This window comes from Ensifer sp. 2TAB8, assembly GCF_052115125.1.
GTDB lineage: Bacteria > Pseudomonadota > Alphaproteobacteria > Rhizobiales > Rhizobiaceae > Ensifer.
The window spans coordinates 1-102,837 of record NZ_JBFRGB010000020.1 but is presented as its reverse complement, the minus strand read 5'-3'; the positions used below and the strand labels follow the sequence as shown (position 1 = coordinate 102,837).

Below are 102,837 nucleotides of genomic sequence, written 5' to 3'. Positions count from 1 at the left end.
CTTCCTGAAGCGCGTCAAGATTCCGGAGCAGGCGAACAAGTATCCGGGCCAGCTCTCGGGCGGTCAGCAGCAGCGCGTGGCGATCGCCCGCTCGCTGTGCATGAAGCCGAAGATCCTGCTGTTCGATGAGCCGACCTCGGCACTCGACCCGGAGATGGTCAAGGAAGTGCTCGACACCATGGTGAGCCTTGCCGAAGAAGGCATGACCATGCTGTGCGTGACCCACGAAATGGGCTTTGCCCGCCAGGTTGCCAACCGTGTGATCTTCATGGACCAGGGCCAGATCGTCGAGCAGAACTCGCCGGCCGAGTTCTTCGACAATCCGCAGCACGAGCGCACCAAACTCTTCCTCAGCCAGATCCTGCACTAGGTTCGACTAGCAGCTTTCACGAAAAAGCCCGCCTCATTGAGGCGGGCTTTTTCTTTTCCGATTGCCTGGCTCGTTCTGCTCCACGCGATAGCGCAGCGTCCCGACGGACCATCTTACACCTCGCCGGTCGAGATCATCGGCCCAGGCCTTCTGAAGCCGCGCCACGATCTCGCTCAGGGTCTCGCGCGCATTGAGCTCAATCTTCAGCCCGCGGCTTTTCGGCGCCACATCGCTCAAGTCAACGGCATCGCTGACCACGAGCGCCACGAAGATGCTGTCCCCCTCGCCCGAGGCCTCGAAATCGAAGCCATAATATTCGTCCGGCAACGTCAGGGGCACGCCCGGCGCAAGCGGCGTGATCTTCTGCGCGAACTCGTTCGGGAAGATCTGCGTCGCCTTGCCCTGACTGCTCACGTCGAAAAGCAGCAGATCACCGCTCGTTCGGCTGGTGACCGTCAGCTTGAAAACGTCGCCGGCCTTCATGGTGGTGGGTCGGTCCAAGGTGAGCTCAACGTCGCCGGTTTCGCTCTTGCCGATGATGTCACCGACTGCGTTGACCGCATCGGCATCCTGATAGGTCGCCGGCATGGCACCGGGATCGTTGGTTTGCAGGTACGTCCCCTGCCCGTTGCCACCTGCACCGAGCGTTTGAGGTGAAACTGCGCTTTCGCCAAGGGCTTGCGTTTTGCTCTCCAGTTGCGGGTCGAGATTGCCGCATTTGTCCTGCGAGGCACAGTAGGCGGCCGACTGTACCTTTATGAATTCAAGCAGTTCGGCGTTGCTCGTCAAGCCGTTGCCATTGACGTCGGCCGCATTGCCCGTCTGGCCGCCGACGAAGGCTGCCGTGAACACGCCGTGCCGATCCTCGACGGGAAGCCGCACGTCGTCCCAGGCAATCTGGTAGGGGGCTGCGGCACTCCAAGCGGTCACGCCCGCTTCCACCAGATTCGGCTTGTCGACAACGCCAAGATCGATCCGGAGGCCGCGCGTTATTGCCTGCTCGACTGGCTGGGCGTGAGGTCGCGGCAAGAAACGGGCGCCCTCGATGCCCGACGAGACGTCATCGGAGAGCGAACGCGAGATCGTGCCGGAATGGCAGGCGTCAATCACCATCGTCACCGCTCGCCCCTGCAGCCGCTCCAGGACCTGGTCGATCTCGTCATCGAGGATCACGCCCTGCCAGTCCGTTTCGCCGGAGGCGATATCGACGGGCGCCAGCGCTTCGTCCAGTCCATCCTTCTCGTCGCCATCTTCGTCTTTCACCTGCAACCCGTGGCCGGAAAAATAGATATAGACGCGATCGCCGGGTTCGGTCGCTTCAACAAGCCACGTGTTCATGGACGAGAGTATCTCTGCCCGCGTCGCCTGTTCGTCCTTCAACACGCGGATCGAGGACGGATCGAAGCGGAGTTTTTCCGTCAGCAGGCCCTGCATCGCCACCAAATCGTTCTTCGGCCCTTGCAGCGCGAACTTTGGCGGCAGGTTCGGATAATTGCCGACGCCGATGAGCAGAGCCCGGTCGCCGGCCGCCGCCGGAGCCGCAAGCAGGACGAACCCTGCCATCGCAGTAAACCTCATACGCCATGACGTGCCCCGCGCGCTCATTGGCCCCGGTCCCTCGTGTAAAGCGGCTGGATGGCGACGGTGCTTTGACTGCCCTCCAAACGTGTCTCAAGCAGGCGCACAAGCGCTGCTGCATCGAGCTTTGAATTGGAGAAGGCCGCCACTATGGCGTCGATGGGCGCATTGGTCGAGATGACGACCAGATGATCGGCGCCGAAGGGTTTGACCACCTCCAGACCCTGAAGCTGGAACGCGTGGCTGCCGCTGCCGGCAATCTGCGCATCGAGAAGCTGTGCCTCCCCTGTATTCGCCAGATTGAAAACCAGCATGTTGGCGTAATCGCCCTGCGCGGCCTTGAAGTTCAGCCGGTCGCCTGCCGTGTAGATATCCTTCGACGGCGTGAGCGAGACGCTGCCGGGGCTCTGTGTCGCCAGAGCCTTCAGGAAATCGACCAGGATGAACTTGTCGACGGCGCCCTGGAGCATCTCCGGCGCGATATGTTCGCCGGCGACATCACCGTTCGGTGTGTAGAACACGCCGGTTGCCGCATCCCAGCGGTAGGGCACACCACTGCCGCCGAGGTTGTTGAGCGGCGGTGCCGTGCCGGTGACGCTGAGCGCCAGTTTCCCGGTCCAGCCCATGCCCCGAGGCGACTTCAATTTCGATCCGGCATCGCCCGTCGTACCCGCGCCAATGGTCGCGCTGCGCGACAGGGACAGCACAATCTCCTTGTCGGAGCGCGGCACCTGCGGCGTAAAGTTCGGCACCTGCAGCGCTTCCGACTGCAGCTTGACGTTGGAGAACACATAGTCCTCGAGCTCGATGCGCGAAATGCGACCATCGCCGTCACGATCGGCAGCTCCCTCGATGGCGCGGGCAACGCTCCAGCTCAGGGCCCCGCGCGGCTCGCCGCCGATCACCACTTCCGGCGTCGGCTGGCTTTCGAGCGAGGCGGCGAGAATCGTCACCCGCGACAGTTCCACGTCCTTCATCTTGGCACCCCGAAGCGCTTCTTCTGACGGTGGGGGCACCTTCGCTCGCACGATCGGTGCAAGCCGCGTCTTGCCCGAAATGGAGCGGTTCATGCCGCCGGAGAAGCAACTGTCCGACACGAACAGCACCTGGATGCCTTTGGCCTCCGCTTCCGCGAACCAGGCGCTCAGCTCGTTGTCGACAATGATCTCCTTGCCCGTTTCTTCCGCCCGGCCCCTGTCGAAACCAGGCAGTTCCAGGAACTCGTCCAGACCGTCCTCTTCGCTGCCCGCGATCAATTCAGGCATTTGTGCGCCATGCCCTGCATAGGTGAAGACGATGGTATCGCCGCGCGCAGCACCCGCGACCAGATCGGTCCAGGCTGAGCGTATGGCGTCCTTCGTCGCCTGCTCATTGATGAATTGGCGGATCGTATCGACATTGGCCGCCTTCAGCGCCTGCGCGACATCGCGTGCGTCCTTGACCGCGCCGTCGAGGCTCACCTCATGCGGATAGACATCCACTCCGACGACAAGCGCCGATGTGGCCGCGAAGACCGGTGAAAAGGGCAGGACGAACAGCGCCGTCGAAAGCAGGATTCTCTCCAGCACCGCTAGTTCCCCACGTCCACTTCCACCCGCCGATCGAGCTGGTGCAGCATCGCCTCGTCATAGGCGCTCGGGTCATCCGGCTTGAAAGGTTCCTCTTCTCCCTTGCCGACGACGGTCCACCTACCCGGATATCCGGCATCCACGAGGTAGTGCGCCAAGGCCTCGGCGCGGGCGATCGACAATGCCTTGTTCGCCTCGGTCGTGCCCACCGGGTCCGTGTGGCCAATCAGCGTGATGGACGCCGGCTTCGCCGACTTCAGGCATTCAAAAAGGTCCTTTGCCGACTGCAAACCTTCGGGCGTGAATTCGGCGGTGCCGAAGACGTAGCGCACCGGCGTAGCCTTCTTCTTGATCGACACACCACGATAGGAGAACTTGCAGGCACCACGCGCGGCAAGCGTGACGGGCTTGGTCGCGGCCAGGCGCATCTCTGAAGCCATCCTGTCCAGACGCAGGATATAGTCCTTGTCCGGTGCCATCCAATCGGGCGTCAGTTCCTCGTTTGCCGCATCTTCCAACGCCTGCTGGTAGGAGGTCGCCGCCGCGTCGTAATCCTTGCGTTCGCGCTTGATGTCTCCGAGCGCATCAAGGATCTGCCAGGGGCCGCCGGCGTCGCGGCTGGCGGCCGTCAGTTCCGCTTCGAAGGTCTCCAGCTTCGCGCCCTGTCCCACGGCTGCTGCAATCCGATTGAAGGTTGCAAGCGCCGCGACGCGCCGGGTCAACGCTATCTCGGTCGCCGAGCAACCCTCCATGTTCACGGAATCGGCCGCCACCTTGGTGCCGGCTTCGTCGGCGCGGTTCAGCGCCTCGGAGGCCAGGCGAAGACCTCCGCAGGCCATGCTCGGCGCAGTGAAGACCGCCAAAGCCGCCGAAGCGAGGAGAAATGCCCGTAGCTGCACCATGGTTCGCCCGTCAATCCTTGATCTCGAAGGTCACCATCTGAACACTGCTGGCGCCGGCATCGCCTTGCGCCCGCTTGGCGAGGTTGATTGCCAGCCCCCGCGTCGGCGGCAAGCGCGACTTCGAGACGTATTCGCGTGCCTTCTCCACCGTGAGCTTCTGGTCACCGAGGCCGCCGGCACGGCAGAACGCCAACATCGACTCGGCCGGCGCCGGCGTATCGAAGGTGAGCGTGCCGGTACCTGGCTGCGGGATCAGGCGTCGTTCGCCGGGTTGCAGCGTGGTGTTGCCGATCATCACGTCCGGGATGACCTCGACATTGCCATTCTCCTCGACATAGAGGATCTGCAGCTCGCAGGCCTGGTTGGCGCTGAGCTCGAAGGAAAGCTGGTCGCCGACTTTCGCCGTCGTCGACTTCACGTTGAGCGCCAATTCGAGCTTGTTGCCTGTCGCCAGATCCTGCTTGCGATAATCAGGCACGGCAGACGCAATCGACTGCGGCTTGGCGTCCGGCGGCGCTTGCTCGGCACCGGCAACGACGATCGCTGCAGTATCCAAGGGGCGACGCTGGAGCAGCGGCTGCAACAGCAAGGCATATTGCTGCTCGACCTCGTTGCGCGGAATGGTTCCGCCCGCTTCCAGCGTCGTCACCCAGTCGAGACCCAGGCGCAGCACATCTGTGTTCGTCACCCGCTTGATCGCATCGGAGAACTGCTTCGGCGTCATGTCGAACTCTGCCGCCAGGGCGTCGAAATCGAGCTCGTCCTCGTACTTGTCGGCAAAGTAAGTGATGATCTCGGCGTCGCCCGGCGCGTGCATGCTCTGGAGACCGCCGTCGGGCGTGGGCTCGGTGACGCCCAGCGCCTTCAGCGCATTGACGAAGCGTTCGCGATCCTTGCGATAGGTCTCGTCTAGATCCTCCTGCTTCACATACATGGCGAGCAGCACGTCCTGCTGATCCTTGCTGAACAAGGTCGATGTCTCGATCTGCTCGCGCAACTGATCGCGCTTCGACAGGATCCCGTCCGCATGACAATCGACGCAGGAACGCGCGTTGATGATCTCCACGCCCTTGCCGATCGGGCGTTTGCGGAACGAGACGATCGTCGTCGGGCCGACATCGAGCTGTTTGCCCGAGGAGGTCGAGAGGTAATAGCCCTGCAATCCGTTCGGGAGCGAGAAGATCATCTCGCCGCCGTCATGTTCGAAAGGCACGAGGCCGGCGTCGAGCGGCGCAAGTTCCTTCGGCCCATGGGGAAAGCGCTTCAGCACCTGCTTGCCGAGATCGCCACCGAAATCATAGGACTTCCAGTAGTAGCCGCCGAAGGGCATGTCGTGCCGCTCCAGCATCCGATTGTGGTCGGACACCCCGGATGATCCGTCGGCGAAACCGGCGCGCAGCACGTTGCGCCGGCGAATATTGTCGGCCACGTCAATCTTGAAGCGCGTTTCCAATTCGCCAATGTGGGTCGGCAGCTTCATCAATCGGTTGTAGATTTCCGGCCGGGCACCATTGCTCATGAACCAGTCGATCCGCATGATCGGCAGCGGCGTCGCCGTTTCCTTGGCGAGTGCAGCCAGCGAAGCATCGCTCTCCGGAGCCATTCCGTAGAAATAGCGGCTGGCGAGGAAATCATAGTCTGCAGCACCCCATTGCAGCTCGCGAAGATCGACGCGCACGAGCAGCCCGTTGGTGCCATCGACTTCAGTCGGCAGAACCAGCTTCGGGCCGTAGGAGAGCGAATTCAGCAGCTTCTTGAAGCCGCCGGCGAGCACGTCCATACGCTTCATGAAGGTCAGGTCGTCCTCGCAGCCCATCATGCCATTGTACTGGTCGCGATAGGAGAAGTAGCGCATGAACGGCCGATCGAGTGTGCCGACCGTCTCGATGTCCTTCAGCGCTGCCTCGACGAATTGTCCGTAGGCTAAAATCGGTCGCGAGCGCTCTGGCTTGGCCGCCGCGGTCTGCGGCAGGCTCTTTTCGTTCAGGGAATTGACCCAGTCCTCCAGCACCTTGATCTCTTCTGTCGACGGCCGCTTGCCGAGCGGCATGCGGCCGCTAACGACGATCGAAAAGAGGCGTGACTTCGATGCGTCACCCGGCGTCACGAAATTGGCGTCGGCTGCAATCGATGCGAGGTCACCGGCGGGGTAGCTCCCTTGCGAGCTTTCACCCGGCCCGTGACAATTGCGGCAGTATTTGCCGATGAAGGCATCCGCCTGCTGTGCCAGTGCCGCGTTTTCGCCGCCAAGCACATCCGCCGCCGTATTCTCCTTGCAGACGGCCGTCACCGACTGCGCCACCGGCGCCGGTGCCTTCACCTCGCGCTCGGCGAGAAAGGCATAGATCGCCCTGCGGTCGTCCTCCGTCAGCACGGCCATGCCCTTGGCGATGCGCCGCATGACGGGATCGGCGACCGGTGCGCCCGAGAGTTTCTTACCGTCGTCGATCAACCCCTTGGTGAAGACTTGCGGCGAGGCAAGCCCGGCCATCTTCGCCTTGCTGATGTCGGGCGCGACCGCGCCGGTCAGGTCCTTTTCGCCCTGATAGGCGCGTTCCTGGTCCAGGCCATAGGTGGTCGTGCGTGGCGTGTGGCAGTCGCCGCAGGCGCCGACATTCTCGACAAGGTAGCGACCGCGCTCGGCTTGCGTCTCTTCGCGCGGTTGATAACCCGGCACCGTGAAGTGGCTGCGCTTCCAGAGCGTAATCGTCGTCTGGCGGCTGAAGGGGAAGGCAATCTCGTGTTCTTTCGAGGCGGCGTCAGACTGCGGCAGCGTCTCGATATAGGCCTTGATGTCGAGCGCGTCCTCCGGCTTCATCCCGCCATAGGATGTATAGGGCATGACCGGATAGAGATTGTCGCCGTCCCGGTCGAGACCGACCAGCACGGCGTTCAGAAACTGTGCATTGCTCCAGCCGCCGATGCCGTTTACGTGCGATGAGATGTTCGGCGCAAAGAAAGTGCCGATTGCCGTGTTCATCTCCATGCCGCCGGAGAGCAGCTCGGTATTGTCGCCGGAGCCATGACAGGCGCCGCAGCCTGCGGCATTGAACATGTATTTGCCGTTGTCGACATTCGCCTTGTAGGTCGAAAACGCGTCATCGGCGAAGGCGTCGCGCGCTTCTGCGAGGTTCGGACAGACCGTGATGGCGAGCAGCACCGACGCTGCCAATGATCCCGTGCCAAGGCCGGCTTTTCGCGAGACGCTCTCCCGCCCTCTCCGCAGACCACGCATGAAACCCTCTCCTCGATAAAAAAGTCGCTATTGAAATCTGCTGCTATCGAAACTGAAACTGCTCGAACTCGACCCGTCGCGGCCCTTTGCCGAGCTCCTTCAACCCCTTGACGATTGCCTCTCTCAGCGGCGGCGGACCGCAGAACCAAAGGTCCGCCTCAGCCGGATCGATCGCGCTTCCGGTTGCCAGCTTGGCCGCGTCCAGGCGTCCATCCATGGAAGAATCATGCAGGACGAAGCTGAAGTTCCCGAGTTTCTCGGCTTGCGCCTCGAAGGTTTCCAGGCCGATCGCTTCGCGCCTGTCGCGCACGCAGTAGACCATATGGATCTCCTGCCCTTCATCGCCCTTCAGGTGCCGCGCCATAGCCAGAAACGGCGTGACGCCGATGCCACCGGCGAGCCAGATCTGCTTCTTGCTGCCGCGGCGATGATTGAAGCGGCCATAGCCGCCTTCGAGCTTCAGCCGGTCACCGACAGCGACGTCATCACGCAGTGCCTGCGTATAGTCACCGAGCGGTTTGATCGCGAAGCGCAGGACGCCGTCGGCATCGATGCCGGCAATCGTAAACGGATGCGGTTCGCGCAGACCCGGCTTCATCACGCGCAGGAAACCGAACTGCCCCGGCTTCGCGCGGAGGCGCCGCCCCATGGGCCGTGCCACAATTACCGTCGCGCCCTCGTGCTTCGCCACTTCGAAAACTTCGTAGCCGCGCGTCCTGAGCCACGGCAACAACTGGGTATAGGCGTAACTCAATATGCCAACTGCCGCGAAGATGTTCAGGTAGACCGCCAACAGCGCCGTCCCGTCATAGGGGCGCTTGATGAACATCTGATGGAAGGCGACCAGGACGAAGAGCAGACCGATCAGGCGGTGCGTGTAGCGCCAGAGATGATAGGGGATCTCGATCTTCGTCCTTGGGATGACTTTGACGATGCTCAGGACGAGCAGGACCACCAACCCATAGAAGGCGTACTTTCCGGCGGAGGCCGCCAGCTGGTTCAGGCCGCTCGTCAGGGCCAGCCCCTTGAAATCCGGTTTCAGGAAGTAGTGGACCAAGATGAGGAGCAGCACGGAGATGCCGATCTTGCGGTGGAAGTGATAGGCGCGGTCGAGGCCGCCGAACAAGGCTTCGACGAACGGTGGGCGCGCGGCCATGAACTGGGCGATCGCCATGCCGACGAAGGCGGCGGAAGAGGCCATTAAAGAGAATGTCGTCAAGCCATTCGTGTGGCTGACTGCCGGCACGGCCAGCAGCCCCGCAATCACCATCAACGACCAGACCAGAAACGCGCCCACTTGCATCTTGCGCCCCTCAACGCCGACGTCAGACGGTTGTTGCCAAGGAAAGACTGACAAGCCCCTTACCATTCGTCAACATCAATCCCCTTGGAAACGGCTGGCGCGCTTCCTTTATTCATGCCTTTGAAATTTTGTATTTTTGAGCACTCGCTTATTTATCATCCTCAAGGCTCACGTCAGCCTCACAGGCGATATCGGGACGCGATGTTCGCCTTGCTTGCCTCCTTGTGAAAAATTGTGCAAGCTCCTGATATATCAGAAGCAAAGGAACGGCATGTCCCTGCAATCCCATGCGCACCTCGCCTACCTCGCGCTCGAACGCCTCATCGTCACGCTGAAGCTCGAGCCTGGCGCCCTGGTTACCGAGAGACAGTTGATCGAACTGGCGGGGCTTGGAAGGACACCGGTTCGAGAGGCGATCCAGAAGCTCGCCTGGCAGGGCCTCATGGAGGTCAGGCCGCGCGTCGGCCTGCAGATCACCACGATCCGCCCGGACGACCAGGTGCATGTCATGCAGACGCGGCAGCAGCTGGAGCCGCTTGCCGCAGCCCTGGTCGCAACGCACGCAAGCGCTGATGACCGAGGGGCGATGAAAGCCTGCGGCGCGGAGATGACCGCATGCCTCGGCGCGGGCGACATGGAAGGTTTCCTCGTGGCCGACAAGGTCTTCGACGAACTGATGGAAGAGGCCTGTCCCAACCGCTTCCTCACTGCCGCACTCGCACCCTTGCAGACGCATGCGCGCCGCATCTGGTTTGCATCATCCTCACCGGAGAAGATGGCCGGATCGGTTCGCCGCCATGTTGTCGTCATCGATGCGATCGAAAAAGCCGACGCTCCCGCTGCGTCGGCGGCCATGGCGGAGTTGATGAGCTATCTGTCAGACGCCTGAAGACGCATTCGAGATGACCCAAAGAAATCGCTGCAAGCATTTGCTTTTACAGCGATTTCATTCCCACTCCACCCTTCAGGTCACACATCACTTTGCCGGCAGCATGCTTCCGGTTTTCAGCCGGCGCACATGCCAATCGAAAGCCTCTTCGAGAATATGAGGCGTCTGGCCGCCGCGCGTTTCGACGGCCCGTCTGAAGTAATCCGAGAGCAATTCGCGATAGGCCGGGTGGCAACAGTTGTTGATGACGACAGGCGCCCGCTCCCGCGGCGCCAGGCCGCGAAGGTCGGCAAGGCCATGCTCCGTCACCAGGATATCGACGTCGTGCTCCGTGTGGTCAACATGGGAGACCATCGGGACCACGGATGAAATGGCCCCGCCCTTGGCAACCGACTTGGCGACGAAGATCGACAGGAAGGCATTGCGGGCGAAATCCCCGGAACCACCGATGCCGTTCATCATGTCGGTGCCACCCACATGGGTCGAGTTGACGTTGCCGTAGATATCGAATTCCAACGCCGTGTTGATGCCGATCACGCCCAGGCGACGGATGATCTCCGGGTGGTTGCTCACCTCCTGCGGACGGAGCACCAATTTGTCCTTGTAGGCGCCGATGTTGCGGAACACCCGATCGGCCCAGACGCTGGAAAGCGTCATCGACGATGCCGAAGCAAAGCTCAGCTTGCCCGCCCCAAAAAGCTCGAACGTGCTGTCCTGCAGGACCTCGCTATACATGCGCAGATCATGGAACGGGCTATCGACAAGGCCGCTCAAGACCGAATTGGCGATGACGCCGATGCCGGCCTGCAGCGGGTTGAGCGTCATGTCGAGCCGTCCCTTACGCACCTCCTCTTGCAGGAAGCCGATCAGATGGCCGGCAATCGCCGTCGTCTCCGCATCCGGCGGTGAGATCCGTGCGGCACTGTCTTCTTTCTCGGTGACGACGATGGCGATAATCTTCTCGGGATCGACAGGGATAGAGGGCGAGCCCGCACGGCTGTCGCAGGCGACGACTGGGATCGGCGTTCGGCTCGGGCGCTTCGCCGGGATGTAGATGTCGTGCAAGCCCTCGAGCTCGGGGCTATGGCTGAGATTGAGTTCGACGATCACCTTCTTCGCCAGGATCGCGAAGCTCGCGGAGTTGCCGACCGACGTCGACGGCACGATGCCGCCATCCTCGGTGATCGCCACCGCCTCGACCACCGCATAGTCGATCGGGCTGATCTGCCCGGAGCGCAACTGTTCGACGGTCTCCGAGAGATGCTGGTCGATGAACATCACCTCGCCGCGGTTGATCGCGGCCCTCAACACCGGATCCGACTGAAACGGCAGGCGGCGGGCAAGGACGCCTGCTTCCGTCAGCGTCTTGTCGATATCGTGACCGAGCGACGCGCCGGTCAAAAGCGTGATGCGAAATTTCTCCTTTGCGGCGCGCTCGGCCATCGCAAGCGGCACTGCCTTGGCATCACCCGCCTTGGTGAAGCCGCTCATGCCGATCGTCATGCCATCCTTGATGAGCGCGGCCGCCGCTTCCGGCGTCGCGATACGATCACGCAGCGGCTTGCAGCGAATCCTGGTCTCGATATTTGTTCGGGTATTTCGGCTCATCGGGCCCTCCCTGCAGAGCCCGCGGGGCTCTCATCAGGACGGCGCGGGCTTGGTTTTTGGTGCGCTGAATCTGCATGGCTGCACGCACACGTTATGAAGTTTTGCGGCAGCACGATAGCCCTTGGCGACGCCGCGCGATACGCAGAATGAACAGGGCCGAGCTACCGCAAACGCATAGCTCCACGCCGCATCGCCACAAACGACAAAGGGCGCACCCCAAGTGCGCCCCTCGAACTGCAAGACTGCACAAAAAAGGATCAGCCGACGAAGGCCCGCTCGATCACGAATTCGGCCGGTTTGTTGTTGGCGCCCTCGGTCAGGCCGGCGGCCTCGAGAATCTCCTTGGTGTCCTTCAGCATCGCGGTCGAGCCGCAGATCATGCCGCGATCGACAGCCGGATCGAGCGGTGGCAGGCCGAGATCGGAGAAGAACTTGCCGTTGACCATCAGGTCGGTTACGCGCCCCTTGAACGGGAAGTCCTCGCGGGTCACCGTCGCATAGTGGCGCAGCTTGTCGCCGACGATCTCGTTCAGGAATTCGTGGTTGCGGATTTCCTCAACGAGATCGAAGCCGTATTTCAGTTCGGCAACGTCGCGGCAGGTGTGCGTGAGAATTACTTCCTCGAACTTCTCATAGGTCTCGGGATCGCGGATCAGGCTCGCGAAGGGCGCAATGCCGGTGCCGGTCGAGAACATGTAGAGACGGCGGCCGGGAACCAGCGCATCGAGCACCAGCGTGCCGGTCGGCTTCTTGCGCATCAGCACCTTGTCGCCCGGCTTGATCCCCTGCAGGTGTGAGGTCAGCGGGCCATCCGGCACCTTGATCGAGAAGAATTCGAGCTCTTCGTCCCAGGCGGGGCTGGCGATCGAATAGGCGCGGTAGACTGGCTTGTCGCCGATCATCAGGCCGATCATCGCGAATTCGCCCGAGCGGAAGCGGAATTCGGCAGGGCGGGTCATGCGGAAGCGGAAGAGCCGATCCGTATAGTGCTCAACGCTCGTCACCGTCTCGACATATACGCCTGCCGGTGCCTGGATCGCGAAATCTTCCGTTTTTGCCGGAGCATTCATCTGGCTAAAGTCCTGTAATGATGACCCTGTTTATCAACAAAGAGCGGATATTCCAAGCCGCACGCAAAGGGAAGGAAATCCCTTCCAAATATAGTCGCTTTCGGGGATTTCAGCGTGCTTCACACTGTCGCGGCCCCAATGATGTCAGGAGACCCGCCGCCAGCTGTAGGATTTGGCGTCGGTCGAGGCCTTTGCCGTCGGCTGGTAGTGCACGGCGATGCCCGGTAGGCGCCCTTCCGAAAGGCGCTTTAGAGCCGTTGCATTGCTGACCGCAAAGCTTTCGACACCACAGCGCAGCATCAGCGGAATCTGGTCGATCAACACATCGCCAACCGCCCTCACCTCGCCGCCAAAGCCGAGGCGCGCGCGCAGCAGCGAGGCATGGCTGAAGGCGCGGCCGTCGTTGAAGGCCGGGAACGCGACTGCAACCAGCGCAAGGCGATCGAGATGGGGCGCGAGCTTCGTCACGTCATCCGCCGGCGCAATCACCACGCCAAGGCCGATTTCGTCGCTGTCTCCGACCTTGGCCAGGAACGCGTCGAGGCCAACGATCGCCTTCTCGTTCGAACCTGCCTTCGTCTCTTCCGTTTCGATGACCCAGGGATCATCGCCCACGAAGCCGGTTTCCTTCCAGATTTTCGTCATGTCTGTTCCTCAGCGCCTCAGGCAGCTTCCTGCGCACTGCCGTAGAGCGCGTCCTTGAAGGGTTGCGGGCCGACGCGGCGATAGGCTTCGAGGAAGGTCTCTTTGCCGTCGCGGCGCAGTCCCAGATAGGTGTCGACGATCGTCTCCACGGCGTCGGTCACCTTCTCCGGCTCGAAGCCGCGGCCGATGATCTCGCCGATCGAGGTATTCTCGTCGCCGGAACCGCCGAGCGTGATCTGATAGAGTTCAGCACCCTTCTTCTCAACGCCGAGCAGGCCGATATGGCCGACATGGTGATGACCGCAGGCATTGATGCAGCCGGAGATCTTGATCTTCAACTCGCCGATCTCGGCCTGGCGCTCCGGCGAACCGAAGCGGTTCGAAATCTCCTGCGCCACCGGAATGGAGCGCGCATTGGCAAGCGCGCAGTAGTCCAACCCGGGACAGGCGATGATATCCGTGATCAGGCCGGCATTGGCGGTGGCAAGGCCCGAAGCGACCAGAGCGCGGTAGACCGGTTCGAGATCGGCCAGCGCCACATGTGGCAGGATCAGGTTCTGTTCGTGGCTGACGCGGATTTCGTCGAAGGCATATTCCTCGGCGATATCGGCAACGGCATCCATCTGCGCGTCGCTGGCGTCGCCCGGAATGCCGCCGATCGGCTTCAGCGAGATCGTCACCATGCCGTAGTCAGGGTGCTGGTGCGGCTGCACGTTCTGCTGCACCCAGCGCGCAAACTCGGGATCAGTCTTCTTCCAGCGTGCGAGGCTCTCCCAGCCTTCGGCGCGATTTTCGAGAGCCGGCGGCGCGAAATAGGTGGAGATCGCCTGGATGTCCGTCTCGGGCAGCTTCAGCTCGGTGTCCTTGAGGGCCGCGAATTCGACCTCGACCTGACGCGACAATTCTTCGGCGCCGGTCTCGTGCACGAGGATCTTGATGCGGGCCTTGTACTTGTTGTCGCGGCGGCCGTGCAGGTTGTACACACGCATGATCGCCGTCGTGTAGGACAGCAGGTCCTCCTCCGGCAGGAAGTCGCGGATCTTCTTGGCGATCATCGGCGTGCGGCCCTGGCCACCGCCGACATAGACGGCAAAGCCTATGCGGCCGTTCTGGTCCTTCTTCAGGTGCAGGCCGATGTCATGGACCTGGATCGCGGCGCGGTCGCGCTCGGCGCCCGTGACGGCGATCTTGAACTTGCGTGGCAGGAACGAGAATTCCGGATGGACGCTCGACCACTGTCTCAAGATCTCGGCGTAAGGCCTTGGATCTGCTACCTCATCGGCAGCAGCCCCGGCGAAGTGGTCAGCCGTGACGTTGCGAATGCAATTGCCCGAGGTCTGGAGCGCATGCATCTCGACGCTTGCCAGTTCCTGCAGGATATCCGGCGTGTCGGAGAGGCGCGGCCAGTTGTACTGGATGTTCTGGCGCGTGGTGAAGTGACCGTAGCCGCGGTCATACTTGCGCGCGATATGGGCGAGCATGCGCATTTGACGGCTCGACAAGGTGCCATAGGGAATGGCCACGCGCAGCATATAGGCGTGAAGCTGCAGATAGACGCCGTTCATAAGCCGCAGCGGCTTGAAGGCATCTTCGGCAAGCTCGCCGCTCAGACGGCGCTCGACCTGATCGCGGAACTGTTCGACGCGGAAGGAAACGAAGGCGTGATCGAATTCATCGTAACGGTACATCGGGTATCGGTTCCTCAGGCAGCGTGTTTCGGGCCGGACAAGCCGTTATAGCCGGCGGCATAGGGGATCGACGGGCCCTCAGCGCGGATGCGCTCACGCATGCGCAGCGGACGGAGCGTGCCATTGATCTCTTCGACATCGACGACATTGGCGTCGACGACCTTGTTGTCGTCAAACGCCTGCTTGCCGGTGGCTTCGAGCGCCGCCACGGCCTCGGCATGGCGGGCAATGAAGGCATCCTGCAGCGATTCGACCCAGTTGCCGGCGGCATCCAGCCAGACGGAGATGCCGTCCGAAAGCCGATTTGCCGTCAAAACCTTGCTCACCATCGTCTCTTCCTCAGTTCAAAATCTGTTCGTCGCGCCCGAAGGCAACTTCAACGTTTTTCTTCTCACCACGCGACTTGCCGGCTACGAGCGGCTCGGAGCGCTCGAAATTGGCGCCGGCGACCGCATCACCAATGATAACCATGACCGGGCCCGAAAGCTCGCTGCGGTTTTCCAGATCCGGAAGGTCCTTCAGCGTGCCATGCAGCAGGCGGCGATCCGCGCGGCTGGCATTCTCGATGACGGCAACCGTCGTTTCCGGCGGAAGGCCCGCCTGCATGAGACGACCGGCGACGGACGCGGCAACAGTCCGGCCCATATAGACCGCGATCGTTGCACCCGAGACCGCAAGCCGCGCCCAATCGGGCAGGACCTCTCCGGTCAGATCATGGCCTGTCGTGAAGACCAGCGAGGACGCGACACCGCGAAGCGTCAGCGGCAGTTCGAAATCGGCCGCTGCAGCGAAGGCCGAGGTGATGCCCGGGACGATCTCATAGCTGATACCAGCTTCGCGAAGTGCCGCCATCTCCTCGCCGGCCCGGCCGTATACCAGCGGATCGCCGGACTTCAGACGGACGATGCGCTTACCTTCGGCAGCCAGCGTCACCAGCAACTGGTTAATCTCGTCTTGGGACTTCGTATGGCAGCCCTTGCGCTTGCCGACCGAAAGGCGCTCGGCGTCGCGGCGGCCCATATCGACGATCGCCTGCGGCACCAGCGCGTCATAAACGATGGCATCGGCTTCCATCATCACGCGCTGGGCGCGGAGCGTCAGCAGGTCCTCAGCGCCCGGACCGGCGCCGACCAGCCAGACATGACCCAGCGCCTTCTCGGGCGCATCGAGCAGACGCGAAGCCTCGCGGCGGGCGGCAGCCAGATCGCCGCCGGCGACCTTGTCGGCGACCGAGCCCTGGAAAAAGCGACGCCAGAACAGGCGGCGAGCCACGCCGCGCGGCACCAGACGATCAACCGTCTCGCGATAGCTCGCAGCAAGCGACGCGACGACACCGAGCGAGGGTGAAAGGAGCTGATCGATCTGCGCTCGGATCATCTGGGCAAGCACTGGCCCAGCCCCTTCGGTGCCGATGGCGACCGCTACGGGCGCGCGATTGACAAGCGCCGGCGTAAAGAAATCGCAGAAGTCGGGCTGATCGACGGCATTTGCCGGGATCTTGCGTTCGCGCGCCGCGACGACGATGTGCTGATCCTCGGCGGCATTGCCGGTTGCCGCAAAAACGAGAATGGCGCCCTCGAGCTGCTCGGGCGCGAATGCGGCGGCGACATGTTCGATACCGTGCCCACGAAGATAGTCAGCGAATCCGGTTTCCGGCGCGTCACCAAAGACGACGATCGACGCTTCGGTGTTCAGCAGCAGCCGCACCTTGGCAAAAGCCTCGTCGCCATTGCCGAAAACCGCCACGCGCTTTTGCGCGACGCGAAAGAATGCGGGGAAAACGGCGAGCTGCTGCGACATGTCTGCCAAACGGTTCCTTCTACAGGCTGCGCCGAATATCCCGCATGAAGCACGACAATTGAAGGAACAGAAATTTCAATGCCTTTCCGGGCACGTATTGTTTTGCTCGGTGGTGCATCATTTTGAGCAAATATCTCCGGGCTCGCTGAAGCACCGGTCATTCCCCGGCCATTGCGCCGCGGGGGCAACCTCCGTTAAATGCGCTCACTGACCTGCCGGAGATGCATGACATGACCCAAGCGGAACTCGCCGAACGGCTTTTGACGGTAATCGAGCAGGACATCCTGCCACTCACCGAAAAGGGTGTTGCCGCCGGCAACAAGGTGTTCGGCGCCGCCATCCTGCGCAAGTCCGACCTATCGCTGGTGCTGGCCGAAACCAACAACGAGACGGAAAATCCGCTGTGGCACGGCGAGGTCCATACGCTGAAACGCTTCTACGAGATGGCGGAAAAGCTCGACACCCGCGACCTCATCTTCCTGTCGACCCACGAGCCCTGCTCCATGTGCCTCTCGGCGATCACCTGGGCCGGTTTCGACAATTTCTATTATTTCTTCAGCCATGAAGATTCGCGCGACAGCTTCGCGATCCCGCATGATCTGAAGATCCTGAAGGAAGTCTTCCGGCTGGAGCCGGGTGGCTATGCCAAGGACAATGCCTTCTGGCATTCGGCTTCCATCGCCGCGCTTTCGAGAGATGGCGACCCTGCAACCCAAGCCCGTCTCGGCGCACAGGATGCCCGCATCCGTGCCCGCTACCAGAGCCTTTCCGACAGCTATCAGTCGGGCAAGGACGACAACGCCATTCCGCTGAACTGAGATCCATGGAACCTTCACGCGACATAAAGCGCCTGCTCGACATCATGGCGGCGCTCCGCCAGCCCGAGACCGGCTGCCCCTGGGACATCGTCCAGACCTTCGAGACGATCAAGCCCTATACGATCGAAGAGGCCTATGAGGTGGCCGATGCCATCGAGCGCGGCGACATGCACGACCTCTGCGACGAGCTCGGCGACCTGCTGCTGCAGGTGGTCTTTCACGCACGCATGGCGGAGGAAGCGGGCGACTTCGCCTTCGGCGACGTCGTCGAGGCGGTGACGCGCAAGATGATCCGTAGGCATCCGCATGTGTTTGCCCGTTCCGATGCCGACACGCCCGAGGCGGTCAAACTGCAGTGGGACCAGATCAAGCAGGCAGAAAAGGCGGAGCGACAGGCGCGACGGACAAAGCGCGGCCTCGCCCCGGACGCCGCTGCAAGCCATCTCGGTTCCGTCCAACGCTCGTTTCCAGCACTCGTCGAAGCACTGAAGCTGCAGGAACGCGCTGCAAAGGTCGGATTCGACTGGTCGGAACCCGAACCGATTCTCGACAAGATCGAGGAGGAAATCGGGGAACTGCGCCAGGCGCTGCGCGAAAAGGATCGCGCCAAAGTCAGCGACGAACTGGGCGATCTGATTTTCGCGGTGGTCAACATCGGCCGCCATGTCGGCACCGATCCGGAGACGGCGCTTCGCGGCACCAACACCAAGTTCCGCCGCCGCTTCGCCCATATCGAGCGCGAACTCGAGGCCGACGGCGAGACGCTGGATGGAGCCACTCTGGAGCGGATGGAAGAGCTTTGGCAGGCGGCCAAGGCGATCGAGCGGCAGCTCGGCTAAGGCCTACAGGACGCATGTTCGCAACATGCGTCCACAAATACAAATCTAACGAAAACAATAGGGAACGGATCCGGGCAAGCGCCTCGGGCTTACCAGTCTTCCACGACAGGCTTCGGCCCATTTCCGAGACGACGCTCCAGATCGGAGGCCTCGTTTTCGGTCAACCGGAGATCGAGGCTGACACGTCCGTCTTCCAGATCCTCGCGGCCATCGACGATGGCGTGCTGATAGATCCAGGGCAGAAGCTGCAGTTGATCGATGCCGAGCACGACGGTGCATTCGGTCAGGACGCCCGACAGGCGTCGACCGATTTCAGCGAGCAGCTCGTCGACGCCTTCGCCCGATATCGCGGAGACGGCGACCGTATTGCCTGACGTCGCTGCCTTGCTCTTTAGCGCCTCACGGGAATCAGCGTCGAGCCGGTCGATCTTGTTCCAGACCTCGATCAGCCGTTCGGAGGCTTCCTTTTCGTCGATGCCAAGATCGGTGAGAATACGAAGCACATCGCTCGCCTGCGCCTGGTTGTCCGGATCGGAAAGATCGCGGACATGCAGGATCAGGTCAGCCTCAAGCACCTCTTCGAGCGTCGCACGGAACGCTGCAACCAGATGCGTCGGCAAGTCGGAAATAAAGCCGACAGTGTCGGAAAGGATGACCATGCGGCCGTGCGGCAGCTTCAGGCGCCGCAGTGTCGGATCCAGCGTCGCAAACAGCATGTCCTCGGCAAGCACGCCTGCCCCGGTCATGCGGTTGAAAAGCGTGGACTTGCCGGCGTTGGTGTAGCCGACGAGCGCGACGATTGGATGCGGCACCTTCTTGCGCTTGGAACGGTGCAGCTGCCGGGTGCGGCGGACCTGCTCCAGCTCGCGCTCGAGCTTGACGATGCGGTCCTGCAGCAAACGGCGGTCCGCTTCGATCTGTGTTTCACCCGGACCGCCCATGAAGCCACCACCACCACGCTGACGCTCAAGGTGGGTCCAGCTTCGGACCAGGCGGCCCTTCTGGTAGTTGAGATGCGCAAGATCGACCTGCAGCGTGCCTTCCTTGGTGGAAGCGCGGCGGCCGAAAATCTCAAGGATCAGGCCCGTGCGGTCGATGACCTTGGCGTTCCATTCCTTCTCGAGGTTGCGCTGCTGAACCGGCGTCAACGGATGGTCGACGATGACAAGGCCGGCATCCTGTTCGACGAGGATGTGGCCGATCTCTTCAATCTTGCCGGTGCCGAGCAAGGTGCCAGGCTTCGGCTGCGCCACCGGAACGATGGCGCCGTGCACGACTTCGAGATCGATCGCCAACGCCAGCCCGGTCGCCTCGTCGAGGCGACTTTCATCCGAGCGTGTCGTCGTGTTCGAAAGAACGTCTGCGGACTGTCGTCCGGTCTTCTTCAAGACCGGAACGATGACGACCGCGCGCATGTCGTCGCGGAGCTTCTCGAGCTCCGGAATGATCGACGACGATTTTGAATCCCGCTTGGTAATGTGCCTAACGTCCCGTCAGGATGCGGCTTCTTCGTTCTCGAACATCTGCAGCGGCTGGCCGGGCATGATGGTCGAGATCGCGTGCTTGTAGACCAGTTGCGAATGGCCGTCACGACGCAACAGGACGCAGAAATTGTCAAAAGACGTCACGACACCGGTGAGCTTGACACCGTTGATAAGGAAAATTGTCAATGAAATCTTCTGCTTGCGGACCGTGTTGAGAAAAAGATCCTGCAAGTTTTGAGAACGTTCCGCCATCGCGCCGCTTCTTTCTTATTTGCCGGCGTTTCGCGCCGGTGCATTTTTGTCGATATCTGCAATCAGAGGCGCCACAAGTACCTTCCCCGACACCTCTTTAAGTTTGGTATCAAATCAATGTCTTTTCCGCAACGCCGAAAAAGGCTTCACGAATATTCTGTGCTATGCTTCCGGGATGGCCATTGCCGATCGGCCTGCCATCCACCGAAACGACCGGAAAGCAGATGCTGGTAGCAGCGGTTATGAAGACCTCGCGCGCCGCGAGCATCTCCTCGACCGAGAACGCTTTCTCCTCAATCCTGAGCCCAAGCGGACCTGCCACATCCATCAGGGTGGTGCGGGTGATTCCCTTCAAGATTCCGTGCTCCGCCGGTCGTGTGCGCAGGGTACCGTCGCGGTCGACGATCCAGACATTGGTCGCGGCGCCCTCTTTGACCGTGCCATCGGGATCCACGAAAATCGCCTCCTGCGCGCCCTCCTCCTTCGCCTTCTGGCGAGCAAGCACGTTGGGAAGAAGCCCGACGGACTTGATGTCGACCCGGTCCCATCGGTTTTCCGGAACGGTAATCGCCGAAATCCCACGCGTCGCTTTCTTGGCAATGGCTTCGGCATCGGTGCGCTTCGCCGTTATCACGATCGTCGGCATGGTCTCCTTGGACGGAAACACGTGGTCGCGGCGCGCCACGCCGCGGGTCACCTGCATGTAGAACAGGCCATTGCGGACCCGGTTGCGCCGGATCACTTCCCTGATCACATGAACCAGCGCCGCCCGGCTCATCGGCCAGTCGATGCGCAATTCACGGAGCGAGCGGTCGAGGCGATCGAGATGGCGGGTGAGATCGACGATATAGCCGTGGCGCACCTCGCAGACTTCGTAGACACCGTCCGCAAATTGATAACCCCGGTCCTCGATATGGACGCCGGCGTCGGCATGCGGCACGTAGGCGCCGTTGACATAGGYAATTCTCGGCATGGACCTCAACCCTAGAAGTACTGAATGCTGACGCGGAAAAGCTGCTCGACATGCCGCACGGCAGCGGCGGTGGCGAAGAGCACGACACGGTCCTTCGCCTTGATCTTGGTATTGCCGTCCGGGCGAATGAACGTCTTGTCGCGATAGAGCGCACCGATGCGGATGCCTTCGGGCAGTTCGAGGTCGCGCAGCGCCCTGCCGACCAGCGGCGAGGTCTCCAGCGCTTCGGCCTCGATCACCTCGGCCATGCCCTTCTGCACCGCATAGACCGAGCGGATTCGTCCTTTGCGGACATGCTGCAGCACGCGCGAGATGGTCACTGCGCGTGGGTTCACATAGGCGTCGACGCCGGCCGTGGCGGCAAAATCCTGATAGGACGGTTCATTGATGAGAACGAGCGTGGATTTGGCGCCCAGATGCTTCGCCATCATGCTGCCGAGGATGTTGATCTGGTCGTTGTTGGTGAGCGCCACGACGAGATCGGCGTCCTGAACGTCCGCCTGCGCCAATATCCGCTGATCCATGGCCGAACCGTTGAGCACTACGGTATTGTTGAGCTTGTCGGCCATCATCACCGCGCGATCGCGATCGCTCTCGATCAGCTTCACCCGCGTTCGGGGCTGGTGATCCTCGATGGCCTTGGCAACGAAATAGCCGACATTGCCGCCACCGAAGATGATGATGCGCCGCGCTTCCTGCTCCTCGTGGCCGAAGAGCGCCAGGGTACGGCGAGCGTGGTCGCGGTCACAGACGAGATAGGCGATATCGCCGGCCTGCAGCTGATCGTCCGAATGCGGCACCATGACCTTGCCGTTGCGGAAAATGCCGGTCACGGTCGCAAGCAGGTCAGGGAACAGCTCGCTCAGCTGCTGTAGCGGCGTGCCGACGACCGGGCAATCTTCCAGGCACTCGAAGGCAACCATGGCGATGCGATCTTCAGCGAAGCGCACGACGTCGATGGCGCCCGGAAAGGATATGCGACGCAGCACCAGCCGACCGACTTCAACTTCCGGAGAGATGGTGACGTCGATCGGCACGTTTTCACGGGAGAAGAGGTTCGAATATTCGGGCGCGAGATAGCTTTGCGCCCGGATGCGGGCAACCTTCGTCGGCACGTTGAAAATCGCATGCGCCACTTCACAGGCGACGATGTTGACCTCGTCAGAGAGCGTGACGGCAATCAGCATGTCGGCCTGATCGGCACCGGCCTTGGCCAGCACATCCGGATGCGCACCGTGGCCGACATAGCCGCGCACGTCGAGGCTTTCGGTGATGTTGGCGATCAATGCTGCCGACGTATCGATCACCGATACGTCGTTATCTTCCTGCGCCAGCCGCTCGGCGATGCCGTACCCGACCTGGCCCGCACCACAAATGACTACCTTCATGTCGTTCTTTCACCTGCCGCGTGTTTCCTTGGACCGTATCCGATTCAGGCAAAAAAACATGCAGCAATTCACAGTGCGGCAGCGATGTTCGCGCGCCTGATCAGGCGCGCTGATGTAAAGGCCAGACGCCAATCGGCTCAGACGCCCAGCGACTTCAGCTTGCGATGCAGCGCCGACCGCTCCATTCCGACAAATTCCGCCGTACGGGAGATGTTGCCGCCGAACCGGTTGATCTGCGCGATCAGATAGTCACGCTCGAACATTTCGCGGGCCTCGCGCAACGGCAACGTCATGATGTGCTGATCGCCCTGCGCCGAGATCTTGGGCAGTGTGTCGCCCACCTCCGTCGGCAGCATGTCGGCGGAAATCGGCGTGTCCGGGCCGTCGCTGCGCGCAAGGATCATCAGGCGCTCGATGTTGTTGCGAAGCTGGCGGATGTTGCCGGGCCAGTCATGGGCCTGGAGCACGGCCAGTGCATCGTCGCCGATCTTTCGCGGGCGGATACCCGCCTGCTCGCTGACCTGGCGCATGAACATGTCGACCAGGAACGGAATATCCTCGCGGCGTTCGGCGAGCGCCGGCACCCGCACCGGGATGACGGCAAGCCGGTGGAACAGGTCTTCGCGGAACAGACCTTCGGAGATCATGTTTTCGAGGTTGTAGGCGGTCGAGGAAATGATGCGGACATCGACCTTGACGCGCTTGGTACCCCCGACACGTTCGAACTGCTGGTCAACCAGCACCCGCAGGATCTTGTTCTGCGTCTCGCGCGGCATTTCGCCGATTTCGTCGAGATAAAGAATACCGCCATGGGCCTCTTCGAGCGCACCGGTGCGACGTGGCTGGCCGGGCGTGCCTTCGGTGCCGAAAAGCGCGATCTCCATGCGGTCGGGCGTGATCGCCGCAGCGTTCAGGGCCACAAAGGGGCCGGCAGAACGCGTCGACTTGCGGTGGATCATCCGCGCGACCAGTTCCTTGCCCGACCCGGATGGACCCTGGATCATGATGCGGCTGTTGGTCGGCGAGACCTTCTCGATCGTCTGACGAAGCTGCGACACGGCAACCGACGTTCCGATCAGTTCCACCGGGTCGCCGGACTTCTTCTTCAGCTCGGAAACCTCGCGCTTGAGCTTGGAGTTTTCGAGCGCGCGCTCGGCGATCAGAATCAGCCGGTCCGCCTTGAAGGGCTTCTCGATGAAATCATATGCGCCACGCTTGATGGCGTTGACCGCGGTCTCGATGTTGCCATGACCGGAAATCATCACGACTGGGAGATCCGGATAGCGTCCCTTGATCTCGTCGAGCAGCGCCAGACCATCGAGGCGGCTTCCCTGCATCCAGATATCGAGGAAGACCAGACGCGGCACACGATCGCTGATCGCTGCCAGCGCGCTGTCGCTGTCGAACGCGGTGCGGGTTTCGTGCCCTTCGTCGGAGAGGATACCCGACACGATCTCGCGGATATCTTCTTCATCGTCAACAACCAGAATATCAGCGGCCATCGCTCGCACCCTTATCCTTCAAACTGTCTTCGCCCGCGGCTTCTCCGGCAGGCGGCAGGATCACGCGGATCATCGCCCCGACACCGCCGTCAAAATCGGCTGGCGCGTCGTGCAATTCCAATTGTCCGCCATGGTCCTCAATGATCTTCTTGACGATGGCGAGGCCGAGGCCCGTGCCCTTCTCACGCATCGTCATGTACGGCTCCAGAATCCTGTGCCGGTTCTCCGTCGGCAGGCCCTTACCGTTGTCGATGATGTCGACGACGAAGCGGCCCGTGGCTGTGTCGGTTCGCGCGCGCGCCACGATCATCGGATGGCCGCGCACGGCATCCGCCGGCACCGCCTCGATCGATTCGACGGCGTTCTTGACGATGTTGCCGAAGGCCTGGCCGAGCATGCGCCCATCGAACAGCCCCTCAAGCGGCTCTTCGCCGAGGTCCCGTACGAAATCGATGTGATTGTTGCCCATCTCGCGCAGGAACATCGCATCCTTCAGTATCCCGCGGAGATCGGCCTTTTCCTTCGTCGGCTTAGGCATGCGTGCGAAGGAGGAGAACTCGTCGACCATGCGGCCGATATCTTCCACCTGGCGCACGATCGTATCGGTACACTGGTCGAAAACGACCTTATCTTCCTGATTGATCTGCTTTCCGTAGCGCCGCTTCAGGCGCTCGGCAGAAAGCTGGATCGGGGTCAGCGGGTTCTTGATCTCGTGCGCGATGCGGCGCGCGACATCTGCCCATGCAGTCGAACGCTGGGCGATGACGAGATCGGTAATGTCGTCGATGGTGATGACGTAGGACTCATTCGACTCGCCGCCCTCTTCGCGTGTCACCTGAACGTTCAGCGTCCGTTCGGTTCCGCCGCGCATGATGTTGATCTGCTTGCGGTAGTCGTTGCGATGGCGGCTTTCGGCCTCCACCAGGACCTCTTCGATCTCCGGTGCCACGGTACGCAGGTCAGCACCGAGGAGCTCCGGCGCCGTCTTCTTCAGGAACTCTTCGGAAGACGAGTTGGCGATGGTGATCTGCCGATCTCGACCGACACCGATCACGGCTGCGGTCACGCCCGAGAGCACTGCCTCGATGAAGCGGCTGCGATGATCGACCTCGTCCTTGGCTTCCAGGATCTGTTCCTGCTGGCTGCGGATCTCCGAGACCATCTTGTTGAAGGTGCGCGACAGGTTGCCGACGTCGCCGTCCACCGCGCGGACCGGCACGACGACATCAAGGTTTCCCGAGGCGACGCTGTCGGCGGCGCCGATCAACTGACGAATGGGCCTGACGATCCGGTCGGCGACAGCGATCGCGGTCCAGATTGCGGCGAGGAGAACGATGAGCGCAAAGCCGATGTAGAGAACGCCAAAGGCGATCTGCGTGAAGGTCCGTYCGGCCTCGAGCATTTTGTATTCGGCCGTATTCTCTTCCATCAGCCGCAGCGATCGCATCACTTCCGGATCGACGTTGCGAACCGTGTAGAGATAGGTGCCCGGGATGTCATCGAGCGGAATCACGGCACCAACGAGGTTGGTGACCCCTGGCGGGATCAGGGTCGGCTGGCCGGATACCGAGCTTTTCAGCGCGTCCGGCGGAATGGAGGGCAGCGGACGGTCCGTCGAGATGTTGGCCTGAATGATGGGACTGCCGTCTGCACGAACCAGGAATGCGCCAAGCATACCGCGGCCACGTGCCTGGCGGGTCATCAGTTCCGTGAAGCCGGTGCGATCGAGGCTATAGAGCTGCCGGTTGCGTTCGAGGTCGTTGGCCATCGACACGGTCTGGCCCTGCAGATAGCTGGCATTCTCGAGCACATAGGCCTGGGCGACGTTGATCGACGAGCGGACGATCGCCTGGGTGCGAAGCGAAAACCAGCGATCAAGGCCGACATCGAGTGTGATGCTGGCAAAGATCGCGACGAGCACCGCCGGCGTGATCGCCACGATCGAAAACAGCGCAACGATACGCACATGCAGGCGCGCAGCAGCGCGGCCCTTGCTGCGGGCCCGCAGCAACCGCAGGATTTCGCGGGCGATCAGGTAGATCAGACCGACGACGAACAGGCTGTTGATGGCGGCGCAGGCGATGACGACATTTCGTTCCAGCCGTATCGGCGTCAATCCGAGAAGGATGATCAACGAGACGGTGGCACAGACCAGGGCCCCGGTCGCCAGCATCAGCCCCGGCAGGGCAAAGGACGCGCGCCGGTCCTGCGCCGCGAGTCCCTCATCTGTGCCCAGCGGCAAGGCCATTGCATCCACCATGAAAAGCGTTCCCCCAACCGGCGCCTTCTGGCGACGGCATCTCTTGCTAGCATTCTCTGGTCAAAGGTTGACCTCACCGCCCAAACGGGCTGCGGCGTTGCGCCCCCACTCAATCAATTGGGTCAAATCGATTGAACGAGACGGCAACGACACGCGATTCGGCGATCGTCACACGTTCAAGCAACGCATTGTGGCGAAAATGCAACGGTGGCTGTGACCAAGTCAAGCGCTGCGTGAGCTGCGATAGACCGAAACGCCAAGTTCGCGGATTTTCTTGCGCAGCGTGTTACGGTTGAGGCCGAGCAAATCGGCCGCCTTGATCTGGTTACCACGGGTTGCGGTGAGCGCCGCAAGGATCAACGGATACTCCATTTCGGCAAGCACCCGATCATAGAGGCCGACCGGCGGTAAAGCATCGCCGAAGCTTGCAAAATATTGGCGCATGTTCTCTTCGACGGCCTGGGAGATAGTGAGTGAGCCAGGCCGCGCTGCGGTCTTTTCGATCGGGCTGTCCGGTATCTCCGAACGCAGCTCGTTTTCGATGATTTCGCGGGTGATCACGTCCTGTGGATAAAGCGCCGTCAGGCGGCGCACCAGGTTTTCCAGTTCGCGCACGTTTCCCGGCCAGGCGTGCGCCTTCATCAATTCCAACGCTTCGTGGTCGAAACGTTTGACGTCGAGCCCTTCCTTTTCCGCCTGCTGGACGAAGTGGCGCACGAGGTCCGGAATATCCTCGGCGCGGTCACGCAGCGGCGGCAGACGCAACGGCACGACGTTGAGGCGATAGTAAAGATCTTCGCGGAACAGGCCCTGATTGATCGATTGCTTCAGGTCCTTGTTGGTCGCCGCCACGATGCGCACGTCCGAGCGAATCGGCGTGCGGCCGCCAACGGTCGTGTATTCGCCCTGTTGCAGCACCCGCAAAAGACGGGTCTGTGCGTCCATCGGCATGTCGCCGATCTCGTCGAGAAAGAGCGTGCCGCCCTCGGCCTGCTCGAAACGGCCGGTCGAGCGCACCTGAGCACCGGTGAAGGCGCCTTTCTCGTGACCGAAAAGCTCCGATTCGATCAGATCGCGCGGGATCGCCGCCATGTTGATCGCCACGAATGGGCCGTTGCGCCGCTTGCCATAATCGTGCAGCGCGCGGGCGACGAGCTCCTTGCCGGTGCCGGACTCGCCGGTGATCATCAGCGTCAGATCCGTCTGCATCAGGCGCGCCAGCACCCGGTAGATTTCCTGCATCGCCGCCGAACGGCCGACCAGCGGCATACCGTCCTGGGTGTCGTCGTCGAGCTTCGCCGGGCGACGCTTGGGCTCAGACAGCGCCCGGCCGATAATGCCGATCAGTTCGGTCAGGTCGAAGGGCTTCGGCAGATAGTCGTAGGCACCCTTCTCCGAAGCCTTGATCGCCGTCATGAAGGTGTTCTGCGCGCTCATGACCAGCACCGGCAGATCGGGCCGCGCCTTTTTGATGCGCGGCAGCAGATCGAAGGCATTCTCGTCGGGCATCACCACGTCGGTCACGACGAGATCGCCGTCGCCTGCCGCGATCCAGCGCCACAGGGTTGCCGCATTGGAGGTGATGCGGACATCGTAGCCGGCGCGGCTCAGCGCCTGGTTCAGCACGGTGCGAATGGCTGCGTCGTCATCCGCGACGAGGATCGTGGCACCCGTCATGCAAGGTTTCCTTTTGTCATCGGCATGTCGTCTTCATCCGCTGCCTGGCCCTTGGAGGCAGGCATCAGGACACGGAAGGTGGTACGGTTCTGCTGGCTGTCGCATTCGACGATGCCGCCATGGGCGCCGATGATCTTGGCAACCAGTGCGAGCCCCAGGCCGGAACCGTTGGTCTTGGTGGTGATGAAAGGATCGAAGAGCAGCGGCAGCAGATCCGACGGCACGCCCGGTCCATTGTCGTGCACGCAGAATTCCAGCGGCAGCGAGATTTTCTCGCGCGTTCCGGCGACCGACAGGCGGATGCCCGGCCTGTAGGCCGTCGTCAGCACGATCTCGCCATCGCTGCGATCGCCGATCGCTTCGGCCGCGTTCTTGATCAGGTTCAGGAACACCTGAACCAGTTGATCGCGGTTGGCATAGACGGGTGGCAAGGACGGATCGTAATTTTCTGAAAACTTGATGTGGCGGGCAAAGCCGGCCTTGGCGATCGCCTTCACATGGTCGAGCACCGAATGGATGTTCAGCGGCACGCGGTCCACCGGGCGCTCGTCGGAAAACACCTCCATGCGATCAACCAGCGAGACGATCCGGTCAGTCTCGTCGCAGATGAGGCGCGTCAGCGCCCTGTCTTCGTCATTGGCAGAGGTTTCGAGCAGCTGCGCAGCACCGCGGATGCCCGAAAGCGGGTTCTTGATTTCGTGCGCGAGCATCGAGGCAAGGCCAGTCACCGAACGCGCGGCACCGCGATGCGTGAGCTGCCTGTCAATCTTGTCGGCCATCGAGCGTTCCTGGAAGACGACGACGACGGAGCCTTGCTCGGAAAGAACCGGGGCAACATAGAGATCGACAAGCTTGTCGGCACCGAGACGCGGCGAGCTCAGGTCGACACGGTATTCATTCACTGGCGCCTTGCGTTCGCGCACCTGTTCGATCAGCGTCAGCAACGGACTGCCGAAGGGAATGAAGGCGCTGATGTTGTGACGCGCCAGGTGATTGGCGCTGGCGCCAAAAAACGATTCGGCCTCCCAGTTCGCAAAGGCGACCAGGCCGCTGGCATCGACCAGGATTACCGGATTCTGGATGGCATTCAGAACCGCCATCGACAGACCGTTCGCGGCCGCTTCGGAAACGCCCGGTTTCTGGCTCATGCGGCAATTCCTTCTGCGAGCGCCTCGCCTTCCGACCCGGTCGGAGCGGCATCCAGCATCGCGGCGCGTGCCCGGTCGCGGACAAAGCGCACATCGGTCGACGTCAGGATTGCGGCCTTTTTCGTGCCTGGCATGACAGGGGCAGCGCGATCGAGATACCAGGCGACATGCTTGCGCGCGTGCCGCAGGCCAACCTCGACGCCATAGAATTCGAGCATCATTTCGTAGTGCTCCGCAAAGATATCGGCAACCTCCGCCTGCGACGGGTGCCCGACAGCACCGGCAAGAAAGCCGATGTGCCAAGGGCGGCCCTGCGACGAGCGGCCGGCCATGACGGCATCTGCGCCCGAGCGCCGAAGGATTTCTTCGGCGTCGGCGATTGTCTCCACGTCGCCATTGGCAACCAGCGGAACAGTAATGACCTCGCGGACCGGGCGGATGGCATCCCAGTCTGCCTTGCCGTTGTAGAATTGCATGCGCGTGCGGCCGTGCACGGTGATCGCCTTGACGCCCGCCTCTTCGGCGCGCTTGGCAATCAGCGGCGCGTTGATGGAGTTCTCGTCCCAGCCGAGCCGCATCTTCAGCGTTACCGGCACATCGACTGCGTTCACGGTCGCCTCGACCAGCGACAAAGCGTGATCGGGATCACGCATGAGCGCCGAGCCGGAGTAGCCCCCCGTTACCTTCTTGGCCGGGCAGCCCATGTTGATGTCGATGATATCGGCACCATTGTCGGCGGCGATCTTGGCGGCTTCCGCCATCCAATGCGCCTCGCGACCGGCAAGCTGGACGATGTGCGGCTTGATGCCGGAATTCTTCAGCCGCGCCCAGGACTCCTGGGCATTACCGACCAGTTCGCGGCTCGCAACCATCTCGGTCACGACAAAGCCGGCGCCATAACGCCAGGCAAGCCGCCGGAACGGCAGATCGGTGACACCGGACATGGGGGCGAGCGCCACCCGGTTGCGGATTTCGATGGTCCCGATCCGAAGAGGTGACGAGAGAGCCGGAATTGGCAAATGCATATCTTTCAGGCACATGTTGGTACTGCACTATTTTTAGACATTGTTCTCGGGCTTGCCAAGCGATTTCGGCGCCTTGCGCAAAATTCCAGGCTTGCAGCGCCGCGAGCCACTCAAGACGCGCCAAGGTCACCGCAAGTTCGACCTAAGGAATTATGCAGTGCTGGCAAAGCACGCCCCTTCGCGTTACATCACGGCGAAGATAGGCGAATGCGGGACCTCATACAGAAGATGCAGCCTCAAGAACAGCTTAAGTGCGGCGTGGTGATCGTTGCAGCAGGACGCGGCGAACGTGCCGGACAATCCGCCGAAGGCCCGAAGCAGTATCGAACCATCGGCGGCCGGCCCGTTATCGCCCATACGCTTGACACTTTCGCGACATGGCCGGCCGTCGGCCCAATCGTCGTCGTCATTCACCCGGATGACGAGGCGCTGTTCGATGCCGCACGCAAACGGTCGGCGGCAAGTGCTGTCACTGTCGTCCATGGTGGCGCGACCCGGCAGATGTCCGTGCTCGCCGGCCTCGAAGCCCTCACAGAAATCGGCGCTCGTCATGTGATGATTCACGATGCGGTACGCCCCTTCGCCGATCATGCGCTGCTTTCGCGTTGTGCGGCGGCACTTCGCGACGACGTCAAGGCCGTGCTGCCGGCGGTCGCGGTCGCAGACACGCTGAAGCGCGCGGGCAAGGGTAGTGTCGTGCTTGAGACCGTGCCGCGCGACGGTCTCTACGGCGCACAGACACCACAAACATTCGATCTCCAGGCCATTCTTGCTGCGCACCGGGATGCAGCCAAGAGCGGCCGCACCGATTTTACCGACGATGCCTCGATCGCCGAATGGGCGGGCTTCAAAGTCGTCCTCGTCGAGGGCACGGTCGACAACGTCAAGCTTACGCTGAGAAGGGATATCGCCATGGCCGACGAGAAACTCAATCGGACCGCCCTGCCCGATGTGCGCACGGGCAACGGTTACGACGTGCACCAGTTGATCGAAGGCGACGGCGTCACCCTCTGCGGCGTCTTCATTCCGCACACGAAGAAACTTTCCGGCCATTCCGATGCCGATGTGGCGCTGCACGCGCTGACCGACGCTCTGCTCGCCACCTGTGGTGCCGGCGACATCGGCGACCATTTTCCGCCGTCCGACCCGCAATGGAAGGGCGCGCCATCGCGCATCTTCCTGGAGCATGCTGCCAAGATCGTGCGGGAACGTGGTGGCATCATCACCAATGCTGATATCTCGCTGATAGCCGAAGCGCCGAAGGTCGGCCCGCATCGGCTGACGATGCGCGAAAAGCTCTCGGAGATGCTGGGGATTTCGCTCGACCGCTGCTCGGTCAAGGCAACGACCAATGAGCGCCTGGGTTTTGTCGGCCGCGATGAGGGCATCGCCGCCATCGCCACGGCCACCGTGGTTTACGGGAGCCTTTCGTGATGTGGCCCGCCGATATCGAAGTCAAAGCCGGTGAAATCATCGCCAAGTTTACGGCGCGGAACCTCAAGGTCGCGACCGCCGAATCCTGCACCGGCGGCCTGATCGCAGGTGCCCTGACCGAGATTTCCGGTTCATCCGCCGTCGTCGATCGTGGCTTCGTCACCTACTCCAACGAAGCGAAGGTCGCGATGCTCGGCGTCGAGACCGAGACACTTGCCGCCCACGGCGCGGTATCGCGAGAGACCGCGATCGAGATGGCACGCGGCGCCGTTTCGCATTCGGCGGCGGATTTCGCGGTTTCCGTCACAGGCGTTGCCGGCCCCAGCGGCGGATCGGCCGAAAAGCCCATTGGCCTCGTGCACCTTGCAGCATCCGGGCGAAACGGCGAGATCCTGCATCGGGAGATGCGCTATGGCGACATCGGCCGCAGCCGCATCCGGCTTGCCACCGTCCGCACCGCGTTCGACATGCTCACGGAAATCGCTCAGGCGGAATAGATTTTGTCGGCGCGCTTTTCGAAGGCGTCGGAGAACATGCGGAAGGCACGGTCGAACATCGAACCCATCAGAGCGCCGAGAATGCGGCTCTTGAACTCGTAATCGATGTAGAAATGCACGATCGACTGCCCCTCGCCCGACGGCTCGAAGCGCCAGCGGTTGTCGAGATACTTGAACGGCCCGTCGATGTATTTGACGTCGATGACGCGCTCGGCCTTGTTCAACAGCACCTGCGTCGTGAAAGTTTCGCGGATCGCCTTGTAGCCGACGGTCATGTCAGCCAACAGCAACACCTTGCCGTCGCGCTCCTTGCGCGAGCGCACGGTCAGCGCTTCGCAGAGCGGCAGGAACTCGGGATAGTGTTCGACATCGGCGACGAGATCGAACATCTGGTCGGCACTATGGTTGACGACGTGGTTGGTTTCGAAATGCGGCATGATCGAGAGCTAGTCGCCCCGCTTTATCTTAGCAAGTAGGAACGCCGTTTCCGCGTGCGATTTCAACACGAGAACCGGCAGGTTTGAATGACCGGCCAGTTGCGTCTCTATCTCAACCGCATCCCTGCGCTCGAAGTTCCAGATGTAGCGCAGAAAATCGAGATCGACCTTCTCCGGACAATCGTCAGCCATGTCCGGCCGGGTCTTCTTCCAATAGGTGAACCAGCGCCAGAACACCCCGCGCAGTGACACCCAGCGCGGCAGCCGCATCCATATCACCACATGGGTGCGTGGCAGGCGGAGCGGCAGGGTCTTCGGGCTGGTGCCATCCATGATCCAGCACTCGCCGGCGGCGGCCTTCGAGATCAGCGCGAGCATTTCCTGCCTCGGCCGAAGTTTCCATCCCGGCAACCAGAAGAACTCCCGGTCCATCGCCAGGTGCGGCAGGCCGAGCCGTTCGGACAGTTGAGCGGATAGCGTGCTCTTGCCGTTGCCGGAGCAGCCGACCACCAGAATGCGTTGCGCGCTTGCAAGATGCGCCGCCGCCTCGTCCGAGTTGTTCAGATATCGCGGCATCGGCGCGCCTCCTCCAGAGACAGCCGTTAGGCGATCGGACCCAATGATGCAAGCTTTGCGCGAACGGCCGGTTGTCGCCCCATACACTTCGCCAAAACAAAAACTCCGGCGCAAGCGCCGGAGTCCATGGTTCTCAAGGACCTTGCTCCGCTTTACTCAGCGGCCTGCAGCTTCTTCTCGCGCGCGGCCCTCAGGCGGGCGAAGTCGTCGCCGGCATGGTGCGACGAGCGCGTCAGCGGGCTCGAGGAAACCATGAGGAAGCCCTTGGTGTAGGCGACGGTCTCGTAGGACTTGAACTCCTCGGGGGTCACGAACGCTTCGACCTTGTGGTGCTTGCGCGTCGGCTGCAGGTATTGGCCGATCGTCAGAAAGTCGACATCCGCGGTTCTGAGGTCGTCCATCAGCTGCAGCACTTCGTTACGCTCTTCGCCGAGGCCGACCATGATGCCGGACTTGGTGAACATGGTCGGGTCCAGTTCCTTCACGCGCTGCAACAGGCGGACGGAGTGGAAATAGCGCGCACCCGGACGAACCGTCAGGTAATTGCCCGGTACGGTTTCCATGTTGTGGTTGAAGACGTCGGGCTTGGCGGCAACGACACGTTCCAGCGCACCCGGCTTCTTCAGGAAGTCCGGCGTCAGGATTTCGATCGTCGTCGCCGGCGACGCTTCGCGGATCGCCCAGATCACCTTCTCGAAGTGCTCGGCGCCACCATCTTCCAGATCGTCGCGGTCGACAGAGGTGATGACCACGTGGCTTAGGCCCATCTGCTTGACGGCCTTGGCGATGTTGGCCGGCTCTTCCATGTCGAGCGCATTCGGCTTGCCGGTGGCGACATTGCAGAAGGCGCAGGCGCGGGTACAGATCTCGCCCATGATCATGAACGTGGCGTGCTTCTTGTCCCAGCACTCGCCGATGTTCGGGCAGCCCGCTTCTTCACAGACCGTGACGAGCTTGTGCGAACGCACCAGCTCTCGCGTCTCCTGGTAGCCCTTGGACATCGGCGCCTTGACGCGGATCCACTCCGGCTTGCGCATCACTTCCGTATCGGGCTTGTGCGCCTTTTCCGGATGGCGGACGCGTTGCGCCCGGTCAGAGACGGCATCGAACACCGTTACCATACTGTCTTCCTCGTCGCGGTGGGCCGGCATCAGGCCGGTTGACCCATTTTCGCTCTATATAGACGGCCCGACCAGAAATGTCAGGCCGTCTTAAGCACATGCCCGACGGAAGCGCAGATGGCCCGGCAGACTATCGTTTTACGACCCGACCAGCGGCGATCAACAGGCATGCGCCGATGAAGCCGATGATCAGGTAGGCGACCCAGCCGGCATAGGCCATGCCGAAGGCCGCCAGGACAAAATTCAGCACCACCGCACCGATGATGCCGAGCACTATGTTCATGATCAGCCCCATGCTGCTGCCCATGAACTTCTCCGCGAGCCACCCGGCCAAACCGCCGACGATGATCGCAGCCAAAATACCGACGCCGTTCACGCTCATTTTGGTCTCCGTGCATTGAAAATGTGCCCATTAGCAATGCCAAAAATACACCAAAAACGCGGCCGCCGAAACTATCAGGCGTTGAGCGCGCGGCCGTATGCGTCGAGCACACTTTCTTTCATCGTCTCCGAGATCGTCGGATGCGGGAAGATCGTGTGCATCAGGTCTTCTTCGGTCGTCTCGAGGTTCATCGCGACGACAAAGCCCTGGATGAGCTCGGTGACTTCGGCGCCGACCATGTGGGCACCGAGCAGTTCGCCGGTCCTCTTGTCGAAGATCGTCTTGACCAGGCCCTGGTCCTCGCCGAGCGCGATCGCCTTGCCGTTTGCGACGAAGGGGAAGCGGCCGACGCGGATGTCACGGCCGAGTTCCTTTGCCTTGGCTTCTGTGAGACCGACGGAAGCGACCTGCGGGTGGCAATAGGTGCAGCCCGGGATCTTCAGCTTGTCCATCGGGTGGACGTTCGGAAGGCCTGCGATCTTTTCGACGCAGATGACGGCCTCATGTTCGGCCTTGTGGGCGAGCATCGGCGGGCCGGCAACGTCTCCGATCGCATAAACGCCGGGAACATTGGTCTTGCCGTAGCCGTCGATGACGATGCATCCGCGGTCGGTCTTCACGCCGAGCGTTTCGAGGCCGAGGTTCTCGATATTGCCCTGGACGCCGACAGCCGAGATCATGCGATCGGCAGTGATCTTCTCGACCTTGCCATCCTTCATCTCGACATGGGCGGTCACCGAGTTGGCAGCCTTCTCGACCTTCGTTACCTTGGCCTGAAGGTGGATCTTCATGCCCTGCTTTTCGAACTGCTTCTTGGCAATGCCCGAGATCTCGGCGTCTTCGACCGGCATGACGGTCGGCATGACTTCGACAACGGTCACTTCGACGCCCATGGTGCGATAGAAGGAGGCGAATTCGATGCCGATCGCGCCGGAGCCCATGACCAGCAGCGACTTCGGCATTTCCTCGGGCTTCATCGCCTCGAAATAGGTCCAGATGAGCTTGCCATCGGGCTCGATGCCCGGCAGCGCACGAGGACGGGCGCCGGTCGCGATGATGATGTGCTTGGCGGTGTAGGTGCCTTCGCCCTTGGTGTTCTTCGGCAGCGGCGTCTGCGGCTGGACCACCGGCTTCGTCGACTTGCCGACGACGATCTCACCCGGCTTCGTCAGCTTGGCTTCGCCCCAGATCACGTCGACCTTGTTCTTCTTCATCAGGAAGCCGACGCCGCCGTTCATGCGCTCGGCGATGCCGCGCGAACGGGCGACGATCGCCTTCAGGTCCGGCGTCACCGTGCCTTCGATCTTGATGCCATAGGCGCCCGGATGCTGGGCGTAGTGGAGAACTTCGGCGGAGCGCAACAGCGCCTTGGTCGGGATACAGCCCCAGTTGGAGCAGATTCCGGCCAGATGCTCGCGCTCGACGACCGCGGTCTTCAAACCAAGCTGTGCCGCACGGATGGCGGCGATATAGCCCCCCGGACCCGAACCGATGACGATGACGTCGTAATTCTCAGCCATGTGTTTCCTGCCTTTGTCTCAAGCGACTTTGCGGGTGAACAGCACCCAGTCGTGTTTCTTGCTTTCCTCAAAGAGCGGAACCGCCTCGACGCGCGCTGCCTCGCCGAAACCGTTTGCCCTGTATAGTGCCTGAGCCCTGTCATTGTGGCTCTCGGTGATCAAGCTCACCGGCGCCGATCCGGCGCGTTCGAATTCCTTTGCCAGAAGCGCTTTGCCGACCCCGCGGCCGCGCTGATGGCGATAGACGCCGAGGCTCTCGATGAACCAGTGGCCGACAACCTGCCTCTGCAGCGCCAGCAAGGGTTCCAGAACCGGATGCTTGGCGACGATCTCCAGCACTTCCGGGCCAATCGCATAGCCGACCGTCAGACCGGCAACCTCATCATCGATTTCGCCGACCAGAGCGTCGCGCCAGTTCCCCGGTCCTGGCTCTTCCCGAAGCTTGTTGCGGCCACGCTCGAAAGCCGTGTCCGCCACTCCATGGAGGACGGCGCCGTACCAGAGCCAGGAGGCAAAGCCATGCGCGGCAATATCGACGAGGATGGCGAGCTCCGCCGCCTCACGCCTTTCCGCCGGACGGATGGTGACGCCCCCCGACATTCTCAGACCCCGAGCATCATCCGCACGACCGGTTCGAGGCCGCGGCCGATGGCACGTGTATTTTCGGCATCGAGATGCACGCCATCGAGCGGCGTCGTCACCGCCACTGAGCCGGCGTCGAAGAAGCCGCAGTCGAGTTCGTCGGCGAGATCGCGATAGAGCGGTGCCAGCATCGCCGACTGTTCGACCCCGCCGGCAAACATTGCAGCAAACCCGGCATCGGCAGTTTCGCAAAGCGTCGGCGGCGCGACGATCAGAATCTCCGGGCCATCTTCGCTCTCGACAGGCCAGTCGTGCCGGCGAATGAGTTTGACCAGTCGCTGGACGCCCTTCACGGCGCCGAAGGCGGTTCCGTGGATCACCGGCTTCATGTCGTTGGTGCCGAGCAGCAGGATGATGAGATCGAGCGGGGCGTGACTGTGAAGGACCGTCGGCAGCACCTTCGCGCCATTGCGGTCGCAATCGGCGAGATGGTCGTCATAGGCCGTGGTGCGGCCGTTCAGCCCCTCGGCAATAACCTGTACATCCGATCCCAGGGCCTTCTGCAAAACGCTCGGCCAGCGATCGGTAAGCGCGTGGCGACCACCATCCGCGGCATCGTAGCCCCAGGTCAGACTGTCGCCATAGCAGAGAACTGTTTTCATCGTCCGGGCCCGCCTTCGACTGCGCGAAAAGGAACGGACCGGCCCGAAGGCCGGTCCCTATCCAACTCAGACCAGCATGCCCATCGGGTTTTCGATGTAGCGCTTGAAGGCTCCGAGCAGTTCGGCGCCGAGCGCACCATCGACGCAGCGATGGTCGGTCGAAAGCGTGACGGTCATGACATTGGCGATGACCATCTGCTTGTTCTTGACGACGACGCGCTCTTCGCCGGCACCGACCGCGAGGATCGTTGCATGCGGCGGGTTGACGACAGCGGCGAAGTTCTTGACGCCCATCATGCCCATGTTGGAGACCGCCGTGGTGCCGCCCTGGTATTCCTCGGGCTTCAGCTTGCGGTCCTTGGCGCGCTGGCCAAGGTCCTTCATCTCGTTGGAGATGGCCGACAGGCTCTTCAGCTCCGCCTGGCGAATGATCGGGGTGATCAGGCCGCCCGGGATCGACACGGCAACACCGACGTCGGCGTGCTTGTGCTTGACCATGTTGCTCTCGGTCCAGGAGACGTTCGCGTTCGGGACGTCCCGCAGTGCCAGCGCCAGAGCCTTGATGACCATGTCATTGACGGAGAGCTTGTAGACCGGCTTACCACCTTGCTCGGGCGCAGCGGCATTGAGCTGGGCACGCAGCGCCAGCAGCGCGTCGAGTTCGCAATCGACCGACACGTAGAAGTGCGGGATCGTCTGCTTGGATTCGACGAGACGCTTGGCGATCGTCTTGCGCATGCCATCATGCGGCACGAGTTCGTAGGAACCCGGCTCGAACAGCTTGAGAACCGCGTCGTCCGACGGGACCTTGGCAAGCGGTGCGGCTGCAGGAGCAGCAGCGCCGGCGGCCGGTGCGGCGGCGGGCTTGGCAGCACCACCGGAAACGGCGGCTTCGACGTCCTTCTTGACGACGCGGCCGTGCGGACCGGTGCCGGCCACTGCCGACAGGTCGATACCCGCGTCCTTGGCCAGACGGCGTGCGAGCGGCGAGGAAAAGACGCGTGCGCCGCCCTCGGCCTTGGCCGGCTGGGCTGCAGCCGGCGCAGCGGCGGGAGGCGCTGCCGGGGCGCTCGGCGTTGCCGGCGCAGGCGCTTCCGCCTTGGCGGCAGGTGCCGGTGCTGCCGCGCCATTGCCACCCTTGGCGGCCGTGGCGACATCCTCGCCATCGGCGGCGAGCACAGCGATCAGCGCATTGACCTTGACGCCATCGGTGCCGGCGGGGACGACGATCTTGGCAACGGTGCCTTCGTCGACGGCTTCGACTTCCATCGTCGCCTTGTCGGTCTCGATCTCGGCAATCACGTCGCCGGACTTGACCTTATCGCCTTCCTTGACCAGCCACTTGGCCAGATTGCCTTCTTCCATTGTCGGGGAGAGGGCAGGCATTGTGATGTTGATAGGCATCGAAGGGCCCTCCCCTTATTTGTAGCAAACGGCTTTCACCGCATCGACAACCTCTGCGACGTTCGGAAGCGCGAGCTTCTCGAGGTTCGCGGCGTAAGGCATCGGCACATCCTTGCCGGCGATCGTCAGGATCGGGGCGTCAAGGTAGTCGAAGGCCTGCTGCATGACGCGGGTCGCGATTTCGGTGCCGACAGACGACTGCGGGTAGCCTTCTTCGACGGTGACGAGGCGGCCCGTCTTCTTGACGGATTCGATGACCGTCGGCAGGTCCATCGGGCGGATCGTACGCAGGTCGATCAACTCGACGTCGATGCCCTGGGCTTCGAGTTCGGCAACTGCCTTGACGGCGTAGGTCATGCCGATACCGAAGGAGACGATCGTTGCGTCCTTGCCGACCTTGTGGATACGAGCCTTGCCGATCGGCAGCACGAAATCGTCAAGCTTCGGCACTTCGAAGGAGTGACCGTAGAGGATTTCGTTTTCGAGGAAGATGACCGGGTTCGGATCGCGGATCGCGGCCTTGAGCAGACCCTTGGCGTCAGCGGCCGTGTAGGGCATGACGACCTTGAGGCCGGGGATATGGCTGTACCAGGCGGCGTAGCACTGCGAGTGCTGTGCGGCCACGCGGGCCGCGGCACCGCTCGGGCCGCGGAAGACGATCGGAGCGCCCATCTGGCCGCCGGACATGTAGAGCGTCTTGGCAGCGGAGTTGATGATCTGGTCGATCGCCTGCATGGCGAAGTTGAAGGTCATGAACTCGACGATCGGGCGAAGGCCGGTCATGGCAGCGCCGACGCCGACGCCGGCAAAGCCGTGCTCGGTGATCGGGGTGTCGATGACACGGCGGGCGCCGAATTCCTGCAGCAGGCCTTGCGTGATCTTGTAGGCGCCCTGGTATTCGGCGACTTCTTCACCCATGACGAAGACATCGTCGCTGGCGCGCATTTCTTCGGCCATGGCGTCGCGAAGCGCTTCGCGGACGGTCATCGTCACCATTTCGGTGCCGGCCGGGATGGCCGGATCGGCAGCGACTTCGACCTTCGGCTGGGCAGCGACCGGAGCCGATGCGGCAGCAGCCGGGGCTTCGGCGGCGGCGGCCTTTGGAGCTTCGGCCTTCGGAGCGGCGATGTCGCCAGCGCCTTCGCCATCCTGCAGCAGCACGGCGATCGGCGTGTTGACCTTGACGCCTTCGGTGCCGGCGGCGATCAGCAGCTTGCCGATCGTGCCTTCATCGACGGCTTCGACTTCCATCGTTGCCTTGTCGGTCTCGATCTCGGCGATGACATCGCCGGAGGACACCTTGTCCCCCTCGTTCTTCAACCATTTCGAGAGCGTGCCTTCCTCCATGGTCGGGGAAAGGGCGGGCATAAGAATTTCTACTGGCATGTTTGTCCCTCCCCGGATCAAAGCAGGATGTCGGTGTAGAGCTCGGATGCATCCGGCTCCGGATCGGCCTGGGCAAAATCGGCGCTGTCGGCAACAATGTCGCGGACGTCCTTGTCGATCTGCTTCAGCTCGTCCTCGTTCGCCCAACCCTTTTCGGTCAGACGTGCCTTCACCTGCTCGATCGGGTCATGCTCCGAGCGCATCTTCTGCACTTCGTCCTTCGAGCGGTACTTCGCCGGGTCGGACATCGAGTGGCCGCGATAGCGGTAGGTCTGCATCTCAAGGATGATCGGACCCTTGCCCGAGCGGCAATGCTCAACGGCCTCGTCGCCGGCGGCCTTGACCGCACGCACGTCCATGCCGTCGACCTGGAAGCCCGGAATGTTGAAGGAGACGCCGCGCTGCGAGAAGTCGGTCTGGGCCGAAGCCCGCGAAACGGAAGTACCCATGGCGTAACGGTTGTTCTCGATGACGTAGATCACCGGCAGCTTCCAGAGCTGCGCCATGTTGAAGCTTTCGTAGACCTGGCCCTGGTTGGCCGCGCCATCACCGAAATAGGCGACGGACACATTGTCGTTGCCACGGTAGCGGTTGGCGAAAGCAAGACCGGTGCCGAGCGACACCTGCGCGCCGACGATGCCGTGACCGCCGTAGAAGTGCTTTTCCTTGGAGAACATGTGCATCGAGCCGCCCTTCCCCTTGGAAAGACCACTGCGACGACCGGTGAGTTCGGCCATGACGCCGCGGGCGCTCATACCGCAGGCCAGCATGTGGCCATGATCACGGTAGGCGGTGATGACCTGGTCGCCCTCTTTCAGCGCCATCTGCATGCCGACGACGACGGCTTCCTGGCCGATATAGAGGTGACAGAAGCCGCCGATGAAGCCCATGCCGTAGAGCTGGCCGGCCTTCTCCTCGAAACGCCGGATCAGCAGCATCTCGCGGTAGGCTTTGAGATCTTCTTCCTTGGAGAAGTCGGCGAAGGTGCCGCCGTTGAAATCTTTCTTGGCCGGCTTTGCGGCACTCTTGCGGCTGGAAACGGACGCGGATTTTCGCGGAGCCATTCGTTCCTCCCAATGGTTAGCCTTTTGCGGTTACCATAGGGAAAGAACGCGGCCACAGCAATGCCATATTTGCATGGCTCGCATTCCACGCAAGTAATTGAATTTACTTTACAAATTTCAATTAACTGAATTCAGGTTAATTCGCGGGCCGGTGGAAAATAACAATCTCATCACTTCGCGACATGTTGAGCGCGAGGCGAGCTTTTTCATCCAGCATGTCCCGTTCCAGCGACCCATCACTCATCAACTGAACCTCTTTTTCGAGGATCATTCGCTGCTTCGTGAGCTTATCCAGCCGCGCCTGCCGCTCGACGATCTGGCGATCGAATTGCTCGGTCGCCTTCAGGCCATAGCCGCCGTGGATGGAATGATAGCCGAAGTAGGAGAGAAAGGCGACCGCGATCAGCGGCATCACCAGCCGACCCAGTTTCCGTTTCTTATGATGCCGTGTCCACATCCATTCACGCCCTGATACGCAATACGGAAGTCAGATTAGCGTCGATTGATTAACCGACCGTTGACCATGAATGGCAGGAAAACAGAAACCCGCCCACGCGGGAACGTGGGCGGGTTTCGTTTATCAGCGGCAGTGAGCCATGCGCGCCTGACAAGACGCACGGCGCTTTAGCAAGTGAGAGCGGGATGCGAGCGGAAAACCGCACACATTTTCCCTATCCCGCCCTGGGATCAGCCGCGCAGGATCGAACGGCCGGCGTACTTCGCCTGCAGGCCGAGCTGCTCTTCGATGCGGATCAGCTGGTTGTACTTTGCGAGCCGGTCCGAACGGGCAAGCGAGCCGGTCTTGATCTGGCCGCAGTTGGTGGCAACCGCGAGATCGGCGATCGTGGCATCTTCGGTCTCGCCCGAGCGGTGCGACATGACGGCGGTGTAGCGCGCCTTGTGCGCAGTCTCGACGGCGTCGAGCGTCTCGGAGAGCGAACCGATCTGGTTGACCTTGACGAGGATCGAGTTGGCAACGCCCATCTTGATGCCGTCGCGCAGACGCGCCGAGTTGGTGACGAACAGGTCGTCGCCGACGAGCTGGCACTTGTTGCCGATGAGGTCGGTCACGGCCTTCCAGCCATCCCAGTCGTCTTCCGCCATGCCGTCTTCGATCGAGAAGATCGGGTACTTGGCAGCGAGTTCGGCCAGGTATTCGGCCATGGCGCCCGGCTCGAGCGTGCGGCCTTCGCCTTCGAGCACGTACTTGCCGTCCTTGAAGAATTCGGTTGCGGCGCAGTCGAGCGCGATGAACATGTCTTCGCCCGGCTTGTAGCCGGCCTTCTCGATCGACTTCATGATGAAGTCGAGCGCTGCCGGAGCGGACGCGAGGCCCGGTGCGAAGCCGCCTTCATCGCCGACATTGGTGTTATGGCCGTCGGCCGCAAGCTGCTTCTTCAGCGTGTGGAACACTTCCGAACCCATGCGGACCGCATCGCGCATCGTGTCGGCGCCAACAGGAACGATCATGAACTCCTGGAAGTCGATCGGGTTGTCGGCATGGGCGCCGCCGTTGATGATGTTCATCATCGGAACCGGCAGAACGTGGGCGTTCGGGCCGCCGACGTAACGATAGAGCGGCAGGCCGGCAGCCTCAGCCGCAGCCTTGGCGACGGCAAGCGACACGCCAAGGATGGCGTTGGCGCCGAGGCGCGACTTGTTCGACGTGCCGTCGAGCTCGATCATGGTCTTGTCGATCTGGATCTGATTCTCGGCATCGAGGCCGCCGATCGCTTCGAAGATCTCGCCGTTGACGGCTTCGACAGCGCGCTCGACGCCCTTGCCGAGGTAACGCGTACCACCATCGCGCAACTCGACAGCCTCATGCGCACCGGTCGAGGCGCCCGACGGGACCGCCGCACGGCCGAAGCTTCCGTCTTCCAGGTACACGTCGACCTCGACGGTCGGGTTGCCGCGGCTGTCCAGAATTTCTCGGCCGATGATGTCGATGATTGCAGTCATGATCTCTTCCCTGCTTGAGGACGGTGGGTGGTCGGGCCTGTCATACGCCAAGGCCTCGAAATTACAATGGCGCGCAATATGCAAAACCGTTCGCGCCATTGCGGTTCATGAAAATTTCACGAAGCGTCGCGCGGGCTCAGCCCTTGGCGATCGCGTCGAAGGCCAGCAGCTTTTCGAGCAGCCGCGGCATGTCCTTGAGATGCACCATGTTCGGACCGTCCGACGGGGCATTGTCCRGGTCCTCGTGTGTCTCGACGAACACGCCGGCAACGCCGACGGCAACGGCCGCACGCGCCAGGGTCTCGACGAATTCACGCTGGCCGCCCGAGGAGCCACCCTGCCCGCCCGGTTGCTGCACGGAATGGGTCGCATCGAAAACGACGGGCGCGCCGAGCGATGCCATGATCGGCAACGAGCGCATGTCGGAGACCAACGTGTTGTAGCCGAAGGAAGCGCCGCGTTCGCAAAGCATAACGTTCGGATTGCCGCTTTCGGTGAACTTCGCGAGGACGTTCTTCATGTCCCAGGGGGCGAGGAACTGACCCTTCTTGACGTTGATCGCGCGGCCGGTTTTGGCAGCGGCGACCAGAAGATCGGTCTGGCGCGACAGAAACGCGGGGATCTGCAGGATGTCGATCGTCGGAGCGACCAGAGCGCATTGCTCTTCGGTGTGGACGTCGGTCAGAACCGGAAAGCCGAACTCCTTCTTGAGGTCGGCAAAGATCTCCATGGCCTTGTCGAGGCCGATGCCGCGCTTGCCCGAAAGCGAGGTACGGTTCGCCTTGTCGAAGGAGGACTTGTAGACGAGGCCGAGGCCCAGCTTCTTGCAGAGTTCGGAAAGCGCACCCGCCATCATGAAGGCGTGTTCGCGGCTCTCCATCTGGCAGGGACCGGCGATCAGCGACAGCTTATCGGTTTGCGCGAAGGCGACCTGGTGGGCGCCGTTGCCGACTACTACTCTGGCATTGGTTTTCATCATCAAGCTCCAAAAGCGAAGATCACCCCTTGCCCCGGCATTTCGGGAACAATGAGGCGTCCGCCCATTTCTGCAAATTCGATATCGTTGTCAGCAAAGAGCGCGCGTGTCGCCTCGAGATCGGCGACGCGGAAGACGACGGCGCGTCCACGCAGGCCGCGTTCGGCTTCGCGCACCGAGCGACCGAAGAAAGCTTCCATGCCAACTGCATTCAGCACCGAAATCTTGGCGTTCGTGGCCGAGATATCCATGCCGAAGGAGTGCGCAGCGACTTCGCGTTCGTCGACGGCCTCCTGCAGGAGATACTGAAAATCGGTCGGGTTGGCTTCCGACAGAACCACTTCGGCGATGCCGGTCACGCCGTTTTGATGCCGCTCCAGCGCTGCCCGGTCTGTGGGTAGTGCCCGGACGCGCTGACAGTTGAAGAGGAAGAAATCCGGCGCACGCAGATCGGCCGCAAATGCAAGGCGGAAGGAACCCAATCCTTCTCGGCCATCCGGCAGTTTCATCGGCCGAGAGAACTCCAGCATGTCGCCGCCCGAGACGCCATGCGCACGGAAGCGAATGTGATCGCTTGCCGCATCCTCCGTGCCGAAGACCAGGGCCGAAAGACCTTCTGGCCCCTGACGAAAGCGGAAGGCCTGATCGCGGGCGACAAAGGCATTGCCGTCGAGGGCGGCGGCTTCGCATTCCTCGCGGGAGGCGACGGCCAACGGTTCGAGATAGGTGCCATCGGAAAAGAAGACGCAGGCATTCTCAGTGCCAAAAGGATGGCGCGCATCCTCAGCGACAGTAAAGCCGAGATCGGAAAAACGGCGCCGCGCCTGCGTAAGCGTATCCACCGGCAGCACGAGGTGATCGAGCGGGCGGGTGGTGCGCTTGGAGAGGCTCATGGCGTTTTCCCTGATGGTTCGCCGCTGTTTGCAACTTTTGGCCGGCGATTGCAAGCCGAGTCGCGGCCAGGGAGCCGATTGGCCGTGTGAGCCCGAAACTGGCCGCAGGCAAGAACACTCCGCGCCGGGCCGAGCCCGTCGCGGAATTACGCTTGCCCGCAGGTGTCGGGCCGCCAGAGCGTCAGTAGTAGCCCGGAGCCGCCGTGGAGTTGGCCGTATTTCCCGCGCCGAGACCGGGGGCGAACGTTTGGGGCTGCGCGTAGGTCGTATTGCTCGAGGAGGTGGTGGAGGCACAGCCCGAAAGCCCCAGCACGATCGCCAACGGCATAACCAACAAAGCGATGAAGCGCATGCGTATTGACCCTTTCCAGTTTCGCTGACGAACATAAAAGAATGAAACCAGCGGTTTGGCGAGTACGTAACAGTAACGCGACGTAACAAGTCACAATGATCGGCATGCAGCCTGCCCGAAAAACGCAACCGCGGGTTATCGCGGACGCCGCGATTGCTCTGTTCCTCCTGTGCACGCCACAAGACGCGCACCGTTCGCGCCCCTATGTCAGAGGCCGAGATCGCTCTTGATGGCGCAGGTGGCGATGAAGGTCGGCACGAACCTGTCTATCAGAAAACGGGGCGATGGCTGCCAGTCTTCGTGAAAGCCGGCGAGCACGAAGCCTGCTTGCAATTGCCCGTCGATCTGCGCGGCAAGGCTGTGCCCGAACACCAGCGCTTCACCGCGACCGATCTTGGCTTGCACCGCATCGGCAGCCAGATGTTCGGCTTCCGCAAAGGGTAGCGCATAGACGGGGCGAATGAGGCCCTTCTCCGCATAGCTCGGGTCCCGGTCGCCAACGAAAACAATCGGGTTGTAGAAGCTCGCGAGCAGGCGTCCACCGGTCTTGAGCACGCGATTGCATTCCCGCCAAACCGGCTGGAGAGCCGGAACGTAGAGATTCGATATCGGGTGAAAGACAATGTCGAAGGCTTCATCCGCAAAGACCGAGAGGTCGCGCATGTCCCCCTGTACCGCTGCCAGCGACAGGCCCTCGCGTTCGGCCACAAGCAGGTCCTGGGCGAGCTGCCCCTCGGAGATGTCGAAGACGGTGACCTCGGCACCTGCCGCCGCCAGAATTGGCCCCTGCTGGCCGCCCGCCGAGGCCAGGCACAGGATCTTCTTGCCGCGGATGTCGGGTAGCCAACCCTTCGGCAGATCGCCAGGCGTCAGCCGCGCCTGCCATTGCCCGGCACGGGCCGCAGCGATCATCTCCGGCGTCACCGGCCGCGACCACTCGCAGTGTTCACTCGCTTGCCTGTCCCAGGCCTGGCGGTTGTGATCGATGATATCGAGATTGGATTTACCTTGCATGTTCGGTCCCTGGAAACGTGTCCAAATGTGACCGCTCACGAACGGGGGCGCAGGCACGGAATGCCTCGGCGTCTGACCGCCAATGCGGGTCTAGCAATGCCATCGTCCATCCCCTTCGCGAGCGAAGTTGAGGCGAATTCGGTTTTCACCGGGCATTACTGGCGCATCGGACGAGGCTCCTCATGTTGCAAGCGCAGGCTAGCGGCAGGGTTGCAGTTGGTCAACGTTGGCTCTGAGACCGGCTGTGGCGAGGCGTCGCATCGTCTTGCGTTCGATCCCTTCACAACGACGGCGAATATCCGGAGCGCCTGGTCCGTTATCACCTTGCTTGTGATTTCAACCGCTTGAGAAGCGGACGCAATCGCGTAATGTTGGTCGATGCAGCCTGGGGTTATGCCGGGCGCAGGCTGAGGGGGCAGCGCTTGATCTTATTGTTGCAAGGCATGAAACCCATCCGGACATGGCCCATACGCTCCGCAGGGTGCGTCGGAGTACCGGCCCGTTTCCAATCCGAGCACGAATTCGCATGATCCGCGAGATAATGGCCAAGCTGGCCTCCATCGCCATCATGATGTTTGCGCGCGCAATGACCGCGGCGCGCGCCATCTGGCATGAGACCGGCCTGCCGCCGAAACAGAGCATCTACTTCGCCAATCATTCCAGCCACGGCGATTTCGTCCTGATCTGGGCGGTTTTGCCGCCCTGGCTGCGGGAGCGCACGCGGCCGGTGGCCGGGGCAGAATATTGGCTGAAATCGAAGCTCTCTGCCTTCATCGGCCGTGACGTGTTCGACGCGGTCCTGATCGAGCGCGACGCAGCGGCCCGCACCCAGGATCCGGTCGAGCAAATGACGGCCGTCCTCAACGACGGCTCGTCGCTGATTCTCTTTCCCGAGGGAACGCGCAACCAGACTGAGGCGCGCCTGTTGCCTTTCAAGAGCGGGCTCTATCACCTCGCCTGCAAGCGGCCGGATGTGGCGCTCGTCCCCGTCTGGATCAACAATCTCAACCGCGTGATGCCGAAGGGGGAGTTCGTGCCGATCCCGCTCATCTGTACCGTAACCTTCGGCGAACCGATGCACCTCAAGGCGCAGGAGACCAAGGACGAATTCATCGCCCGCGCCGAGGTCGCCCTGCTCTCGCTCGCTCCCTCTTCAACGGAAGACAATGCATGAGCACGGCAAGCCTGGACATGCTCAAACTGCTTCTCGGTGTCGGCGGCATTCTCGTGCTCGCGTCGAGCATCGGCTACGTGCTCAAGCAGAAGCTTTCGCCGGACGGATCTAACGGCGCAATCGAGAACCTCAACGCTCGCATCAAGGCGTGGTGGGCGATGGTGGTACTCATCGCTATCGCCTTTGTCGCCGGTCGGGTCGGCGTGCTCCTGCTCTTTGCCTTCTGCTCTTTCGCGGCACTGCGCGAATTCATCACGCTCATCAATACGCGACGTGGCGATCACTGGGCGATCGCTGCCGCTTTCTTCGTCGTGCTGCCGATCAACTACTTTCTGCTGTGGGCCGAGCAATACGGCATCTATTCGATCTTCGTGCCGGTCTATGCTTTCCTGCTGATGCCGATCGTCGCGGTTCTGCGCGGTGATACGCGTGATTTCCTTCTGCGGATCTCCGAGGTGCAATGGGCGCTGATGATCTGCGTCTTCTGCGCCTCGCACGTGCCGGCGTTGCTGACGTTGCAGATCCCAGGCTATGATGGCCGCAACGTTCTCTTGATCGCCTTCCTGGTCATCGTCGTTCAGTCCAGCGACGTGCTGCAATATGTCTGGGGCAAGCTCTTCGGACGCACCAAGATCGCACCGACCCTTTCGCCCTCGAAGACCGTCGAAGGGTTTGTCGGCGGGGTCGCAAGCGCCACCCTGATCGGTGCGTCGCTCTGGTGGATTACGCCGTTTACGCCGATGCAAGCGGCTGTGATGTCGCTCATCATCACCTTGATGGGCTTCTTCGGCGGGCTCGTGATGTCGGCGATCAAGCGCGACCGCGGCGTCAAGGACTGGGGTCACCTGATCGAGGGCCATGGCGGACTGATCGACCGGCTGGATTCCGTCGTCTTTTCGGCGCCGATCTTCTTCCATCTGACGCGTTACTGGTGGTCACTGACATGACCTCAAAGCTGAGGGGATTGGCATCAAGGGGCGTGGTGCATGTGGCATTTGCGTTTTTTGCCATGGGTGGCTGGGCGCTCTTCGCCAATCGCCATCATCCGATGCCGAAGCCGGTTGTTGCCAGCGTCGTCCAGGGTACGCTTTCGGCCCTGCTGACCCTCTATCTCAAGACGGCGATCGACGTGCTTTCCAGTCGGTTCAGCGGCGCGACGCGGTTGGTCCTGCCGCCACTCCTCGCCTGCCTTGGTTCGTCAGCAGTCCTCATCGCGATCCACGCAGCAGGCGGCACGCCCGAGATCCTGAAAACGATCGCGCTGCCGCTCACGGTTTCGACCACCTACGCCGCCATCTACAACTATTCCATCAGCCGAGGCGAACATGACCGGGACCGGTGACCGCAGGCCACTCGCAAGCCGCAACACCCGCTGGGCGCAGGCGATCGCGCGGCGCCTGGCCTCGATGAGCGTCACGCCCAACCAGATCTCGCAGGCCAGCATGCTAGCCGCGGCCTTGGCCGGGCTCGCCTTCTGGCTGACGGGGGAAACGCAGGATGGGGCAAGAGTCGCGCTGTTCATCGCCGCAGCCCTCTTCTGCCAGGGGCGCCTGCTCTGCAATCTCTTCGACGGCATGGTCGCCGTCGAGGGTGGCAAGGGCGAAGCCGATGGTCCTTTCTGGAACGAATTTCCGGACCGTGTCGCCGATGTCTTCATCTTCGTCGGCGCCGGATTCGGGATCGGCGTGCCTGCCCTTGGTTTCGCTGCAGCTACTTTCGCCGTACTGACGGCCTATGTGCGCGAACTTGGCCGAGCCAATGGCGCTCCGAGTGATTTCTCCGGCCCGATGGCCAAGCAGCACCGCATGGCGACAATGACGCTGGCTGCGGTTCTTTCGTCTCTTGAAGGCCTCTGGCTTGGCGACGGCGAAGTCCTCTGGGCCGCGTTGCTCTTGATCTCGATCGGCGCTGCACTGACCGCACTTCTGCGTGCCCGCCGGCAAATCGCCTGGCTCCGGCAGAATACCAGCCACAAAGGCTGACCGTCCCCATCCACCGTAACTGAAAGGCTCCCGCGCGCTAAACCCCCGGGCGCGACTTGACGTCTCATCGCTCCAATTACTAGATTGACTAGTCGATTTAATAAATAGAGCACTCGCCCAGCTGAGCGGGGCTCCCCTGTCCCTACTGGCGATTGAGACGTTCATTTTCACAAAACGGCGCTGTTTCAACTGGTTATGGCGCACCCTTCCAGCGCCTGCCGCTACGGAGAACTCGAATGACCACCCCGGATCGCATCGACGATGTCGACGCATTGCGCGGCTTTGCACTGCTCGGAATCCTTCTCGTCAACAGCATGGCCTTCGCCTCCGCGTTCTATGGACTGGAACTCGCCGATCCGGCCTTCGGCGGCACCGCCGACCGCGCCGTCCATCTGGTGATCGCGCTGTTCTTCGAGATGAAGTTCTACCTCTTGTTCTCGTTCCTGTTCGGCTACAGCTTCACGCTGCAGATGCGCTCGGCGGAAAAATCCGGCGAAGCTTTCGTGCCCCGGCTCTTGCGTCGGCAGACCGGCCTTTGGCTGATCGGTATTGCCCATGCGGTTCTGCTCTTCCATGGCGACATTCTCACCACCTATGCCGTGCTCGGCGTCGTGCTGCTGACACTACGGAACCGAAGCGATGCCGCCCTCTTCCGCTTGGCGAAATGGCTGATCATTCTCATTGCTGTAGCATGGGGTGCGCTCGGTGTGCTCGCTACGCTGGGGCCGATGCCGCTCGACCGGTCCGCGATCCTTGCTGCGGCCGAGGCGACAGAACTTGCCTTTCAAGGCGACTGGCAAGCTATCATCGGCCAGCACCTGACGGAGCTCTCGTCAGTCTGGGTGATCCTTGGCCTGCTGCAGGCGCCGTGTGCGCTTGCGATGTTCGCGCTCGGCCTGATCGCGGGGCGCCGCAAGACGCTGGCGCGACCGGAGGAAAACCGCCCACTCTTCCAACGGCTGCTTCGCCCCGGCCTGTGGATCGGACTGCCCGGCGCCATCGTCTATGCCTATGCCAGCGTCGAGCTGATCGATTCGCCCGTCGCCATCATCGGTCTTTCGATTGGACTGATCACCGGCCCGTTCCTGACCGGCGCCTATGTCGGCGGCATGATGCTGTTCTTCGGAACGACGGCCGGGCAGCGCCTGCGCACCCTGCTGGCGCCAGCCGGCCGTATGGCGCTTTCCAACTACCTCATGCAGTCACTGGTCGCGGCTCTGATCTTCCATGGGTACGGGCTTGGCCTCATCGGCCAGGTCTCGCCCTTGGCAACGGTGTTGATTGCGCTTGCAATCTTCACGGCCCAGCTTTTCACCAGCCGCTGGTGGATGGCGCGCTACGCTTACGGCCCGCTCGAATGGGTACTGCGCTTCATCACCATCTGGCGGGCGCCGCAATGGCGCAAGCCGGTCGAGGCGCGCTGAGCAATCTCTGACTGGTCGCACCAGGAACTCCGCGCACCAGCACATATGAAAAAGGCCGGTCTAGCGACCGGCCTTTCTTGTTTGATGCAATCTCGACTTAGACGAGACGGGATTGTTCCAGCGCCGCTTCGATGAAGCTCGCAAACAGCGGATGCGGGTCGAGCGGGCGCGACTTCAGTTCCGGATGGTACTGGACGCCGATGAACCACGGATGATCCGGGTACTCGACCGTTTCCGGCAGCACGCCGTCCGGTGACATGCCGGAGAAGACGAGGCCGCAGGATTCCAGGCGATCCTTGTAGTCGACATTGACTTCATAGCGGTGACGGTGACGCTCGAAAATATCGGTCGAACCGTAGATCTCGGCAATCTTCGTGTTGCTCTTGAGCGACGCACGGTAGGCGCCGAGGCGCATGGTACCACCGAGATTGCCGGAAGCCGAACGCTTCTCGAGTTCGTTGCCCTTCACCCACTCGGTCATGAGGCCGACAACCGGCTCCTTGGTCGGGCCGAATTCGGTGGACGACGCCTTCTCGATACCGGCGAGATTGCGGGCAGCTTCCACGACCGCCATCTGCATTCCGAAGCAGATGCCGAAGTAAGGCACCTTGCGCTCGCGGGCAAAGCGCGCCGCGTTGATCTTGCCCTCGGAGCCACGCTCGCCGAAACCGCCGGGAACCAGGATGCCATGGACCTTCTCGAGATAGGGTGCCGGGTCTTCCTTCTCGAAGACTTCCGATTCGATCCACTCAAGCTTGACCTTCACCCGGTTGGCGATGCCACCGTGGTAGAGCGCTTCGATCAGCGACTTGTACGCATCCTTGAGGCCCGTGTACTTGCCGACGATTGCGATCGTGACTTCGCCTTCCGGCGTACGGATCCGATCGGCAACGCGTTCCCAGGCTTCCATGCGCGGCTTCGGCGCCGGCTCGATGCCGAAGGCTGCTAGCACCTCATTGTCGAGGCCTTCCTTGTGGTAGGCGATCGGAACGTCATAGATCGAGGCGACGTCGAGCGCCTGGATAACCGCCGACTGGCGAACGTTGCAGAACAGCGAGAGCTTGCGGCGTTCGGCTTCCGGAATTTCGCGATCCGCGCGAACGAGCAGGATATCGGGATGAATGCCGAGCGCCTGCAGTTCCTTGACCGAATGCTGCGTCGGCTTGGTCTTGAGTTCGCCTGCCGCAGGAATATACGGCATCAGCGTCAGGTGGACGTAGACGGCGGTGCCGCGCGGCAGGTCGTTGCCGAGCTGGCGGATCGCCTCCATGAACGGCATCGCCTCGATATCGCCGACCGTGCCGCCGATTTCGCAGAGTACGAAATCGTAGTCGTCGTTGCCTTCGGTGACGAAGTTCTTGATTTCGTTGGTGACGTGCGGGATCACCTGAACGGTTGCGCCGAGATAGTCGCCGCGGCGTTCCTTGTCGATGATGTTCTTGTAGATCCGGCCCGTGGTGATGTTGTCGGTCTTCGTCGCCGAACGCCCCGTGAAGCGTTCATAGTGGCCGAGATCGAGATCGGTCTCCGCGCCATCGTCGGTTACGAAAACCTCACCGTGCTGGGTCGGGCTCATGGTGCCCGGGTCAACGTTGAGGTAGGGGTCGAGCTTGCGCAGTCTCACCCGGTAGCCACGCGCCTGCAGCAGTGCTCCGAGAGCCGCTGCAGCGATGCCTTTTCCGAGGGAGGAAACCACGCCGCCAGTGATGAATACATATCGCGCCATGGGAGTCACCGGATACCTTTTCACAAATGATTCCGCCACCGAAAAATTCATGTTCCAGAACTTTTCGTCTTTGGATGGAGGCAGATTTCACACAAAACAAAACCGGCGGATGAAACATCCGCCGGCGGGTTCTTCTGAATTGCGACCTTATTGGCCGCTGGGAACTTGCGATCCCGAGTTGTTGTTGGCGGGCGTCTCAGTCGTTGCGCCGCCTGCCGGAGCTTCGCCGGATGTTGCCGGTGCGGCCGAGGGAACGCCGTTGCCTGTCGCAGCGCCATTGCCGGCTGCCGGGGCAGTTGCGGGTTGCTGCTGCGTGGCGCCGCCGGCCGGAGCCTGGGTGTTGCCGCCGCCGAGCGAATCGAGAACACCGCCGCCGTTCGAGCTGGTGCCCGGGATCCGATCGAGGATATCGGTTGCCTGCGGCTGGTAGCGCGCCAGAATGCCCATGGCAATTGCGAGGACGAAGAACAGCGCGGCAAGGATTGCCGTCGTGCGGGTCAGAGCATTGGCCGTGCCACGCGCGGACATGAAGCCCGAGCCGCCGCCGATGCCGAGGCCGCCGCCTTCGGAACGCTGAATGAGAACGACGCCGATCAGGGCGACGACGACCATGAGATAGATGACGAGTAGTACGGTCTGCATCAGCTTCCAGTCCTGCCCTTTGGGCACACGAATCAAACCATGCGCCAACTCGGCATGGCCGGGCGCAATTTTCGCGCCTCTTTATACCATGCCGTGCGCCATTCCAAGCCCCCGCCCGGTGCTCCGGGCAATCAGGCCGTCAATTCTTCATAAGCCCGGTAGATGGCGAGGAAGTCTTCCGCTTTCAAGCTCGCACCACCAATCAGCGCGCCATCGACATTGGCCACACCCATCAGTTCCTTCGCATTGGAAGGCTTGACCGAGCCGCCATAGAGGATACGCATCTTGGCGCCAGCGTCGGCAAAGCGCGAAACGAGCTCCTTGCGCATGAAGGCATGCGCTTCCTCGACGTCGGCCACGGTCGGGGTCAGGCCCGTGCCGATCGCCCAGACGGGTTCGTAGGCAATGACCGTATTTTCGGCAGTCGCGGCATCCGGCAGGCTCTCGGCGAGCTGGCGCTTCAGAACGTCCAGCGTCTTGCCTGCCTTGCGCTCGTCACCCGTTTCGCCGATGCAGACAATCGCCACGAGCTCGGCGGCATGGGCCGCTTCGGTCTTCGCGCGAACCAGAGCATCGCTTTCAGCGTGGTCGGTACGACGCTCGGAATGGCCAACAATGACGTGAGTGCCGAAGCAATCGGCGATCATTTCAGCTGAAACGTCGCCGGTGTGTGCGCCCGACTGCTTCTGATGGCAATCCTGCGCGCCAATCATCAGCGGGCTGTCGTCGCAAAGCGCCGTCGCCACGTACAGCAGGGTTGCCGGCGGGCAGATCAGCGTCTCGACCTTGGCGGAAAGTTCGCCCTTGACGCCTTCGGCCATCGCCTTGATCTGGTCCAGCGAGGCGCGGGTTCCGTTCATCTTCCAGTTGCCGGCGACGAGCGGGCGGATATCGGGCGTCATGCAATTTCCTCCGGAGTGCTTTTCTCCGGAAGCGGCCTAGCAAATGCGGCCGGCAATTAAAAGCGCTGGCGGTGATTATTCCCTGGCAGCGGGACAAGTTGCCCTGCCCCGCCGCGAGCAATTGTCAGGCGTTGCGCACCATGTCGATCACCGCAAACGGCAATCCTTCGTCGTCGGTCTCCTTGCGCGCGGTTTCGACGAAACCGCGGCGACGGTAGAAGTCGACGGCAGCTTGATTGTCCGCATAGACGCTGACTTCGAGCTGCCCTAGACGGGCCGCCGCATCCTCGACAAGGGCGCGACCGATGCCCGAACCGCGGATATCCGGATCGACGAACAGCCCGCCGATGAAGCTCTCGATCAGCCCAATGAAGCCCACGACCTTGCCGTCGATCTCGGCGACCCAGTTGTCGGCCATCGGCAGATAGGTGTCCCGCACCACCTGCTGTTGCTCGACAAGGCGGGCTTCTCCGAGAAACGGATGACCGATGCGCGAAGCGGCGAGCCAGATTGCGAGTAGCCGGTCGCCCTCCTCCGGGCGCCAGGGCCGAATGGTCATGGGCGCGGCGCTCGCCACTGCCCTGCCTCCTGCTTCCGACCCCGGCTTCGACGCCGCAATCGCATACATCAAGGGCAGGCTTGGCATGGTCGCAGGCGGCGCCATGCGTCGGCCACCGAGATCACGCATGCCTTCGAAGCCGACCCAGCCGTTGGAATAGGGATACTCCGTCAGGCGCTCGACCCTGAGACCGGCATCGATGAGCGCCTGGATCACATCCGCAATCCCCCAGTTGAACTCGAAGGACGGATGGGGATTGGTGAAGCCCACCACACCCTGCTGATAGCCGGCAGCGGCAAGGCCGGCGCCGGAATCCGCGACATAGTCGCCGACGCCAGTCTCTGCGACCGGTTCCCTCGGCGCATAGTCATAATGCGGCTGCCAACTCGGGCCGAAGACCATCGCGAAGGGATGGAACTCGATGAAGGCGAAACGACCGCCCGGCCTCAGCACGTCGGCTATACCGCGCGCCCAGATGCCGAGATCCGACAGCCAGCAGATCGTGCCGTAGGACGCAAAGACCCGGTCAAACCGACGCCCGCTCGCCCGCGCGCCATCGAACCACTGGAACAGGTCGGCGCGCTCGAAGCGGGCCGCAATCCCGCTTTCCTCGGAGAGCCGGGTCGCAAAGGCGATCGCTTCGTCCGAGATATCGACGCCGGTGACCCTGGCGCCGAGACGCGCAAGGCTCAGGCTGTCCTGGCCGGAGTTGCATTGAAGATGCAGGAGGTCCAGCCCGGTCATATCGCCGAGCAGCTCGATTTCTTCCGGATAGAGCGTCGAGCCGCCGGCGCGAAAGAAGGCCGCCTGATCGCCCTTGTGGCTGTTGTGTGCGACCGTCGCAGCATTCCAGGAGAGGCGGTTGGCCTCGTGTAGATCGTTACTCATCGTCATACTCATGAAAATCGTGTCGGCAGACATGAAGCCGGCGCCCATGTCTGCACTGTCTTAAAATTTCAGCACGGCCTCAAGCTCGTCGTCATAGTGCTCGCCCGTCGGCACGAAGCCGAGGCCACGATAGAATCCTTCGGGACTGCCGGGGCCCTGTCCGTAACTCGTGTAGAGTTCGTGAAGACCGCGCGCTTTCAGATCGCGCACCACAAGGGCGATCACCTGCTTGCCAAACCCCTTGCCCTGGAACGGGCGGGCAATCATGAACCGCCAGAGATAGACCCCCGGGCAATCGATACCGTCGTCCCAGTCGGATCCTTCATGCAGCATGATGAAGCCGACAAGCGTTTCCTCCGCGTAGATCGCGCGGAACCAGGCGTTCTCGGAAAAATGCGCCTCGGCGATCGAGGTGCCGTTGTCCGCCACCATGTCGCGTTGCTCGTCGCTCAGCGTTTCGCTGAGCTCGCAAACGTCGCAGACGGTCAGGGCTGAAATGCGCCGAAGGGTAATTTCGGCATCAGACGGCAATACGGTTTCACTCATTGGAAACTCCTAAGAAAATCAAAATGTAAAAAAGAGCCGGAACCAGAACGGTCGACTTCGAATCACCCGCTAAAGGGGCAATCGGCACCTAAAATGAAATCATGGCGAGAAAACGCCTGACCGTTCGCGATCGCGAACGCCGTCATATTCCGGTTTGCAGTGGTCCTAGCCCTGGCCTAGGAAGCCAACGTCACTTCGGCCGACCGGCGGAAGGCCGCGTTCCGCCGTTTTCCAGGCCGGCGATCGCCGCGTGAACGTCGGCCTCCAGATCCTCGTCGAATTGTTCGAAGATGGCATCGCCGATCAAGCCGTGAACCTCGCGGAGATAAGGGGCGGCCGCCTCGCCTTCGCCAAGCGCGAGATACGAGCGTGCGATCGACAGCGACGAAAGCGGCTGGCGCCGCTCCAGCGTCCACTCTCGGGACATGAGCGAGACGGCAATGCTCTCCCGATACTGCCCGGCATCGCAAAGTGCCGCGCCGTAACCGCTCTTGATCCAGTAATACATGTCCGTAAATGCGAGGTGGGCATCGGCCGTGTCGGATGCCAGACGCCAGGCATCGATCGCCTCACCATATTTGCCTTCGGTTCCAAGGCGGATACCCGTGCGAGCCTGCTCATAAGCCTCCCGCTCGTGCGGACTCATTGGTGTCGTTTTTTTCTTCGTCATGTACGCCAGCCCAACTGCTCCCGGGAACAACCCCTCCGTGTCCCCTTCCACCGCAAGTGGACCACAGCTTGCCGACATCAACAAGATCGCAGTGCAATTTTACGGTATTATCGGCGAATAAAAGCATGGGCTCATGGGTCTCACCGCCGTAACCGAGTTGTAGCCACCGGGCTGGCGACCACGGAGACGATCATGTTGCGCAACGACAAAGCCGGGTTTGGCTGGCTCACCATCGCCCTTCATTGGACGATTGCGGCGATCATCCTTACCTTGCTTGCCCTCGGCATCATCATGCGCCGGCTACCGATCGATCCGGCGCTCCAGTTTTCGCTGTACCAGTGGCACAAATCGCTGGGCTTCACCGCGCTTGGCCTCGCGGCCGTCCGCGGGCTCTGGCACATGGTTGAGCTTCGTCCGAAGCCGCCAGAAGGTCTAAGCGCACTCGAACAGCGCGCCGGAAGCGTCACCCATATCGTGCTCATGGGGCTCGCACTCGCTGTCCCGCTTGCCGGCTGGGCGGTCGCATCAACCTCGACGCTCAACATCCCAAGCTTCTATTTCGACTGGTTCGTCATACCGCATCTGCCGATGGCGAAATCGGCACCGGCCGAGGATTTCTGGACGCTCGTCCATATGACGCTCGCCTATCTGCTCTTCGCCTTCGTCACGCTTCACGTATTGGCCGCGCTCTACCACCACTTTGCGCGGCGGGACGACGTCCTCGTCCGCATGCTGCCAGCCGGTTCGCGCCGCCATAAACGCTCCCAAGCGGCGAGCGCCGATCCGGTTATCGTTGGAAGGAAGAAACCATGACACCGCGCCTGCAACCATCACCCAGAGCACTTGCACTCGCCCTGCTGGCGGCCATGTCCGTCAGCCCATCGCTCGCTGTCGGCTCCGCGCCAGACCTTGCGGATGCCGCCGGCAACTATGGCATCACGTCCGCGTCCCGCATCCACTTTACGGTGGCACAAGCAGGCGGTGGAGGGATCGTCGGCGACTTCGGCAAATTTTCCGGCAACTTCCGCATTGACCGCAACGATATCGACCACTCGACGGTCGAGTTCACGCTCTATCCGGAAAGCGTAAAAACGGGAGAGAAACGGATCGAGGATTTCCTGAAGTCGAGCGCCGTCTTCGACACCGCGAACTTCAGCACCGTCACCTTCCGGTCGACGAATGTGAAGCAGACCGGCCCGGATACGGCGGCGGTCGAGGGAACGCTGACGGCACGCGGCACCTCGCGAAAGGAGCGGTTTTCCGTGACGCTGCTTGACTGGAACCGCGGCTCGATTGCCTTCAACATCCGCGGCAATATCCACCGCTCACCCTACGGCATGGATGTCGGCACGCCGATCTATTCCAATGTCGTCGAATTCGACATGAACATCAAAGGGCAGAGGCACTAAGCGCCCCTGCCCCTTGCAAGACGACAGGATCGTTGCTCAGCCGATCTGGCTTCCGACGAAATCCTTGACGATCCGCACGATACCGCGGCCGAGCAGGTCGTCCAGGGCAGCGATGAACTGGTCGACATGGGCGCGCTCGCAGATCAGCGGCGGCTCAAGCCGGATGACGTTGCGATTGTATTCGGTGAAGGCGACCAGCACGTCGTAGTCGCGCAAAAGCAACGCGCCGATGAAGCCGGACAGCGAGCCCTTGAGCTTGTCGTCGAGCATCGAGACAACAGGACGCAGGACCATCGGCAGCGTCTGGCTGAAGTCCTGGAACTCCAGACCGACCATCAAGCCCTTGCCGCGCACGTCCTTGATGATCTTCGGGTACTTGTCCTTCAGCGCCTGCAGACGCTCGAGCAGGTAGTCGCCACTGTCAGCGGCGCGGTCGATCAGGTGCTCGTCGTAGAGCACGTTGATGCCTTCGATCGCCGTCACGCAAGCCTCGCCCATGCCGCCAAATGTCGCCATCGCGTGGATCATCGCGGTCTTCGGCGTGCCATAGGCCTTCATGTAGACTTCGCGGCGCGCAATCATCGCGCCGACGGCGGCCTTGCCAGCGCCGAGCGACTTGGCGAGCGCGGTGACGTCCGGCACGACGCCATAGTGCTCGAAGGCATAGAAGCGGCCGGAACGGCCGTAGCCGCACTGCACTTCATCGGCGACCCAAAGCACTCCGTACTTGTCGCAGAGCGCGCGGAGTTTCTGCCAGTATTCAGCCGGTGCCTGGATGATGCCGCCGCCGCCCTGGATGGTTTCCAAGACGATGACGCCGATTTCCGAGTCGGATTTGAAGGCGTTCTCCACCGCATCGATATCGGCGAAGGGCACGCGCACTGTGTTTTCGGCCACCTTGAAGTCTGCGCGGTAAAGCTGGCCGTCGGTGATGGCGAGCACGCCCTTGGTCTTGCCGTGGAAGGAATTCTCGGCATAGACAACCTTCGGCCGCTTCGGGCCGGCGGCACGCTCGGCAAGCTTGACGGCAGCCTCCATCGCTTCCGAACCGGACGAACCGAGGAAGACCATGTCGAGGTCGCCCGGCGAGCAGGCCGCGATGTTCTTGGCCAGCGCCGCCGCATATTGCGACATGAAGGCGATGGCGATCTCGTGGCGCTTTTCGTCCTGGAACTTCTGGCGGGCGTCGAGAATGCGCGGATGGTTGTGTCCGAAGGCGAGCGAGCCGAAGCCGCCGAAGAAATCGAGGATCTTGCGGCCGTTCTGGTCGGTGTAGAACATGCCCTCGGCGCTCTCGATTTTCACCTTGTGGAAGCCGAGAAGCTTCATGAAGTGGAGTTGTCCGGGGTTCAGGTGCTCCTTGAAAGCCGTGGTGATGTCGCCGATCGACATGGCTTTCGCCTGTTCGACGGTGATGAGATTGGGCTTGGCGACGCCGCCGTCGAGCGACGGAGCGGCAACAGCGATACGGTTCGGTCTGTCCAACATGTTCTGTCCCCTCATTCGGCCGGCACGACGACGGAAGCGGCCGAAACGGCGCCCGTCTTCTTGGCCCGATATTCGTCATAGGCGGCAATCAGCATGTCGCCATCGTTGTATTCCGCGCGCCAGCCAAGCTCGCGCTTGAGCTTGCCGGTCTCGCGCACGCACATCTCGTCGGCGATCAGGTACTGTTCCGGGTCCATGATCGGCTTGTTGATCATGTCGAAGAAGGCCAGCGTCTGCTTGACGGCGAAGGCGGGCGTGGGCAGCAGGAAGGATTTCGAGCCGGCATGCTTGACGAGGTTGCCGAGCAGATCACGCACGGAAGGCGGATTGTCGGAACCGAGATTGTAGGCTTCGTTCGGCACGCCGCCCTTCCAGGCAAGTCGCGCGGCTTCGGCGCAATCGAAGACCGAGATGAACTGGTAGGGCACCTTGCCCGAGCCGATCATCGGCACCGGCAGGTTCATGTCGATCAGTTTGAACAGTTTCTCGAGAATGCCGAGACGACCGGGGCCAATGATCAGGCGTGGGCGGAAGATCGAGATGTTCATGCCCTGCTTGCGCCACTGCACGGCCAGCTGTTCGGTCGCCCATTTCGACTTGCCGTATTCGCCGAGCGGCCTTGCCGGGTGGTCTTCGGTCTGCGGCGACTGCACCGTGTGGCCGTAGATCATGTCGGTCGTGAACTGCACCAGACGCGATGCGCCGGCCGCGTCCATGGCCTTCATGATGTTCTCTGCGCCGTAATAGTTGACGGGCCAGAAGAATTTCCAACGCTTCGAACGGATCTGCAGCGGCGACAGCATCTTCGCCGCCATGTTGTAGACCATGTCATCCGGACCGATGCCGACCTTCTGAACAGCTTCCAGATCGGTGACGTCGCAATGGACGAAGCGGGCGCGGCCGTAATGCGAGAGGTCGGACTTGACGATATCGGCGATCACCACGTCTTCGCCGTCCTTGACGAGACGTTCCGCCAGGTGACGGCCCACGAAGCCGTCGCCACCAAAGATGATGTGTTTCATGACTCGCTCCCGAATTCTGCGGTGCTCACCCCGGCAGCAGCCTCAGACGGCTTGTCATCGGCATGGGATGAGATGCCCGACTGGGCGATAAGAACGGTTCCTGCGCAGATCAGCGCGATGCCGGCGATGCGCCAGGCATTCAGGTCTTCGCGAAAAACGAAGTAGGCGAAGACCGCGACGGCGACGTAAGCGAGGCTCAGGAACGGATAGGCAAAGGAAAGCTCGACCTTCGACAGCACATAGAGATGCGACGCCATCGAAATGACGAAGGTCACGAGGCCGGCAAAGACCCATGGGTTGAAGACGATCTGGAACAGCCGCACGATTGCCGTTTCAGCGGTCATCGAAATCGGCCCGAGCGTCATCATACCCTGCTTCAGCATGAGCTGAGCGGCAGCATTGGTAAAAACCGTAAAAAGAATGAATGGAATATATTTCATTGTTTTACTCCCAGTCCCGCAAATGTACTTACGGGCAAGAGACGGATTTTCCGTGAAGTTTGAAAGTTTATTTGAATAAAATTGTCTGCATTCTCATTCTGGCAAAGCCAGAGCCGCGCGCTTCCAGAAGTTCGAAACGAGTGCAGGATCGCGCAACGGCTCAAGCTCTCTCCAGGAAGGGAAAGATTTTTCAAAGACTTGCGGGCTCATACGGGCATCCTTGTACGGATTGATCGCACCGCCTGCCTCCACCACGATGCGATCGAGGGCATCCAGGAGCTTTACTGTCCGTTCACCTTGATTGGCGAAGTCCAAAGTCAAAGTAAAACCGGGTCGCGGGAAGGACAGGACGCCGCGCGAACCGATGTCGCCGAACCGCTTCAGAACCGTCAGGAACGACGCGTGACCGGCCTTGCGGGCCGTCTCCATGAGTTGCGCGGTGATCTCCGGCGCGCGCTCGGCGGGATAGACGCTCTGATGTTGGTAAAGCCCGCGTGGACCGTAAAGCCGGTTCCAGGCGCCGATCGCGTCCAGTGGATAGAAATAGGAAGTCCAGGGAACCGTGGTCACGGTTTCACCGGGCTTCTCCTTGCGGAAATAATATTCGTTGAAAACCTTGAGCGTCGTCCGGTTCAGAAGATTGAAGGGCGGCGCGAAGGGCACCGAAAGCTTCAATCCCTTGGGGATATCGGGCAGCTCGCAGGAGCCATCGGCGTGATCGCCGGCCAACAGCACGCCCCGGCCCGTGCGGGCTCCGGTTGCGAGCTGGTCGATCCAGGCAACGGAATATTCGTGTTCCTCATCAACGCGATCAACGAGGGCGAAGTATTGGTCGAGGTTAGCGAAGCGGATCGCATGCTGTTGCACATGTGGCGACGGCACCTTCATCAGCCTCATATCCACGGTCAGGATAAGCCCGGTCAGGCCCATGCCACCGATGGTGGCGGCATAGAGTTCGGCGTTTTCTCCGGGCGAACAGATCAACCGCTCACCGTTCGAGCGCAGGAGCGTGAAACCTGTCACGTGATTGCCGAAGGTGCCGCGTGCATGGTGGTTCTTGCCGTGCACGTCGTTGGCAAGTGCGCCCCCGACTGTCACGAAGGCTGTGCCCGGGGTGACCGGCAGGAAGAATCGATGTTCGATCGCGCGTTCGAGTACCTCGCGCAAGGTCACGCCAGCCTCGCAGGTCATCATGCCGGTGCCGGGATCGAACGCCAGTATGCGGCCGTGCCTGCGACTTTCGATCAGCGTGCCCCGATCGTTGTGGCAACTGTCGCCGTAGCTGCGGCCGTTGCCGAAGGGCAAGTAGCCCCCGGCCTCCAGGCAGCCGAGGCGATCTTCATAGTCGTCAGGCGAAATGGCCGGCCGCGCGCGATTGTCGAGCCGACCCCAGCTTTCATGATCTTGCAAACTCATTGCGGCCCGATGGCTCCAAACAGGATCAGCAGTGCGCCGACCAACATGGTCAATTGGCTGCGCCAGTCACGCATGATGAAGACGACAGGGTCTTCGTGCAGCATGCCGCGACGCGCGAGGATCCAGATGCGCAACAACATATAGAGCACCAGCGGGCAAAGCGGCCAGAGAGCCCAGGGCGTCGTGTACATTTCCTGGAGTTCCTTGCTATGCACATAGAGCGCAAGGACCAGGGCGGAGGTGAAGGCGGAAGCAACGCCAGCCTGCCCCACCATCTCGAAATCGACGGCAAGATAGCCGCGGCCGGGGACATTGCCGCCATCCTTGTCCTCGAACTCATTCAATTCGACATAGCGCTTCACCAGCGCGAGGCTGAGGAAGAAGAAGATGGCGAAGGACACGAGCCAGAAGGACAGTTCCGTGCCCGTTGCCGCGGCACCGGCAACGATACGGGTGGTGTAGAGGCCAGCAAGCGTGAAGACGTCAACCAGGAGCTTGCGCTTCAGCACGAAGGTATAGGCGGTCGTCGCGAAGGCATAGAACGCCAGCACGCCGGCGAATTTCCACGGCAGCAAAAAGGTCAGCGACAGCGATGCGAGAACCAGGCAGCCGGCAAGTATGAGCGCCGTCGGTACCGACATTTGGCCGCTCGCGAGCGGCCGGTGACGCTTCTTAGCGTGGCGGCGGTCGTTCGAAAGGTCCGAAAGGTCGTTGATGACGTAGACCGCGGAAGCAAGGAAGCTGAACGCGAAGAAGGCAATGATGACGCTGACGATCGCGTCGAAATGCAGGACCTCGTGATTGAGGATCATCGGCACGCCGATCAGCACGTTCTTTGCCCACTGATGCACCCGGATGGATCTCAGCGGTGCCAGCACGCTCACCTTGCCGGTATCAAGGCACTCGGCATCATGGTTGCGGCGCCATTTTTCGGCAGCGGCATCAGGCGCAACCACGATCGCGCGGCGCGCCGCCTCGAAGACGGCGATGTCGTCGCGGCTGTTGCCCATGTAGTCGAACGCGCCGTCGCCGAAACGATCGACCAGCGCCTGGCGCTTACGGCTGCTCGTCAGATTGAGCGCATCGGTCGAATGCATGACCGAGGAAAAGAGGCCGACGTGATCGGCAATATCCCTGGCAACCGACGGCGCCGCACCGGTGACGAGTACCAGTTCGCGGCCCGTCTTTCTCTCCTCGGCGAGCCGGTCGATGACGGCCTGCCGGTAGGGCCAGTCCTGCGCCCTGCGCCCGGAACGCAAGGCCACCTCGTGCTTCAACCGCGCCTTGCCCTTTGCCAGCCAGAACAGCATGGGAAAAAGCATCAGGGGGTTGCGCAACAGGATGATCGCCGCGCCTTCCCACAGTGTATCGGCGGCCAACAGAGTACCGTCCAGATCCACACACAGCGGAATGTGCCGTGTCTCGGTGCGCGCGTCCATGATTTCCATCCCAGCCATAATTGCCGGCATGATGACGTCTTCAACTTTCCAGAGTGGAAATACGGGCCACAATCTCGCCCGGAAACTGTCGGCCTGGTTAACAAATGTCGGCAGCGCGGACCAAGGTCAGTGGCGGCCGATCCAGTTCAACGCATCACGCCAGTCAGTCATGCGCACCGGGGTGCCGTGTGAGCCGCTTTCGAACAGGACGAAGCGCGTCGGATAGCCTTGAGCCTTCAGCGTGCGATAAAGTGCCTTCTGGCTCTCGGCCGGATAAACGCTGTCGCGGCTGCCATGGCTGAAGTACATGGGCAACTTCGCCTTGAAGGCGGCGCTCTTCGTAAAATCGGGGTCGCTCACGCCACCCATCACCATCATGCCGCTGAGAGCTGCGACAGCGGAGGGATCGCGCGAAACGCCCCAGCAGATGAAGCTGCCCATCGAGGCGCAGGCCAGCACCACGGGCCGGCCGCCCGAGCGCTCTGAGACCTGCCTGACCAGGCCGGCAATATCCGCGGCACCTGACGTGTCGAAGGAACGGACGCTCGGTGCGTAATAGACGCCACCATTGGCGACAGCGAGGTTTTTCAGCCGATTGAAGTTGCCGCCGAAGGAAAAGTCGTTGGTGCCGAGCCGTCGGTCGCCACCGCGACCGTGGATGAAGATCACCGTGAAGGCAGCGCCGCGGTCCGGACCGACGCGGGTCACGTCAAGCGGACGGCCGCCGATGTCGAGCGTCTCGTTGACCTGCTCGCTTTTCACGCCCAGAGAAACATAGGCGCGCTTCACCCGGCGTTCCGGGATTTCGTCCCGTTCGTTGATATCGCGCAATTCCTGATAGTCGACGGTCAGGTCATCACCGTCATCATTTTGCTGCAGCACCTTGCCATAGGAGAAGAGCTCGTCCTTGAAGGGCTTCAGTGCCTGCGCCTGGACGACAGAAGCTGCGGAAAAGAAGGCAACGGCCAGCAGAAGCCGACGAAACGGAAAAACAATTGTGGACACGGCCAATGACGGGCTCCCTCGTTCGCCGAAAGCCTTGCCATCGCCCGGACGTCAAAGCAACACTTGCGCCATGACACGGCCGTGAAGGCGGATTTTCGCCAAGGCCGACGCCGGCATTCTCCTTTTGTTCGCATATCCTGTAAGAGTCTGGCAGAATTCAGATGATTCGACCGCCGGGGGATGGCGGCAAAGCCGAGGTCTTGCTATGGCCTCAGGCATCCCCATACGACAGGAACGATCCGAACGGCCCCATGGACGACAACAGCGACCTCTTTTCAATGCCCGAGCAACCGAAGCCCGTACAGCCGAGCGCCAAACCGGCTGTGCCAGCGGCACCCGTCGTGCGCGAAGAGCCGCGCCCTGCCCCGAAAGGCAGTGATGGCAGTGATTATGATGCGTCGGCAATCGAGGTGCTCGAAGGCCTGGAGCCGGTGCGCCGTCGTCCGGGCATGTATATCGGCGGCACCGACGAGAAGGCGCTGCACCATCTCTTCGCCGAAGTCATCGACAACTCGATGGACGAAGCGGTGGCCGGCCATGCCAACTTCATTGAAGTGCACCTCGACGCAGACGGCTTCCTGACCGTCACCGACAACGGTCGTGGCATCCCGGTCGAGAACCATCCAAAATTCCCGGGCAAGTCGACGCTCGAAGTCGTCATGACGGTTCTGCATGCCGGCGGCAAGTTCGACGGCAAGGCCTATGAGACCTCCGGCGGTTTGCATGGTGTGGGCGTTTCCGTCGTCAACGCGCTGTCCGATGCGCTCGAAGTGGAGGTTGCACGCAATCGCAAGCTCTATCGCCAGCGCTTCTCCCGCGGCATTCCGCAGGGCGGGCTCGAAGAACTCGGCGATGTGCACAACCGCCGCGGCACCCGCGTTCGCTTCCATCCGGACCCGGATATTTTCGGGCCGCATGCGCATTTCGAGCCCGGCCGGCTGTTCCGCATGGCGCGCTCGAAGGCCTATCTCTTTGGCGGCGTCGAGATCCGCTGGTCTTGCGATCCCTCGCTGCTGCAGGAAGGCTCGGAGATCCCGGACAAGGCTGTCTTCCACTTCCCGGGCGGCCTGAAGGACTATCTCGCCGCAACACTCGGTAAGGAATTCACCGTCACCCGTGAGATCTTCGCCGGCAAGTCGGAGAAGGCAAACGGGCACGGCTCGCTCGAATGGGCGGTCACCTGGTACGGCGGCGACCAGCAGGTCCATTCCTACTGTAATACCATCCCGACGCCCGAGGGCGGCACGCACGAGGCGGGCTTCCGCATCGCGCTGACCAAGGGCCTGAAGAACTATGCCGAGCTGACGCAGAACAAGCGGGCGGCGATCATCACCACCGACGACGTGATGATTTCGGCAGCAGGCATGCTTTCGGTCTTCATTCGCGAACCGGAATTCGTCGGCCAGACCAAGGACAAGCTTGCGACGGTCGAGGCCCAGCGCATCGTCGAAAACGCACTGCGCGACCCATTCGACCACTACCTTGCCGACAATCCGGGCGAAGCCGCCAAGCTGCTCGACTGGGTCGTCGAGCGTGCAGAAGAACGCGTGCGCCGACGCAAGGAAAAGGAAGTCAACCGCAAGACGGCAGTGCGCAAGCTGCGCCTGCCGGGCAAGCTCGCCGACTGCTCGCAGAACACCGCAGAAGGCGCCGAACTCTTCATCGTCGAAGGGGACTCTGCAGGCGGATCGGCAAAGCAGGCACGCAACCGCGCCAACCAGGCGATCCTGCCGTTGCGCGGCAAGATCCTCAACGTTGCAAGCGCCGGCCGCGAGAAGCTTAGCGCCAACCAGCAGATCACGGATCTCGTCCAGGCGCTTGGCTGCGGCACCCGCAGCAAATACCGCGAAGAGGACCTGCGCTACGAGCGCATCGTCGTCATGACCGACGCCGACGTCGACGGCGCGCACATCGCCTCGCTGCTGATCACCTTCTTCTATCAGGAAATGCCTGAACTGATCCGCGGCGGTCATCTCTATCTCGCCGTGCCGCCGCTCTATCGCATCAGCCAGGGCTCGAAGACGCTCTATGCGCGCGACGACGCGCACCGCGAGGAACTGATGCGCACCGAGTTTTCCGGTCGTGGCAAGGTCGAGATCGGTCGCTTCAAGGGTTTGGGCGAGATGCTGCCGGCGCAGCTCAAGGAAACGACGATGGACCCGAAGTTCCGCACGTTGCTCAAGGTCGAGATCGACGAGATCGATTTCGAAGGCACGCGCGAGGCAGTGGACAATCTCATGGGTACCAAGGCCGATGCCCGATTCCGCTTCATCCAGGAGCGCGCCGTGTTCGCCGATAACCTGGACATCTGATCCGGAAGTGTTGCGAAGATGCGCACGCTTCTCGTGCGCCCTGAGCCATCAAGATCGAAAGCGGCGGCCCGAGGCCGCCGTTTCGGTTTCCGGACCCTTGCACCAATCGGGCGAACGGGGATCATGCCGCCTGGCGAACAGACTTTTCCATGAACAGGCTCAGCGGATCCGGCTGGTAGTCTCCGAAAGGTGAACGCTCGACATAGCCGGCCGCCTTGTAAAGCCCGATCGCCTCGGGCTGATAGATGCCGGTTTCGAGGCGAATTGCCGTGTAGCCAAGATCACCCGCACGCGCCTCCAGGGCCTGCAACAACAGCTTGCCGACTTTCAGGCCCCTCGCCTCAGGATCGACGAACATGCGTTTGATCTCGGCCGTGCCGTCACCGGCTTCCACGAGCGCGCAGCAGCCGACGATGTCATCCTCGCGGCGGGCCACCAGGAACGAGACCCCGGCCTGCTCCAGGCTCGATAGGTCGACCATATGATTGCTTTCGGCAGGATAGAGCGAAGCGGCATAAGCGTCGGAGAGTTCCAGCAGACGCACAACCGCGGCTTGGCGTGGCGACTCCAGGGCTATCGTTACGGCAGGCAATGATTTCGTCCTTCTTGGCTTCAGCGATTTGTGCCGGAGGTTAGTGCCACCCTTACCGCCAGCCAATACGTCAAATGACGCAGGGTCCCGGTACTCGCCCTATCAATCCGGCTAACAGGCTGAAACAATTTGTTCCGCGTCGCCGACAACGCTGCCCTATTTCGGGGAGAATCGTGCAGGCATAGGTTGATCCGACCACAACCTCCAGGGACCGACAGGAACACCATGCAAGCGGCGCTGATTGTCATGACCATTCTCGGCTGCGACCACGACGTCAGCCAATGCCAGTACATTTCGACGGTCAATGGTACATGGCCATCGATCGCCCAATGCGACACGGATTCGCAGGCGCAATTGCCGAAGTTCTCGAATGCCAACTATCCGGTCGTCGTCGCGATGTGCGAGAGTTCCGGTCCGGCCCTCGCCGACCTCAGCCCGCCACCGGCCGGTTCCCAGCAGAGCCAGACACCACCTTCACAAGTGGCCGAACCGGTGTCGGAGCCAAACCTGCCGAAGCGGACACTGGCCTTCCTCTCAGGCGCCATCCCGGATCGAGAGAAGCTCAAGACGATCGTTACAAAGCCGGTGCACTATATCGAAGACGGCTATTCCTGGGTCGCCCGCCGCGTCACCAACTAGCGGTCTCGCTCAAACCAGACCGGCAGCAATCAGGCTTTCGGCGCTGGCTGCTACGGCCGTTTCTGCGGTTCGCGGCTGCCACCCCAGAACGCGACGTGCCTTTTCGTTGGAAATACGGGAGTCGCGTCCCAATTCCCGCACGATCAGCCGCAAGCCGGCATCAAAGGGCGCAGCCAAGCCTGCCAGCCAATTCGGCAGAATGAACTTTGGCAGCTTGGCGGCATGCTCCGGAAACCGCCGGCGCAGGACGGACGCCATGTCGGCAAGTGACAACGTCTCTGCGGCGATCAGAAACCGCTCGCCCGCGGCACCCGCGACGGTCATTGCCCGGACATGGGCGTCGGCGACGTCACGGACGTCGACGACCGGTACGCTGAACCTCGGCAGAGCGGGATAACCGCCCCTCAGTAGGTTGCGCACCACGGCAACAGAGGTGCCTATCTCGCGCCCGAGCAGCGGCCCGAGGACCATGCCGGGATTGACCACCGCCAACTCAAGCCCGTTTTCGGCCGCATAGTCCCAGGCCGCATGCTCCGCAAACGTCTTTGATCGGTAATAGGGCGTCGCCAGCGGTGATTGCGGGTCGGTCCAGTCGGTCTCCGTGAAAGGAGCGCGTCCAGCCCCGTAGATGACGGCGGCAACAGAAGAGGTGAGAACGACACGGCGAACGCCGGCCAAATGAGCGGCCTGAAGGACACGCAGCGTGCCGTCCCGCGCCGGCCCGATCAGATCGGCTTCATCCGCAGGCAGCCGCGCCGGGAACGGCGATGCAGTGTGCAAGACATGGGAAACGCCAACGAAGGCCTCAGCCCAGCCTCTTTCCCCCAGGAGGTCCGCTTCGACGAAGGCCAGCCTTCTTCCTTCCGTACCGCCGGCAGCGCGGATCGATCCTTCGATCTCCTCCTTGCGCGCCAGATCGCGAACGGTACCGCGTACGTCGTAGCCCTGCCGCAACAAGAGAAGCGCGACATGACGCCCGACAAAGCCGCCTATGCCGGTTACGGCGACGGTTGCGTCGGCCATCGCGTTCATGCGTCAGTTCCTCATTGGCCGCGAGCCCGCATCGGGCTGCCGGCAGAATTGGGTGGAGAGGTCGCGGGATGCAAACGGCCGCGACGGAAGTCAGGCTGCCTGGCGCGCTGCAAGTTCCGCATAGCTGCGGGCCGACTGGCGCTCCTCGGCAAATGCCAGGCGCTCGAGCAGGTCGATCATCGCGGTATTGACCGGCGACGACGAGCGCTCGTTCCTTAGCCGCGCGAGCAGCGCCTTGGAAACGGACGCCGTGCCGTCGTGTCCAGCTGCCGTATCCTGGCGCCAGAGAAGCACGGCCGCCGCAAAGGTTTCGCTGACATCGTGGCCGAGGCCGGCACTCTCGAACAGAGCGCGGATCGAGTGAACGCGACCACCGGACAGGATGGAGCGCACGCGCCTCTCGCAGACGCCAGAGAGATCGACGATCGCCGCCGAGAAGAATTCCGCGCGGCCRGTGACGAGCGCGTGGAGCAGGAAGGCCGGGGTCAGGCGGCCGGTCTCGCGCAGATGCGACACGAGGCCAGGCAATTCCTCCACCGCCAGTGTGCCTGCCATGCCGACGGCGGCAATGTCGCAGGCTTCCCGGGTGATCCGCTGAACCCGGGCTTCGCCGATCGCCATCTGCACCAAACCGAAGGCGGCCAGCGCCGCCCCCACCTCTTCCACCAGCGCATGGCGGGCATCGCTTGGCAGGTCCGGCCGTGCAAGCAACAGGTCGCGTACGGCCGCCGAGCAGCCGAGACGCTCGGCGATGCGTTTCAGCGAGCGGCGCGAAAGGTTGGCGCCGGTATTTTCCAGAAGGATCAGCACCTCTTCCTCACCGCCGATTTCAGCGAGGGCGGCGCACACGGCGCGGGAGACGAAGCTGCGCGCCGCGATCAGCGCGCGCGTCTCGAGCGTACCTCTGGCAGCGAGATCGACCAGATCCTCGTCGGTCAAGACAGGCGAGCGGGAGATGACGACATAGGCAATTTCGGGCTGGTCTTCGGCAAGGCCGAGAATGATGGCGCGTGGAACGGACGAGCATCCACAAAGCACATCGGCGAGTGCGCGCCGAACCTTTGGCGACGGATCGTCGAGCAGGAACGTCATCGCCATCTCCGCCGCGCGGCGGTCGAGGCCATTCATCTCAGCGTCGATATAGGCGCGACCGAGCGCGCTGGCAGCGCGGGTTCGTTCGCCCGTTCTCGCCGTTTCCACCCAGCGAAGAAATGCTTGTATGATCACCTACGCCCCACTAGACCACGCCAATGCCACCGATGTTCAAACCCTAGCCGGCAAAGGTTTAAGATTGGTTCACCATGTCTGTTAACCGCTCCCAAACCATGAAACCGCTGCTGATAACCGATAGCACGGCTCCGACCGTGGACGTCCTTGCGCTCAATGCGCTCTCTGGCGTGATCACGGGTATCGGTTGCGACGCAGAAATACTGCGTGGCTGGGCGCGGTTGCCAGACCGAAGCTTCGATCTTCTTGCGCGCGCCGAACCACTGGAACGGCTGGACGAAGAGGCATTGACCCGGATCATCGTGAGCGGTGTGGACGGTATCGTTCTTTCCGGATGCCGCGGGCGCGCCGACATACAACAGCTCGACGTGATGCTGCGGGTGGCGGAAGCCACCAATGGCATCGCGCCCAACCGGATCCGGATCTATGCAGAATACGGCAGCTCGCCGGAGGGCCTGTTGTCGCCCTATCCGCTGACAGATGCGTCGCCCCGCCTAGAAGCGTTGGTCTTCAACGGTGCGGCGCTCGCAAAATCGCTAGGCTGCCTGGAGCCAACCAGCGCGCCCCACCAGCGTGTGGCAGCACCTATCCTCGCAGGACGGTCCTATGTGGTCCTGAAGGCGGCAGAAGCCGGCGTGCCTGCCTATGAGGTGTTGCCCGCCTGCGCCGATGAAGCCGCGACACGGTGGGCGCAATCGCTGAGCCGCGACAACGGCTTTGCCTCGGTCGTTTGCAGTTCGATCGAGCAGGCAGTCGTCGTCAGCGTCGCGTGACCTATCCGGAGCACAATATCGCTGATCTCAACGGGTCGGGCGCGTCATCTGGAAGACATCGCCGCCGTCGCAATAATCCATATAGCCAAGACGGGCGAGCGGCCTGACCGTCGCCATGTCGAATCGGCCATCGCGGATTGCTTCCTCGCGGATATGAATGCCGACGACCTGACCGATGACGACATAGTTGTCGGACACTTCGCCATCCAGGCCCTTCGGTTGAAACATTTCCGTCGTCCGGCACTCGAGCGCAGCAAAGGCCTCGGCAACGAACGGCGCCTTCACCAGGGTGCCGTCAACCGGCGTGAGTCCGGCGATCTCGAATTCGCTCTCGCCGTGCGGCGCCGGTATCGACGTCTTGTTCACGGCTTCGGCGAGACTACGGCTGGCGAAGCTCGCCGTGAACTCGCCGGTTGCTTCGATGTTGCGGACCGAATCCTTGTATCCGCTCGACGAAAACATCACGAGTTTCGGCCGGTCGGCGATGACATTGAAGAAGGAATAGGGCGCGAGGTTCAGCGAGCCGTCAGCCGACCGCGTGCCGATCCAACCGATCGGCCGCGGCGATACGATGGCCTTGAAGGGGTCATGCGGCATGCCGTGACGATTCGAGGCCGTATCGTAGAACATCAGGCGCCCTCGCCGACCCAGGTGACGATCTCTGCGAGTTCCGGCCGCGGCCGTTCCGTCGGCGGTACCATCGCGGTACCGATGTGAATGAAGCCGGCTAGCTTCTCACCCTGCTTGACGCCCAGCAAGGGATAAGCGCGCTCGTCGAAGGCGAACCATTCGGTCAGCCAGTTGGAGGCATAGCCGAGTGCGTTTGCGGCCATCAGCAGGTTGAGGCATACGGCGCCGGCAGACATCAACTGCTCCCATTCCGGGATCTTGAAGTGCGGCGCAGCCGTGCTGACCACGGCGACCACGACCGGCGCGCGCGTCAGCCGCGTTTCCTCGACCTTGATCATTTCTTCCGAGAGATCGGGCTTCGCTACAAGCGCCATCGCCTTCAGCTCCGCGCTGATGCGCGCCCTCTCCTCGCCGCGATAGACGATGAAACGCCAGGGGGCGAGCTTGCCGTGGTCCGGCAYGCGCGAGGCGAGCTTCAGCATCTCCTCGACCTCGGCCTTGCTGGGACCGGGTTCGCCCATCTGGAATGCAGGGATCGAGCGACGGGACGCGAGATAATCAACAAGCTTAATTTCGGTTTTCATGTCGGATGAATTCCACTAATTTGCCGCAGCATCGGCAGCCACGAAAATGCCATATCGGCGTCCCAAGTGGAGTCACTCAGTCAGGAAGTCAACTGCTCTCATGCGTGCATGCTCTCGTATTTTCCTCAGAACCGGCCTCGCGATCCTTATCGCCGGCGCCGCTGCAGGAAGCGTGCTTGCTGAAGATGCGACCCAGGCCTTCGAGAGTTTTCCCTCGATCGCCGGCCCCCGCAAGATGCCGAAGCTTACGGGCTTCAGCCCGATGACATCAGATCCAATCGCCGACGGTACCTTGAAGGATGTGAAGCTCGAAGCACTGCTCACCGAGAAAGGCGCCCCTGTCGAGGCCGGCCTGACCTGGCGCGTGTTCAGCCCGATCCCCGGAAGCGACGGAAAGCTGCCGCTTCTGGCCACGTCGGAAGGCGGATCGACCGCGTTCAACGTCGTGCCGGGTGACTATTTCGTCAATGTTTCCTTCGGACGCGCCTCCGCAACACGCAAGATCCGCGTTCCCCAGGAAGGCACGCTGGAGAAGCAGGTTCTGGTTCTCGATGCAGGCGGCATCAAGCTCAACGCCGTCTCTGGCAGCGATGTGCGCATACCGCCGGCCGAACTCAGCTTCTCCGTCTATTCCGCCGACACCAAGAGCGACGGCGAACGGGCGCTTATCATGTCGGATGTGAAGCCGAATACGGTGATCCGGCTCGGCGCCGGAACCTATCATGTGACATCGAGCTACGGCGCCACCAACGCCTCGACCGCCGCCGACATCCAGGTCGAAGCCGGCAAGCTGACGGAAGCGACCATCCAGCATCGCGCCGCCAAGCTGACGCTCAAGCTGGTCTCAGAGCCCGGCGGCGAAGCGATCGCCAACACCGCATGGACGATCCTGACCTCCGCCGGCGACACGGTGGACGAAGAAAATGGCGCCTTCCCGACGCTGGTCCTGCTCGAAGGCAGCTATTCCGCCGTCGCGCGCTACAAGGACAAGATCTACGAACGCGACTTCACGGTGAAGGCCGGCGTCAACACGGACGTGGAAGTGCTGCTCAGCAGCGGTGGCAACGATGCGAACACCAATCCGGGCGTCGTCTCCGACGCACAGGACTAGTCTCAACGCAGCGACAAGCGGTTGACGTTGCGTCAGCCCGCGCGCCGCATGAACCGCCTACGCGGCGGCGCCATGGAGAAGACCGCGTCATAGATGCGGGCCAGCAGGTCCTTGCGATCACCACAGGCACCGAGGTCCTCGGGCGTCAGCACACGGCCGATGCGCGCCGCAATCGTCGTGCCGGACAGGCGTCGGAACTCGCGGATCAGCAGCGAAAGCCTCAGCGTCAGTGAGATCTTGCTCGCCAGATGGAACATGGGACCGTTCTGGCCTTCGAAATAGATCGGGATGACGCTTGCCCGCGCGGCCTGGATCAATTTTGCGGGAAAGATCTTCCAGGGCAGGTCTTCGGCGCGGCCGAAGCCCTTGGGGGCTGTCGCGACGCCGCCGGCGGGAAAGATCACGATGGTCACACCTTCCTTCAACAGGCGCAGCGCTTCATGGCGCGTCGCCATGTTGACGGCCAGCGCTTCCTTCGTCTCCTCGAACGACACCGGCAGCGAGTAAGGCGCCATTTCCGGCACCTTCAGCAGTTCGTTGTTGATAAGGACGCGGAATGGACGGCCAAGCTGTTCGGCAAGCGCCAAAACGGCGATGCCGTCGCCGATGCCGAAGGGATGATTGGCGATGATGACGATCGGCGTATCGGGCAATTGCCGCGGCGGCCACTCGCCTTGGGTTCGCAGCTTCACATCGATCAGCTGCAGCATTTCACCGAAGACCCGATCGCTCTTGCCGACAATGTCGGACCGCCAGCGCGTGTAAAGCTTTGCATAGCGGTTGCGGCCCGACAGGCCCTCGATGGAGCGAATGAACCAGCGCTTCAGGCGCCGGTCGTTTTCATTGGCGTAGGACAGCTCTTTGAACTGCACGGAAATCTCCGAGGGATACGATCTTATCCGGATATTCCGCTAATATGACAGTTTGCTGACAAAGCAAGTGCCCGGGGGTTCAACCCCGGGCTTTCTTTTCCGCCTTGCGCTTGAGATCCGGGGCCATGGCTTCCAGAGCGAGAGAGGCAATCGCTTCGTCGAGCGTCATCGCAGTCTGCGCCTGCGAACCCAGACGGCGGATGTTGACCGAACGCTCTTCGGCTTCGCGCTTGCCGCAGACGACAATGACCGGAACCTTCGTGACCGAGTGTTCGCGAACCTTGTAGTTGATCTTCTCGTTGCGGAAGTCGGTCTCGACGGTCAAGCCCGCGTCGCGCAGAAGCTCGGCAACCTCACGACCGTAGTCGTCAGCTTCCGAGGTGATCGTCGCGACGACGATCTGCAACGGCGAAACCCACAGCGGCATGTGGCCGGCGAAGTTCTCGATCAGGATGCCGAGGAAACGCTCCATCGAGCCGCAGATGGCGCGATGGATCATGACCGGCTGGCGCTTTTCCGATTCCTTGTCGATGTAGAAGGCACCAAAGCGCTCCGGCAGGTTGAAATCGACCTGGGTCGTACCGCACTGCCATTCGCGGCCGATGGCGTCCTTCAGCGTGTATTCGAACTTCGGACCGTAGAACGCGCCCTCACCCGGCAGGATGCCGGTCTTGATGCGGCCTTCCGACTGCGCCTCAATCGTCTTCAAGACGTCCATCATCACGCTTTCGGCGCGATCCCAGAGCTCGTCGGAACCGACGCGCTTGTCCGGACGGGTGGAGAGCTTGACCACGACTTCCTTGAAGCCGAAGTCCTCATAGACCGAGAGGATGAGGTCGTTGATGCGCAGGCATTCCGCCGCCATCTGCTCGTCGGTGCAGAAAACGTGGGCGTCGTCCTGGGTGAAGCCACGCACGCGCATCAGGCCGTGCAGCGCGCCCGACGGCTCGTAACGGTGAACGTTGCCGAACTCAGCCAGACGCACCGGAAGCTCGCGATAGGACTTCAGCCCATGCTTGAAGATCTGGATGTGCCCCGGGCAGTTCATCGGCTTCAGCGCGAAGACGCGGTCGTCGTCGGTTTCATCGCCGGCGACCGTCACCTTGAACATGTTGTCGCGGTACCAGCCCCAGTGACCCGAGGTTTCCCAGAGCGACTTGTCAAGCACCTGCGGCGCGTTGACTTCCTGGTAGGTGTTGGCGAGCCGGCGGCGCATGTAGGCGACCAGCGTCTGGAACATGCGCCAGCCCTTGCCGTGCCAGAAGACGACGCCCGGGCCTTCCTCCTGGAAATGGAACAGGTCCATTTCACGGCCAAGACGGCGATGGTCGCGCTTTTCCGCTTCGGCAAGCACGTGCAGGTACTGGTCGAGCTCTTCCTGGGTGTGCCAGGCTGTGCCGTAGATACGGGTCAGCATGGCGTTGTTGCTGTCGCCGCGCCAATAGGCACCGGCCACCTTCATCAGCTTGAAGGCTGTTCCGATCTGGCCCGTGGAGGCCATGTGCGGTCCGCGGCAAAGGTCGAACCAATCGCCCTGGTAGTAGATCTTGAGATCCTGTCCCTCGGGGATCGCATCGACGAGCTCGACCTTGTAGGCCTCGCCCTTGTCGGCAAAGACCTGACGGGCCTTCTCGCGCGACCAGACTTCCTTTGTGAAAGGCTTGTTGCGGGCAATGATCTCCTTCATCCGCTTTTCGATGAGCGGCAGGTCATCCGGGGTGAAGGGTTCGTTGCGGGCGAAGTCGTAATAGAAGCCGTTGTCGATGACCGGACCGATGGTTACCTGCGTTCCCGGCCACAGCTCCTGTACAGCCTCTGCCATCACGTGCGCGGCATCGTGGCGGATAAGCTCGAGGGAACGCTTGTCGTCGCGAACGACGATCTCGAGGCGGCCATTGGTCACCGGATCGGACAGATCGCGCAGCTCGTCGTCGAGCGCGATCGCTACCGCCTTCTTGGCGAGCGACTTCGAAATCGATTCTGCCACGTCACGGCCGGTCGTGCCGAAGGGATATTCGCGCACCGAGCCATCAGGAAATGTAAGGGAAACAGGATTCGACATAGTGATCTCCTATCCAGTCCCGCCAACGAATGCGGGTGGAATGGTTGACCGGCAATGGCCGGTGAATTGACGATACAGCGTCGCATCCGTGAGACGCGCAGAGATCGCTGTAGTGCTTTGGATTGCTGCTTGTTCTGCCCGGAGCCGAGACAACCCCGGGAAACACGCCGTAGCCTGATAAAGGGTTTTCGAAAGTGAGTAAAGGCGAAGGCTGCGACAGAGCCTAGCCGCGCAGCATCTCGGCAAGGCCCTTTACGGTGTTCCAGTTGCGAAACGTTCCGATGCCCAAACGCTTGGTCGTCATCGCCCCCAGAAGCTTCGATTCACTGGCCTTGCCGGCGAAATGCACCCAGAGATCGCCATCGACGATGGCAAGGCGTTCGCCGGAAACGCAGTAACGCCGCAGCCCTTCGAGTGCGGTTTCGGTCAGCGGGTCGCGCATCACGCGGACATGCACGCGCGTTGCGTCTTCTTCGCCCTCTTCATGGAAGGGATTGGAGGCAGCGAGCTTCAACCAGCCGGCACCGGAGCGCACGATGATGTCTACATGCCGACCGAACGTCCCGGAGAAGGCCTTCTCAAGCGGGGATTCGAGATCGCGGACTTCCGACCGTCCGGCCTCGAACACGAGATTGCCTGTCGCAACCAGCGTCCTGGGCGAGTGATAGCCGAGGCCTTCGGCCATCGCCCTGAGATCGGCCATCACGACACGTCGCCCGGCACCAAGGACAATGCTGTAGAGCAAGGCAACGTAGCTGTTCATCATTCTTCCGTTCACGCGCGCCAGAAATCCGCAGCACCCGCCGGCAATCGGGCGAGAACCCGGTCCAACTTCGCCTCGTCGATGTGTCGACGCAAGGCGGCTGCCACATCGGCAATGGCGCTGTCAGGCGAAACATTGTGATCGGGCCGGAGCGCCTGCACCTCGCGGGTCAGGGCGACGCGACCCGAAAACGGGCTCTTCGGTTCCTCGAGGTCCCATTCGGCAACAAAGATCGCGCGCAGCACGGGCGGCAAGACATCTGCAAACAGGATGGCATCCTCCAGTTCCAGCCGTCGCCGAAACGTCCGCAGTACCGCCTGAACCATCGTATAGGCCTGGTTCGTCGTCTGGAGCCCGGCAAGATTGCGCGCATCGATGATGAAGCGATCGAAATCCGCAGAGGCCTGGCGGTATTCCATCGGCATGGGCATGGCGATCATCCAACCTTCGGCCGCGGTCGCCAGTAGCGCCACGGCGCGTACCACACGAGGCGAGGCTCAAGCCGCTCCGGCACCGGATCGAAGCCGTGCGTCCCGCCCGGACCGCAGCGCGCCACGCGAAACAGCGTCATCCAGCCTCCGGCCCATAAGCCATGGCGAGCTATCGCCTCGTAGCCGAATTCAGAACAGGTCGGCAGGTGGCGGCACGAGTTGCCGATGAAGCTCGAAAGCGTGAGCTGATAGGTGCGGACCAGCGCCATCCCGATCAGCCGCCCCGGCGTCTTGCGAAACGGACCGTCCCAGTTTCGACCACCCACTACCGGCTTCGCCCCGTCGTCCGGCACGTGCCGACAATTCGGATCGCCGCACATGTCAGACGGCCGCGAGCAGTCGCTTGGCTTCGATCTGCTCGATGGCATCGACGACGGCATCAAAGGTCAGCATCGTCGAGGCGTGGCGCGCCTTGTAATCCTTTACCGGGCGCAGGAAGCGCATGTCCTCGAAACGCCCGGACGGGCCCTCGCCGTCTGTCTTCAACATGGCGAGCATGTCCGCGCGCGCCTGGCGGATTTCCTCGGCGCCGGCGCCGACGACATGGCGCGCCATGATCGAGGACGACGCTTGGCCAAGCGCGCAGGCCTTCACGTCATGGGCGAAATCGGTGACCACGCCGCCGTCCATCTTCAGCCAGATATGCACCTTCGAACCGCAAAGCTTCGAGTGCGCCGTCGCGTCCGCGTCGGCATCCGAGAGCGTTCCGATACGCGGAATGTTCCCGGCAAATTCGAGAATTCGGCTGTTGTAGATGTCATCCATCATTTGACGCGATCCGACTGATTTTTCGCGGTTTTGAGTGATCGACGCATGATTTTCTCCGGTAGGCAGGAAAAAAGCACGACGCGACACGCTCCGCCTCTTTCATCTCTGTGGCACCATACTATATGCTATGTCGTGTTGGGGCGACAGTTCCGCAAGAGGAACAATGTCGCCTGTTGTTTGGGAAACCGTGCCGGAAGGTCCAGTGCACTGCTAAGCAAGGACCCGAAAGCCCCGGAGCCCGCCAACGGAACCCAAGCCTGCAGGGTTAGGCGAATGGCCAGTGGCGAGTTGTCCGAAAGATAAAACGTCAAGCAATCCCGTATTGCTCAAAGAGGCCATTATGGATGCCATAGTGAAGAATTTTCCTGTGCTCGACGATGCGAGCGGCCGCCCGACCCAGAAGGAAGCGGAGGATGCCGTACGCGTTCTGTTGCGCTGGGCTGGCGACGACCCAGCACGCGAGGGCCTGAGGGACACGCCGGCGCGTGTGGCAAAGGCCTATCGCGAACTTTTCAGCGGCTATGATCTCGTTGCCGAAGACGTGCTCGGCCGGACCTTCGAAGAGGTTGCCGGTTACGACGACATGGTCCTCGTCAAGGACATTCCGTTCTATTCGCATTGCGAACACCATATGGTGCCGATCATCGGCAAGGTGCATGTCGCCTATCTGCCGAACGGTCGTGTCCTCGGCCTTTCGAAGATCGCCCGCGTGGTCGATATCTATGGCCGCAGGCTGCAGACGCAGGAGTCGATGACGGCACAGATCGCCAAGTCGATCGACGAATCGCTCGCTCCGCGCGGCGTCGCCGTGATGATCGAAGCCGAGCACATGTGCATGGCGATGCGTGGCGTCCAGAAGCAAGGCTCGACAACGCTGACCACCACATTTACGGGTACGTTCCAGACGGAACCGGCCGAGCAGGCGCGGTTCATGGCCATGATCAGGGGCTTCAAGTAAGGCTCCGACAGACGGAGTCTTTCCATGACGCTTACCTTCGACGCCCCCTCCTCCGACAAGGCCGAGCTGGAAACCGGACCGGCCTTCACCCCGCGCTTTGATGAGAAGGGGTTGATCACTGCCGTCGTCACCGATGTGCGGGACGGTGAACTGTTGATGGTCGCGCACATGAACGCCGAGGCACTGGCTTTGACGATCGAGACGGGCGTGGCGCACTATTACAGCCGCTCGCGCAAGAGCCTCTGGAAGAAGGGCGAAAGCTCCGGCAACCTGCAATCGGTCAAGGAAATCCGCACCGATTGCGATCAGGACGCGATCTGGCTCAAGGTCTCCGTCGGCGGTCACGACGCCACCTGCCACACGGGTCGGCGGTCCTGCTTCTACCGCACGGTCGGCGCCGAAAACGGCAAGGCGACGGTCGAAACTACCGACGACCACAGGCACTTCGACCCTGCAGAAATCTATGATAAAAATTAAGCATCGCGCATCTTTTTGATGCGCACACATGCTATATTTATCTTTTGGAAACCAAGCGAGCGCCTAATCCTTAAGCAAGGATGCGGCGCGATGAGGGAACGGCAACGGTCCCGACTGTATTGCAAACTGTATCCAATGTTTATCGATCTTGCCGCAATCGGCGACCGGATCGGTGATATACCTAACGACGGTGCCAGTCTTTCAGCAATGGAACAGGACGAGGCCGGCACCTGCGCCGGCTTGGCGGAGCCTCCCCAGGACGCGCGCATCAATTTGCCTCTTCCAGGATCGAATCCGGTCCTGGGTAGTTAAGTCAATGATGAATTGCCAGAGCGACCTTCGCGCATTCTCATCGACGAGTCGCGCTGCGGAGTATTCGGCGGTGTTGGAGGTGCCGGATGTTGAATTGGACTTTTACGCGTAGCAATCAGATTGCAGATTTGTCCGGTCCGGACGGAACATCTATTTCAACAACACCACCAGAACCTGCGACACCTCCGCAAAGACCAAAGATCGCAATTGCCCTTGGCGGCGGCGCCGCTCGCGGTTGGGCCCATATCGGCGTGCTGCGGGCCCTCGACGAAGAAGGCATCGATGTCGGCATGATTGCCGGCACGTCGATCGGCGCGCTCGTCGGCGGTTGTTACCTTGCGGGCAAGCTCGACGAACTCGAGGCCTTCGCGCGTTCCCTCACCGTCAGGCGAATTGCAGGGCTGCTCGATTTTGCCATCGGTGGCGGCGGCCTCTTCGGCGGTTTGCGGCTCACCAAGCGCATGCAGGAGCATCTGCAGGGTCTCAGCATCGAGGGGCTCGACAGGCCGTTTATTGCCGTTGCAACCGAAGTACATAGCGGCCACGAAGTTTGGCTCGAAAAGGGATCGCTCATCACCGCGATCCGCGCTTCCTACGCTTTGCCCGGGATCTTCGAGCCGATCAAGGCGAACGGACGCACGCTTATCGATGGCGCGCTGGTCAATCCGGTCCCGGTTTCGGTCTGCCGCGCGCACGAGCAGCAACTCGTCGTCGCTGTGAACCTCAACTATGATCTCTACGGCCGCTCTGCCGTGGTCAAGCACAGCGCCGGGTTGGAAACGCCGGATTCGCCGCTGCAGGAGAAGGAATCAACCCATCACTCCCGCCTCGGCATGACCGGCGTGATGGTGCAGGCCTTCAACATCATCCAGGATCGTATTTCCCGCGCCCGCCTCGCTGGCGACCCGCCGGACCTGGCATTGCATCCCAAGCTTAACGACATCGGCCTCTCGGAGTTTCACCGTGCCGGAGAGGCGATCGACCGGGGTTACCACGAGGCGAAGGCCAAGCTCGCAGAGATTCAGCGAATGCAGGACGCGCTCGTACGCTGACGAGCGACCTTTTCTTCGATCATTGCGAGCGACTCGCGCGACGATGGCGCGCGCGTTCATTGTGCCATTTTGGGAGAGCGTGTAGCAAACCGAGATGGGGCAGATTCGCGCCATAATGCCTCGCCACCCTGTTGGTACGTAGAGAGCAAAGTATCGTGGTATGTAAGAGGGCGGCGCAGGCCGCCCTTCCCTTTTAGCCGGCGATGTAAGCCTTGATCTGCTCCGTCTCATGCTCGATCGCGCGGATATGATGCTTGATCACGTCGCCGATCGAAACGATGCCGGCGAGCTGACCATTCTTTTCGACCGGCAGGTGGCGAGCCCTGAGCTTGCTCATCATTTCCATCAGGGCCTGGACGGACATTTCCTCGGTGCAGCAGTAGACGTTCTGCCACATGACGGCCGCGACCGGCCTTTCGAGACAAGTCGCTCCTTGCTTGGCGATCGCTGCGACGATGTCGCGCTCGGTGAGGATGCCTGCGATCTGATCGTCCGCATCGACGATGATGACCGCACCGATATGATTGTCACGCAAGAGAATGGCAGCCTGTTGGACTGTCATCTGCGGGCCGACCGTTACGACGTTGCGGCCCTTTTCATCGAGTATTGCTTTTACTGACATGCGCACATCTCCCGTTGCGACAACTCCGGTCGGCAGGGAAAGGTTCAGCCGTCTCTCGTGCGGTACGGTCGGGCGATAGAACCTGTACCCTGGCCGCCTACAAACGCCAATCCACGTGCTCCTCAGACGCGGACGAGCCTCCAATACCCGGCCTTCACGGGCCGCCCTGTCTTTCGACAACCGGCGACCGTATCAAATGGTGCGCCAGCGTCCTGGGGAAATCAAGCACTCACAAGCGCCATCCGCCGATCTTTCGCAGTTGTCAGTCGCGAGGGTCGAAGAGGCCGAAGAGCAGGAAGCCGAAGAGGAAACCGCCGATATGGGCCTCCCAAGCGATGCTGCCTGCACCGCCAGGCGTGAACATGCCGAGCCCGATCAGAAAGTTGGTGAGGAACCAGATCCCGGCGAACATCACAACAGAACGATTTGCCAGCGCCTCACTGACGGGCAGCCTTCGGTTGAGATGGGCAAACTGCCGGCTTATCCGCCCGCTTGGCGAAAAGACGAAACGCGCCGCCGCCCCCATGAAGCCGGAAACTACACCCGAGGCACCGACCACCACGATCATTTCGCCCCAATGAAATGCGGTGTGAAGCGCAACAGCAGCCGCGGCCGACAGGCACCAGAACACCGCCAGACGTCCCATGCCGATGCGGCGCACGACCGGCGCACCGAAAGCAACCATCCAGAAGATGTTGAAGATCAGGTGCTCCCAGCTGCCATGCAGGAACGAATAGGTGATGGGGCTCCAGAGCCAGGCGAGCCCCTGCTCGGCCAAGGGATGATCATAGCGCGCCGGCAGAAAGGCGAAATTGAAGATGATCTCCTGATCGATGGCTGGCGACAGAACATAGGTGCGCAACGCGTGAATGGCGATCAGGAACAGCAGAATGCCGGTGAGGCCCGCGGGCAGATTGAAAGCAGGCTCACGTGACGGACTGGCGGCGCTGTCCCGGTCCGTCTCCGGTGGCGTTGCCGTCTGATCTCGTTCCATGGTTGCCGCTCTCTCCATCGATTGGCCCGTTCGATCGCATTCGATCGAGGCGATGGCATGACACCGCGGGATTCGGACCGGACTGGGGCGACCAGCCATAAGCAAACAAAAAAAGACCGTCCAGTAAAAACTGAACGGTCGCCAAGCTCAAATCCGAGCTCCAGTTCAAGTGCCGAAGCCAACGCTTCGTGAAGTCATGTCTTCCAGTGCCATTCGCGGTGCCCGAACGCAATCGAAACCGTTCGTTAACCTTAATTTCGGGCTGGCACGGTTTTCGCACCATTCATTTCAAGACCGCAAAGAACGGCCGAACATGTGCCAGACCGGCACACGCGGGTCGCAGAAACGGAATGAATGCAAGATGCGCAGCAACACGACCACCGAACTCTTCCGATATTGGAACACCATTCGCGGCAAGCGCGAGCTTCCCCGCCGGGATGAACTCGAACCAGGCGATATTCGCCTTCTGTTGCCCAATCTGTTCATCCTCGAGCGTGAACGCAACGGCATCTCGTTTCGACTGGCGGGAACACATGTTTGCGCACTCTTCGGCCTCGAGTTGCGCGGGCGGCAATTCGGCATGCTCTGGCTGAACGCGCAGGCGGCCAAGACGCAGCGCATCGCCGGCCAGGTGATGACGCATCGGGTGCCGGTGATGCTGTCGGCCAAGGGGCGCACGGCCGATGCTCGCGAGATCGAGGTCGAAACGCTGCTGCTGCCACTTGCCTCGACCGAGGGCGCAAGCGACAGAATCCTTGGCGCGCTCTCGCCACTTTCTCGCCCGTATTGGTTGCATGCAACTTCGGTGGAAGGTCTAGACGTCACCGGCATGAAAGTCCTCGATCCCGATCGTACCGCCGTATTTCGCGAAGAACCGGCGGCAGAATCCATATCCCCGCGTGCGGAATCTCTCGCTGGCGAAGGACTTTTGGGAGAGTTCCGTCGTGTTCGGCATCTGCGCATCCTGGAGGGTGGGCGCAGCGGCTGATTGCCGCCGCTGTCCCGAGTTGGGCACCTGGACCAACCGCAGGACGAACATTCTATTAACCCGAACGTTCTAAACTCTGACTGCGAAAATACGTCATGCAGAGTCACCATGTTCTCGTTCCAGCACGCTCAGAATACCGCTCCAAAGCCGCATCACGAGGGTGCGTTCCAGCGCGTTTCGGTGAACCTTGCGGGACGGCTGATGCTCGCCAATCACGACGAATTCGAGTGCACCGCCGTCGACATGTCGCCCGGCGACGTGTTGCTTTCGTCACCGGCGCGGCCCAGGGCGGGTGAACGCATCATTGCCTATATCGACCATGTCGGCCGCCTTGAAGGTACAGTTTCGCGCCTGGCCGACGACGCCTTCGTGATCCAGCTCAACGCCACCGAGCGCAAGCGTGAGAAGCTGGCGGCACAGCTCACCTGGATCGCGAACAAGCACGAACTCGGCCTGCCCGAAGACCGGCGTCATGACCGCCTTGCCCCGCGCAAGACGGTAACCGAGTTGACGCTCGACACCGGTGAAAAATTCCCCTGCCGTATCATCGACCTTTCGCTGTCAGGTGCTGCCGTCGACATCGAAAACCGGCCGCCGATCGGCACCCCAATCATGCTCGGCAACATGAAGGGCAAGATCGTGCGCCATTTCCAGGAAGGCTGCGCCATCGAGTTCTCGGGCGTGCAGTCGCGCGAAGCGCTGACGGAATTTCTCTGAGGGTGCCTCTGCACCGTCTTCACCTGCCCTACCCCAGACCAATGTCCTTGGCGCGCGCGCTCAACCGAGCGCAGGCCTCCTGAGGAGCCGCGCCATTTCCTGCGGTTGAATGCCGATCGCCGCAGCATAAGCAACGAGGCGCCAGCCGGTCGTTGGGCCGACCTTGCCACGCGCAGCAAATCCTCCGCATCGAAGTAGATCTGCCCAACAGTCGTGAATATGCTGCCCGCGCGGCCGGCCGCTCGAAATTGCGGCAAGGCGGCGCTGCTCCATTTCGGAACATCTCGATCTGCCCGCCGCTGCCGACCCTCGCAAATATTTTTTCGAAGAATTTCAAGGAACGCCTCATACTTGAAGTCGAAAAACGGCGACGAGATCGCCACTACCCGCCACGTGGGCCACCCATACCGACCACGGATTTCCGGGAGAAGCGACGCCCGCCGACCCCCATATCGACGCAGCCCCAGTGATTACAATCCCTTACGTAGTCAACAAATCCTGAACCGAAGCTCACTCCGCATGATAATTCATAAAATTTGAGTCAAATTCAATTTAAATAAAAATCAAACTCTATTCTTATTTTATTCTTATACGACTTTCATTTGTACTTGTTTTTAGTTCGCAAGTTCGCGAGCGATAAAAACGTCTGTGCCATTGTCGAACCACAACGGGGAGACAATCATGCTCAAGACAATCACCAAGATGATCGCGGTTGCGGTCCTTTTCACCGGCGGTCTGATCGAAACAGCTCTGGCGCTTCCGGCCAACATGGTCGTCACCGGTTCCACCAACCCGCCGATCGGTCACTACGAGTTCTGCAAGATCTATCCGTCGGAATGCACCTCCAACGGCAAGGACCGTGGCCCGATGGTGCTGACGCGCGAAGGCTGGCAGAAGCTTCTCGAGGTCAACTACGACGTCAACCAGGCGATCACCCCGATGACCGACATGGAAATCCATGGCGTCGAGGAGAAGTGGTCCTATCCGGACACGGTCGGCGACTGCGAAGATTACGTGCTGCTGAAGCGCCGCAAACTGATCGAGAACGGCTTCTCTGCGTCGGATCTCCTGATCACCGTCGTCCTGCAGCCGAACGGTGACGGCCATGCGGTCCTGACCGTCCGCACCGACCGCGGCGACTTCATTCTCGACAACATGCGCAACAAGGTGCTGCTGTGGTCGGATACCGAATACACCTACCTCAAGCGCCAATCGACCGAACACTCCGGTCGCTGGGTCAAGCTCCAGGACGRCCGCACCGTTGCCGTCGGCAGCGTCCGCACGCAGTAAGCCTCCAAGACACAGGAGGCGGCGCGCCTGAAGCAGCGGCCTCACCACTACTGGGCTCCGGTCTACACTATCCCCGTCCAGACCGAGCCTCGGCCGGTTCCGTGTCCCTCGGAACCGGCCGTTTTTTTTGCCAACGCCCCCGCACCGGCCGACCCGAAGAGATTTTCATCGAAAATTAACCATCCTCGACCAGCGTCGGGCAAGCGACGGCATCCATCCTACCGTGCGCAGGAAAGCGTAAACCGAACCGCAGACCACCGGGTTCGGCCATCGCGACGGGACAGCCCAACGATGAGCAGCTCTTCAAATGATATCCACGAACCGGAACTCCGACCGCTGCTGTCGCCCGGCTTCGTCTACCGGGTGACCGCGATCGTCGTGGTGCTTGCTGCGCTCACCGCCGCCATCTCGTTTGCTGGACGCTGGTTCGGCGAAAATCTCGCCCTTGCCGGACACACCGCAAGCGACGAGCTTTTCGACATCTTCATCGGCCAGGATCACCTGCGCCTGCCGGCCAACATGATCCGCTTCGAGGCCCAGCGCGCCACCTCGATCGTCGAGCGCGTCGATCTCTATCTGACCTGGCCGGGGCTCGAAGGTTATAGCGACCAGGACCGGGCGCTGTTCAACAATGTCGACGCTCCCGAAAGCCTCATCTTCCTGCAAATCTCCCAAAGCACCATGTCGCGCGACATGTCCGGACGGCTGGAGCCGATCTATTCGCAAGTTTTCGACGGGACACCCACGGCAGGCCCCGCCGGTCTGAGCGAACACGCCGTCAAGGCCACATCGAGCTATGCGGGCGAAGTGTTCTATACGGCAGACACGACGACCCAGGCGCGCTATGTGGTGCGCTGCCTCAAGTCCAACCCTCAAACGATCTCGACCAGTGCCGATTGCCAGCGCGACATCCACGCCGGAAAGGACCTCGTCGTGCTCTACCGATTTTCAAACAAGCTGCTGCCGAAGTGGCGCGAAATCGACCAAGCGATCGCGACCTTCGTCAAATACCGTCTCATGCCCTGATTTCGTCCAACTGGTGTGGTGCAGGCAGCCCGCAGCACCATTGCGCTACACCGGCATCGCCCTTGTACAAATGCGTTCGATTCCGGAAACCAATCATTCATCATAAACCGATTGGTAACGCTATGCCGATACTGTCTCGAGAACGGTCGTTCCCGGAGGCGGCGTCCGGACAACCCCATGACATGAGAATAAAGAGTAGCGTAGTGTCCCAATCCGGTTTTTTTGATCTCGCGAAGCGCCCGTTCGGTGCTCTCTCAAAGATGGTAGGACGGGTCGTCCTTGCGGGCGCCATCGCATCGGCTGCCTTCGCGGCGCCGGCCTTCGCCGCCTCGGCCTATGCCAATCCGAAATATTCCGGCATCGTCGTCGACGCCAAGACCGGCAAGATCCTTTACGGCGAGGATGCAGACGAACTGCGCTATCCCGCGTCTCTCACCAAGATGATGACGCTCTATCTGACCTTCGAAGCGCTCGAAGCCGGCCGGATCACCAAGTCCACGCCCATCCCCTTCTCGAAGAACGCTTCCGCCGAGCCGCCATCGAAGCTCGGCGTGCGTGCCGGCCAATCGATTACCGTCGAACAGGCGATCCTTTCGCTCGTCACCCGCTCGGCGAACGACGCCTCGACAGCGCTTGGCGAGTTTCTCGGTGGCTCGGAACCGCGTTTCGCCCGCATGATGACGAACAAGGCCCGGGCGCTCGGCATGACTCGCACGACCTATCGCAATGCAAACGGCCTGCCGAACCCGGAACAGCGCACGACAGCCCGTGACCAGGCGCGTCTCGGCCTCGCGCTTCGCCAGCATTTTCCGCAGTATTATGACTACTTCTCCACCCGCAGCTTCCAGTTCGGCAAGCAGACGATCGGCAACCACAATCGTCTGCTCGGCAATGTCCGCGGCGTGGACGGCATCAAGACCGGCTATACCCGTGCGTCCGGTTTCAACCTCGTGACGTCGGCTCAGCTCGAAGGCCGCAGCATCGTCGCCGTCGTCATGGGCGGCACCTCCGGTGCCAGCCGCGACGCGCAGATGCGCCGGCTCGTCGCCAAATACATGCCCTCGGCATCTCGTCGTGGCGATGGCAACCTGATTGCCGAAACCAAGTCGGCCCCGGTTCCGGCCGAAGAAACCGAAGTCGCTTCGACCGCGCCCGTAGCCGAGACGCCTGTCGTTGCAGCCGCTGCCAGCAAGCACGACCTGCCGAACACTGGCCCGGTTCCCGATTTCCGTTACAACGGCGAAAGCAACAGCAGCGTGCAGATGGCCTATGCCGGCAACAAGCGCGCTTCGGACAATCCTGTTCTTTCCCCGAAGATCGTTCCGAACACACTTGATGCGCAGAGCGTCAAGCTCCGTCAGCCGGTTGCCGCAGGCATGGTCGACGCCCAAATCACCAACTCCGTGCCGAAGAAGGCCGCCGCGGCTGCAAAGGCAGAGCCGGCCGAGGTCGCAAAGGCCGAACCGATGCCGGCCCAGCCGCAGGGCTGGGTAATCCAGATCGGCGCAACGCCAGACAAGGATCAGGCCATGACCCTTCTTGGCAATGCCAAGGACAAGGGCGGCAAGGCACTGAGCAACGCAACGCCGTTCACTGTCGCGTTCGGCCAGGTCTACCGCGCCCGCTTCGGCGGCTTCGACGACCAGAATGCAGCCGTCAACGCCTGCAAGGCATTGAAGAAGAAAGGCATCTCCTGCTGGGCTAGCCAGCAGTAAGGTAAAAAGTTTTGGCGGCCGGATGTGTTTGTTTTCCGGCCACCTTCCTCGGATTTGTATAGCGTAACGAGGTTAATCATGGCGATGAACGAAAACGTTCCGGGCGTTACCCCGCTGCCGGGACGGCGCGCGAGGCCGTCGCGCATCAACCTGCACCCCCTGCACGAGGCGGCCATGCGCATTGCCGACCTCGGGCTTAACAGATCAAAGGCCAAGACCCGCGATCTGGTCGGGATGTTGTTGACGCACGGAGCCCGCGCCTGGCGATCGACACAGCCACGGGCGGGTATTCATCTCCACGTGACGGGGCCGAACCGGCGGCATCCGCTGAAGATGCGGATCATCTGAAGCTCCTGCTGTTCCAAAGGCGGCCTCTGTGCCGCCTTTATTCTTGCGCCTTGTTCTTACACGCAAATGCGCGCATGCGCTCTTCGCGCAAGAAACCTTTCGGCCGATGCGGGCGTCACGTCATCGATGTTGACGATCAGAGAAGTCCGAGTTCCGCCAGTTCGCGGCGCAGCTCGAGCGGCATTTCGGCACCGCCGCCGGCGAGCGAGGCCAGGTCACGGGGCGCATCCTTGTCGGTGAGATAGCGCCAGCCCTGAAAGGCGCGCCGCGGCTGCAACTCCGTCTCGACCACTTCTGGGCCAAGCAGCAGATTGCAGCGGCCGATACCCTCGCCATCGGTGAAAGTCTCGATACCGATCAAAGGCTGCCGCGCCTGCACGGTCCCCTTGATCACCCAGTAGAGCGAACCGCCTTCCAGCAATTCCTCGACACGCTTGGGCACCATGCGCGTGGTGTGAAAGGAATGCGGCTCCAGGCCAGCGGCCATAGCCGCCATCGCCTTGCGCGAAACCCATTCGCGAAGGTCCTCGATCGATTCCGCTCCAACACAGAGCTTTATGAGATGCAGTGACATAGCTGTTTTGAACACCCGTCCGGCCGTTGCGGTCAAGCGGCCAGACGCCTTTCATCCACAATCGCCGCTCCTGTCTGGCGATACAGCAATCTTCGCGCGCCCTAACAGGCGCGCGCCGCTGTATGGCTCAACATTCGACGACGTTGACTGCGAGACCACCGGTCGAGGTCTCCTTGTACTTCTCGTTCATATCGACGCCGGTCTGGCGCATCGTCTCGATGCAGGCGTCAAGCGGGACGAAATGCTTGCCGTCGCCCTTGAGCGCCAGAGACGCGGCTGTCACCGCCTTGACCGCGCCGAGTGCGTTGCGTTCGATGCACGGCACCTGAACCAGGCCGGCGACCGGATCGCAGGTCATGCCGAGGTGATGCTCCAGTGCGATCTCGGCGGCATTTTCGATCTGCTCGGGCGTGCCGCCCATGACGGCAGCGAGGCCGGCAGCAGCCATGGCGGAGGCGGAGCCGACTTCGCCCTGACAGCCGACCTCAGCACCTGAAATCGAGGCGTTGTGCTTGATGATGCCACCGATCGCGGCAGCCGTCAGCAGGTAGTCGCGGATACCTTCCTGATCGGCATCGTCATGGAAATGCATGTAGTAGCGGATAGTGGCGGGTACGACGCCAGCGGCACCGTTGGTCGGCGAGGTGACAACGCGGCCGCCGGCGGCATTTTCCTCGTTGACCGCCATCGCGTAGACGCTCAGCCAGTCGTTGGCGAGCAGCGGGTTGGTCTTGTTGGAGCGCCACTCCTCCTGCAGCTTGTCGTGGATCGAGCGCGCGCGGCGGCGAACCTTCAAGCCGCCGGGCATAATGCCCTCCTGGCTCAGCCCGCGGTCGATACAGTTGCTCATCGCGCCCCAGATACGGTCGAGCCCGGCATTCAGTTCGTCCGGCGACATGGTCGCTTCTTCATTCGCCCGCTTCATCTGGGCGATCGTCATCCCGGAGCGGGCTGCCATGTCCAGCATCTCCTGCGCCGAGGAGAACGGGAATGGCACCTTGACGCCGGCCGCCTTGTTCTTCGAGGCGCGCATGGCCTCCAGCTCCGTGTCGGTCACGACAAAGCCGCCGCCGATCGAATAATAGATCCGCTTCAGCAGCAGCCGGCCGTCGCGGTCGAGCGCGGAGAACGACATGCCGTTGGCGTGGCCCGGCAGCGGCACCTTCTTGTCGAAGACAAGGTCCGTCTTCGGCTGGAATTCGTATGACGGGTGCCCAGGCGGCGAGATGCGACCGCTGCGCTCGACCTCGTCGATCAAGGCGTCCATGCGATCGGGGTCGACCAGGTCGGGGCGTTCACCGACGAGACCAAGGACAACGGCCCTACCCGACCCGTGGCCTATGCCGGTATGGGCCAGCGAACCATGCAGGCTGACCTTGATCGCCGCAACGGAAGCATGGGACGGGCGCGGCCAGTCGTCGGATAGAATGAGATCGAGAAAGCGGTTGGCGGCCGACATCGGCCCCATCGTATGCGAGCTTGAAGGCCCGATGCCGATCTTGAACACGTCGAAGACGGAAAGAAACATAAGTTGCCTGCCCCGGAGACTGACTCGCGGCGCACCGGCATGATTGCCTGAGCGCCGCATTTACGATTGCCTCGATATCACGCTTCACGGTCTGTGCGAACCGGCGCGCTATCCTCATATTTGCTGGACGATTTTATCCTCAGATCGGTTCCGATTTAAGGAAATCCACTACAAATATAAGAACGCAGCCTAAGCGATCCCATAGCAAACGATCAGGCGGCCAACCGACATTCGATCCCATCCGTGCGACATTGGCGTCGCGACATGGCTTTCGGGGAACTGCCGGATTCCGGAATCAAAACGGCGCGGCTTTTGGGAAGCCGCGCCGTCAATCAGTGGACTTTTCTAGATACTAGATATCAAAGGCCGCCAAAAAGATAAGCAAGAACAAGAACGCCAGCGAAACCAGCTACGGCGCGAGCAGTCACGCCCCAGCAAGACTTCTGAATTGTATTGTCCATGATGTCTCCGAAAAACTCTCAACGGCCGCGGACAGCACATATGGCGTCCGCGTCTGAGGCCCTGCATATTGAAGAAAGCGTAAATGCGCAATGGGGGAATGTGGCGAAAAGGTGTCGGGCCCCTACCGCGCCAATCGCGAAACTGGTGAAAACCGCGCAAACGGTCAGTAGGAGCGGAGAGAAATTCCGCCGCAATTTCATCACAGTAGTTGACGCGCCGTCGATTCCCTTGCCGCCGCGGCCACCTTGCAATTTCCAAAAGCCATGCCAAAAACACGTGTATGACCTTCGAAGATTACATAGCGCTTGTCGTGTTTATCCTGCTTTGGGCGGGTTTCAGCTGGGCGACCGATGGCACGCGCGGCTTCAAGCGCGTGAGTCTCACCCGCCTCATGAACGAGCATCGCGGCCGCTGGATCCGCAACTCGCTCAACCGCGACCTGAAAATGATCGACACACAGATCATCGCGGGCCTGCAAGCCGGCACCGCCTTCTTTGCCTCGACGACGATCTTCGCGCTCGGCGGCTGCTTCGCACTGCTCGGGGCGACCGAACAGGCGCAGATGATCTTTGCGGACATGCCCTATGTCTTCCACGGCGGGCGAACGGCGTTCGAGCTGAAGGTCGGCGGCCTCACCTGCCTCTTCGGCTATTCCTTCTTCAAGTTCGGGTGGTCCTATCGGCTGTTCAACTATTGCTCGATCCTGATGGGCGGTATTCCGATGACCGCCGACATGCAGCGCGACCCGCAGGCAGCGGAGAAGGCAGCCGAACGCGCGATCCGCATGAATGTGCTCGCCGCCAAACACTTCAACGCCGGGCTCCGGGCGATTTTCCTCTCTATCGGCTATCTCGGCTGGTTCATCAGCCCCTATGTCTTCGTCGGACTGACGGTCTTCGTCATCTTCGTGCTGACCCGCAGGCAGTTCTTCTCGGAGGCGCGCGCGGCGCTGCTGCAGGACGCAACGCCCTGACGGCATGCGCGCCGGCCATGCCGAGCGCTAGCAGACGGAGCCTGGTCATTTCCATAAACCAACGACGCGTGTTTGGCGCAAGCCAGCCATGCCATTCTTTCTCACGCCCACAGGATGGCGAACGCCCATGTCCGACAGCAACGTGACTTCACCGGCAACACAGATCCCGGCTCAATCTGGCGCACGGGGGCGGCTCGCCTTTATCGATGTTGCGCGCGGCGTGGCGCTGCTCGCCATGGCCACCTATCACTTCGTCTGGGACCTCGAGTTCTTCGGCTACGTTGCCGCGGGAACTGCCGGCACCGGCGGCTGGAAGATCTTCGCCCGGCTCATCGCCAGCAGCTTCCTGTTTCTCGCCGGTTACAGCCTTGTGCTCGGACAATGGCCGAAACTCCGCCTCGACGCGTTCATGCGCCGCTTCGCGAAGATCGCTGGTGCCGCGGCGCTGATTACCATCGCGACCTACTTCGCGTTCCCGGACACGTTCATCTTCTTCGGCATTCTGCACGAGATCGCGGCGGCAAGCGTGATTGGCCTCGTATTCCTCCGACTTCCCGCGGCCATTTCCATCATCGCGGCAGCAGCAGCCATTGCGGCGCCTTTCTACCTGCGCTCGCCGATCTTCGATGCGCCCTGGCTGTGGTGGGTCGGGCTCTCCGAAACGCTGCCGCGTTCCAACGATTACGTACCGCTGCTGCCCTGGCTCGGGCCTTTCCTTCTCGGTCTTGGCGCAGCCAAGCTCTTTCACGCGCGCCTTGTCGCGACCCTGGCAAACCGTCCGTCCACAGGCGACAAGGGCAAACTGTGGATGAGACCGTTCGTCTTCGGCAGCCGTCACAGTCTGGCCATATACCTCATTCACCAGCCCGTGCTCATCGGACTGGTCTATCTCTTCTCGCTGATTTCACCGCCGACATTGCCGGATCCCAAGCAGGCCTATCGCAGCAATTGCGTGGCGGCCTGCAACCAGGGCAACCCGGCCGTGCCGTGCGAGGCCTTCTGCGGATGTACGCTCGACCTTCTGGTGCAGCAAAACCTGTTCGACAGCCTGAACAGGGGAGAGATCAACGTGAGCACCGATGAACGCATTGCGCGAATCGCGGGACAGTGCACAATGAACGTGCAATCAGGGGACTAGGACATGAATGCCTATCGTGCCAAGCCGCTGAATTTCCCGTGGCCCGCCCTGCTTTACGGCGTCGCAACGCTCGCGGCCCTTGTTCTGGCGCGATATTCCCCGATCCCGGTGTCACACGGACACAGCTGGTTTCCCTGGATCAGCGGCGGTACGCTGATCGTTGCCGCGATCTGGCTGGACCTTTGGGCAGTGAAGACCTTGCTCGACCGGCACACGGCCGTCATGCCCTACCGCTCGGCAACCTGCCTCGTCACCTACGGCCCCTTCCGCTTCACGCGGAACCCGATCTATCTCGGCTATACCCTGATGATGGTCGGCTTCGGTCTAGCGACGCTCAATCCGTGGTTCTTCATCACGGCAATTGCCGCGGTGATGCTGACAACGCTCTTTGCCATTCGCAACGAAGAGAGGCATCTCCTGTCGCGCTTCGGCTTCGAATTCGAACGCTATTGCCGGCACACCAGCCGCTGGATCTGAAAGCAGCGCCGGAAGCTGCAAATACAAAAAAGGGCGGCGCCAGCACCACCCTTTGAAACCTCCCTTTTTTGGAGCGAAAGACGCGTCAGGTACCGACGCCGATTTCCGCGAGGCGCGTCAGGCACGCCTCCTCGACATTGTCGAGCTCTGCCAGCGTGTCTTCGATATCCTTGCGCTTCTGCCGAAGCTCCTCGCGCTTTTCCTCGACGCGGCTCATCAACAACCGAAGCTGGCCCATCTCGCCGGGCGGGTCCTTGTAGACCTGGATGATTTCGCGGATTTCGGCAATCGTGAAGCCAATACGCCGGCCACGCAGAATTTCCTGGATCAGCCGCCGATCCGCCGGCCGGAACAGCCGCGTACGCCCACGGCGCTCGGGATGAATGAGGCCCTCGTCCTCATAGAACCGCAGCGTCCGGGTCGAGATGCCGAATTCCCGCGTCAATTCGGTGATGCTATAATATTTATTCACGCTGCCATTCCACGATTTACCGCATACCCCCTAAAATCGGCATCGATCTGAGGTCATGACTATGCAGCAGGTCAAAGTGTTACAGCGATCTGAGCGCGTCCCAGAAGATGCGCGCGCTGCAATGCGCCTACACTATCGTTGACCTTGACGTAAAAGTCAAACAACCGCGCTTACGTTACGTGGAACCACCAGGTGGCGATGCCGAGAAAGCTGAAGAAGCCGGTGACGTCGGTGATGGCGGTCACGAAGACGGCGGAAGAGACGGCCGGGTCCGCGCCGAAACGGTCCAGGCAGAGCGGAACGAGAATGCCGGCAAGCGCCGCAGCCATCATATTGATCAGCATCGCCGTCGCGATGATGCCGCCGATGTTCGGGTCCTGAAACCAGAGGCYGGCGAGCAGGCCAATCAACGTGCCGAAGATCATGCCGTTCAGAAGGCCGACACCCGCTTCGCGCCGAATGATGCGCGGCGCGTTGTGAATGTCGAGACCGCGGGTCGCGAGCGCGCGTACGGTAATCGTCATTGTCTGTGAGCCGGCATTGCCGCCCATGCCGGCGACGATCGGCATCAGAATGGCAAGCGCCACGATCTGCTGGATCGTCGCATCGAAGAGCCCGATCACCGAGGCGGAGATGCAAGCCGTCATCGAATTGATGAAGAGCCAGGGCACGCGCGAACGCGATGCTTCGGCAACCGAGTCCGACAGTTCTTCGTCGCCGACGCCGCTCAGGCGCAAAAGGTCTTCCTCGGCCTCTTCCTGGATGACGTCGACGACGTCATCGATGGTGAGAACACCGACCAGCCGGCCATTGTCGTCGACGACGGCCGCGGAGAGAAGGTCATATTGCTCGAAGAGCTGGGCTGCTTCTTCCTGGTCCATCTCGGCGGGGATGGCGTGGCTGGTGTCGTGCATGATCGCATCGACCTTGACCGAACGCTTGGTGCGCAGCACGCGGTCGAGATCAACGGCTCCGAGCAGTTTGAAGGTGGGATCGATGACGAAGATCTGCGTGAAGCTCTCGGGCAGGTCCTCATCTTCGCGCATGTAGTCGATCGTCTGGCCGATGGTCCAGAACGGCGGCACCGCCACGAACTCGGTCTGCATGCGGCGGCCGGCCGTGCTCTCGGGATAGTCGAGCGAGCGGCGAAGGCGAACCCGTTCCGTGAAGGGAAGCTTCGCCAGGATCTCGTCCTGGTCTTCCTGGTCGAGGTCTTCGAGAATGTAGACTGCGTCGTCCGAATCCATCTCGCCGATGGCCTCGGCGATCTGTTCGTTCGGCAGATGCTCGACGATGTCGAGACGGATGGCTTCGTCGACTTCGGTCAGCGCCGAAAGGTCAAACTCCTTGCCGAGCAGTGAGACCAACGCCAGGCGCTGTTCCGGCTGGATGGCTTCAAGCAGGTCGCCGAGTTCCGAGGAATGCAGGCCGGCGACATGCTGGCGCAGGTAAATCGTATCGCGATCGGCGACCGCGGCCCCGACATGCATGAGGAAATCGGAACGGACCGAACCGTCGTCGGCATAGATGTCCGAGCCGTCAAAGGACTTGACGTCTTCGGTACCGCTGTCGTCGTCGCCGATATTGCTCATGGGCGCCCTCGAAACGATTGCTGCTTTCCGGTGCTCCAATATAGGGGCCGAAAAGAATGCGTCACTGACGGTTTGTTGGCCCTCTTCCGCCGCCATGCTCGGGAAATAGGGTCGTACAGCCCTGCTAGCGCAAAGCCCTGCCGAGGTCCACAGCACAGATACCACCCCACGCACGGCGACAACAGATTTATTCAAGCTGTTGCAAATACATGAAAAACCGGCAGCATCTCGACACAGTCGACATCGATCGCGCGATCGGCTAGCACTTCTCTTCGTGCCCTGGAGCCGGAATCGATTTCAGCGAGCGAAACAGCAGCCCAAGGTTTACAGCGCCTCTCGTGATCCTTGACGGGACGCGGCGCCGCAGATCGCTGCAGCCGAGGAATATCTGATGGCGATCCGTCCCATTGTCCGCTTTCCCAATCCATTGCTGAGCCAGAAGGCGGACACCGTCACGCGTTTTGATGCGGCGCTTGAGGCTCTTGCGGCCGACCTTCTCGACACGATGCGAGCGGCACCGGGAATTGGCATCACCGCGCCGCATATCGGTGTCCTTCAACGGGTGACCGTCATCGAGCTCGATCGGGAAAGCGGGATCAGGACCTTCGTCAATCCGGAAGTGCTCTGGCACGCGGATCAACTGACAAGACATGCCGAAGGCAGCGTTTCGATGCCGGGCGTATCGGAAGACGTCGAAAGGCCACAATCCGTCCGTGTTCGTTATCAGACGCTTGTCGGCGAGACGGTCGAGGAGGAAGCAGATGGCCTGATGGCCATTTGCCTGCAGCACGAGATCGACCAACTCGACGGGATCTTCTGGACACAACGCCTCTCGCGCCTGAAGCGCGATCGGGCAATCAAGAAGTTCGAAAAGCTGACAAAGGAACAGATGCGCAGCTAGCGCACTGGACCGCCCGCAACACCAAGTCCGTTACAAATCACCAAGGACCGAACAATGAAACCGACATATCTCGCAGTTCTCGGCCTCCTGGCCCTCGCTGGCTGCAACACCGCCCAACAGGGCCTGGAGCCCCTTCCCCAAAGCCTGACCTACGGCGAGGACGCGAGCAACAGAAAGACGCAGGCCGAGCCGGGCACGATGGTTCAAAACCGTTTCATGTACGAAGGCCAGATGGTCTACGAAACCTATGAGGTCCAACCCGATCACACCTACAAGCTTGTCCGGCGCCGCATGGACCAGGGCGGCCCTGCCGGCAACGGCTGACGCCGTGGACGCCAGGCGGGGCGCACGGCCCAAGCTTGGCGTGCACAATCGATACTTCGGGCTGGCTACCTTGAAAAGGTGGAGTAAACCGCCGTTTCAAAATCAAGGTAGCCTCCGATCGAGGCCGGGTCTGCAAAGGGCAGTATCTGCGTGGCCCAGATCCCACCGAGACCATTTCGGCGGTCGATCCAGTAGTAGAGGTTCGCGAGCCCCGCCCAAGCCAGAGCGCCTGCCGGTCGTCCCGTCGGCGCGGCTTCGTCGTTGATCATGAAGCTAAGTCCCCAGGATTTCGGCATTCCGGGGAAAAATTCGGCATCATGCGCGAGGCTCGGTATCACCCCGGGAAGCCTTTTGATCTTTTTTTCTCCGAGGCCGTTCTTTTCCGCCATTTCGATGGTTTCGGGTCTCAGCACCCGACCGCCAGGGGCGACCCCATCATTGAGCCACATGCGGATAAACTTGGCGTAGTCGGTAGCCGTCGAGTAAAGGCCGTGGCCACCCATCTGGACTTCGGGCTCCGGTGGCAGCCTGAAATCAGGCAGCGGCAGCAAGCGGCCGACACCGTCTCTCTGATGCAAAGTGACCGCGCGTGAGGTCATCGATGGCGTCAATGAAAAGCCGGTATCCGCCATGCCAAGCGGCTGGAGTATTCGCTCCGTCATCACCTCGCCGAGCCGCCGGCCGGTCACGCCCTCCACCACCTGCCCGGCCCAGTCCAGGTTGCTTCCGTATTCCCATTCGTCGCCCGGGTCGAACAGCAATGGGGTTCGGATGGAGGCATAGGAGGCCGTTATCACGCTCGGCTGTCCGTGGTGCCTGGCCAGCCTGGCGTAGGTCTCGTTGAAGAAATCGTATCCAAAGCCAGCCGTATGTAAAAGCAGCATGCGGGTCGTAATGTCCCGCTTGGGCGGGCGGAGGTTCGGGTTCCCGGAGGCATCAAAGCCCTCGATCACCTGCAACTTGCCGATCTCGGGCGCGTATTGCTTGGCCGGTGCATCGAGATCCAGCCTGCCCTCCTCGACCAATTGCAAGCAAGCCGTGCTTGTGATCGCCTTCGTCATCGAGAAGATCGCGAAAACACTCTCGACGGTCATGTCCTCAGTGCCGCCCAATGCACGCTTTCCGGCCGCGCCCGTGTAGATATCGCCCCGATTGTCCGTAACCACGGCAACAACGCCAGGCACACCATCAGCCGCGTTGACGACAGTATTGAGGATCGTATCGGCAACAGTCTTGAGATCGCCGACCAAGAAAACCTCCCGAGCAAACAGGGCTTCATCATTGGCGAGGGCCGCCAACCATGGCCGCGCTCAGCAAAGCGCTTCCAGCCCGCCCCTCGCACTGGAACACCGGACGTATGTTAGCACCAAATAACATTCCAAGCCATTTCGACCGTGTAGCGAAATGTGGCGGTGCTCTTTATCCTTGTGTCGGGCGCGAGGAGGATATGCACGCGCGGCGGAAAGTCTTGTTGAAGTTCGCATGGCTGCGTGCTGGCGCTAGGACGCTAAGTACCGGCGAAAAAACAAAAAACCCGGCCAAAGCCGGGTTCTTTTGGTGCGGTCGAGAAGACTCGAACTTCCACGGGTTGCCCCACAGCGACCTCAACGCTGCGCGTCTACCAATTCCGCCACGACCGCATCGTGGTAGGGCCGACTTGCGCCAGCGCGGCTGCATGTAGCAAAAGCGCCTGCCATGCACAAGGGACGGCTGTGGACAAATCGGACGATCGCGACGGAAAGCAGCGCCCGAAGCAGCGCGGCGCAAAGGAGCAAGGTTCGAGCGTCTATTCCTGCTCCCGAGAGCCGTGCCGGGACACGTTGTCACCGGGACGAGATCGCGGCAGACATCAACGCGTCACGAGCGAGGCGGACCAGCGTCCTCGCTGCGCGTCGAACGCCTGTCCCTGACCAGCAACCTGCTGCGACCGGATCTTTCAAGCATACGATCCCAGGCAAAATCCGGCATTTGCTAAGCTTAAGATAAAAAACAAAAAACCCGGCCGAAGCCGGGTTCTTTTGGTGCGGTCGAGAAGACTCGAACTTCCACGGGTTGCCCCACAGCGACCTCAACGCTGCGCGTCTACCAATTCCGCCACGACCGCATCGTGGTAGATGTCGACTTGCGCCGACGGGGCTGCATGTAGCAAAAGCCCCTGGGGGGCACAAGGGGATGACGACAGAAATTTGACGGGAACGAAAACTATTTCAACAGCCCGTTCGCGAAGCCTTGGAAACGCTGGACTCTTGCCTCGCCTCATCCCATGTACAAGCTCTCAAGGCACAGGAATACCGAGCGAATGCAGCGTGACAATCTGAACCAGGACATGTTTGCCCCTCCAGAATCGGCCCCGGTTCGCTGGCGAATTGCCTCCGAACTGGTGGATTATCCACAGGCGATCGAGCTGATGGAGCAGGAAGCTGCGGCAATCGCCGCTGGCACCGCTGACGAACTCGTCTGGCTGGTTGAACATCCCCCACTTTATACAGCCGGCACCAGTGCCGATGTCGCTGACCTGGTGATGCCCGATCGCTTTCCGGTGTTCGCCACTGGCCGCGGCGGCGAATACACCTATCACGGGCCGGGCCAGCGCGTCGTTTACGTCATGCTCGATCTCAAGCGCCGGAAGCAGGACGTACGCGCCTTCGTTGCGGCGCTGGAAAGCGTCGTGATCTCTACGCTCGATTCGATGAATGTCCGGGGCGAGCGGCGCGAAGACCGGGTTGGGGTCTGGGTGCGCCGCCCGGAAAAGCCTCCCCTGCCCGACGGCTCAATGTCGGAAGACAAGATCGCCGCGATCGGGATCCGTCTGCGCAAATGGGTGAGCTTTCACGGCTTCGCTCTGAACGTCGATCCGGATCTCGACCACTTCGGCGGCATCGTGCCCTGCGGCATTCGCGGTTACGGCGTGACCAGCCTCGTTGACCTTGGCCTGCCGGTCATGATGCCCGATGTCGACATCCGCCTGCGCGAGGCCTTCGAGACGGTCTTCGGCCCGACCAGGAACGACGCGGCATGACCCCGATCAGCTTGCGGCCCGCCTGCTGGCTTGCCGCTCGCGCCAGATAATAAAGAGCCCCGAGCCGACGATGATGGCGATGCCAAGCCATTTGGAGAGCGACGGGAAGTCTCCGAAGATGAGGTAGCCGAGCGCCGTCGCCGTAACGATCTCGAAGTAGTGGAACGGCGCCAGCAACGACACCGGTGCTGCCCGGAAGGCCTTGACGACCAGCAGGTGGCCGTAGCCTGAGAGCGCGCCGAGCACGACAACCAGTGTCCACCCAAGCGGCGACTTCGGCAACGAGGGCACGAAATCGGTACTCCCCATGCCGTTGCCGACCAGAATCACCAGCCCCATCATCAGCGTGCCGCCGATTCCGGCGATGGTCTGCATCGTCAGCGGCGAGTCGCCCGTCCCGACCGCGCGATTGAGAAGCAGATAGCAGGCAAAGACGAAGGCGCAGGCAACCGGCAACAGCGCAGTTAGGCCGAAAGCGGCAAAACTCGGCTGGATGACGATCATCGCTCCGCCGAAGCCGACGACGATGGCAAGCCAGCGCCGCCAACCGACCTTCTCCTTCAGGAACACGGCTGAAAGGCAGGTCAGGATGAAGGGCTCGACGAAATAGATGGCAAAGGTGTCGGCGAGCGGCATGTACTTCACGGAAATGAAGAAGAACAAGGCAGCTGTTGCCAGCAGCACGCCGCGCAGCAGATTGGCGAAGGGGCGCTTCGGCTTCAGCGCCCGCAAGCCGCCGGCGCGAAGCAGCATGGGCAAGGTCGCCACGAGCTGGAAGAAGAATCGATAGAATGTCACCTGGCCGGGCGACATGCCCTCGTAGACAGCCATGTATTTCGCAATCACATCCATGCCGGGCAGGATGACCATCGCGAACAGCATGATGGCGACGCCTTGCATCACGGTATCGGTGGGCTCGGCGGCCGCAGTTCGGGCGTCAGTCATAAGGGCAAGCTCCGGTTGGCCGCCGCACATTAGAGCCTGAGCCATGCTTTTCAACGGCCGAAGATGCGACGGAGAACGAACTATCCGCGCCTTAGCCGCAATTGACGGTGTTTTTGGCGCTTCGGGGTGGTCCCTCGCCGGTCAAATGCCTATAAGCTCAGGACAATCTTCCGCCCCGGAAATCGAAAGCGGCTCTCTGCCTCTTCTCCGGGACCTTTGAACGTAACCGTGGCAAAGGAGATATCCATGCGCTTGTCCACCGAAACGATGATTGCCCGCCTGCGCGATACCAGTGATGGTGACACGCTGGGTGGACGCATCTGGAGGGCGCGCGACGCCGCCAATCTCAGCACCAAGGATCTTGCCGACCAGCTTGGGGTACGCACCGAAACGGTCGCCGCCTGGGAGCGCGACCGTGCCGAACCCCGGACGAACCGGCTCTTCCTGCTTGCCGGCGTGCTGGGCGTTACCCCGGCGTGGCTGATTGCCGGCCTCGGCAAGGCGCCGGATTCGGACACGGTCGATGACGAGCGCGACGGTCTTCGCGAACAGCTTGCCCTGGTCAAGAAGCTGCACGAACAGACCGGCAAGGCGATCGCCGCACTTGAGATGGAACTCAATCGCGTTCAACAGAACATTCGATAACCCATTGCGATTCCATACGGGCCGCCGTCCTGTGGCGGCCCGAAGTCATTTCAGTCCAAGGAGAAAATAGATGGACGTACGCGCCGCCGTTGCCGTTCAGGCAGGCAAGCCGCTCGAGGTCATGACGGTTCAACTCGAAGGTCCGCGGGCCGGCGAGGTGCTGATCGAGGTCAAGGCCACCGGCATCTGCCACACCGACGACTTCACGCTGTCGGGTGCCGATCCGGAAGGCCTGTTCCCGGCGATCCTCGGCCATGAAGGGGCCGGCATCGTCGTCGACGTCGGCCCGGGCGTCACCTCGGTGAAGAAGGGCGACCATGTCATTCCGCTCTATACGCCCGAATGCCGCTCCTGCCCGTCGTGCCTGTCGCGCAAGACCAACCTGTGCACCGCGATCCGCTCGACGCAAGGCAAGG

The 102,837-nt window shown here is 61.7% G+C and carries 101 protein-coding genes and 2 tRNA genes; 34 read left to right on the top strand and 69 right to left on the bottom strand.

From position 1 onward, the window contains the following. Positions 1-370 (top strand): amino acid ABC transporter ATP-binding protein (locus AB4Z53_RS26485; RefSeq protein ID WP_441598582.1); only part of this gene is annotated, 370 nt, incomplete at its 5' end. 33 nt (positions 371-403) lie between these two features. On the opposite strand, the gene AB4Z53_RS26480 is transcribed toward AB4Z53_RS26485, so the two are convergent. The 5 genes from AB4Z53_RS26480 to AB4Z53_RS26460 are packed head-to-tail and all read right to left on the bottom strand — an operon-like array spanning position 404 to position 8,956. Then, positions 404-1,933, bottom strand: coding sequence for a caspase family protein (locus AB4Z53_RS26480; protein WP_441598580.1), 1,530 nt, complete (start codon positions 1,931-1,933; stop codon positions 404-406). Positions 1,934-1,971: 38 nt separating this feature from the next. Continuing rightward, positions 1,972-3,516, bottom strand: a complete 1,545-nt coding sequence (locus AB4Z53_RS26475) for a caspase family protein (protein ID WP_441598578.1) — start codon at positions 3,514-3,516, stop codon at positions 1,972-1,974. A gap of 2 nt (positions 3,517-3,518) precedes the next feature. Beyond that, complete coding sequence (locus AB4Z53_RS26470; RefSeq protein ID WP_441598576.1) at positions 3,519-4,418, bottom strand: OmpA family protein; 900 nt, start codon at positions 4,416-4,418, stop codon at positions 3,519-3,521. 10 nt (positions 4,419-4,428) lie between these two features. Further along, positions 4,429-7,653 (bottom strand): c-type cytochrome, encoded by a 3,225-nt coding sequence (locus AB4Z53_RS26465; protein ID WP_441598574.1) that lies wholly within the window; start codon positions 7,651-7,653, stop codon positions 4,429-4,431. Between the two features lie 43 nt (positions 7,654-7,696). Next, positions 7,697-8,956: a ferredoxin reductase family protein gene (locus tag AB4Z53_RS26460; RefSeq protein WP_441598572.1), complete on the bottom strand. Its 1,260-nt coding sequence runs from the start codon at positions 8,954-8,956 to the stop codon at positions 7,697-7,699. Between the two features lie 271 nt (positions 8,957-9,227). On the opposite strand from AB4Z53_RS26460, the gene AB4Z53_RS26455 reads away from it, so the two are divergent. After that, positions 9,228-9,845, top strand: coding sequence for a GntR family transcriptional regulator (locus AB4Z53_RS26455; RefSeq protein WP_113537767.1), 618 nt, complete (start codon positions 9,228-9,230; stop codon positions 9,843-9,845). Positions 9,846-9,932: 87 nt separating this feature from the next. Here AB4Z53_RS26455 and AB4Z53_RS26450 read toward each other — a convergent pair whose 3' ends face one another. The 6 genes from AB4Z53_RS26450 to cysG all read right to left on the bottom strand — a co-directional run bounded on the left by AB4Z53_RS26450 (position 9,933) and on the right by cysG (position 16,656). Next, positions 9,933-11,453 carry an acetyl-CoA hydrolase/transferase family protein gene (locus tag AB4Z53_RS26450; RefSeq protein WP_441598569.1) on the bottom strand — a complete coding sequence of 507 codons (1,521 nt, stop codon included), beginning with the start codon at positions 11,451-11,453 and terminating at the stop codon, positions 9,933-9,935. Between the two features lie 257 nt (positions 11,454-11,710). Continuing rightward, on the bottom strand, positions 11,711-12,523 hold the full coding sequence (locus AB4Z53_RS26445; protein ID WP_113537672.1) for a ferredoxin--NADP reductase: 813 nt from the start codon (positions 12,521-12,523) through the stop codon (positions 11,711-11,713). A 144-nt stretch (positions 12,524-12,667) separates the two neighbouring features. After that, positions 12,668-13,168, bottom strand: coding sequence for a DUF934 domain-containing protein (locus AB4Z53_RS26440; protein WP_441598567.1), 501 nt, complete (start codon positions 13,166-13,168; stop codon positions 12,668-12,670). A gap of 17 nt (positions 13,169-13,185) precedes the next feature. Next, positions 13,186-14,856, bottom strand: coding sequence for a nitrite/sulfite reductase (locus AB4Z53_RS26435; RefSeq protein WP_441598565.1), 1,671 nt, complete (start codon positions 14,854-14,856; stop codon positions 13,186-13,188). A 14-nt stretch (positions 14,857-14,870) separates the two neighbouring features. Continuing rightward, positions 14,871-15,185, bottom strand: a complete 315-nt coding sequence (locus tag AB4Z53_RS26430) for a DUF2849 domain-containing protein (RefSeq protein ID WP_441598563.1) — start codon at positions 15,183-15,185, stop codon at positions 14,871-14,873. A gap of 10 nt (positions 15,186-15,195) precedes the next feature. After that, entirely contained in the window at positions 15,196-16,656 is a 1,461-nt protein-coding gene (gene cysG / locus AB4Z53_RS26425) for a siroheme synthase CysG (protein ID WP_441598562.1), read from the bottom strand. A gap of 230 nt (positions 16,657-16,886) precedes the next feature. On the opposite strand from cysG, the gene AB4Z53_RS26420 reads away from it, so the two are divergent. Then, complete coding sequence (locus tag AB4Z53_RS26420; protein WP_441598560.1) at positions 16,887-17,474, top strand: deaminase; 588 nt, start codon at positions 16,887-16,889, stop codon at positions 17,472-17,474. 5 nt (positions 17,475-17,479) lie between these two features. Continuing rightward, on the top strand, positions 17,480-18,313 hold the full coding sequence (mazG, locus tag AB4Z53_RS26415; RefSeq protein WP_441598558.1) for a nucleoside triphosphate pyrophosphohydrolase: 834 nt from the start codon (positions 17,480-17,482) through the stop codon (positions 18,311-18,313). 89 nt (positions 18,314-18,402) lie between these two features. Here mazG and hflX read toward each other — a convergent pair whose 3' ends face one another. From hflX to dusB, 9 genes are all read right to left on the bottom strand, one after another. Beyond that, a complete protein-coding gene (hflX, locus tag AB4Z53_RS26410; RefSeq protein ID WP_441598556.1) occupies positions 18,403-19,728 on the bottom strand; it encodes a GTPase HflX in 1,326 nt (441 codons plus the stop codon). A 78-nt stretch (positions 19,729-19,806) separates the two neighbouring features. Beyond that, positions 19,807-20,049, bottom strand: a complete 243-nt coding sequence (gene hfq, locus AB4Z53_RS26405) for an RNA chaperone Hfq (protein WP_003535434.1) — start codon at positions 20,047-20,049, stop codon at positions 19,807-19,809. A gap of 109 nt (positions 20,050-20,158) precedes the next feature. Then, positions 20,159-21,022 carry a D-amino-acid transaminase gene (locus AB4Z53_RS26400; protein WP_441598554.1) on the bottom strand — a complete coding sequence of 288 codons (864 nt, stop codon included), beginning with the start codon at positions 21,020-21,022 and terminating at the stop codon, positions 20,159-20,161. A gap of 11 nt (positions 21,023-21,033) precedes the next feature. Next, positions 21,034-22,410: a Trk system potassium transporter TrkA gene (gene trkA, locus AB4Z53_RS26395; RefSeq protein ID WP_223727104.1), complete on the bottom strand. Its 1,377-nt coding sequence runs from the start codon at positions 22,408-22,410 to the stop codon at positions 21,034-21,036. A 137-nt stretch (positions 22,411-22,547) separates the two neighbouring features. Beyond that, positions 22,548-23,912, bottom strand: a complete 1,365-nt coding sequence (gene ntrX / locus AB4Z53_RS26390; protein ID WP_113537682.1) for a two-component system response regulator NtrX — start codon at positions 23,910-23,912, stop codon at positions 22,548-22,550. Continuing rightward, positions 23,902-26,172: an ATP-binding protein gene (locus AB4Z53_RS26385; protein WP_441598552.1), complete on the bottom strand. Its 2,271-nt coding sequence runs from the start codon at positions 26,170-26,172 to the stop codon at positions 23,902-23,904. Before AB4Z53_RS26385 ends, ntrX begins: the two co-directional genes overlap by 11 nt. Positions 26,173-26,394: 222 nt before the next feature. Beyond that, entirely contained in the window at positions 26,395-27,849 is a 1,455-nt protein-coding gene (gene ntrC / locus AB4Z53_RS26380) for a nitrogen regulation protein NR(I) (RefSeq protein ID WP_113537684.1), read from the bottom strand. Continuing rightward, a complete protein-coding gene (locus AB4Z53_RS26375; RefSeq protein WP_113537685.1) occupies positions 27,846-28,997 on the bottom strand; it encodes a two-component system sensor histidine kinase NtrB in 1,152 nt (383 codons plus the stop codon). The genes ntrC and AB4Z53_RS26375 overlap by 4 nt, the downstream gene beginning before the upstream one ends. Then, positions 28,994-30,037 (bottom strand): tRNA dihydrouridine synthase DusB, encoded by a 1,044-nt coding sequence (gene dusB, locus AB4Z53_RS26370; RefSeq protein WP_441598549.1) that lies wholly within the window; start codon positions 30,035-30,037, stop codon positions 28,994-28,996. Before dusB ends, AB4Z53_RS26375 begins: the two co-directional genes overlap by 4 nt. A 213-nt stretch (positions 30,038-30,250) precedes the next feature. Here dusB and AB4Z53_RS26365 point away from each other — a divergent pair, with 213 nt between their 5' ends. Both AB4Z53_RS26365 and AB4Z53_RS26360 read left to right on the top strand, forming a co-directional pair. After that, positions 30,251-31,456, top strand: a complete 1,206-nt coding sequence (locus AB4Z53_RS26365; RefSeq protein WP_441598584.1) for a bifunctional 2-C-methyl-D-erythritol 4-phosphate cytidylyltransferase/2-C-methyl-D-erythritol 2,4-cyclodiphosphate synthase — start codon at positions 30,251-30,253, stop codon at positions 31,454-31,456. Continuing rightward, positions 31,456-31,953, top strand: a complete 498-nt coding sequence (locus AB4Z53_RS26360) for a CinA family protein (RefSeq protein ID WP_113537688.1) — start codon at positions 31,456-31,458, stop codon at positions 31,951-31,953. The genes AB4Z53_RS26365 and AB4Z53_RS26360 overlap by 1 nt, the downstream gene beginning before the upstream one ends. Here the strand turns inward: AB4Z53_RS26360 and AB4Z53_RS26355 are convergent. The 16 genes from AB4Z53_RS26355 to AB4Z53_RS26280 form a co-directional block, all read right to left on the bottom strand. Then, on the bottom strand, positions 31,941-32,390 hold the full coding sequence (locus AB4Z53_RS26355; RefSeq protein ID WP_291152231.1) for a type II toxin-antitoxin system RatA family toxin: 450 nt from the start codon (positions 32,388-32,390) through the stop codon (positions 31,941-31,943). The genes AB4Z53_RS26360 and AB4Z53_RS26355 overlap by 13 nt on opposite strands. Before the next feature lie 9 nt (positions 32,391-32,399). Continuing rightward, on the bottom strand, positions 32,400-32,966 hold the full coding sequence (locus AB4Z53_RS26350; RefSeq protein ID WP_441598547.1) for an AAA family ATPase: 567 nt from the start codon (positions 32,964-32,966) through the stop codon (positions 32,400-32,402). A 152-nt stretch (positions 32,967-33,118) separates the two neighbouring features. Next, positions 33,119-34,087, bottom strand: coding sequence for a lipoyl synthase (gene lipA, locus AB4Z53_RS26345; protein WP_113537691.1), 969 nt, complete (start codon positions 34,085-34,087; stop codon positions 33,119-33,121). Positions 34,088-34,217: 130 nt separating this feature from the next. Continuing rightward, positions 34,218-34,469 carry a GlsB/YeaQ/YmgE family stress response membrane protein gene (locus tag AB4Z53_RS26340; RefSeq protein ID WP_034795805.1) on the bottom strand — a complete coding sequence of 84 codons (252 nt, stop codon included), beginning with the start codon at positions 34,467-34,469 and terminating at the stop codon, positions 34,218-34,220. 74 nt (positions 34,470-34,543) lie between these two features. Continuing rightward, positions 34,544-35,989, bottom strand: a complete 1,446-nt coding sequence (gene lpdA / locus AB4Z53_RS26335) for a dihydrolipoyl dehydrogenase (protein ID WP_441598545.1) — start codon at positions 35,987-35,989, stop codon at positions 34,544-34,546. An 18-nt stretch (positions 35,990-36,007) separates the two neighbouring features. Further along, positions 36,008-36,589 (bottom strand): GNAT family N-acetyltransferase, encoded by a 582-nt coding sequence (locus AB4Z53_RS26330; protein ID WP_291152206.1) that lies wholly within the window; start codon positions 36,587-36,589, stop codon positions 36,008-36,010. A 2-nt stretch (positions 36,590-36,591) separates the two neighbouring features. Next, positions 36,592-37,233: an SGNH/GDSL hydrolase family protein gene (locus AB4Z53_RS26325; RefSeq protein WP_113537694.1), complete on the bottom strand. Its 642-nt coding sequence runs from the start codon at positions 37,231-37,233 to the stop codon at positions 36,592-36,594. 66 nt (positions 37,234-37,299) lie between these two features. Next, complete coding sequence (locus AB4Z53_RS26320) at positions 37,300-38,637, bottom strand: pyruvate dehydrogenase complex dihydrolipoamide acetyltransferase (RefSeq protein WP_441598543.1); 1,338 nt, start codon at positions 38,635-38,637, stop codon at positions 37,300-37,302. Positions 38,638-38,652: 15 nt separating this feature from the next. Further along, complete coding sequence (locus AB4Z53_RS26315) at positions 38,653-40,023, bottom strand: pyruvate dehydrogenase complex E1 component subunit beta (RefSeq protein ID WP_113537696.1); 1,371 nt, start codon at positions 40,021-40,023, stop codon at positions 38,653-38,655. A gap of 17 nt (positions 40,024-40,040) precedes the next feature. Then, complete coding sequence (gene pdhA, locus AB4Z53_RS26310; RefSeq protein ID WP_113537697.1) at positions 40,041-41,087, bottom strand: pyruvate dehydrogenase (acetyl-transferring) E1 component subunit alpha; 1,047 nt, start codon at positions 41,085-41,087, stop codon at positions 40,041-40,043. Between the two features lie 136 nt (positions 41,088-41,223). Next, the gene (locus AB4Z53_RS26305; RefSeq protein ID WP_113537698.1) at positions 41,224-41,544 is read right to left on the bottom strand and encodes an FtsB family cell division protein; all 321 of its coding nucleotides are present in this window, start codon (positions 41,542-41,544) and stop codon (positions 41,224-41,226) included. Positions 41,545-41,774: 230 nt separating this feature from the next. Continuing rightward, positions 41,775-43,049: a phosphopyruvate hydratase gene (eno, locus tag AB4Z53_RS26300; protein WP_275023564.1), complete on the bottom strand. Its 1,275-nt coding sequence runs from the start codon at positions 43,047-43,049 to the stop codon at positions 41,775-41,777. 136 nt (positions 43,050-43,185) lie between these two features. Further along, the gene (gene kdsA, locus AB4Z53_RS26295; protein ID WP_441598540.1) at positions 43,186-44,028 is read right to left on the bottom strand and encodes a 3-deoxy-8-phosphooctulonate synthase; all 843 of its coding nucleotides are present in this window, start codon (positions 44,026-44,028) and stop codon (positions 43,186-43,188) included. Then, positions 44,028-44,918 carry a VOC family protein gene (locus AB4Z53_RS26290; protein WP_441598538.1) on the bottom strand — a complete coding sequence of 297 codons (891 nt, stop codon included), beginning with the start codon at positions 44,916-44,918 and terminating at the stop codon, positions 44,028-44,030. Before AB4Z53_RS26290 ends, kdsA begins: the two co-directional genes overlap by 1 nt. A gap of 181 nt (positions 44,919-45,099) precedes the next feature. Beyond that, a complete protein-coding gene (locus AB4Z53_RS26285) occupies positions 45,100-45,270 on the bottom strand; it encodes a hypothetical protein (protein ID WP_162768742.1) in 171 nt (56 codons plus the stop codon). Between the two features lie 207 nt (positions 45,271-45,477). Then, the gene (locus AB4Z53_RS26280; RefSeq protein ID WP_441598536.1) at positions 45,478-46,284 is read right to left on the bottom strand and encodes a class I SAM-dependent methyltransferase; all 807 of its coding nucleotides are present in this window, start codon (positions 46,282-46,284) and stop codon (positions 45,478-45,480) included. Positions 46,285-46,810: 526 nt separating this feature from the next. Between AB4Z53_RS26280 and AB4Z53_RS26275 the strand changes: the two genes are divergently transcribed. The 5 genes from AB4Z53_RS26275 (at position 46,811) to AB4Z53_RS26255 (ending at position 50,864) form a co-directional block, all read left to right on the top strand. After that, entirely contained in the window at positions 46,811-47,458 is a 648-nt protein-coding gene (locus AB4Z53_RS26275) for a lysophospholipid acyltransferase family protein (protein ID WP_441598534.1), read from the top strand. After that, positions 47,455-48,405 (top strand): phosphatidate cytidylyltransferase, encoded by a 951-nt coding sequence (locus AB4Z53_RS26270; RefSeq protein ID WP_113537703.1) that lies wholly within the window; start codon positions 47,455-47,457, stop codon positions 48,403-48,405. Before AB4Z53_RS26275 ends, AB4Z53_RS26270 begins: the two co-directional genes overlap by 4 nt. After that, positions 48,402-48,800: a hypothetical protein gene (locus tag AB4Z53_RS26265; protein ID WP_441598532.1), complete on the top strand. Its 399-nt coding sequence runs from the start codon at positions 48,402-48,404 to the stop codon at positions 48,798-48,800. Before AB4Z53_RS26270 ends, AB4Z53_RS26265 begins: the two co-directional genes overlap by 4 nt. Beyond that, on the top strand, positions 48,784-49,440 hold the full coding sequence (locus AB4Z53_RS26260) for a CDP-alcohol phosphatidyltransferase family protein (RefSeq protein ID WP_291152166.1): 657 nt from the start codon (positions 48,784-48,786) through the stop codon (positions 49,438-49,440). The genes AB4Z53_RS26265 and AB4Z53_RS26260 overlap by 17 nt, the downstream gene beginning before the upstream one ends. Positions 49,441-49,676: 236 nt before the next feature. Beyond that, entirely contained in the window at positions 49,677-50,864 is a 1,188-nt protein-coding gene (locus AB4Z53_RS26255; RefSeq protein ID WP_441598530.1) for a DUF418 domain-containing protein, read from the top strand. Positions 50,865-50,961: 97 nt separating this feature from the next. On the opposite strand, the gene AB4Z53_RS26250 is transcribed toward AB4Z53_RS26255, so the two are convergent. The 6 genes from AB4Z53_RS26250 to AB4Z53_RS26225 all read right to left on the bottom strand — a co-directional run bounded on the left by AB4Z53_RS26250 (position 50,962) and on the right by AB4Z53_RS26225 (position 56,797). After that, positions 50,962-52,599, bottom strand: a complete 1,638-nt coding sequence (locus AB4Z53_RS26250; protein ID WP_162768747.1) for a CTP synthase — start codon at positions 52,597-52,599, stop codon at positions 50,962-50,964. A gap of 138 nt (positions 52,600-52,737) precedes the next feature. Next, the gene (secG, locus tag AB4Z53_RS26245; protein WP_113537708.1) at positions 52,738-53,232 is read right to left on the bottom strand and encodes a preprotein translocase subunit SecG; all 495 of its coding nucleotides are present in this window, start codon (positions 53,230-53,232) and stop codon (positions 52,738-52,740) included. Positions 53,233-53,363: 131 nt separating this feature from the next. Further along, positions 53,364-54,134, bottom strand: coding sequence for a triose-phosphate isomerase (gene tpiA / locus AB4Z53_RS26240; protein ID WP_441598528.1), 771 nt, complete (start codon positions 54,132-54,134; stop codon positions 53,364-53,366). A 124-nt stretch (positions 54,135-54,258) separates the two neighbouring features. Then, entirely contained in the window at positions 54,259-55,581 is a 1,323-nt protein-coding gene (locus tag AB4Z53_RS26235) for a GNAT family N-acetyltransferase (protein WP_441598526.1), read from the bottom strand. 60 nt (positions 55,582-55,641) lie between these two features. Next, positions 55,642-56,127 carry a GNAT family N-acetyltransferase gene (locus AB4Z53_RS26230; protein WP_291152154.1) on the bottom strand — a complete coding sequence of 162 codons (486 nt, stop codon included), beginning with the start codon at positions 56,125-56,127 and terminating at the stop codon, positions 55,642-55,644. Positions 56,128-56,317: 190 nt separating this feature from the next. Continuing rightward, positions 56,318-56,797, bottom strand: coding sequence for a hypothetical protein (locus tag AB4Z53_RS26225; RefSeq protein WP_113537711.1), 480 nt, complete (start codon positions 56,795-56,797; stop codon positions 56,318-56,320). Positions 56,798-56,989: 192 nt separating this feature from the next. On the opposite strand from AB4Z53_RS26225, the gene AB4Z53_RS26220 reads away from it, so the two are divergent. Continuing rightward, the gene (locus AB4Z53_RS26220) at positions 56,990-57,610 is read left to right on the top strand and encodes a cytochrome b (protein WP_441598523.1); all 621 of its coding nucleotides are present in this window, start codon (positions 56,990-56,992) and stop codon (positions 57,608-57,610) included. After that, the gene (locus tag AB4Z53_RS26215) at positions 57,607-58,206 is read left to right on the top strand and encodes a YceI family protein (protein WP_441598521.1); all 600 of its coding nucleotides are present in this window, start codon (positions 57,607-57,609) and stop codon (positions 58,204-58,206) included. The genes AB4Z53_RS26220 and AB4Z53_RS26215 overlap by 4 nt, the downstream gene beginning before the upstream one ends. Before the next feature lie 36 nt (positions 58,207-58,242). Here AB4Z53_RS26215 and AB4Z53_RS26210 read toward each other — a convergent pair whose 3' ends face one another. The 6 genes from AB4Z53_RS26210 to AB4Z53_RS26185 all read right to left on the bottom strand — a co-directional run bounded on the left by AB4Z53_RS26210 (position 58,243) and on the right by AB4Z53_RS26185 (position 65,022). Then, complete coding sequence (locus AB4Z53_RS26210; protein ID WP_441598520.1) at positions 58,243-59,694, bottom strand: aspartate aminotransferase family protein; 1,452 nt, start codon at positions 59,692-59,694, stop codon at positions 58,243-58,245. Positions 59,695-59,705: 11 nt separating this feature from the next. Then, positions 59,706-60,716: an NAD-dependent epimerase/dehydratase family protein gene (locus AB4Z53_RS26205; protein ID WP_441598518.1), complete on the bottom strand. Its 1,011-nt coding sequence runs from the start codon at positions 60,714-60,716 to the stop codon at positions 59,706-59,708. Next, positions 60,713-61,156 (bottom strand): EamA family transporter, encoded by a 444-nt coding sequence (locus AB4Z53_RS26200; RefSeq protein WP_441598516.1) that lies wholly within the window; start codon positions 61,154-61,156, stop codon positions 60,713-60,715. The genes AB4Z53_RS26205 and AB4Z53_RS26200 overlap by 4 nt, the downstream gene beginning before the upstream one ends. Before the next feature lie 93 nt (positions 61,157-61,249). Further along, positions 61,250-62,572 carry an FAD-binding oxidoreductase gene (locus tag AB4Z53_RS26195; protein ID WP_441598514.1) on the bottom strand — a complete coding sequence of 441 codons (1,323 nt, stop codon included), beginning with the start codon at positions 62,570-62,572 and terminating at the stop codon, positions 61,250-61,252. Further along, complete coding sequence (locus tag AB4Z53_RS26190) at positions 62,569-64,011, bottom strand: UbiA family prenyltransferase (RefSeq protein WP_441598512.1); 1,443 nt, start codon at positions 64,009-64,011, stop codon at positions 62,569-62,571. The genes AB4Z53_RS26195 and AB4Z53_RS26190 overlap by 4 nt, the downstream gene beginning before the upstream one ends. Positions 64,012-64,137: 126 nt before the next feature. Then, entirely contained in the window at positions 64,138-65,022 is an 885-nt protein-coding gene (locus AB4Z53_RS26185) for an alpha/beta hydrolase (protein WP_441598510.1), read from the bottom strand. A 245-nt stretch (positions 65,023-65,267) separates the two neighbouring features. On the opposite strand from AB4Z53_RS26185, the gene parE reads away from it, so the two are divergent. Beyond that, positions 65,268-67,328 (top strand): DNA topoisomerase IV subunit B, encoded by a 2,061-nt coding sequence (gene parE / locus AB4Z53_RS26180; protein ID WP_441598508.1) that lies wholly within the window; start codon positions 65,268-65,270, stop codon positions 67,326-67,328. Positions 67,329-67,449: 121 nt separating this feature from the next. On the opposite strand, the gene AB4Z53_RS26175 is transcribed toward parE, so the two are convergent. Next, positions 67,450-67,920 carry a GNAT family N-acetyltransferase gene (locus tag AB4Z53_RS26175; RefSeq protein ID WP_441598506.1) on the bottom strand — a complete coding sequence of 157 codons (471 nt, stop codon included), beginning with the start codon at positions 67,918-67,920 and terminating at the stop codon, positions 67,450-67,452. Between the two features lie 225 nt (positions 67,921-68,145). On the opposite strand from AB4Z53_RS26175, the gene AB4Z53_RS26170 reads away from it, so the two are divergent. Next, positions 68,146-68,559 (top strand): hypothetical protein, encoded by a 414-nt coding sequence (locus AB4Z53_RS26170; protein WP_441598504.1) that lies wholly within the window; start codon positions 68,146-68,148, stop codon positions 68,557-68,559. Positions 68,560-68,568: 9 nt separating this feature from the next. On the opposite strand, the gene AB4Z53_RS26165 is transcribed toward AB4Z53_RS26170, so the two are convergent. Further along, positions 68,569-69,591, bottom strand: coding sequence for an SDR family oxidoreductase (locus AB4Z53_RS26165; RefSeq protein WP_441598502.1), 1,023 nt, complete (start codon positions 69,589-69,591; stop codon positions 68,569-68,571). Between the two features lie 90 nt (positions 69,592-69,681). Further along, positions 69,682-70,818 carry a DUF2336 domain-containing protein gene (locus AB4Z53_RS26160; protein WP_113537722.1) on the bottom strand — a complete coding sequence of 379 codons (1,137 nt, stop codon included), beginning with the start codon at positions 70,816-70,818 and terminating at the stop codon, positions 69,682-69,684. 74 nt (positions 70,819-70,892) lie between these two features. Here AB4Z53_RS26160 and AB4Z53_RS26155 point away from each other — a divergent pair, with 74 nt between their 5' ends. Further along, on the top strand, positions 70,893-71,591 hold the full coding sequence (locus AB4Z53_RS26155) for an aldolase (RefSeq protein ID WP_441598500.1): 699 nt from the start codon (positions 70,893-70,895) through the stop codon (positions 71,589-71,591). Between the two features lie 27 nt (positions 71,592-71,618). Here the strand turns inward: AB4Z53_RS26155 and AB4Z53_RS26150 are convergent, their stop codons facing one another. Together AB4Z53_RS26150 and AB4Z53_RS26145 are read right to left on the bottom strand one after the other, a co-directional pair. Further along, positions 71,619-72,221, bottom strand: a complete 603-nt coding sequence (locus AB4Z53_RS26150) for a flavin reductase family protein (RefSeq protein WP_113537724.1) — start codon at positions 72,219-72,221, stop codon at positions 71,619-71,621. Then, on the bottom strand, positions 72,221-72,805 hold the full coding sequence (locus tag AB4Z53_RS26145; protein WP_441598498.1) for a nitroreductase family protein: 585 nt from the start codon (positions 72,803-72,805) through the stop codon (positions 72,221-72,223). The genes AB4Z53_RS26150 and AB4Z53_RS26145 overlap by 1 nt, the downstream gene beginning before the upstream one ends. Before the next feature lie 100 nt (positions 72,806-72,905). Here AB4Z53_RS26145 and AB4Z53_RS26140 point away from each other — a divergent pair, with 100 nt between their 5' ends. Next, positions 72,906-73,916, top strand: a complete 1,011-nt coding sequence (locus AB4Z53_RS26140) for a hypothetical protein (RefSeq protein ID WP_113537726.1) — start codon at positions 72,906-72,908, stop codon at positions 73,914-73,916. Positions 73,917-73,948: 32 nt separating this feature from the next. Here the strand turns inward: AB4Z53_RS26140 and AB4Z53_RS26135 are convergent, their stop codons facing one another. From AB4Z53_RS26135 to AB4Z53_RS26110, 6 genes are all read right to left on the bottom strand, one after another. Then, the gene (locus AB4Z53_RS26135) at positions 73,949-74,788 is read right to left on the bottom strand and encodes a lysophospholipid acyltransferase family protein (protein ID WP_223727065.1); all 840 of its coding nucleotides are present in this window, start codon (positions 74,786-74,788) and stop codon (positions 73,949-73,951) included. A 79-nt stretch (positions 74,789-74,867) separates the two neighbouring features. Continuing rightward, positions 74,868-76,850 (bottom strand): threonine--tRNA ligase, encoded by a 1,983-nt coding sequence (thrS, locus tag AB4Z53_RS26130; protein WP_113537728.1) that lies wholly within the window; start codon positions 76,848-76,850, stop codon positions 74,868-74,870. A gap of 223 nt (positions 76,851-77,073) precedes the next feature. After that, positions 77,074-77,613: a DUF1697 domain-containing protein gene (locus tag AB4Z53_RS26125; RefSeq protein WP_113537729.1), complete on the bottom strand. Its 540-nt coding sequence runs from the start codon at positions 77,611-77,613 to the stop codon at positions 77,074-77,076. 11 nt (positions 77,614-77,624) lie between these two features. Beyond that, complete coding sequence (locus AB4Z53_RS26120) at positions 77,625-78,053, bottom strand: DUF2267 domain-containing protein (protein WP_113537730.1); 429 nt, start codon at positions 78,051-78,053, stop codon at positions 77,625-77,627. Further along, positions 78,050-78,424 carry a membrane protein insertion efficiency factor YidD gene (yidD, locus tag AB4Z53_RS26115; RefSeq protein WP_441598494.1) on the bottom strand — a complete coding sequence of 125 codons (375 nt, stop codon included), beginning with the start codon at positions 78,422-78,424 and terminating at the stop codon, positions 78,050-78,052. The genes AB4Z53_RS26120 and yidD overlap by 4 nt, the downstream gene beginning before the upstream one ends. Position 78,425: 1 nt before the next feature. Next, on the bottom strand, positions 78,426-78,872 hold the full coding sequence (locus AB4Z53_RS26110; RefSeq protein ID WP_113537732.1) for an iron-sulfur cluster assembly scaffold protein: 447 nt from the start codon (positions 78,870-78,872) through the stop codon (positions 78,426-78,428). A gap of 340 nt (positions 78,873-79,212) precedes the next feature. Here AB4Z53_RS26110 and folE point away from each other — a divergent pair, with 340 nt between their 5' ends. The 3 genes from folE to AB4Z53_RS26095 all read left to right on the top strand — a co-directional run bounded on the left by folE (position 79,213) and on the right by AB4Z53_RS26095 (position 81,671). Continuing rightward, positions 79,213-79,830 carry a GTP cyclohydrolase I FolE gene (folE, locus tag AB4Z53_RS26105; protein WP_441598492.1) on the top strand — a complete coding sequence of 206 codons (618 nt, stop codon included), beginning with the start codon at positions 79,213-79,215 and terminating at the stop codon, positions 79,828-79,830. 24 nt (positions 79,831-79,854) lie between these two features. Next, positions 79,855-80,307 (top strand): phosphoribosyl-AMP cyclohydrolase, encoded by a 453-nt coding sequence (gene hisI, locus AB4Z53_RS26100; RefSeq protein ID WP_113537734.1) that lies wholly within the window; start codon positions 79,855-79,857, stop codon positions 80,305-80,307. 398 nt (positions 80,308-80,705) lie between these two features. Continuing rightward, complete coding sequence (locus tag AB4Z53_RS26095; RefSeq protein WP_441598490.1) at positions 80,706-81,671, top strand: patatin-like phospholipase family protein; 966 nt, start codon at positions 80,706-80,708, stop codon at positions 81,669-81,671. A 193-nt stretch (positions 81,672-81,864) separates the two neighbouring features. On the opposite strand, the gene AB4Z53_RS26090 is transcribed toward AB4Z53_RS26095, so the two are convergent. Together AB4Z53_RS26090 and AB4Z53_RS26085 are read right to left on the bottom strand one after the other, a co-directional pair. Next, complete coding sequence (locus AB4Z53_RS26090; RefSeq protein ID WP_113537736.1) at positions 81,865-82,293, bottom strand: CBS domain-containing protein; 429 nt, start codon at positions 82,291-82,293, stop codon at positions 81,865-81,867. A gap of 262 nt (positions 82,294-82,555) precedes the next feature. Beyond that, entirely contained in the window at positions 82,556-83,287 is a 732-nt protein-coding gene (locus AB4Z53_RS26085; protein ID WP_223727055.1) for a rhomboid family intramembrane serine protease, read from the bottom strand. 196 nt (positions 83,288-83,483) lie between these two features. Here AB4Z53_RS26085 and AB4Z53_RS26080 point away from each other — a divergent pair, with 196 nt between their 5' ends. The 6 genes from AB4Z53_RS26080 (at position 83,484) to AB4Z53_RS26055 (ending at position 89,371) form a co-directional block, all read left to right on the top strand. Beyond that, positions 83,484-84,275, top strand: a complete 792-nt coding sequence (locus AB4Z53_RS26080) for a PAS domain-containing protein (RefSeq protein ID WP_291163471.1) — start codon at positions 83,484-83,486, stop codon at positions 84,273-84,275. 108 nt (positions 84,276-84,383) lie between these two features. Continuing rightward, on the top strand, positions 84,384-84,992 hold the full coding sequence (locus AB4Z53_RS26075) for a PilZ domain-containing protein (protein ID WP_113537739.1): 609 nt from the start codon (positions 84,384-84,386) through the stop codon (positions 84,990-84,992). 681 nt (positions 84,993-85,673) lie between these two features. After that, positions 85,674-86,282 (top strand): transglutaminase-like cysteine peptidase, encoded by a 609-nt coding sequence (locus tag AB4Z53_RS26070; RefSeq protein ID WP_441598487.1) that lies wholly within the window; start codon positions 85,674-85,676, stop codon positions 86,280-86,282. Positions 86,283-86,573: 291 nt separating this feature from the next. Next, positions 86,574-87,308, top strand: coding sequence for a hypothetical protein (locus AB4Z53_RS26065; protein ID WP_441598485.1), 735 nt, complete (start codon positions 86,574-86,576; stop codon positions 87,306-87,308). Positions 87,309-87,490: 182 nt separating this feature from the next. After that, the gene (locus AB4Z53_RS26060; protein ID WP_113537742.1) at positions 87,491-89,023 is read left to right on the top strand and encodes a D-alanyl-D-alanine carboxypeptidase; all 1,533 of its coding nucleotides are present in this window, start codon (positions 87,491-87,493) and stop codon (positions 89,021-89,023) included. Between the two features lie 78 nt (positions 89,024-89,101). Then, on the top strand, positions 89,102-89,371 hold the full coding sequence (locus AB4Z53_RS26055) for a hypothetical protein (protein WP_441598483.1): 270 nt from the start codon (positions 89,102-89,104) through the stop codon (positions 89,369-89,371). Positions 89,372-89,507: 136 nt separating this feature from the next. Here AB4Z53_RS26055 and AB4Z53_RS26050 read toward each other — a convergent pair whose 3' ends face one another. Continuing rightward, positions 89,508-89,945 carry a DUF1489 family protein gene (locus AB4Z53_RS26050; protein ID WP_113537744.1) on the bottom strand — a complete coding sequence of 146 codons (438 nt, stop codon included), beginning with the start codon at positions 89,943-89,945 and terminating at the stop codon, positions 89,508-89,510. A 127-nt stretch (positions 89,946-90,072) separates the two neighbouring features. After that, positions 90,073-91,473 (bottom strand): L-serine ammonia-lyase, encoded by a 1,401-nt coding sequence (locus tag AB4Z53_RS26045; protein WP_441598481.1) that lies wholly within the window; start codon positions 91,471-91,473, stop codon positions 90,073-90,075. Positions 91,474-92,215: 742 nt separating this feature from the next. Between AB4Z53_RS26045 and AB4Z53_RS26040 the strand changes: the two genes are divergently transcribed. The 3 genes from AB4Z53_RS26040 (at position 92,216) to AB4Z53_RS26030 (ending at position 94,523) form a co-directional block, all read left to right on the top strand. Further along, a complete protein-coding gene (locus tag AB4Z53_RS26040; protein WP_113537746.1) occupies positions 92,216-92,908 on the top strand; it encodes a DUF599 domain-containing protein in 693 nt (230 codons plus the stop codon). Positions 92,909-93,035: 127 nt separating this feature from the next. Continuing rightward, positions 93,036-94,046 carry a heparan-alpha-glucosaminide N-acetyltransferase gene (locus tag AB4Z53_RS26035; protein WP_441598479.1) on the top strand — a complete coding sequence of 337 codons (1,011 nt, stop codon included), beginning with the start codon at positions 93,036-93,038 and terminating at the stop codon, positions 94,044-94,046. Between the two features lie 3 nt (positions 94,047-94,049). Further along, on the top strand, positions 94,050-94,523 hold the full coding sequence (locus AB4Z53_RS26030; RefSeq protein ID WP_113537748.1) for a methyltransferase family protein: 474 nt from the start codon (positions 94,050-94,052) through the stop codon (positions 94,521-94,523). An 85-nt stretch (positions 94,524-94,608) separates the two neighbouring features. Here the strand turns inward: AB4Z53_RS26030 and AB4Z53_RS26025 are convergent, their stop codons facing one another. After that, positions 94,609-94,995 carry a MerR family transcriptional regulator gene (locus tag AB4Z53_RS26025; RefSeq protein WP_113537749.1) on the bottom strand — a complete coding sequence of 129 codons (387 nt, stop codon included), beginning with the start codon at positions 94,993-94,995 and terminating at the stop codon, positions 94,609-94,611. A gap of 170 nt (positions 94,996-95,165) precedes the next feature. Further along, the gene (mgtE, locus tag AB4Z53_RS26020) at positions 95,166-96,587 is read right to left on the bottom strand and encodes a magnesium transporter (protein ID WP_441598477.1); all 1,422 of its coding nucleotides are present in this window, start codon (positions 96,585-96,587) and stop codon (positions 95,166-95,168) included. A 391-nt stretch (positions 96,588-96,978) separates the two neighbouring features. Between mgtE and AB4Z53_RS26015 the strand changes: the two genes are divergently transcribed. Continuing rightward, positions 96,979-97,488, top strand: coding sequence for a peptide deformylase (locus tag AB4Z53_RS26015; protein WP_441598475.1), 510 nt, complete (start codon positions 96,979-96,981; stop codon positions 97,486-97,488). A gap of 54 nt (positions 97,489-97,542) precedes the next feature. Continuing rightward, positions 97,543-97,812, top strand: a complete 270-nt coding sequence (locus AB4Z53_RS26010) for a hypothetical protein (protein WP_113537752.1) — start codon at positions 97,543-97,545, stop codon at positions 97,810-97,812. Positions 97,813-97,877: 65 nt separating this feature from the next. Here the strand turns inward: AB4Z53_RS26010 and AB4Z53_RS26005 are convergent, their stop codons facing one another. From AB4Z53_RS26005 to AB4Z53_RS25995, 3 genes are all read right to left on the bottom strand, one after another. After that, positions 97,878-99,062, bottom strand: a complete 1,185-nt coding sequence (locus AB4Z53_RS26005) for a serine hydrolase domain-containing protein (RefSeq protein WP_441598472.1) — start codon at positions 99,060-99,062, stop codon at positions 97,878-97,880. Between the two features lie 305 nt (positions 99,063-99,367). Next, a tRNA-Leu gene (locus tag AB4Z53_RS26000) sits at positions 99,368-99,452 on the bottom strand. A 379-nt stretch (positions 99,453-99,831) separates the two neighbouring features. Next, positions 99,832-99,916: transfer RNA gene (locus AB4Z53_RS25995), tRNA-Leu, on the bottom strand. A gap of 195 nt (positions 99,917-100,111) precedes the next feature. Here AB4Z53_RS25995 and lipB point away from each other — a divergent pair. Further along, on the top strand, positions 100,112-100,831 hold the full coding sequence (gene lipB / locus AB4Z53_RS25990) for a lipoyl(octanoyl) transferase LipB (protein WP_441598470.1): 720 nt from the start codon (positions 100,112-100,114) through the stop codon (positions 100,829-100,831). A 6-nt stretch (positions 100,832-100,837) separates the two neighbouring features. Here lipB and AB4Z53_RS25985 read toward each other — a convergent pair whose 3' ends face one another. Continuing rightward, positions 100,838-101,776 carry a DMT family transporter gene (locus AB4Z53_RS25985; protein WP_441598468.1) on the bottom strand — a complete coding sequence of 313 codons (939 nt, stop codon included), beginning with the start codon at positions 101,774-101,776 and terminating at the stop codon, positions 100,838-100,840. 246 nt (positions 101,777-102,022) lie between these two features. Between AB4Z53_RS25985 and AB4Z53_RS25980 the strand changes: the two genes are divergently transcribed. Next, positions 102,023-102,421 carry a helix-turn-helix domain-containing protein gene (locus AB4Z53_RS25980; RefSeq protein WP_113537754.1) on the top strand — a complete coding sequence of 133 codons (399 nt, stop codon included), beginning with the start codon at positions 102,023-102,025 and terminating at the stop codon, positions 102,419-102,421. 70 nt (positions 102,422-102,491) lie between these two features. Continuing rightward, positions 102,492-102,837 (top strand): alcohol dehydrogenase catalytic domain-containing protein (locus AB4Z53_RS25975; RefSeq protein WP_441598466.1); only part of this gene is annotated, 346 nt, incomplete at its 3' end.

Excerpts from the sequence above, each read along its gene's own strand:
- AB4Z53_RS26480 (WP_441598580.1), bottom strand. The coding sequence starts at position 1,933 with ATGGCAGGGTTCGTCCTGCTTGCGGCTCCGGCGGCGGCCGGCGACCGG.
- AB4Z53_RS26470 (WP_441598576.1), bottom strand. The coding sequence starts at position 4,418 with ATGGTGCAGCTACGGGCATTTCTCCTCGCTTCGGCGGCTTTGGCGGTC.
- AB4Z53_RS26465 (WP_441598574.1), bottom strand. The coding sequence starts at position 7,653 with ATGCGTGGTCTGCGGAGAGGGCGGGAGAGCGTCTCGCGAAAAGCCGGC.
- AB4Z53_RS26460 (WP_441598572.1), bottom strand. The coding sequence starts at position 8,956 with ATGCAAGTGGGCGCGTTTCTGGTCTGGTCGTTGATGGTGATTGCGGGG.
- AB4Z53_RS26455 (WP_113537767.1), top strand. The coding sequence starts at position 9,228 with ATGTCCCTGCAATCCCATGCGCACCTCGCCTACCTCGCGCTCGAACGC.
- AB4Z53_RS26450 (WP_441598569.1), bottom strand. The coding sequence starts at position 11,453 with ATGAGCCGAAATACCCGAACAAATATCGAGACCAGGATTCGCTGCAAG.
- AB4Z53_RS26445 (WP_113537672.1), bottom strand. The coding sequence starts at position 12,523 with ATGAATGCTCCGGCAAAAACGGAAGATTTCGCGATCCAGGCACCGGCA.
- AB4Z53_RS26440 (WP_441598567.1), bottom strand. The coding sequence starts at position 13,168 with ATGACGAAAATCTGGAAGGAAACCGGCTTCGTGGGCGATGATCCCTGG.
- AB4Z53_RS26435 (WP_441598565.1), bottom strand. The coding sequence starts at position 14,856 with ATGTACCGTTACGATGAATTCGATCACGCCTTCGTTTCCTTCCGCGTC.
- AB4Z53_RS26430 (WP_441598563.1), bottom strand. The coding sequence starts at position 15,185 with ATGGTGAGCAAGGTTTTGACGGCAAATCGGCTTTCGGACGGCATCTCC.
- cysG (WP_441598562.1), bottom strand. The coding sequence starts at position 16,656 with ATGTCGCAGCAGCTCGCCGTTTTCCCCGCATTCTTTCGCGTCGCGCAA.
- AB4Z53_RS26420 (WP_441598560.1), top strand. The coding sequence starts at position 16,887 with ATGACCCAAGCGGAACTCGCCGAACGGCTTTTGACGGTAATCGAGCAG.
- mazG (WP_441598558.1), top strand. The coding sequence starts at position 17,480 with ATGGAACCTTCACGCGACATAAAGCGCCTGCTCGACATCATGGCGGCG.
- hflX (WP_441598556.1), bottom strand. The coding sequence starts at position 19,728 with ATGCGCGCGGTCGTCATCGTTCCGGTCTTGAAGAAGACCGGACGACAG.
- hfq (WP_003535434.1), bottom strand. The coding sequence starts at position 20,049 with ATGGCGGAACGTTCTCAAAACTTGCAGGATCTTTTTCTCAACACGGTC.
- trkA (WP_223727104.1), bottom strand. The coding sequence starts at position 22,410 with ATGAAGGTAGTCATTTGTGGTGCGGGCCAGGTCGGGTACGGCATCGCC.
- ntrX (WP_113537682.1), bottom strand. The coding sequence starts at position 23,912 with ATGGCCGCTGATATTCTGGTTGTTGACGATGAAGAAGATATCCGCGAG.
- ntrC (WP_113537684.1), bottom strand. The coding sequence starts at position 27,849 with ATGACGGGTGCCACGATCCTCGTCGCGGATGACGACGCAGCCATTCGC.
- AB4Z53_RS26375 (WP_113537685.1), bottom strand. The coding sequence starts at position 28,997 with ATGAGCCAGAAACCGGGCGTTTCCGAAGCGGCCGCGAACGGTCTGTCG.
- dusB (WP_441598549.1), bottom strand. The coding sequence starts at position 30,037 with ATGTGCCTGAAAGATATGCATTTGCCAATTCCGGCTCTCTCGTCACCT.
- AB4Z53_RS26365 (WP_441598584.1), top strand. The coding sequence starts at position 30,251 with ATGCAGCCTCAAGAACAGCTTAAGTGCGGCGTGGTGATCGTTGCAGCA.
- AB4Z53_RS26360 (WP_113537688.1), top strand. The coding sequence starts at position 31,456 with ATGTGGCCCGCCGATATCGAAGTCAAAGCCGGTGAAATCATCGCCAAG.
- AB4Z53_RS26355 (WP_291152231.1), bottom strand. The coding sequence starts at position 32,390 with ATGCCGCATTTCGAAACCAACCACGTCGTCAACCATAGTGCCGACCAG.
- AB4Z53_RS26350 (WP_441598547.1), bottom strand. The coding sequence starts at position 32,966 with ATGCCGCGATATCTGAACAACTCGGACGAGGCGGCGGCGCATCTTGCA.
- lipA (WP_113537691.1), bottom strand. The coding sequence starts at position 34,087 with ATGGTAACGGTGTTCGATGCCGTCTCTGACCGGGCGCAACGCGTCCGC.
- AB4Z53_RS26340 (WP_034795805.1), bottom strand. The coding sequence starts at position 34,469 with ATGAGCGTGAACGGCGTCGGTATTTTGGCTGCGATCATCGTCGGCGGT.
- lpdA (WP_441598545.1), bottom strand. The coding sequence starts at position 35,989 with ATGGCTGAGAATTACGACGTCATCGTCATCGGTTCGGGTCCGGGGGGC.
- AB4Z53_RS26330 (WP_291152206.1), bottom strand. The coding sequence starts at position 36,589 with ATGTCGGGGGGCGTCACCATCCGTCCGGCGGAAAGGCGTGAGGCGGCG.
- AB4Z53_RS26325 (WP_113537694.1), bottom strand. The coding sequence starts at position 37,233 with ATGAAAACAGTTCTCTGCTATGGCGACAGTCTGACCTGGGGCTACGAT.
- AB4Z53_RS26320 (WP_441598543.1), bottom strand. The coding sequence starts at position 38,637 with ATGCCTATCAACATCACAATGCCTGCCCTCTCCCCGACAATGGAAGAA.
- AB4Z53_RS26315 (WP_113537696.1), bottom strand. The coding sequence starts at position 40,023 with ATGCCAGTAGAAATTCTTATGCCCGCCCTTTCCCCGACCATGGAGGAA.
- pdhA (WP_113537697.1), bottom strand. The coding sequence starts at position 41,087 with ATGGCTCCGCGAAAATCCGCGTCCGTTTCCAGCCGCAAGAGTGCCGCA.
- AB4Z53_RS26305 (WP_113537698.1), bottom strand. The coding sequence starts at position 41,544 with ATGTGGACACGGCATCATAAGAAACGGAAACTGGGTCGGCTGGTGATG.
- eno (WP_275023564.1), bottom strand. The coding sequence starts at position 43,049 with ATGACTGCAATCATCGACATCATCGGCCGAGAAATTCTGGACAGCCGC.
- AB4Z53_RS26290 (WP_441598538.1), bottom strand. The coding sequence starts at position 44,918 with ATGAGCCTCTCCAAGCGCACCACCCGCCCGCTCGATCACCTCGTGCTG.
- AB4Z53_RS26285 (WP_162768742.1), bottom strand. The coding sequence starts at position 45,270 with ATGCGCTTCATCGCTTTGTTGGTTATGCCGTTGGCGATCGTGCTGGGG.
- AB4Z53_RS26280 (WP_441598536.1), bottom strand. The coding sequence starts at position 46,284 with ATGCAAGGTAAATCCAATCTCGATATCATCGATCACAACCGCCAGGCC.
- AB4Z53_RS26275 (WP_441598534.1), top strand. The coding sequence starts at position 46,811 with ATGATCCGCGAGATAATGGCCAAGCTGGCCTCCATCGCCATCATGATG.
- AB4Z53_RS26270 (WP_113537703.1), top strand. The coding sequence starts at position 47,455 with ATGAGCACGGCAAGCCTGGACATGCTCAAACTGCTTCTCGGTGTCGGC.
- AB4Z53_RS26265 (WP_441598532.1), top strand. The coding sequence starts at position 48,402 with ATGACCTCAAAGCTGAGGGGATTGGCATCAAGGGGCGTGGTGCATGTG.
- AB4Z53_RS26260 (WP_291152166.1), top strand. The coding sequence starts at position 48,784 with ATGACCGGGACCGGTGACCGCAGGCCACTCGCAAGCCGCAACACCCGC.
- AB4Z53_RS26255 (WP_441598530.1), top strand. The coding sequence starts at position 49,677 with ATGACCACCCCGGATCGCATCGACGATGTCGACGCATTGCGCGGCTTT.
- secG (WP_113537708.1), bottom strand. The coding sequence starts at position 53,232 with ATGCAGACCGTACTACTCGTCATCTATCTCATGGTCGTCGTCGCCCTG.
- tpiA (WP_441598528.1), bottom strand. The coding sequence starts at position 54,134 with ATGACGCCCGATATCCGCCCGCTCGTCGCCGGCAACTGGAAGATGAAC.
- AB4Z53_RS26235 (WP_441598526.1), bottom strand. The coding sequence starts at position 55,581 with ATGAGTAACGATCTACACGAGGCCAACCGCCTCTCCTGGAATGCTGCG.
- AB4Z53_RS26230 (WP_291152154.1), bottom strand. The coding sequence starts at position 56,127 with ATGAGTGAAACCGTATTGCCGTCTGATGCCGAAATTACCCTTCGGCGC.
- AB4Z53_RS26225 (WP_113537711.1), bottom strand. The coding sequence starts at position 56,797 with ATGACGAAGAAAAAAACGACACCAATGAGTCCGCACGAGCGGGAGGCT.
- AB4Z53_RS26220 (WP_441598523.1), top strand. The coding sequence starts at position 56,990 with ATGTTGCGCAACGACAAAGCCGGGTTTGGCTGGCTCACCATCGCCCTT.
- AB4Z53_RS26215 (WP_441598521.1), top strand. The coding sequence starts at position 57,607 with ATGACACCGCGCCTGCAACCATCACCCAGAGCACTTGCACTCGCCCTG.
- AB4Z53_RS26210 (WP_441598520.1), bottom strand. The coding sequence starts at position 59,694 with ATGTTGGACAGACCGAACCGTATCGCTGTTGCCGCTCCGTCGCTCGAC.
- AB4Z53_RS26205 (WP_441598518.1), bottom strand. The coding sequence starts at position 60,716 with ATGAAACACATCATCTTTGGTGGCGACGGCTTCGTGGGCCGTCACCTG.
- AB4Z53_RS26200 (WP_441598516.1), bottom strand. The coding sequence starts at position 61,156 with ATGAAATATATTCCATTCATTCTTTTTACGGTTTTTACCAATGCTGCC.
- AB4Z53_RS26195 (WP_441598514.1), bottom strand. The coding sequence starts at position 62,572 with ATGAGTTTGCAAGATCATGAAAGCTGGGGTCGGCTCGACAATCGCGCG.
- AB4Z53_RS26190 (WP_441598512.1), bottom strand. The coding sequence starts at position 64,011 with ATGGACGCGCGCACCGAGACACGGCACATTCCGCTGTGTGTGGATCTG.
- parE (WP_441598508.1), top strand. The coding sequence starts at position 65,268 with ATGGACGACAACAGCGACCTCTTTTCAATGCCCGAGCAACCGAAGCCC.
- AB4Z53_RS26170 (WP_441598504.1), top strand. The coding sequence starts at position 68,146 with ATGCAAGCGGCGCTGATTGTCATGACCATTCTCGGCTGCGACCACGAC.
- AB4Z53_RS26165 (WP_441598502.1), bottom strand. The coding sequence starts at position 69,591 with ATGAACGCGATGGCCGACGCAACCGTCGCCGTAACCGGCATAGGCGGC.
- AB4Z53_RS26155 (WP_441598500.1), top strand. The coding sequence starts at position 70,893 with ATGTCTGTTAACCGCTCCCAAACCATGAAACCGCTGCTGATAACCGAT.
- AB4Z53_RS26150 (WP_113537724.1), bottom strand. The coding sequence starts at position 72,221 with ATGTTCTACGATACGGCCTCGAATCGTCACGGCATGCCGCATGACCCC.
- AB4Z53_RS26140 (WP_113537726.1), top strand. The coding sequence starts at position 72,906 with ATGCGTGCATGCTCTCGTATTTTCCTCAGAACCGGCCTCGCGATCCTT.
- thrS (WP_113537728.1), bottom strand. The coding sequence starts at position 76,850 with ATGTCGAATCCTGTTTCCCTTACATTTCCTGATGGCTCGGTGCGCGAA.
- AB4Z53_RS26125 (WP_113537729.1), bottom strand. The coding sequence starts at position 77,613 with ATGAACAGCTACGTTGCCTTGCTCTACAGCATTGTCCTTGGTGCCGGG.
- AB4Z53_RS26120 (WP_113537730.1), bottom strand. The coding sequence starts at position 78,053 with ATGATCGCCATGCCCATGCCGATGGAATACCGCCAGGCCTCTGCGGAT.
- yidD (WP_441598494.1), bottom strand. The coding sequence starts at position 78,424 with ATGTGCGGCGATCCGAATTGTCGGCACGTGCCGGACGACGGGGCGAAG.
- AB4Z53_RS26110 (WP_113537732.1), bottom strand. The coding sequence starts at position 78,872 with ATGATGGATGACATCTACAACAGCCGAATTCTCGAATTTGCCGGGAAC.
- folE (WP_441598492.1), top strand. The coding sequence starts at position 79,213 with ATGGATGCCATAGTGAAGAATTTTCCTGTGCTCGACGATGCGAGCGGC.
- hisI (WP_113537734.1), top strand. The coding sequence starts at position 79,855 with ATGACGCTTACCTTCGACGCCCCCTCCTCCGACAAGGCCGAGCTGGAA.
- AB4Z53_RS26095 (WP_441598490.1), top strand. The coding sequence starts at position 80,706 with ATGTTGAATTGGACTTTTACGCGTAGCAATCAGATTGCAGATTTGTCC.
- AB4Z53_RS26090 (WP_113537736.1), bottom strand. The coding sequence starts at position 82,293 with ATGTCAGTAAAAGCAATACTCGATGAAAAGGGCCGCAACGTCGTAACG.
- AB4Z53_RS26085 (WP_223727055.1), bottom strand. The coding sequence starts at position 83,287 with ATGGAACGAGATCAGACGGCAACGCCACCGGAGACGGACCGGGACAGC.
- AB4Z53_RS26080 (WP_291163471.1), top strand. The coding sequence starts at position 83,484 with ATGTCTTCCAGTGCCATTCGCGGTGCCCGAACGCAATCGAAACCGTTC.
- AB4Z53_RS26075 (WP_113537739.1), top strand. The coding sequence starts at position 84,384 with ATGTTCTCGTTCCAGCACGCTCAGAATACCGCTCCAAAGCCGCATCAC.
- AB4Z53_RS26065 (WP_441598485.1), top strand. The coding sequence starts at position 86,574 with ATGAGCAGCTCTTCAAATGATATCCACGAACCGGAACTCCGACCGCTG.
- AB4Z53_RS26060 (WP_113537742.1), top strand. The coding sequence starts at position 87,491 with ATGAGAATAAAGAGTAGCGTAGTGTCCCAATCCGGTTTTTTTGATCTC.
- AB4Z53_RS26055 (WP_441598483.1), top strand. The coding sequence starts at position 89,102 with ATGGCGATGAACGAAAACGTTCCGGGCGTTACCCCGCTGCCGGGACGG.
- AB4Z53_RS26050 (WP_113537744.1), bottom strand. The coding sequence starts at position 89,945 with ATGTCACTGCATCTCATAAAGCTCTGTGTTGGAGCGGAATCGATCGAG.
- AB4Z53_RS26045 (WP_441598481.1), bottom strand. The coding sequence starts at position 91,473 with ATGTTTCTTTCCGTCTTCGACGTGTTCAAGATCGGCATCGGGCCTTCA.
- AB4Z53_RS26040 (WP_113537746.1), top strand. The coding sequence starts at position 92,216 with ATGACCTTCGAAGATTACATAGCGCTTGTCGTGTTTATCCTGCTTTGG.
- AB4Z53_RS26035 (WP_441598479.1), top strand. The coding sequence starts at position 93,036 with ATGTCCGACAGCAACGTGACTTCACCGGCAACACAGATCCCGGCTCAA.
- AB4Z53_RS26030 (WP_113537748.1), top strand. The coding sequence starts at position 94,050 with ATGAATGCCTATCGTGCCAAGCCGCTGAATTTCCCGTGGCCCGCCCTG.
- AB4Z53_RS26015 (WP_441598475.1), top strand. The coding sequence starts at position 96,979 with ATGGCGATCCGTCCCATTGTCCGCTTTCCCAATCCATTGCTGAGCCAG.
- AB4Z53_RS26010 (WP_113537752.1), top strand. The coding sequence starts at position 97,543 with ATGAAACCGACATATCTCGCAGTTCTCGGCCTCCTGGCCCTCGCTGGC.
- lipB (WP_441598470.1), top strand. The coding sequence starts at position 100,112 with ATGCAGCGTGACAATCTGAACCAGGACATGTTTGCCCCTCCAGAATCG.
- AB4Z53_RS25985 (WP_441598468.1), bottom strand. The coding sequence starts at position 101,776 with ATGACTGACGCCCGAACTGCGGCCGCCGAGCCCACCGATACCGTGATG.
- AB4Z53_RS25980 (WP_113537754.1), top strand. The coding sequence starts at position 102,023 with ATGCGCTTGTCCACCGAAACGATGATTGCCCGCCTGCGCGATACCAGT.